Origin of the sequence: Marinobacter sp. BW6, assembly GCF_008107725.1 — a bacterium.
Taxonomy (GTDB): domain Bacteria; phylum Pseudomonadota; class Gammaproteobacteria; order Pseudomonadales; family Oleiphilaceae; genus Marinobacter.
This window is the reverse complement of sequence record NZ_VIRN01000064.1, coordinates 978016-1093358: the sequence shown is the minus strand read 5'-3', so window position 1 is coordinate 1093358 and position 115343 is coordinate 978016. Positions and strand designations below refer to the sequence as shown.

Sequence of the window (115343 nt, the reverse complement as noted above, 5' to 3'; positions counted from 1 at the left end):
AGGGCGTAATCAAATTGGCCGGCAAGGCGCGCAATCGCCTCTTCCTCGGCATCCTCACCCTCGGCGTTTACCATCTCCAGCCTGTTATACCGATAACCGACACCGGCTGACAGGTCGAGGAAGGATCGCTCACCAGAGTTCCAGACCCGGTTGCCATAACCCGTGGTTACCGACGATTCGAAATCGTAACCGGAGAAGCGATCGTCCTCATAGGAGCCCCGGAGAAACCAGTACTGGTTCTTTGAAAACTTATAGTCGGTTTCCAGGGAGGCCTGATATTTCTCGGCGGTGGTCTGGTCTTCGGTCTCGGAATAATTGGTCCGGAATTCACCGGTGTTGCGCCAGGTTTCGACTTCATGGATCAGACCCAGGCGGCCCTTGATGTTGGTCTCTTCGGTATTGCCCGAGGTGATCAACACACCCAGCTCGGTTTCGCCCTTCCAGTTATCTGCCTCCTGCGCACTGGCAAAGGGCGCGATAGCAACTGCGGTGATGGCTACGGCCTGTCGTAAATCCATGAAGTCTCCTGTTTGGGTTGGTCAGGCGCCCTCTGTTTTCCTGGCCTTTTCACCAGCCAGGCTTTTACGCGCCTGATATTCTCTCTCAGCCTTTTTCCGGGCTTTACGCTCTGCAATGATGCGCGCTGCTTCGCCGCCAACATGGGCCTCGCCGCGCTGTTCAGCCAAGCGCATCTGACGTTCACGCTCTGCGAATCGGGCTTTTTGCTCTTCGGTCAGCGAATCGATGCACCGATGACAGCTGACACCCTGCTCATACTCGGGACGCTGCTTGTCCTCTTCGGTGATCGGTCTGCGGCACGCGTGGCACTGATCGAAATCGCCGCGCTCCAACCGGTGATTGACTGTGACCCGGTCATCAAACACGAAGCACTCTCCGTGCCACAGGCTCTGTTCTTCCGGCACTTCTTCCAGGTATTTCAGGATGCCGCCCTTAAGGTGATAGACCTCCTCGAAACCCTGCTCCTTGAGATAGGCGGTGGATTTCTCGCAACGGATACCACCGGTACAAAACATGGCCACCTTCTTGTGCGTCGAAGGATCCAGGTTCTGCTTCACGTATTCCGGAAACTCGCGAAAGGTATCGGTGGCCGGATTGACGGCATTTTTAAAAGTGCCGATTTCCACTTCGTACTGGTTGCGGGTGTCCACCAGCACCACCTCTGGATCGGAGATCAGATCATTCCATTCCTTCGGGTCCACATACGTACCGACAATACGCTTCGGATCGATACCGTCCACGCCCATGGTGACGATCTCTTTCTTGAGCTTCACCTTGGTGCGCTTGAACGGCTGGATGTCCACGAAGGACTCTTTGTAATCAATGCCGTCGAACCGCTCGTCGCTGGCGATCCAGGCTTTCACGGCATCAATGCCTTCGCGGCTGCCGGCGATGGTGCCGTTGATGCCCTCGCGCGCCAGCAACAAAGTGCCGTGCACGTCTTTCTCAAGCATCAGGTCCAGCAGCGGCTGGCGGAGGGATTTGTAATCGTTCAGGACTGCGAACTTATACAGTGCGCAGACAACCACTTCGTTGCTCATCATCTTCTCCTGCGGGCCGGACCGTAAATCCGGAGCATGGTTTAGGGGTTGTTCAAAGGCCGAAGCCTGAGAGGGCGCAAATTTTAACCAACTCAGGCTCACGATCAAGTGCGGGTTATCCGGGGACCAGAGCGTCAGTCCGCCTCATTGGCCAGTTCACGCTCAACCACGGCAGAAAGCTGCCCCCAGCCAGGCCGTGTTAGCCGGATGTTGTCCACCAGTACGGTTGGCGTGCTGGTCACCCTCAATTGCATCGCCGCCTGACGGCTCTGCTCAACAGCCTCCCGGTGCAGCTCAGTCGTCATGCAGCTGCGAAAACGGCGTTCTTCCAGGCCGAGATCCCCAGCGTACCGGGTGAAGGTGGCAACCGGATCGTTCGAGCCGCTCCATTCGGCCTGGGAATCGTAAAGGCGATCGTGCATGGCCCAGTAGGCGTCCTGATCACCGGCACAGCGGGCTGCCTGGGCGGCAGGCATGGCGTTCTTGTGCTGCTGCAACGGCAGATCAAAGTAGACGAACCGGACCTTGCCCGCATCCACATACTCCTGCTTCAACTGTTTGCTGGCAGAAGAAAAGTTGCCGCAGGCCGGGCATTGGTAATCAGCAAACTCACGTACCACCACCGGGGCATCTTCGGGACCGACAGAAACGCCGTACTGGTCCAGCTGGGCAGGGAAGTCCTCAGCGTTGGACGCGGCCACAGGCAGCTCGTCAGAGGTCGGTTCCGGTGCGGCGGTCAGGAAAAAGACGCCAAGAACCACGGCGGCCAGAACCAGCACACCAATGCCGGCATAGAGCGGCTTGTTGGATTTTGCGTTTCTGGGAGGCGGTGCGCCGGTTCCCTTGCGACGTTTTGCTTCACCCATGGAGGGGACTCCTTATTGTGTTTCTGGTTTCCGAAATTAATTAGCTCGCGACCGTTTTCAGATCCGGCATGGCACGCTAAGATCCTTTATATCCTACAAAAGTTCCAACAAAAATTAAGGAATCCTAATGCCTTTGCCCACGTCCCTGAAGGAAACCCTCTCCCTGCCTCTGGTCGCCGCCCCCATGTTCCTGATCTCAGGACCGGAACTGGCGCTTGCCTGCTGCAAGCAGGGCATCGTTGGCAGTTTCCCGGCACTGAATCAGCGCACCAGCGAGGGTTTCGAAGACTGGCTGATCCAGATGAACAACGAGCTGGCAGCGTTCCGACGCACGAACCCGCACGTAAAAACGGCGCCCTACGCCGTGAACCTGATTGTGCATCGGACCAATCCTCGATGGCAGGCGGATCTGGAGCTGTGCGTCAAACACGAGGTGCCTATCATCATTACTTCCCTTGGCGCCGCCAGCCAGGTGGTGGAAGCGGTGCACAGCTATGGTGGCGTGGTGTTCCACGACGTGACCAACCAGAAGCATGCCCGTAAGGCAGCAGAGGCTGATGTCGACGGCATCATCGCCGTGGCGGCGGGCGCCGGTGGCCATGCGGGAACCATCAACCCGTTTGTTCTGGTGCATGAAATTCGGGAAGTCTTCGACGGCACAATTCTGCTGGCCGGCGGGCTGTCCCATGGTGAGGACCTGCTGGCGGCCCAGGCCCTGGGCGCCGACCTGGCCTACATGGGCACCCGGTTCATCAATACCGTTGAGTCCCAGGCCGACGAGGCCTATCGAAACATGATCATTGAGGCGGTGTCTGGCGATATCATCCACACTCCAGCGGTGTCCGGTGTGCCCGCCAGCTTCATGCGCCAGAGTCTGGAGGCGGCCGGTTTCCCCATGGACAAGCTGAACCAGGCCGGAGAGATCAACTACGGGGAAAAGCTGAAGCCCATTGATGACGAAGCCAAGGCGTGGAAAACCGTGTGGTCCGCCGGCCAGGGGGTGAGTCAGATCCACGACGTATTGACCGTGCCGGATCTGGTGAGCCGTCTGACCGACGAATACAGGAGCGCCCGGGCCCGTTTAGACCCGGAACTGTGAGGCTTTATCCTTCAACGAGGTCAGTGTAAGGCTAATCTGGCCACTGGCCTTATCAGAGCGCTCAATCGCATCGACCGTCTCCTGTGAAGAAGTGGCGATATCGCTGACGCTGACGCTGACCTCACTGGCGTGCCGGCCCTGCTCTTCTGCCACCGATGAAATGGCCAGGGCCCGGTCCTGAAGGCTGGCAAGCAGCTGATTGATCCGGTCAAAATGCTCGTCGGCCCGGCGGAACTCTGAAGAAGACTCGGCAACCTGGCCAGATACCTCGCCAATGGCACTGACCGCCTGTTGGCTGCCCTTCTGCAAACGCTCAATGATGGACTGGATCTCCGTGGTGGATTCCTGGGTACGACTTGCCAGAGTCCGGACTTCATCGGCCACCACAGCAAAGCCCCGGCCGGATTCCCCTGCCCGGGCAGCCTCGATGGCGGCATTTAGAGCCAGCAAATTAGTTTGCTCTGCAATAGCACCAATCACCGACAGCACCGAACCGATCTCCTTGCTCTGGTGGTCCAGCTGATTCACCGCATCGACCGCCTGCTCAACATTACGTACTACCTGATCCAGCCGGTTTCGCACTTCCCGGGATATACCCGCGGTGGCCTCGCTCTCGGAACTGACGTTACTCACCGAACCGGCGATGTCCTGAATGTTCTCAGCCACCTCAGAGATGCTGCGGGACATGGCATCCATGGTTCCCGAAACCTCGGCCACATCCTGCTCCTGCCGGGTGACCGCGGCGACCGCGCTGCGGCTGACGTCCCCCTGAGCCTGGGCCTGGCCAGCGGCCGATTCCGCAGACTCTTTAACGTCGGAGACCAGCTCCTGAATACGGCCAATAAACCGGTTCACGCCCTGGGCCATTTCGGTGAGCTCATCCCTGCCTCTCATGGATACCCGACGGGTGAGATCCGCCTCACCATCGGCGATACTCCAGATCGCCGAGCTTAAACGGAACACACGGGGCAGCAGCCCGCCACCCAGGACCAGTGCCACCAGCACAATCAGAACCACTACTGAGCCAATCGCCAGCATACTGAGATTGGCCGAGAGGCTTGAGGCTTCGGCATTCAGCGCTTCCACGGTGCTCTGGATTCTGGATCGGGTGTCGGCGTCCATACCGGCCAGCTGCTGCTGGAGGCGCTGATTCACCTGCTCGGTTTCCGCCTCCAGGGTGTCACGAAGTGCATCGATGCTGCCGGTGATCGTGGTACTGAATTCTTCTTCCAGAGCGGCGAGATCCCGATTAATGCCTTCCAGGGACAATCCCAGCTTCAGCTGACCAATGGCGGAACCCTGCGGCGCGATGTCGGCGGTAATAATCACCACGTTCGGGTCACGGCTTGCCGCATCCAGGACCCGATTTGCCGCACCACGACCTTCCCCCTGCTCCATTAAAGTGCGCACTCGATCATCGGTGCGATCCACATAACGGGTCAGACGGTCGCCGTACTGGTCGTAGTAAACCGCGAACAGAACAGATTCCCGAGCGTCGGCCAACTCCACCAGGTCGGTAAGGCGAGGTACATCCCGATCCCAGATCAGCGGAGCGGCGACGGCCGCAAGTACGTCTGCCAGTCCCTGGGCTTCCGCCATGACAGCAGTGCGAACATTGCCGGCAACGCGTTCCTGTTGCGCAGTCTGCTGACGGGTGAGTTCCGCGGAAAGTTCATCGGTGGTCTTCTGCCGCATGGTCTCCAGACGTGTTCGAACATCTTCCCGGGTATCTCCGAAGGAGGCGCTGACCTGCTCGCTGCTGGCCTCAAGGGCGGACCCTGCGGTGTCTACCAGGCGCTCTACCTGGCTGGAAATCAGCCACTGGCTGACCACGACCTGAACCAGACCGGCAACCACCAGAACAACAAAAACCGGTCGGAGAAGGCGGCTTGAGATCAGCCGCCGGATAAAACTGAGTGACATACGGACTCCGCTAGCATGTGTGCTTCATGCATCCTGCACAGTCAGTAACAGCGTCCCTGCATAGCATGTCCGTATGTATAGCAAAACCCGGGCCGACGTGGGCCGCATTTATGTACGGGTTTTGTAGTTAATCGTCATCGTTTTCTTCGAGTTCGATTTCATCGATTACATAGCGTGTTCCGACGAATTCGTACTCGACCTCTACTAGGGGCCGCTCGCCATCATCAAATTGCTGTTGCAGTTGACTACGAGATGTTCTGTCAAAGTCGGTATCCGTAACGATGTAGAGATCCACACCCAGTACCTGAATTCGATCGTTAACCATTTCAGCGATTCTTCCAACCAATTCGAATTTTCCCTCCGGCGCCTCATCCTCTAGCTCGATTTTCAGGGCCTCCAAGAACACCTGACCGCCATCACCGATTCGTTCGATCCCGCCAATCTCAAGCTCGTTATTAGACTCAAGGTCCACAAGAGACAGCCGGATATCATCCTCGTCAGTGATTATGGTCAGCGGCGTGATCTGCACCAACACCCCACCGAGTGAAAGTTGCTGCTTACTGTAATCAAACTGCTCGGCCGGACCGCCTTTAATCTCAGACTCAGCTTCCCTTAGCTCAATTTCCTCGGCAGTCACAGAACCGTCGGCTTCAAAGACTCCCTCAACCTGAACCAGGATGCCCGCAACCAGATCATTTGGGCCGGCAAGACCATCAAACTGAGTGCCACTGTTCACGAGCACTTTAATGCCGTTAGCTGTAAAGGACTGTATTGACTGATTAAAGGCAACCGATACCGGGCCAACGAACTCAATGTCGTCTTCTGTTCCCGGCAGGTATCGGCGAGAATCATCCGGCCTGATTTCTTGAGCCATAAAGGTGCCAGCAGAAAGTGAACCTTCAACTTCGACCGATACACCATCCGCAAGGTCGGCCTGAGTCAGCCCATCGAAGGTCGCTGCGGTGTAATTCACCAACTGAGGTCCAATCTGGAATTCAGTCCCGGTAAGATTCGAAATTACACCCTCAAGCTCAACCTCATTTAACTCGTCAAAGTCGTCGCTGTTGCTCTGTGTCCTGAGCCCAATATAACTCGCACGGAACTCCCCGTTGGGAAGACGCCAGCCAGACATTCTCACGAAATCGCCATTGGCGAAGTTTTCCACCAATTTGCCTTTAACCACAGTCTGGGAATCTATTCTTACTGTCTGGCCGAGAATCTGAACCGTTGCGGTTTTGGTGACAGGGTCCCAAGGAGTCAGCACCTGCATTGCGCCACGCAGGGTATCGTCGTACTCGACGGCATCTGCATCCCCAAGCCCGGTATCACGCCAATCCCCGTCGACCCGAAGGATCATGCCCACAACCAGTCGCGACTCTTGACTGATTCCGTCGTCACCAGCCACGGTTCGATCAGTTGAAAACTCCACGCCATTAACGAAAACACTCCCGAACCCGGAAACCGGCCCAACGCTGGAACCGGTGCCCCGTATACCACCATCGGCAACATCCAGGCCTCCACCACCCGCGCCGCCGCAGGCGGAGATCGCCCCGAAGACCACTGTGCCGGCTGCCAGTCCGATAACACGATTGAAGATGTGCCGTTTCATAACCTTTATCTCCATAACCGGCGTTCCTGGCCGGTATCTGTCATATCGCTTGGTTAAAGCGCCTGCGGAGAATTGTTTTATTCTCCACGCTGGCCACCTTTTTCAGCCGGCTCTTCAAAGAAGAAGATACTCACGCCGGTTCGTACGGGCTCCGCGGACTCGCTGTCAGCCTCTTGACCGGATATATCCCGGTCATGCGGACCAAGCCACTTGTCCAGTTCTTCCAGAAGAGACTGTGACTGGACGGCTGCGTGCCTGCGCCAGCGCTCCATCACTTCCGGCGGGATGTTGTTGTAGGTCAGGGTTCTCTGGAACAGCGGTGGCTGCCCGGACTCGTCACTGACCAGATTATGATCAATGGTCGCGATGAGATCGGATACGTCCTCACCGAAAATCTGCAGCATTTCCTCGCTGTCTCCGGCTGGAACATAGGCCCTTTGCTGCAATATCAGGCGACCGGATTCGCCATCGACCGAAACCACGTCCACGCGAAGCAGCTCATCCAGTACAGCACGGGGCGGCATGTCACCGCTGTAGCGCTTGACCAGTTCGCTGAAACTCCCCGGCCCGTCGAACGCCAGCATGGCTGGTTCTCCGTCCCTGGCCTGGAAGACCGCATCGTGGACCCAACCCGATACCACCCGGGACGCCCGGTTGGTATGAAGCACATCCCGGCTTCCCGTATTTTCCCCCGCCAGGATCTCCCGCTGGCGCTTTACTTCCTTGCGGGTCAGCCCGGTCATTACCGCAGCGCGTGAATCCGTGGGCTTCCGCCGGTCGTCGGTAAAGTCCTCCAGGGCGGCTTCCACGTAGGCACGTTTCACCAGCTCGGAGAATTCTCCGAAGGGAATGCCGTTCCGCAACAGCAACCTCGCGAGAGGGCGCAGAATACGAAACAGCGCTTGATGCAGGGGGGTTGGCTTTTTCATGTTTGGGATTGTATTCCCATAGCGACGTCGAAAGCCAGAATGCGAGCCGACAACAGTCCAGCCCGCACTGGCGGCTCAATGATCAATCATCATCGCTGCTATCGTCGTCATTACTATCGTCGTCGACTTCGACATTGTCGGTCAGCTCATACTGGCCACCGCTGGTCTGGCGATACCCGATTTCCACTTCATCACCAACCTGGGCGCCGGACAGGCTGAAGCCATTACGGAGCACCTCAAGATTCATGATGGTAATGGAATCGACCCCGATCGCATTCACCCGTGCTTCGAGCTCAAAATCGTCATCGTCGTCGTCATCTTCGCGCTCAATGCTGATGGCTTCGAGGAATCCGCCGTCACTGCTCCGCTGGCGACCCTCGATTTCGAGATAGTCACCCACCTGCAGGCTCTGGATATCCTGAACGCGACTGCGACGCTCATCTTCGTCATCGTCGTCGTCATCAATCAGAGTATTGCCGGTAAGCTGAACACTGACGCCGCTGACGATCATGGTTTCATTGGCCAGATCAAAGGACTCGATGCGGCCATCCAGCTCGGCATCGGACTCCCGGCCTTCGATCTCTTCAGCCACCAGGACGCCATTGACGAAATCCCCTTCCACTTTCACAAACAGGCCATCGGCCAGGCTGCTCTCGCGGAGATCGTCGAATTCGGTACCACCGTTAATCTGGACTCTCACCCCGTTCACCGAAAACTGACGGCTGGCAGCCTCATAGTCGTAAACGCTTCCGGAGATTTCGACGTCGTCATCATCGTCGAAGAGGTCATCCTCATCGTCGATTTCCTCGGCCATGATGGTGTTGCCGTTCAGATACCCTTCCACTTCCACCACGATTCCGTCTGCCAGATCATCCAGGGAGAAGTCGTCATCGCCGACAGCACTGGTGTAATCAACCAGGAAACCGTTGATGGTGAAGGTCTGGGCGCTTGTGTCCAGGTTGGCAACAACGCCTTCAATTTCTACCTCGTTGTCGTCATCGAATTCCAGACCGATGGCCCGGGCGCCAACAAAGCTGGCCCGGAAGCTGCCATCCTCAAGGCGCCAGGCGCTGACCCTTACCCGATATCCCTGGGGGTTGCCGGCAAGGGCTGTTGGGGTGGCGCCGCGGAAGACAGTTTTGCCGTCCAATGAGATTGTCTGGCCCAGCATCATGAGGCTTCCGGTGCGTGTTACATCGTCCCAGCTCATACCGGAGATCGGTCCGCGCAGGGTATCGTCATAGCTGACCCTGTCGGCCCGGCCTTCGCCACGGTCATCCCAGTCGCCCTCAACTTTGAGGATCATGCCCTTTTCGAGCTGGTCCTCGCGCTCCAGGCCATCGTCGCTGCTGACGCTACCATTGGTTTCAAAGCGAGTACCGTTAACGTAAACACTGCCGAAGCCAGAGACTGCGCCCACACTGGTACCCGATGAGGTGCCACTGGTGGAGGTGTCTCCGGAGCCACCGCCGCCACAGGCGGCAAGGGCACCGGCCAGGGCGCCGGTCATGGCCAACTTCACTGCAATTGCCAAAGGTTTGCGATTCATCGTTTTTCTCCAGGCTTGTTATTGCGTCGGCGGGCACCACGTTTTACCACCCAGCCATAAATTGGGATATTTTTCCCACTTCAGTATTTGGGAATTTAATCCCATTTTCTGGAGCTGTCCAGTTTCTGATCATGAAAATTTTGTGAACTTTATGGAGCGCAAAACGTAAATCTTTGAACATTCAGCCAAAACAGGTTCATTACTATGTTGGGTTTTTTGAAAGGCGATCCGAAGAAAAAGCTGCAGAAGGAATACGAGGCGAAGCTCGCCAAGGCACTGAATGCCCAACGCAATGGCGATCTGAGAACTCACGGAACCCTTATGGAGGAGGCTGAAAAGATCTACGCCGAAATTCAGGCGCTGGAAGAGAAGAAATAATCGGGGGAGCGACTAGTCCCCCATCAATTGCCGGATGCGGTGATTGAGGCGGGCCACTTCCCGGCGCATTTCCTCAACCTCATCGAGCAACTCGAGTGACATGGCCAAACCGGGCAGATTCATTTTCAGGTCCTTTTGTAACCTCTGAGCCTTGCGCAACCGGCTCAGGGCAGCAACATCGAATTCCCATTGCCGCGCCTCTGGAGAGTCTTCAAGCGGGGCAATAATTCCGTAGTCCACCAGCTTTATAACAAATTCGGCATGGCACTCGCCACGCTCGCAGACTTCACGCAAGGTGAAGGTGCTGCCGTCCGGGTCGAACACCTCTACCGTCAGAATATGATCGTGTTTGCTCATACCTTACTCCCGCTCAAACGTGAAGCTTGCTGCGTGGATTGAAGTTCTTCTCTGCCTCGGCCAGTTGCTCATAGAGCTTCTCGGCCTCTGGGCTGTGCTTCTCGGGCATGGCGATCTGCAGGGTAACGATCTGGTCCCCCGGATGTTTACCCGGGAAGCCCTTGCCCTTGAGACGAAGCTTTCGGCCACTGGTAGAGCCCTTCGGCACTTTCACATTCACTTTTGAGCCAACCGTCGGCACAGTCACTGTTGCACCCAGCGCCGCCTCCCAGGGTGCGATGGGCACGATGACCAATACATCCCGGCCTTCAACAGTAAACTGTGGGTGCGGCGCGAACTCCACCTCAATAAACAGATCCCCTGGCTCACCTCCGCCAATCCCGGGCGAACCCTGGCCTTTGAGACGAATATGCTGGCCTTCGCGCATGCCAGAGGGAATCTTCACTTTCAAAGTCTTCTGTCGCGGAATCACACGGCCATTCTCGTCCGCCTCATGGACCCCAAACGACACCTGCTTTTCACAACCGTGAAACGCTTCTTCGAGGAAAAGGGCAAGCCGGGCGTGCACGTCTTCACCGCGCATTGTTGCGCTCTGGCGGAAACCGCCACCGCCAAAGCCGCCCCGGCGGCCGCCACCAAAGATCTCCTCGAAAAAATCGCTAAATTGACGAGCATCGGCCTCGGTGTAACCACCGCCGCCAAATCCGGAACCACTCTGCCAGCCAGGAGGTGGTTCAAAGGAACCATCCGCCTTGGCGCCGTATTTGCGCAGTTGATCGTATTCCGCCCGCTTCTCGGGGTCTTTCAGCACTTCGTAGGCTTCACCAAGATCCTTGAACTTGGTGTCGGCGTCCTCTTCCTTGCTGACATCCGGGTGGTACTTCCGGGCAAGCTTACGGTACGCCTTCTTTATCTCCTCGGCGGAGGCAGACTCGCTCACACCGAGCACGGCGTAATAGTCTTTGAAGTCCATTGGGCTCCTCATCACTGGTTATTCTGCTGAGCTTTTTGCTCATTTACTAACCACTATATTTGATGAGGCTGGGAAAATTACAAGGGGAAGGTTGTTCGTACTTGAGGTGGGTCAGGTATTTGGGGCGGAGACCCGCCCCAAATGAACACCGGGAGTTACCTAACTTTCGGATCCAGCTCACCGGAGGCGTAACGCTCGAACATACGCTCCAGGTTAACCGGCTTGATCTTGCTGGCGTTGCCGGCGCAACCGAAGGCTTCGTAGCGTGCGACGCACACTTCGGTCATGGCCTTCATGGTTTCCTTGAGGAATTTGCGCGGGTCGAACTCGGCCGGGTTTTCAGCCAGGAAACGACGGACTGCGCCAGTGCTGGCCAGACGCAGGTCGGTGTCGATGTTGACCTTGCGCACGCCGTGCTTGATGCCCTCTACGATTTCTTCTACCGGTACGCCGTAGGTTTCCGGGATCTCACCGCCATACTCGTTGATGATCTTCAGCCACTCCTGGGGTACGGAGCTGGAGCCGTGCATAACCAGATGGGTGTCCGGGATGCGGGCGTGGATGGCTTTGATCTGGTCGATGGCCAGGATGTCGCCTGTGGGCGGGCGGGTAAACTTGTAGGCGCCGTGGCTGGTGCCGATGGCGATGGCCAGGGCATCAACGTGGGTTTTCTTGACGAAGTCCGCCGCTTCTTCCGGGTCGGTCAGCATCTGGCTGTGATCCAGGGTGCCTTCGGCGCCGATGCCGTCTTCTTCACCGGCCTGGCCGGTTTCGAGAGAACCCAGGCAGCCCAGCTCACCTTCTACGGAGACACCACAGGCATGGGCCATTTCAACGGTGCGACGGGTAACGTCGACGTTGTATTCGTAGTCGGTGGGGGTTTTGCCGTCTTCACCGAGGGAGCCATCCATCATCACGGAGCTGAAGCCCAGCTGGATGGAGCGTTGGCACACGGAGGGGCTGGTACCGTGGTCCTGGTGCATGACCACCGGGATGTGCGGGAATTCTTCGATGGCCGCCAGGATCAGATGGCGCAGGAAGGGAGCACCCGCGTATTTACGGGCACCGGCGGAGGCCTGGACAATCACCGGGGAGTCGGTTTTGTCGGCGGCTTCCATGATGGCGCGCATCTGTTCCAGGTTGTTGACGTTAAAGGCTGGCACACCGTAACCATGCTCGGCGGCGTGATCCAGCATTTGCCGCATCGAAATCAGGGCCATGGGTCGTCTCCTTCAGTTGAATTTGGGTAAAGTTGGATTCTTTCTGTAACTCGTTACGCGCCGCGCTCTTCCAGTACTGCTACGGCCGGAAGCGTTTTACCTTCGACAAATTCCAGGAAGGCACCGCCACCGGTAGAGATGTAGGAGATTTTGTCAGCAACGCCGTACTTGTCAACGGCGGCGACGGTATCACCACCGCCGGCGAGGGAAAAGGCGTCGCTTTCGGCGATGGCATTAGCAAGCGCTTTGGTGCCGTTACCGAACTGATCGAACTCGAAAACGCCTACAGGACCGTTCCAGAGGATGGTTTTGGCGTTCTTCAATACGTCGGCGAACTTGCCGGCAGTTTCCGGGCCCACGTCGAGGATCATATCGTCGTCGCCGACATCGGCAATGTTCTTGGTGGTTGCGGTCGCAGTTTCCGCGAATTCGCTGGCAACCACCACGTCGACCGGCAGCGGGATTTCGACGCGGCTGGCGATGTCTTTGGCTGTGTCGATCAGGTCGTGCTCGCACAGGGATTTGCCGACCGGGTGGCCAGCGGCCGCCAGGAAGGTGTTGGCGATGCCGCCACCTACGATTATGGAATCGCAGACCTTCTCCAGAGCGTTGAGCACGTCCAGTTTGGTGGAGACCTTGGAGCCGCCAACGATGGCTACCACGGGCTTGGCCGGGTTATCCAGGGCTTTGCCCAGGGCTTCCAGTTCGGCCGCCAGCACGGGGCCGGCGCAAGCTTCGGGAGCGAACTTGGCCACGCCGTGGGTGGAGGCCTGGGCACGGTGGGCCGTGCCGAAGGCGTCCATAACGTAGACATCGCACAGGGCCGCGTATTTCTTCGCGAGGTCTTCGTTGTCTTTCTTTTCGCCCTTGTTGAAGCGGACGTTCTCAAACAGGACCACTTCGCCATCGGCCACTTCAACGCCGTCCAGGTAGTCCTTGATCAGGCGGACTTCCTGGCCCAGCACTTTGGTGAGGTGGTCGGCGACGGGCTTCATGGAGGACGCTTCGTCGTACACGCCTTCTTCCGGGCGGCCCAGGTGGGACATCAGCATGACTTTGGCGCCGGCGTCTTTCGCGGCCTTGATGGTGGGCAGCGAGGCACGGATGCGGGCGTCGCTGGAGACTTTGCCGTCCTTGACCGGCACGTTCAGGTCTTCGCGGATCAGCACTCGCTTGCCGGCGAGGTTGAGGTCGGTCATTTTTTTGATGGCCATAACGTTCTTCCCTTGATCAGATCTTGAAAACTTGAAATCTGGTCTGGCTGTCGGATTTCACTTCGCTCAATCCGACCTACAGTAGGTCGGTTCGAGCGCAGCGATAACCGACAATCAGGCTCTGTGTTTCGTCAGCCAGCTTTTGCTGACATCGAGCATCCGGTTCGCGAACCCCCACTCATTATCGAACCAGCACAGCACTTTCACCATGGTGCCTCCGGTTACCCGGGTCTGGCCGCCGTCTACCACGCCGGAGTGGGCATCGTGATTGAAATCGGAGCTGGCCAGCAGTTCGTCGGTATAGCCGAGTATGCTCTTCAATGGGCCGTTGGCGGCCTCTTTTAACAGTTTGTTCACCGCTGCCACGTCGGTGGCTTTGGCCACATTCACGACCATGTCGATGGCGGAAACATTCATGGTCGGCACCCGCATGGCCACCGAGCTGAATCGACCTTCCATATGGGGCAACAGCCGTTCGATACCCCTGGCGAGGCCGGTTTCCACCGGAACGATATTGTGAAGGGCGCTGCGGGTGCGGCGCAGGTCCTGATGATGGTAGGCATCTATAACCGGCTGGTCATTCATGGCCGCGTGAATCGTGGTGGTACTTCCCTGCTGTACGCCAAAGGCTTCGTCCAGCACCTTGATCACGGGTACCAGGCAGTTGGTGGTACAGGACGCCGCAGCGACAATAACATCTTCTGCGGTGAGGTCGGCGTGGTTAACGCCATAAACCACGGTGCGATCGACGTCCGACTCGGCCGGTTGCGAGAACAACAGGCGCGTGGCGCCGGAATCAATGTGTTTCTGGGCCGTAGCACGATCAGAGAAGGCTCCGGAGCATTCCAGCACCAGGTCGACATCCAGCAGGCGCCAGGGCAGTTCTGCCGGATCGGCATGACTCAACACCCGGATAGCATCACCATTGACCATCATATCCTGGCCCGATACCGCGATATCACCCTGGAACCGGCCATGGGTGGAATCGTATCGGGTCAGGTGGGCAATGGTGTCGATATCCGACAACTCATTAATGGCGACCACCTGCAGGTGATCGCGAAAGCCATTTTCATAAAGCGCACGCAACACGCACTGGCCGATTCGGCCGTACCCGTTGATGGCGACACGAAAAGGCACTGAGTCTGTCATCAGGCGTCCAGCAACTCAGCAGCCACTTCCAGAACGTTGTCGACGGTAAAGCCGAATTCCTTGAACAGCTCGCCGGCCGGGGCGGACTCACCGAAGGTGGTCATGCCGATGATGCGACCGTCCAGGCCAACGTACTTGTACCAGTAGTCGGCAATGCCGGCTTCGATGGCGATGCGGTTGGTCACATCCAGCGGCAGAACCTGCTGTTTGTACTCGGCACTCTGGGCATCGAACACGTCGGTGGAGGGCATGGAGACCACACGTACCTTCTTGCCCTGCTCCCGCAGCGTGCCTGCAGCATCCTGTGCCAGGCCGACTTCGGAGCCGGTGGCGATCAGGATCAGGTCCGGCGTGCCTTCACTGTCAGACAGGATATAGGCACCCTTCGCCACATCCGCCAACTGCTGGGCATCGCGCGGCTGTGCCGGCAGGCCCTGACGGGAGAAGACCATGGCTGTCGGGCCATCGGTGCGCTCGAGGGCTGCTTTCCAGGCCACTGCAGATTCAACGGTATCAGCCGGGCGCCACATGCTCATGTTGGGCGTGGTACGCAGGCTCGCCATCTGCTCGATCGGCTGGTGTGTCGGGCCGTCTTCGCCCAGGCCGATGGAGTCGTGGGTGAACACGAAGATAGAACGCTGCTTCATCAGCGCGGCCATGCGCACGGCATTGCGGCAGTATTCCATGAAGATCAGGAAGGTCGCACCGTAGGGCACGAAACCGCCGTGCAGGGCGATGCCGTTCATGATCGCAGCCATACCGAATTCACGGACACCGTAATAGATGTAGTTACCGCTGGCGTCTTCCTTGGTCAGACCCTTGGTGTCTGACCAGATGGTCAGGTTGGAACCGGCCAGGTCGGCAGAGCCACCCATCAGTTCCGGCAGCAGCGGGCCGTAGGCGTTCAGAGTGTTCTGGGAAGCCTTACGGGAGGCAACAGTCTCGGCCTTGTCCTGGCATTCCTGAACATACGCCTGGGCTTTCTCGGCGAAGTCGGCAGGCAGATCACCGGCCATGCGGCGCTTGAACTCTGCCGCCAGCTCCGGCTCGGCCTTCTCGTAGGCCGCGAATTTTTGTTCCCACTCGGACTGGGCTGCAGCACCTTTCTCACGGGCGTTCCAGGCACTGGCGATGTCGGCCGGAATTTCGAAAGGCCCATGCTGCCAGCCCAGCTGCTCGCGGGTCAGGGTGATTTCGTCGTCACCCAGGGGCGCGCCGTGGCAGCTTTCCTTGCCCTGCTTGTTCGGGGAACCGAAGCCGATGATGGTCTTGCAGCAGATCAGTGTGGGCTGATCGGTGTTTGCACGGGCGGCTTCGATAGCGGCGCGGATGGCATCGGCATCGTGGCCGTCGACTGCGGGAATCACCTGCCAGCCGTAGGACTCGAAACGCTGCGGGGTGTTGTCGGTAAACCAACCGTCCACTTCACCATCGATGGAAATGCCATTGTCGTCATAGAACATAACCAGCTTACCCAAGCCCAGGGTGCCGGCCAGAGACGCCACTTCGTGGGAAATGCCTTCCATGAGGCAGCCGTCGCCCAGAAACGCGTAGGTGTAGTGATCAACAATCTGGTGGCCCGGACGGTTGAACTGCGCCGCCAGGGACTTTTCGGCAATGGCGAAACCAACCGCATTGGCAATGCCCTGACCCAGTGGGCCGGTGGTGGTTTCAATGCCCGGGGTGTAGCCGTACTCCGGATGGCCCGGAGTCTTGGAATGCAACTGACGGAAGTTCTTGATGTCTTCGATGGAAACGTCGTAACCGCTCAGGTGCAGCAGGGAATACTGCAGCATGGAGCCGTGACCGTTGGACAGCACGAAGCGGTCCCGGTTGGCCCACTGAGGGTTGGCCGGGTTGTGGCTCAGGTAATCGTTCCACAGAACCTCGGCGATATCCGCCATACCCATGGGCGCACCCGGGTGGCCGGATTTGGCTTTCTGAACCGCATCCATGCTCAGCGCGCGAATGGCGTTGGCGAGATCTTTACGAGACGGCATTGACGTTTCTCCAGTATTTTGCAGGAAAAGAATTCGTAGTGATTAAAGGGCGATCAAAATGAGGCGCGTATTTTCGCCGATTAGTGTGTGCCGGGGCAAATCGGCATACACCTGTTTCACGATTGTTTGCCTGTGGATTTCCGAAAGGCCTGATTTCAAAGAACCATATATCTATATCAAAATTTTTTGATATGCCTATTGATTGACCACCCGAAGCCCCCTACACTTCGTTCCCATGACATCCATGAACACGCACGCCGATAACCTGTCCTCCGTGGACGCACTGGCCCCGATTTTCAAAGCAGGCGGGGATCCGTTGCGCCTGGAGATTCTGCGTGTGCTGAGAAGGGATACGTTCGGAGTTCTGGAGCTCAGCCAGCTGTTTGATATGCGCCAGTCCGGCATGAGCCACCACCTGAAGGTGATGAACAAGGCCGGCCTGCTGGAGCCCCAGCGGGAAGGCAACGCGATTTTCTATCGTCGCCCGCTGCATCTGGACAGCGACAAGCCAACCGACCAGACCATTCGCCAAATCTTTGAAGCGGTGGACCGCGTGCCACTGCCGCCGCACCTGCAGGAACGGATTGAAGCCATCCGCACCCAGCGCGCGGACCAGTCCCAGGCGTTTTTCGCCCGGCATGCCGAGCAGTTCCGTGAGCAGCAGGAACTGATCGCCGCCTTTGATCTTTATGCAGAGCCGGTGGCGGAAATGATCCGCAAGCGGTCCCGTAAACACCAGTGGCAAGCCGCCCTGGAAATCGGTCCCGGTGAAGGCGCGTTCCTTCCGGTGCTGGCCGAACTGTGCGGTCACGTGGTTGCTCTCGATAACAGCCGGGACATGCTGGCCAAGGCAACCCGCACCTGCATCGATGAACGGCTGAACAATATCGACCTGATTGAGGGCGTTACCGACACCCTGCTGGCCAGGGGTGATGCCTTTGATTTGGTAGTTGCGAACATGGTTCTTCACCACGTACCCAGCCCCGCCGACATCTTCCTGGACGCCGCCGCTCTGATGAACAACGGTGGCTGCCTTGTCATTAGCGACCTGTGCAGTCACGACCAGGACTGGGCAAAAGCAAACTGCGGTGATCTCTGGCTGGGCTTTGAACCGGAAGAGCTCACCACCTGGGCCGCAGACGCCGGCCTGATTGCCGGAGAACAGCTGTTTATCGGCTTACGGAACGGCTTCCAGATCCAGGTACGGGAATTCTGGAAGCACAGCGGTCTGATTTGACGACCTGGATCGCAATATCAACAAATTTTGATATACGGATACGTAGTTTTACGTATCCTTACACAAACCACCAAACCGGATACCGGAAAGCGCTTTAAGAAAGTCGTTTACCGGCCTGAATTTGAATCGCTCACAGAGGAGCATGCGTTATGGCTGACTACAATATCTTCACTTCCGAATCGGTCTCTGAAGGCCATCCGGACAAACTGGCAGACCAGATCTCTGATGCCGTACTGGACGCCATTCTGACCGAAGATCCGCACGCCCGCGTTGCCTGCGAAACCATGGTGAAAACCGGTGTGGCCATCGTTGGCGGTGAGATCACCACCAGCGCCTGGGTGGATCTGGAAGACCTGGTCCGCGGCGTGATCAAGGACATCGGCTACACCTCCTCGAAAGTGGGCTACGACGGCGATACCTGCGGCATCATCAACATCATCGGCAAACAGTCCGTCGATATTGCCCAGGGCGTTGATCGTCAGAAACCGGAAGATCAGGGTGCCGGTGATCAGGGCCTGATGTTTGGCTACGCCAGCAACGAAACAGACGTACTCATGCCCGCGCCGATCACTTTCTCTCACCGTCTGGTTCAGCGCCAGGCTGAGGCCCGCAAGAGCGGCCTGTTGCCGTGGCTGCGCCCGGACGCCAAGAGCCAGGTCACCTGCCGCTACGAAAACGGCCGGGTTGCCGGTATCGACGCCGTGGTTCTGTCCACCCAGCACGACGAAGACGTAACACAGGAAGACCTGAAAGAAGCGGTGATGGAACTGATCGTCAAGCACGCGCTGCCAGCCGAACTGCTGCACAAGGACACCCAGTTCCACATCAACCCGACCGGCAAGTTCGTGATCGGTGGCCCCGTTGGTGACTGTGGTCTGACCGGTCGCAAGATCATCGTAGACACATACGGCGGCATGGCTCGCCACGGTGGTGGCGCGTTCTCGGGCAAGGATCCGTCCAAGGTTGACCGTTCCGCCGCCTATGCCGGCCGTTACGTAGCCAAGAACATCGTCGCCGCTGGCCTGGCCGACAAGTGCGAGATTCAGGTGTCCTACGCTATCGGCGTGGCGCAGCCCACCTCGATCTCTCTGAACACCTTCGGCACTGGCAAGATCAGCGATGACAAGATCATTGAACTGGTCCGTCAGAACTTCGATCTGCGCCCGTACGCGATCACCAACATGCTCGACCTGCTGCACCCGATGTACCGGGCTACGGCAGCCTATGGCCACTTTGGCCGCGATCCCTATGAAATGACCGTCGGCGGCAAGACCTTCACCGCGTTCCCATGGGAGAAGACAGATCGTGCGGCCGCTCTCAAGGATGCCGCTGGCATCTAAACCGATTTCGGGCGTATGTCATCAGGCATATACCCAAGCAAAACTGACTGACAGGAGAACACCATGAGCACTCCCGCAGAAAAACTGAACAGCTTTGACGACTACAAAGTCCGCGATATTTCCCTGGCCGGCTGGGGCCGGAAGGAAATCAACATCGCTGAAGGTGAAATGCCTGCCCTGATGAAGCTTCGTGAGAAGTACAAAGCAGAGCAGCCGCTGAAAGGCGCTAATGTGATGGGCTGTATTCACATGACCATCCAGACTGCCGTGCTGATCGAGACGCTGATTGAACTGGGCGCAAACGTTCGCTGGTCTTCGTGCAACATCTTCTCTACCCAGGATCAGGCCGCGGCCGCCATCGCGGCGCAGGGCATTCCCGTGTTTGCCTGGAAAGGCGAAACCGATGAAGAGTACGACTGGTGCCTGGAGCGCACTGTCGGCGCCGACGTCGACGGCTGGGAACCGAACATGATCCTGGATGACGGCGGCGACCTGACCGCTTTGCTCCATGAGAAGTACCCGGAAGTGCTGGCGAACTGCCACGGCGTGACCGAAGAGACCACTACTGGCGTGCACCGCCTGCAGGAAATGCTGCGCGAGGGCACCCTCAAGGTTCCGGCCATCAATGTGAACGATGCCGTGACCAAGGCCAAAAACGACAACAAATACGGTTGTCGCCACAGCCTGAACGACGCCATCAAGCGCGCTACCGACCACCTGATGGCTGGCAAAAAAGCCCTGGTAATTGGCTACGGTGATGTGGGCAAGGGCTCTGCTGCCTCGCTCCGTCAGGAAGGCATGATTGTGAAAGTAACCGAAGCCGATCCGATCTGCGCCATGCAGGCCTGTATGGATGGTTTTGAGGTGGTGTCTCCGTACATTGACGGTGTGAACACCGGCACCGAGTCCGCCGTGAATCGTGATCTGCTGCAGAACACCGATCTGCTGGTCACCACCACCGGTAACATGAACGTGTGCGACGCGCACATGCTGAAAGCCATCAAGTCTGGCGCAGTTGTATGCAACATCGGCCACTTCGACAACGAGATCGATACTGCCTACATGCGCAAGAACTGGGAATGGGACGAGGTGAAGCCGCAGGTTCACGTTGTTTACCGCGACAAGGCCACCAATGACCACCTGATTCTTTTGTCCGAAGGCCGTCTGGTGAACCTGGGCAATGCCACTGGTCACCCGTCACGGATCATGGATGGCTCTTTTGCCAACCAGGTTCTGGCTCAGATGTATCTGTTCGAGCGCAAGTTCGCCGACCTGCCGGAAGATGCGCGTGAGAAAGGTGTTTACGTTCAGGTTCTGCCCAAGCACCTGGACGAGGAAGTGGCCCGGGCCATGGTGGAAGGTTTTGGTGGCGTGATCACCAAGATGACCCCGGAACAGGCCAAATACATCGGTGTACCGGTCGAAGGCCCGTACAAGCCAGAAAGCTACAAGTACTGATCGGGTAAACAGATGCAATCCCAGAAACAGTTCAAGCGCCGTTTCAGCTTTGAGTTTTTCCCGCCCAAGACCGACCAGGGCAAGGAAAAGCTGCAGAACGTGCGCAACCAGCTGGCCGAGGTTAATCCGGACTTTTTCTCCGTCACCTTCGGCGCCGGTGGTTCCACCCGGGACCGTACCATCGAGACCGTGCTCAACCTGCACAGCCAGGGGGTTTCCACGGCACCGCATCTTTCCTGCGTCGGGGGCACCCGCCAGGAAATCGGCGAGCTGCTGGATCTGTATAAAGAGCACGGAATCAACCGGATTGTCGCCCTGCGGGGCGACATGCCCTCCGGTATGGGGGCCGCCGGTGAGCTGCGCTACGCCAACGAACTTGTGGAGTTTATCCGCGAGCACAGCGGCGACACCTTCAACCTGGAAGTGGCGGCGTATCCTGAGTTTCATCCTCAGGCTCGCAATGCCGAAGAAGATCTGAAGAACTTTGCCCGCAAGGTTCATGCTGGTGCCAACAGTGCCATTACCCAGTACTTCTTCAATGCCGACAGCTACTTCTACTTCATCGACCGGCTGGAGAAAATGGGCGTTACCATTCCGGTGGTACCGGGCATCATGCCCATCGTCAATTTCTCCAACCTGGTTCGTTTTTCGGACATGTGCGGCGCGGAAATTCCACGCTGGATTCGCAAACAGCTCGAAGCCTACGGCGACGACAGCGATTCCATCCGCAAGTTCGGCGAGGAAGTGGTCACCGAGATGTGCGAGAAGCTGTTGAAGGCCGGCGCGCCGGGCTTGCATTTCTATACCCTGAACCAGGTGGAGCCCAGTATCAGCATCTGGAAGAACCTGGGCATCAGTGAGCGGGAGAAGATTGCTTTCTGATGTAGTACTGGTGTCGGATTACGGCCCTTCGGGCCTAATCCGACCTACGGCTCTCCGGTTCACTTGGCAGTCTCTCGCCATCGTAGGTTGGATTAGGCCCGAAGGGCCGTAATCCAACAATGCAGCCGCCCCTTACTTCTCCGCCAAGCATTTGATTTCCTGTGTACATCTGCGTAATAGTCTAGAGTGTATGTGATGCAGTTCCATCAACGCTCCCCGGAGATCGCAGTCATCAGCAGTGATTGGTCCGGCTTGCCTTACCGGGCAAATGGAGCCTCATAAGAAAGAAAAGGAGAATGTATGAGCACGAAGTGGCTGAAGACCCTAAGCGCAAGCCTGGCACTCACTGTTGCCGCAGGAACCGTCAGCGCAGAAACCCTGCGCGTCGTCACTGACCCGAGTTTCGTTCCGTTTGAAATGATGGACCAGGAAACCGGTGAGATGATCGGTTTCGACATGGAGATCATCCGCGAGGTGGCCGACCGTGCCGGTTTCGAGATTGACCTCAACACCATGGACTTCAACGGCATCATCCCTGCCCTGCAAACCGGTAACGTGGACATTGCCATTGCCGGCATCACCATTACCGAAGAACGTGAAGAGATCGTCGACTTCTCAGACCCGTACTACGATTCCGGTCTGCGCATTCTTGTTCGTGAGAGCAATGGCGACGTCAGTGAGTTTGACGACCTGGAAGGCAAGAAAATCGGCACCAAGATTGGCAGCACCAGCTACGACTACCTGGTCAAGAATCTGGACGCCAATGACGGTGTGACTCCGTATCCTGGCAGCTCCGACATGTACATGGCGCTCATGTCCCGCGCCATTGATGCGGTCTTCTACGATGCGCCGAACGTAGGCTACTTTGCCCGCACCAAAGGTGAAGGCAAGGTGAAGACCATTGGTCCGCTGTATGAAGGCCAGCAGTACGGTATCGCCTTGAAGAATGGCAGTGAGTGGGTTGACGACGTTAACGACGCCCTCGCTGCAATGAAAGAAGATGGCACCTACAAAACCATCTATGAGAAGTGGTTTGGCCCCATGCCTGAGGGCATGTAAGGGCTCCCGGACCCAAGCGGTCTGATTCCCTGTGCCGGGGCATCCCTGCCCCGGCACTTCGTGACTCCAAAACTCTGCGGAGACTCTCACTGTGGAATTCCAGTTTCAGTTCGACTGGCAGGCAGCCATCGACTCTATCCCTTTTCTGATAAAAGGGATCCCCTACACCCTGCTGATTTCCTTCGGCGGTCTTCTGATCGGTTTTGCTCTGGGCATTTTCTTTGGCCTGCTGAGCATCAACAAGAAGTGGTTCCTGCGGTGGCCGGCAACCGCCTACATCGAAATCTTTCGTGGCACTCCGATCCTGGTTCAGGTCCTGTTTATCTTCTATGGCCTGCCCGACCTGATCGGGGGCCCCATTGATCCCCTGACGGCCGGTATTGCCGCCATTGCCCTTAATTCCGGCGCCTACATCTCTGAGGTGGTCCGCGGTGGCGTTCAGTCCATCGACAAAGGCCAGACCGAAGCCGGGCTCTCCCTGGGGCTGTCCCGTACCCAGACCTTCTGGTCGGTTGTCTGGCCACAGGCGTTCCGCCGGATGATTCCGCCGCTGGGTAACCAGGCCATTGTCAGCATCAAGGACACGTCCCTGTTCTCGGTGATTGGCGTCGGCGAGCTGGTCCGCCAGGGTCAGATCTATATTGCCAACACCTTTACCGCGTTTGAGGTGTACTTCGTGGTCGCAATCCTCTACCTCGCCATCACCCTGTCCCTGTCCATCATTCTCCGCTTCGTCGAGCGGCGCGGACTGGCTTCTGTCTGAAGGAACGTTACCCATGACTCAGATTGTAAAAATGAAGGGCATGAACAAGTACTTCGGCAAACTGCATGTCCTGAAAGATATTGATCTCACTGTCGAGCAAGGCGAAGTGGTGGTTATCATCGGCGCCAGTGGCTCCGGCAAATCCACCCTGATCCGGTGTGTCAACGGCCTTGAGGAATACGAGTCCGGCACCCTGGAGGTTGATGGCCAGCATCTCGCTCCGAAAAGCGGCAACCCGAAATCCCTGGCTGAAATCCGCAAGGAAGTCGGGATGGTGTTCCAGCAGTTCAATCTGTTCCCTCACCTCACGGTGAAGAAGAACATTATGCTGGCCCCCCAGAAGGTGAAGGATGCTCCGGAAACCGTTGCCAACGCCACTGCCGAGCGGTTGCTCAACCGTGTGGGCATCGGCAACCAGGCCGACAAGTATCCCAGCCAGCTTTCCGGCGGCCAGCAACAGCGGGTTGCGATTGCCCGGGCCCTGGCCATGGAACCGCGCCTGATGCTGTTCGATGAACCCACCTCAGCCCTCGACCCGGAAATGATCGGTGAAGTGCTGGATGTTATGCGGGAGCTGGCCAAGGAAGGCATGACCATGATGGTCGTGACGCACGAAATGGGCTTCGCCCGTGAAGTGGCCGATCGCGTGATCTACATCCACGAAGGTGCGATTGTGGAACAAGGCAAACCCCATGATGTGTTCGACAACCCTCAGAACGAGCGCACCCAGGCGTTTCTTTCGCGGGTTCTTGCGCACTGAAGTAACCGCGCAATCAGCCCCCGCTTCGGGGGCTTTTTCTTGAACGTGTCCCGTCTCGCAACGGTATGTCAGGCAATGCTATCCAGTTGGGCCTGTAATTGATGATCAACACGACGCACCTCCCTCACGAGATTCACGCCCATACTCACTCCAGCCACGTCCATCAAATCAGTCGGAATTGCTCTTCTCTGCGTTTCGGAGAACCAGGTCAGCACATCTACCAGATGCCAGAGCGCACTCGCGCCCTCATGGACCGGCAACGGGAAACTGGCCAGATGAGTTTGAATGAGTTTACGCATGTTTTGGCGGGAGAAGTTCAACAAGCTGGCCATATCGGAAATACCAACAAGGTCCGGGCCTGCCTCCACCAACCGGGCTTCTGGAACGGCTTTCTTCACTTGCTGAAGTGCGCTCAGCATGGCTTTTTCTGCTGAATCCGCCTCGCGAGTGAAATTCAAAGCCAGCCGGCCTTTTTGACCAAGACCGATGATGGCATCGTCGCATCCAGACTCAAACAGCGCGGATTCCAGAGCCTCTTGTTCAAGACCAGTCGGGACTGAAAATGTGAGCGTGAAGTCATATTCGAGTTTCATGGTCTTTACCTCCAGCACTTCGATTTCCGGTGCAGTTATCAACGATGCGACGAATCTGCTTTGCGTGGTTCTGCGTGTTTTTGGGTGTGCTCCAGATACTGGCAACACAGAACTCTCCACACCGGCAGTCCTTGGTATTCAACGGGCAATACATCCGCCCCCAGGCGTGGCCCTTTCTAATCTCGATCCGCCAGCCGTGTAATTCAGCGTAAGCCACGGCCTCTTCAATATCTTTGTTCGCGTGTCTCTTGCGGGGCATTCTTGCCATTCCTTGGGCAAATAATATACATCAAGGTTGTCATATGACAACTTTGATGTATATTATCTCATTGACTGGATCACCAAATTGGTGACCAGGGTGGTAATGACGGCCAAATACATGAGAAGCATTGGCGTTATAACCCAGGCTTGCCAACTTCGCGGCAAGGGCACGGCCGGATCTCCTAGTAAAGACGCGCGTTGCTGGAAAAACGGAGAGGGAATCGCTCGGAAGATCAGATAAGCAAATACATTACTGCTTCTCATCAATCGCCCAATGATCTTTCCTTGCCAAATGTTACTTGCGGTTGAAATACCCCCTCTCTCAGTCGCCACCCGAGCTTCAATCAAAACCGTATAGCGAAAACCGAGCGTGAAGATAAGGAGTAAGGGCATAAGTCCAATAAAAAGACTCAGATAACCAATATGCGCCAACGTATAAATCATTTCGGGGTTTTCTTATTCAAGCTGCATAAATATACCCGCCAGCAGAACAACCGCGAGCACTCCATACATCGACAACACAGGCACCAGACACCACGCTTGCCAGAGCCTCGGCAGCGGAACATCTGGGTCGCCCAACGTCGATGCTCGCTTGCGGCAGAAACGAGACGAACAATTACGGAAAACAAGAAACGCGAAGACATGGCTGCACCTGACGAGACGACCGACAAGCGCCTCTGACCAGATCTGGCTGGTACTGGAAAGACTGCCAGAATGCGTCGCGACTCGTTGCTCTATTTTTTGGGCATAACGAAAACCCGTGGTCACGATCACAAAGATGAACAACAAGCTCAGAATGATACCCCCGGCCACCACATACGCTGCGAAGATTCGCCATTCCTCACTCACGTTTGCGCGCCTCGTAGCTCAGCTGTGTAAGAGAAAAGAGGTTGTTTACAGCAGGCGACTCTTCACTCAGCAATAACCAAAAAAATGGCCGACATTGCAAATATCATTGCACATGCAAAAGTAAAGGTGACCGGAATAAGCGCCCACAGCTTTAAATGCCTGGGCGTCGCTCCATCCTCTTTACCCATTCTCGACGCAACTTTGCTACCGATCACCGGGAGATTCCTGTAGGTGAAAAAGGACCAGACGTTCATGGCACGAATCCACCTTCCCCAGGGGCCATCGCCCCACAGAATTTTTGTCATATCCAGGTAGGCGCCGGGCGCGGCAATCTTGGCCTCTACCACGCGTATCCTCGAAAACGCTACTGTCACTGTAAACAGAATTCCCAGTAAGCCGCCTATCATGGAGGCAATCCCCAAGAACGCTGAAATAACTGTGAGCTTCTCAATCATCAACAATGACCTCTCGGACCTTCGTACCCATAATCGCTCCACCTTTGCTGCCGAGGTAACCACCACCAAAACCGCCAACTCCTGAGGCAATAACGACGCATGCCACACCACCAATTCCAGTCGTTATACCCAATAACACGCAGGCGCCGCCTAATTTGGATCCAAGCTGAGCTCCAAAATAAGCGCCACCCAATTTACTCGGTTCTTCTATCAGGGCAGCCTCGCACGCCTGGTCGGACTCAAGGGTACACGCCTCTGCAATGTTCGCCGCTCCCAACCCCGCATCGACAAGTAACAAACCCCAGCCTGTTCCCTGAACAGCCTTACCCATGCCAGCTAATTTTGCATAATGCGTGGCGTAACCCGGAATGCCTCCCACACCCGAGGACTTCCACTCATGGACGATGCTCTTGGACGACAACCCTAAAGCTCGCTTTAATTTCGCGTCATCAGCTAACGACATGCCCTTCCGGGCCACACTGCCAAGGGCGAAGTCCAGCTTTGTGAATAATTTCTGTCTGCGCTCAAAAAATTCGGGATGGCTCAGTTTGCCGTACTTTCGGAACGTGCTTTGATGCAGCACCTCCAGCTCCTTCAGAATGCCGTTAATGCTCTTGATCTGCTGCCCAACCATGGCAGCACCGACGCCCATGCCAGTCGCAGCATTAGCCGTCATCAGCTCCAGAAGGTCATAGTGATCGACGATGAACTGAGCCTCCTGCTCGCTCAGTTGCCGCACTTGCTGATTGACCTGGGCAGCCACTGCCATCAGATCATTTTCTTTGACCGTGCATTCCAGACTTTCAGGATCTGCAATAACAATCATTTCACCGGGCAGAACTCGGTTGCCTAGCCCTGGATTCAGACGCTCAAAATTGTCAGGTTTCGCAAACGCATCACCATAAAGCTGAGACAACAGTTCGTTGCGGCTCATTGGTTCGCGAACGACATGGAATCCGGGCTCACTCAGATCCCGATTGTCGTTGGCGTCAGGATGAGTTGAATTTACTGTGCTGATCGCACTGGGCTCAGTCGCGGATGGTGAGTTGGTCGGAGAATTAGTAGGTTCAGCCCGGCCTGTGGAGCTCGCCCTCTCTGGCGTTGCCTGCACAGACTCCGCGGCTGTTGTTGAAGGTACTGCTGCTTTTGGCGTGACGGGGGATACGCCCGAAAATGGCGCAGGGGTATGAGTATCACCAACCACCACAGACCCCGACCCAATAGTCACGCCGCCGCATGAAATCGCGCCACCTGTCACCGCCGCCGGCTTGCCGTTGATCATGACGGTGGACGAACCACCGGTGATGGTGCGCGGGTGGGGCGGATGCTTGGGTTTGGAATGGGGTGCCAGCGGATCGCCTACCCGGGCAACGGGCCTGCCATCAATCAGCACATCGGGAGAACCGGCAATCACCGGCGTGGGCGGGAAACCTTCGTGATCGGAGCCAAGGTCTCCGAGCAGAACAATCGCTTTACTCATGTCGCGTCCTTTGCGTTTTTGCTGGGCCATCCTGGCCTTTTGGCTGTGAACCGGCAGTTTATACTGAAGCACTCTTCTGGCCAAATGGTTCGGTCTCAGAGTGTGATGGAATCAGGCAGGTGGAAAGCGTCAGGCAATAGCGGGCCAGATCGACCTGAAATCCGGGTGGCCGGCATCCGCTGTTAACTGTAATATCCGCACAGGTTAACAGCGACAACCCAGAACCTGACTGACTTACCGGAGACTCACCATGCGTAATGCCGATCTCGTCACCCGCGGCCTGAAATCCGTGTGGCACCCCTGCACCCAGATGAAAGACCACGAAGGCGCCGTTCCCCTGGTGCCCATCAAACGTGGCGAAGGTGTCTGGCTGGAAGATTTTGAAGGCAATCGCTTTATAGATGCCGTCAGCTCCTGGTGGGTCAATCTGTTCGGCCACGCCAATCCGAGAATCAACGCGGCTATCCAGAAGCAGATTGGCGAGCTGGAGCACGTTATCCTCGCCGGTTTTACCCACGAGCCGGTGGTCAATCTGTCTGAGCGCCTAATTGAAGTCACCCCGCCGGGCCTGAACAAAGTCTTTTACGCCGACAACGGCTCCTCCGCCATCGAAGCTGCCCTGAAAATGAGCTTCCACTACTGGAAGAACCACGGCAAACCGGGCAAGAAAAACTTTGTGAACCTGAGCAACAGCTACCACGGTGAAACCCTGGGCGCCCTCGCACTCGGCGATGTCTCGCTCTATAAGGACACCTATCAGCCGTTACTTATGGAAGTGCTGACAGCCCCTTCGCCTGACGCATTCAACAAGGAGCCGGGTGAGACCGACGAAGCCTATGCCTTGCGCCAGTTTGAGGCTATGGAAAAGCTGCTGGCCGAGAAGCACGACGAAATCTGCGCCGTGGTGGTGGAACCGCTGATCCAGTGCGCCGGCGGCATGCGCATGCACCATCCCATCTACCACACCAAACTGCGGGAAGCCTGCGACCGCTATGGCGTCCACCTGATTGCCGACGAGATCGCCGTTGGTTTTGGTCGCACCGGCACCCTGTTTGCCTGTGAACAGTCGGGCATCACTCCGGATTTCATGTGTCTGTCCAAGGGGCTCACCGCCGGCTACCTGCCGCTGTCCGTAGTGCTGACCACCGATGATGTCTACAACGCCTTCTACGACGACTACGAAACCCTGAAGGCCTTCCTCCACAGCCACAGTTACACCGGTAACCCCATTGGTTGCGCCGTGGCACTGGCGACCCTGGATATCTTCCGGGATGACAATGTGATTGAGAGCAACCGGGGGCTTTCCACGTGCATGGCCGAATCTGTCGCCCATCTTGCGGACCACCCGAATGTCGGGGACATCCGCCAGCACGGCATGACTCTGGCGGTGGAAATGGTGAAAGATAAAGCCTCGAAAACGCCCTTTCCCTGGCAGGAACGCCGTGGTATTCGCGTTTACCAGCATGCATTAACGCGTCAGGCCTTGCTTCGCCCCCTGGGTAATGTGGTTTACTTCATGCCGCCTTACGTGATCACCGAAGAACAGATCCGCCACCTGGCCCAGGTTGCGACGGAAGGCATAGAGATCGCGGTTCGCGACTGACGACCGCCCAGAACCTGAGAGACCAGCCATGCGCATACCCCGCATCTACACTGACGCCGCCCTCAGCGAGGGCGGCATCGCAGAACTTGATGACAACGCCGCGCAACATGTCGGCCGGGTATTGCGCATGCAGCCGGGGCAGGAACTGCTGCTTTTCAACGGCGACGGCAACAACTATCCCGCCACCATCACCAGCGCCAGCAAGAAGAACGTGGAAGTCCAGGTAGGCACTCCGCAGGCCAACGCCACCGAATCCCCCCTGGAAATCGTACTCGGCCAGACCCTCTCCAAAGGTGACCGCATGGACTACGCGGTGCAGAAAGCGGTGGAAATGGGTGTTACCCGCATCGTGCCGCTAACCACCGAACGGTGCGACGTAAAACTCAAGGGCGACCGGGAAGACAAGCGCCTGCGCCACTGGCAATCCGTCGCCATCAGCGCCGCCGAGCAATGCGGGCGCGCACGGGTGCCCGAAATCCTGCCGGTGATGACCGTTTCCGAGTGGCTGGAACACAGTCGAGACTGCGAGGTGCGCCTGGTCCTCCACCACCGCACCGAGCAATCCCTGAAGTCCATCACTCCTCCCGAACGTGTGGCCCTCATGATCGGCCCCGAGGGCGGCCTGTCCCCGGACGAAATTGCCCAGGCCGAAAAGGAAGGCTTCCTGCCGGTCGCCCTTGGCCCCCGGGTACTGAGAACCGAAACCGCACCGGTTGCGGCCATGGCGCTTTGCCAATGGCTATGGGGCGACATAGGCAGCTGACCAGTCCCGACCGTGCCGCCGTCTCATGTCGGCACGCAAGTCATTGACATAGGTGGGTCCCACCAACATTATCCCTGTCGACTCCGAAAGCAAAAAACCGATCACACGCGAGTAACGGGATGACAAGCCTGCTAAGCACCCTAGAATTCTGGCAATACCTCAGTATCCCGGTCATTGCCGCCCTGATTGGCTGGACCACCAACTGGCTTGCCATCAAGATGACCTTCTATCCACTGGAATTCATTGGCAAACCACCGCTGCTTGGCTGGCAAGGCATTATTCCCTCGAAGGCCCGTAAAATGGCGGCCATCAGTGTCGATGCCACCATTTCCAAGATCGGCACCGTTCGGGAGATCTTCCAGCAGATCGATCCGAAAGTCCTCGCCACCCATATCGTTCACTCCGTCGAACCTCGCATCGAGGAATACGTGGACGAAATGATGCTCAAGGAATACCCCACCTTCTGGGAAAATCTGCCGGCCTCGGCCAGGAAGATGGTCTACGATCGCGTCCGCAAATCCACGCCCCAGCTCGTGGACAACCTGGTGGAAGACGTGTCCGACAACATCGAGGACCTGCTGGATATCAAGGGCATGGTCATTGAACGACTGGCCAGTGACAAGGAGCTGCTGAACCGGATATTTATCGAATGCGGCGAGGTGGAATTCCGGTTCATCATCAACTCGGGGCTCTACTTTGGCTTCCTGTTCGGCCTGATCCAGATGGCGGTCTGGTATGTCTACCCCAGCTGGTGGGTACTGCCATTCTTTGGCCTTCTTGTGGGCTGGGCCACCAACTGGATTGCCCTGAACGTCATCTTCCGGCCACTGCACGCGAAAAAAGTCGGCCCCTTCCGCATTCAGGGCCTGTTCCTGAAACGCCAGCCGGCCGTAGCGGAGTCCTTCTGCCACATTGTTACCCACGAGATTCTCACTGTTGGCAACATTATCAACGCCATTCTCGACGGCCCCAAGGGCGACCGCGCCCGCAACATGGTCAAAAAGCACATCAAGCCGCTGGTGGATGAAACCGCCGGCATGGGCAAGGCGCTGACGCAGATGGCCTTCGGACCCACCGGCTTCGCCACCCTCAAGAACAAGGTCGGCGAGAAAGCTATCGAAATATCACAGACCTCTTTTAATAATCCGGTATTCGAAAAAGACAGGGCCCAGGCCGTGGAATCCATCATGGTTGAGCGGATGATTGCCCTGTCTTCCGAAGAATTTCAGGATCTTCTCCGCCCCTGCTTTCAGGAGGATGAAATCAAACTAATCCTGGTGGGCGCTTTCCTCGGGTTTGGCGCTGGTATCTGCCAACTGGTGTTCGTGTTCGGAGAGTCGTTCCTGTAAATTCCTACCTTAATTCACCGGCTTAAAACCTGTGCAAGGATGCGTCGTACATCTATACTCTCGGAAACGGAGGTTCATTACTTCGAACAGGTTCGACCCGGAGGCAACGGATGCCAGGTTTTCTCTCCTGGATTTCAGGATTATTCGCAACCAAACAGTCTGTACCACCCGCTCCGGAAGCGAGGTTGTTCAATCCATCTCCGGAAAAACCGGCCACCGACACGCCTGACGCAAGCCCGGTGCTTGCCCAACAGCTGGAGGAACATCTGTTCTGCTGGCTGCTCGATGCGGAGCCCGCAGCCCTGAGGGCTGATCTTTCTTCCTACGAGGAAGTGCTGGAAGAGCTTTATCAGCGACTCACCAGCAACAAGATGGAGGAACTGCCCCGCCAACCCATGAGCCTGCCAATGCTCATGCGGGCCCTGTCCGATGAGTCCACCGACCGCCAACGGCTGACGGAGATCATTCTTGGCGACCCATCGCTGACGGATCAGCTTCTCCAGATTGCCAACAGCCCCTACTTCCGAACCAGCGACCATGCCATTGAGTCGGTGGACCAGGCGGTATTTGTACTCGGGGTGGATGGCATCCGGAACGTCATATCCGCAGCCGTCATGCGCCCCATGATGGCCGCCAGGAACAGCCGGGAAGCGCTATTCGGCCAGCGCGGCTGGCGCTGGGGCCTGACCTGCGCAAGAGCCGCAGAACTCATTGCCAGAACCCAGGGCGAAGACACCAGTGCACACTTCATGGTGGGCTTGCTGCCCTCACTGGCGTACATCACGATCCGCCGTGAGCTGCAGCGTATTTGCCGGTCGCGCACAGCAACCGGTGAACCGGAGCCGGCGCTTGTTCGCCATGCCCTGGCAAGGTACCAGTGGGCTACTTGCCAGCTCCTGGCCAACGAATGGAACCTTCCCCCCAAGTACCATGCCTATCTTTTGGCCGCAGAACGGCCAGCCCCAAGACAGAAGCACACGCCGCTGACCGACGGCATGGTCATTGGCACCCGGGAAGTGCTCAGGCATGCTCATCAGCGGAATCTTGCCGAAGAGGAGCTGCCGAAAGTGGTGCGCCTGACCCCGGATCAGATCAGCAACGTGCGCAACGCTCTCCAGAAGATGCTCCGGGAAGGTGGCCGCTCAACTGTCAGAAGTTGAGACAGGCTCTCTTTCCGCCACAGCTCTTGGCTTTTCCTTTGCCTCATCGCCGCGCAACAACTCCGCAAAGGTCCGAGTTTCCTCCACCTTGCGGGCTCCCACCAATTCGGCAGGAATCACTTTCGGGAGCCGATCAACAATTCGGTCCTCGTCGTGGCGAACAACCTTGAGCACGTCGCCAATCGTGATCAGATCCAGCGCCCGTCCGGGCACCAGTCGGTCGCCCTGACTACCGGCCAGACTCAGTAAACCGGCACGGATCAATTTGTCACTGAGAGCCCGGGTTACCTCACCCGGCACTCTCAGCTCATATTCCAGTAATTCCTGCTGAGGTGCGGGCTTGCCCTCGCTGAAGGGTTTGGCCACCAGCCACATGGTCGCCAGCGCCACATTTTCTTGCAGCTCCGGCGCCAGTTGCACCTCACGCCGCTTGGCCACGGAGCCGGGATTCTGCATGTAGAATCCCAGGCTGGCGCCCAGCAGGAGGATCATCCAGTTCAGATAGATCCAGATCAGCAGAATGATGCCGATGGCGAAACTGGAATAGATTGCCGCGTACTTGGCAGACCCGGCAACGAACGAGGCAAACAGCATACCCCCCGCCTGCCAGGATACCCCGGCTACCAGACCGCCGATGGCCGCATAACGGAGCTTGACCCGGGTATTCGGCATGAATACATAGACGAATGTGAAAGCGCCAACCACCAGGAAAAACGGGGTGAACCGGCTGGCCACAAGAATCACCGAACCGAAAGGCTCGATTTCGATGAGCTTCTGGACGATGGTTGAGGAGAAAATGGTCGCGCTGACGCCAATGGCCGAAACCATCAGAAGCGGACCCACCATGATCACGCTCAGGTAATTGCTGAATCGCTGCGCCATCGAGCGCATGTCTGGCACCCGCCAGATCATGTTAAAGGAACGTTCGATTTTCTGAAGCAGGGAAACTACCGTGTAGACCAGCAACGCCAGGCCCACAGAACCAAGCACCCCGACTTTCATGTTATCCACGAACCCAAGTATCTGCTCGGCGAGCTCTATTCCCTGGGGCCCCAGCGGTTCAAAGAACTGGAACAGGAACGGCTCCATCCGCTGATGCACTCCCAGCGCCTTGAGCACCGAGAAGCTCAGGGCGAGCAGAGGCACAATGCTCAGCAACGTTGTGTACACCAGGCTCATGGCGTGGAGAGTCAACTGTCCGCTGAGGACATCCCGAGCCATCGCGTAAGCAGTACGCCCGACCCTGTAGAGCCATGTCCAGGGCCAGTTCTGGGGCGGGTTCGGATTCGCCAGAATCCAGCGCTCAGCTGCCTGGAGCCGGTCTTTCAATTGGAATGAAGCCACTTTAGGTCCTGTCGTTCCCTGTTTTAGTCAGATTATCAGTCAGATATCCGGTCTAACCAGAGTATGGCCGATTAACTGGGGTTTGCGAGGGCGCCATGCTTAATATAACCATATCAATATTCGTTACTTCCTCTTATAACATAAATTCTGTAAAACACCCGCTACTCGCGATTTTACGTTCCTGATTGGGTATTTTCTCATGCGAATCAAGTTTGTTCTCGGAGTCGCCGCACTCACGACTCTCTCTCCTGTGACCGCTATGGCCACCAATGGCTACTTCAGCCACGGCTACGGCACCATCAGTAAGGGCATGGCAGGCGCTGGCACTGCGCTGTCCCAGGACAGCATTGCCGCCGCTACCAACCCGGCAGGAATGGCGTTTGTAGGTAATCGTGTTGATGGCGGTTTCGAAGTGTTTTCGCCGCGGCGGGAGTACACCGTTGAGGGCCCGCTCTCTCCGCCGCCCGCGTTCTCCTTGCAGCCCGGCACGTATAAAAGCAGCCGCAACGGCTTTGTCATACCCCACCTGGGTTTTAATCGGGAACTGTCAGACACCACAAGTTTTGGCGTTTCCGTATTTGCCAACGGTGGCATGAACACCGACTACTCCGGTGAAAGCGGGGGGCCTTTTTACGCGGGCCGAACCGGCGTAAATCTGGAGCAACTATTTATTGCCCCTACCTGGTCCTGGGAGTTCTCCGATAACCAGGCCATCGGCATTTCGCCGGTTATCGCCTATCAGCGCTTTGAGGCTGAAGGCCTGCAGAGCTTCGCGCCGTTTTCTTCTGACGCAAGCGCACTATCCAACAACGGCACCGACGATGCCTGGGGCTATGGTTACCAGATCGGTTGGCAGGGCGAAATTACTGACACCCTGCGCGGTGGCGTGAGCTGGCGCAACATTCTCAAGATGAACGAGTTCGACAAGTACCGCGGCCTGTTCGCCGAACAGGGCGACTTCGACATCCCACAGATGTTCAACGCGGGCATTGCCTGGTCTGGGCTTGAAGACCACTGGTTCCTGCTGGATGTCCAGCATATCCGGTACAGCGAGATTAACAGCGTGGGCAACCCGCTGCTGCCCAATCTGCAGACCGCACAGCTCGGCGATGATAACGGCGCTGGCTTTGGCTGGGACGACATGACCATCGTCAAGCTGGGCTGGCAGTGGCAGCAAACAACGTCCCACGCGTGGCGGGCCGGTGTGAGCTACGGAGAGAACCCGATCTCAGACGAAGATGTGCTTTTCAACATCCTGGCACCGGGCGTTCAGGAATGGCACTTCACCGGCGGATTCACTCATAGCTTCAGCGAAAATCTCGATGTGTCGGGCATGGCGTTTTACTCACCCGCCAAGACAGTGACCGGCCCCAACCCGCTCGCACCGAACCAGACTATTGACCTGGAAATGTACCAGTTGGGCGCCTCTGTCAGCGTCGGCTGGAAATACTGAACCTCGACCAAGCCAGTGTCTGAAGCCCCGGTCTTTCCGGGGCTTTTCTTTTAAAGCACCGATCTCAGGTTGGCTGCGGTAATACCAACGATCCGCTGACGCGCCTCCCGACTGGCCCAGGCGGAGTGCGGCGTAATAATCAGATTTGGAATATCGTCCGCCAGCAGGGGATTGCCGTTGCGGGGCGGTTCCTCGGTCAACACATCGAAACCCGCGCCGCCTATCTCGCCGGCGCGCAGCGCATCCGCCAGTGCCCGCTCGTTCACCAGGCCACCACGGCTGGTGTTGATGAGCAACGCCTCGGGCTTCATCATTTTTAATTCGCGGGCACCGATCAGGTCCCGGGTTTCATCGGTGAGCAGGCAGTGCAGCGACAGTACATCCACCTGAGGCAGCAGCTCGTCCAGGGGAATCCGGGAATACCCGTCCACCTCTCCAGCCTTCTGACCGGGCCGAGCCCCGAGCAGAACCCGCATACCAAAAGCGGCCGCCCGCTCGGCCACACCCTCGCCCAGATCTCCGTAGCCGACAACACCGAGGGTTCGCCCCTCCAGCTCCATGATCGGGTGATCCATCAGGCAGAACATGTCGCTTTTACCCCAGCGCCCCGCCTGGACATCGCGGCTGTAATCCAGCAGCCGGGTGGCCAGCGCTAACATCAGGGCCATGGTGTGCTGGGCTACCGTGGAGCGGCCATAGTTGGTCACGTTCATCACTTTGATGCCGTGATCCTTCGCCGCCGTCTGGTCAATGTTGTTTAGCCCGGTTGCCACCACGGCGATGGTTTTAAGCTCCGGACAAGCCTCGAAATGCTCTCGCTTGAGCACCACCTTGTTGACCAGAACGGTATCAAAGCCACGGATGCGCTCCAGTATCTCATCCGGCGCTGTCCGCTGATATTTTTCCAGCCCGCCCGTCACCGACTCAATGGGTGACAGGTCCACATCATCGCCAAGGGTTTTGGCATCAAGGAACACCGCTTTCATACTTTTCTCCTGAATCCAGATGGCCACAGATTAGGGTAGACTGAGATAAACGTCCAAAACTCAAGATGTCCAAGCAAGAACAGGGTGTGAACCATGGAACATGAATTCTGGCACGAACGCTGGGCTAAAAAAGAAATCGGTTTCCACGAGGGCACAGTTAACCAGTACCTCTACGACCACTGGCCGGAATTGGCCGGCAAAGGCACCGACGCCGTCTTTGTCCCCCTCTGCGGAAAAGCGCACGACATGTGGTGGCTCCACGACCGCGGCCACCCCATCATCGGCGTGGAACTGAGCGAACTGGCCTGCAAGGATTTCTTCGAAGAAGCCGGGGAGAAAGCCAAAGTCCACCCCAGCGAACCCTTCATCACCTTTAAACACGACAACCTGCAGCTCTGGTGCGGCGACTTCTTCCAACTGGTCCCCGACGATCTCAAACACGTCCGACTGGTCTACGACCGGGCCGCCCTGATTGCCCTGCCGCCCCACATGCGCAAAGACTACGTTAACCACCTAACCGCCATCATCCCCGACGGCACCAGAATCCTGCTGATCACCCTGGACTACGACACCGAAATCAAGGGCCCGCCGTTCAACGTCAGCGACGAAGAAGTCCGTGAACTCTACCAGGACGACTACAAGATCGAGCACATCCTGACCAACACCCTGGCCAAGGATCATCCGTTTACCAAGCGAAAGGGTCTGGAAAACGCCTCAGAAAGCGTGTTTCGTCTAACCAAACTCTAGGCTGATTTAAAGCGATTATCCCGATGGCTTGATCGGAGTGTATCGGGAGTTTTTCTGTGTACGAATTTGATGTCTGAGCGCAGCGAGTTGCCAATTCGTACACAGAAAGACTCCCGGTGCGCTCCAGCCCCCTCCCCTAATAAGGCTACAAAACCAACACACCCGCCTAACATAATTTAATGAACCTTAACCACTCACCCACTGTCCAACTCCCCAACCGTGAACTAAGCTCAAAGTAAGCAAGCCGACCACGACCAGATCGTGCACAGACTTGTAAGTATCCATTCCTTCCACCCATAACTAAATAAACCGCCCGGATGGGCGGAGCTGACTGCAAACGGGGAAATTGCGTGAACTGAAAGCTGAAGAAACAGCGAGCGAGGGCGATCTATGAGCATACTGCAGCATTTCAAAGACCGGTATGAGAGTACCCAGGAAGAAGAATACAGCCTGGAGGAATACCTGGAGATCTGCAAAAAGGACCCAACGGCCTACGCCACGGCCGCTGAGAGGATGTTAATTGCCATTGGCGAACCAGAGCTCGTCGATACCTCGAAAGATCCGAGGCTGTCACGCATATTTTCCAATAAAGTCATCAAGCGATACCCCGAGTTTTCCGAATTCTATGGCATGGAAGACGCCGTAGAAAATATCGTCTCCTTCTTCCGACACGCCGCCCAGGGCCTGGAAGAAAAGAAACAGATTCTTTACCTCCTTGGTCCCGTCGGCGGCGGTAAATCCTCCCTGGCAGAAAAACTCAAATCACTGATGCAGAAAGTGCCCTTCTACGCCATAAAGGGCTCACCAGTGAACGAATCGCCGCTGGGACTGTTCGACCCGGCTGAAGATGCCCAGATCCTGGAAGAGGAATACGGCATCCCCGCCCGCTACCTCAAAAACATCATGTCGCCCTGGGCCGTCAAACGCCTGCATGAATACGGCGGCGACATCAGCCAGTTCCGGGTTGTGAAAATGTACCCCTCGGTACTCGATCAGGTTGCTGTCTCCAAGACCGAACCCGGCGACGACAATAACCAGGATATTTCTGCCCTCGTCGGCAAGGTAAACATTCGCATGCTGGAGGACTTCTCCCAGGATGATCCCGATGCTTACAGCTTCAGCGGGGGTTTGTGCAAAGCCAACCAGGGCCTGATGGAATTCGTAGAGATGTTCAAGGCACCGATCAAGGTGCTGCATCCTTTGCTGACGGCCACCCAGGAGGGCAACTACAACACCACCGAAGGCATGGGTTCTGTCCCGTTCGACGGTGTGATCCTGGCCCACTCCAACGAATCCGAGTGGCAGACCTTCCGCAACAACAAGCACAACGAAGCGTTCCTTGACCGGGTGTATATCGTCAAGGTGCCCTACTGTGTGCGGGTAACTGAAGAAATCGAGATCTACAAAAAACTGCTGAGCAACAGCTCCCTGGAAGGCGCGCCTTGCGCGCCCGATACCCTAGATATGCTCGCGCAGTTCTCGGTGCTGTCACGCATCAAGGATCCGGAAAACTCCAGCATCTTCTCCAAGATGCGGGTTTATGACGGCCAGAACATCAAGGACACCGACCCGAAGGCCAAATCCATTCAGGAGTACCGTGACGCCGCTGGCGTAATGGAGGGCATGGATGGGCTTTCCACCCGTTTTGCCTTCAAGATCCTGTCCAAAGTCTTCAATTTCGACACCACCGAAGTGGCTGCCAACCCGGTTCACCTGCTCTACGTTCTTGAAAAACAGATCGAGCAGGAACAGTTCCCTGCCGAAACCCATGAGAAATATCTCAGGTTCATCAAGGAATTCCTGGCACCGCACTATGTGCAGTTCATCGGTAAGGAAATCCAGACTGCGTATCTGGAAAGCTACAGCGAGTACGGCCAGAACCTGTTCGACAGGTACGTCACCTATGCCGATTTCTGGATTCAGGATCAGGAATACCGGGATCCGGACACCGGCGAAATTCTCGACCGCTCCTCGATCAACGAAGAGCTGGAAAAGATCGAGAAGCCAGCGGGTATCTCCAATCCGAAGGACTTCCGCAACGAAGTGGTGAACTTCGTATTGCGGGCCCGGGCAAACAACGGTGGCAAGAACCCGTCCTGGCTCAGCTATGAAAAACTGCGTGCCGTGATCGAGAAGAAGATGTTCTCGAACACCGAGGATCTGCTGCCGGTCATTTCTTTCAACCCGAAAGCGAGTCAGGAAGACCAGAACAAGCACAAGCAGTTCGTCGAGCGTATGGTCGATCGAGGCTACACGGAGAAGCAGGTTCGGCTATTGGCCGAATGGTACCTGCGGGTTCGCAAGTCTCACTAAGTCAGTGACCATTCACTGAGCTGGAGTAACGCCATGGGAATGACCCACATAGTCGACCGGCGACTGAACGGTAAGAACAAGAGCGCGGTGAACCGGGAACGGTTCCTGCGCCGTTACCGACACCACATCAAACGTGCAGTGTCAGATGCGGTTCAGAAGCGCTCGATTACAGACATAGAACGGGGCGAAAAAGTCAGTATTCCGTCCCGGGACATTGACGAACCCATCTTCCACCACGGCCAGGGCGGCAAACGGGAGATGGTGCACCCCGGCAACCAGGAGTTTGTGGCCGGCGACACCATTCCCAAGCCCGAGGGTGGCGGAGGTCAGGGATCCGGACAGGGACAGGCCAGCCCGGACGGCGAGGGTATGGACGAGTTCGCCTTCCAGATTACCCAGGAAGAATTCCTGGAATTTCTGTTCGACGATCTCGAACTGCCGAACCTGGCTCGCAAGAAACTGAAGGATACTGAAGCCTTCAAATATGTCCGCTCCGGTTTCAGCACCGATGGGGTGCCCGCAAAACTGGATGTTGTGCGCTCGTTACGTGGCGCCCATGCTCGACGGCTGGGCCTGGGCGGCGCACGCAAGAAGAAGATCCGGGATCTGGAGAAACAACTGGAAGCGCTGAAGGCCGCTCCGGAAGATCTGGATCCTGCGTTCAGCCACGAAGACCAGATCCAGGTTCTGGAGGAGGAAATCGCGCGGCTGAAAGCGAACGTTCGCCGTATTCCGTTTATTGATGAAATCGACCTGCGCTACCGCCAGCACCTGAAAAAACCGCAACCGGCCACCAGTGCTGTGATGTTCTGCCTGATGGACGTGTCCGGGTCCATGACCCAGATGCACAAGGACATCGCCAAGCGCTTTTTCATCCTGCTGTACCTGTTCCTGAAGAAGAACTACAAGAAGATCGAAGTAGTCTTCATCAGGCATCACACCAGTGCCAAGGAAGTGGACGAGGAAGAGTTCTTCTATTCCAGGGAAACCGGCGGCACCATCGTTTCCAGCGCCCTGAAACTGATGCACAAGATCATTGAATCCCGCTACTCCCCGGCGGAGTGGAACATCTATGCAGCCCAGGCATCAGACGGTGACAACTGGAACGATGACTCCCCGGTGTGCGGCAAGATCCTGGCCGACAACATCCTGCCGCTGGTGCAGTATTTCGCCTATGTGGAAATCACACCGCAGGACCACCAGATGCTCTGGTACGAATACGAGAAAATTCAAGAGCAGTTCCCCCAGAGCTTCGCCTTGCAGCAGATAGCGGACCCCGGCGAAATCTATCCGGTATTCCGCCAGTTGTTCGAGAGGAAAGCCGCATGACGAACCTCATGGACCGCCCCAATATGCCGGGAAGTGACCAGCCCAGGGCCTCTGAGCCTATTTCGACCGGGTCTGAATGGACGTTCGAGTTGATCCAGAAATACGATGACGAGATTGCCAAATGCGCCGCTGAGTTCGGTCTGGAAACCTACCCCAACCAGGTCGAGGTAATCAGCGCCGAACAGATGATGGATGCCTACAGCTCGGTGGGCATGCCGGTTGGTTACCATCACTGGTCCTTCGGCAAGCAGTTTCTCAGCACGTCCAAAGGCTATCAGCGCGGGCAGATGGGCCTGGCCTACGAAATCGTGATCAACTCCAACCCCTGCATCGCCTACCTGATGGAAGAAAACACCCTGCCGATGCAGGCCCTGGTTATTGCCCACGCCTCCTACGGTCACAACTCGTTCTTCAAGGGTAACTACCTGTTCCGCACCTGGACCGACGCCAGCGCGATCATTGATTACCTGGTGTTTGCCCGCAATTACGTTGCTGAGTGCGAGGAGCGCTACGGCGTGGATGCGGTGGAGGAAATCCTGGATTCCTGCCATGCCCTGATGAACTATGGTGTCGACCGGTACAAGCGACCGGCACCGATATCGGCGTCAGAGGAACTGCGCCGCCAGAAGGAGCGCGAAGAATACCAGCAACGGCGCATCAACGACCTCTGGCGCACCATTCCAAAACCGGACGACGACGATGATCCGGTAAGACGCGGCAAGCGTTATCCGGAAGAACCCCAGGAGAACATCCTTTATTTCATTGAAAAAAATGCGCCATTGCTGGAAACCTGGCAGCGCGAAATCATCCGCATCGTGCGGAAGCTGGGCCAGTATTTCTACCCCCAGCGCCAGACTCAGGTCATGAACGAAGGCTGGGCCACCTTCTGGCACTATACCCTGCTGCATCGCATGTACGACAAGGGTTTGGTGACCGACGGTTTCATGCTCGAGTTTCTCCAGAGCCACTCGGCGGTGGTGTATCAACCACCGTTCAATAGCCCATGGTATTCGGGCATCAACCCCTACACCCTCGGCTTCTCGATCTTTACCGACCTGCGCAGGATCTGCGAGAACCCGACAGACGAGGACCGCGAGTGGTTCCCAGACATCGCCGGCAGCGACTGGCTGGAGACTCTTCATTTTGCAATGAAGAACTTTAAGGACGAGAGCTTTATCCAGCAGTTTCTCTCCCCAAAGGTGATGCGAGATCTGAAACTCTTCGCGATCCAGAACGATGATCAGGAAGACGTCTACCGGGTAACCGCCATACACGACGACCCCGGCTACCGCGACTTGCGCGAGAAACTGGCGCGCCAGTACAACCTGAGTTACCGGGAACCCAATATCCAGGTCTGGAATGTGGATGTGCGCGGCGACCGTTCCCTGACACTGCGCCACATACCCGTGGACCGCGTGCCACTTGGCAAGGAAACCGACGAAGTCCTGCGCCACGTTCACCGCCTGTGGGGCTTCGATGTGCATCTGGAGAGTGTGGACGATGGCACTGTTGTGGAGGACCATCACTGTCCGCCAAGGGAACTTGAGGAGGACTGAATCTGGAGCCTGATGACAAATTCGGACCGGTTCTGGCCGGCCCGGTTCTACGTCATTCCGCGCCGGACTCGATTGTTTTATGGCTGGCAACCCTTGAGCCAGTCACACTCGCCGTGCGGGTCTTCCATGGCGAAAGTGCACTCCTGGACCGCCCGGTAGCAGATTCTGAGGTTGTACAGCTCAGGATTGGAACCCGCGCCTGGCTTAACCTTCTGACCATCACGCCGGAGTCAGCCCTGCCCCGGGACACCCGCCTGGACTATGACCTGGGCCTGGCCAGCGACGGATCAGACACACTCCAGTGGATTCGGGACTGGGCTCCCCACCTGTGTCCCGAGGGTCGGGAGCGCCCGGGCTTTACCCTGAAATCCAGACTGGACCGAATACTCCACGGCTCCTGCCGAAGACCCCACCATCCTTCAGCCGACGGACTGGTTCGTGTGGACCAGGAGCTACAGCAGGCAGAGCAGCTCGAGGACGTTCCTTCCCTGCTGCTGATGACCGGCGATCAGGTCTACGCCGATGATGTGGCCGGCCCCATGTTGCATGCCATCCAGTGCGTTATTCACCAGCTGGGCCTGTACCAGGAAACACTGGAAGGTGCCTCGCTGAATCACAGCAAAGAACTTGCCTCGGTGGCGAATGCCTATTACCACCGGGATGAACTGCTACCGGAATCCGAGTTCAATGAGGACCTGACCGAGCGCTTTTTTGGCGGCGTACGAAAGCCCGTTTTCACCACCGCCAATGCCGGCAATCACCTGATTTCCTTTGCCGAAGTCATGGCCATGTACCTGCTGGTGTGGTCGCCGGAACCCTGGGCATTCGTGACGGACGCCGAGCCGGTCGATACCCCGGACGAGCTGACGCGCTACCGGAAAGAACAGGCCGCCATCGACGAGTTCCGCAGGAGCCTTCCGGGGGCAGCGCGTGCCATGGCCAACGTGCCCGTCTACATGATCTTTGATGATCATGATGTTACGGACGACTGGAACCTCTCGGCCCTGTGGGAAGCCACCGCCTACGAACACCCTTTTTCCCGGCGCATCATTGGCAATGCCCTGCTGGGCTATCTCTTATGCCAGGGCTGGGGCAACCAGCCGGGCAATTTCCGGGAGCTGATCGAGCATTGCCAGAAACTGTTCGAATCCAGCAACGGGCAGCACGAGCTGGACAAGGCCATTCAGGATGACCTGATCGACCAGCTGTTTCACTTTCGACACTGGCATTACAGCCTGCCCACCTCCCCCAGACTAGTGGTGCTGGACACCCGCACCCATCGCTGGCGCAGTGAAATCCGCCGCAGCCACCCTTCCGGACTGATGGACTGGGAATCACTGACCGATTTCCAGCACGAGATCATGGGAGAGGACGCTGTGGTGGTGGTATCGCCCGCCCCCATGTTCGGGGTGAAGCTGATCGAAATGATCCAGCGGGTGTTTACCTTCTTCGGCAAGCCGCTGCTGGTGGATGCCGAAAACTGGATGGCACACCGGGGCGCCGCCAGCGTGCTACTCAATATCTTCGGCCACCCCCGAACGCCCAGACATTTCGTAATTCTTTCCGGGGATGTCCACTATTCGTTTGCCTACGACGTGCGGCTACGCCACAAACAGAATGGCCCTCATGTCTGGCAGATTACCAGCAGCGGCATCAAGAACGAATTTCCCAACGCTCTGCTGGAATGGCTCGACCGGCTTAACCGCTGGCTGTTCGCACCCTGGTCTCCCCTGAACTGGTTCACCAAGAGGCGGCGGATGTGGATTTCCCCCAGGCTACCCGAAGGCCGGGAGGCCGGTGAGCGACTGTGGAATGGCGCAGGCATCGGAGACGTGCGGCTGAATGATGAAGGTGCACCCACCGCCATCCGGCAACTGGACGCCGGGGGCGGGGGCACGGTTTTTCAGCAGCGGGCTAAAGACGACTGATCAGGCGTTGACCGAGGGCAGCCCGGACAGGGCCATGGCCAGCTCCTGTTCGTCGTATTCGTGGTCGCTCAGCTCACCGGCGAAATAGGAGGTGTAGGCGGCCATATCGAAATGGCCATGACCGCAGAGGTTGAACAGGATCACCTCTTCCTTGCCTTCCCGCTTGCAGCGCAGGGCTTCGTCGATCGCACCCTTGACCGCATGGTTGGCCTCAGGAGCGGGAACGATACCCTCGTTCTTGGCGAACAAGACACCGGCCTCGAAGCACTCCCGCTGGGTGTAGGACACCGCCTCAAACAGCCCCAGCTCTTTGGCGTGGGACACCAGGGGGGCCATACCGTGGTACCGAAGACCGCCGGCGTGGAAGCCGGGCGGTGTGAATCCGGAGCCCAGGGTATGCATCTTGGTGAGCGGCGTCATGTGGGCGGTATCGCCGTAATCGTAGGCGTACTTGCCGCGGGTGAGTGTCGGACAGGCCGAGGGTTCGACCGCAACAATCCGGGATTTTTCACCACCCCTCAGGGCGTGGCCCATAAACGGGAAAGCAATTCCGGCAAAGTTGGAACCACCGCCGGTACACCCCACGATGACGTCCGGCCAGCAGTCCGCCATTTCCATCTGCTGCATGGCTTCAAGCCCAATAATGCTCTGGTGGAGCAACACATGGTTGAGAACCGAGCCCAGGGCATATTTCGTGTTCGGGTCCTTGACCGCCAGCTCCACAGCTTCGGAGATGGCGATGCCCAGACTACCGTTATGGTCCGGCGTCTCAGCCAGCACTTTGCGACCGAACTCAGTCAATTCTGAGGGCGAGGCGACACACTTGGCGCCGTAGGTTTCCATGACCGCCCGGCGATAGGGCTTCTGGTTGTAGGAAACCCGCACCTGAAACACGGTAACGTCCATATCAAACAGGGAGCCGGCAAAGGACAGCGATGTGCCCCACTGTCCCGCACCGGTTTCGGTGGTGAGGGTGCGAATGCCCGCCTCACGGTTATAAAAGGCCTGCGGAATCGCAGTGTTGGGCTTGTGACTGCCCGCCGGGCTGACGCCTTCGTATTTGTAGAAGATTTTTGCCGGTGTGCCGAGCGCTTTTTCGAGACGATGGGCCCGGTACAGGGGCGCCGGACGCCAGAGCTTGTAGACGTCACGCACCGGCTCCGGAATCTCGATTTCCCGCTCGGTGGTTACTTCCTGTTCGATCAGCGCCATCGGAAACAGCGGCTCAAGATCCGATGGTTCCACCGGTTTCTGGGTGCCCGGGTGCAGCACAGCCGGCAACGGTTCAGGCAGATCCGCCTGCAGGTTGTACCAGTATTTCGGCATCTGGCTTTCTTCGAGAAGGAACTTGGTTTGCATGAATTTAAAATCCCTACTGTTTGTGTTGTTATCGCCCGTCAGAATACCCATTCCAGGCCCGCATAAAAAGTTCTTCCTGGACCGGGTTCGAAATAGCCGCGCTCTTCTACGGGACGGTCCGCATTGGCATTGATACGGATATTGCTGAAGTAGTTTGCGTTCAGCAGGTTTCGGAAGCCACCGTAGAAATTCAAGCTCTGACGTCCGATACGCACGGTATCGCCGGCCCGAATTCCCAGCAACCAATAGTCACTGACGTTTGTCTGATTACTGCTCTCAGCGTACAGATCGCCAACGTACTGCCATTGCAGCGCTGCGAAACTCTGGCCGTCACCATGCCATTCCACTTCCGTAACCCAGTGTTCACGAGGCAGACCGGGTAGTCGGTTGCCATCGGCTTCGTTACCCTGTTCGTCGGTGGAATTTCTGAGCTTGTAGTCTGCAAGCGTCAGGGCGCTGGTTATTCGCCAGGCGTATGAAATATCCCAGCCCAGGCCGAGTTCGATTCCGTTGCGTTCGGTGCGCCCGGCATTTTCATAAAATGTGCGGTTGTCTATTTCATAAGGCAGGATTTCATCATCCACCCGAATTGAAAAAAGCGCCAGGTCATAACTCACGCCCTGGCCAAAACTGCCTCGCACCCCGACTTCCCGGTTGAGGGCCTGCTGAGGTTCGATATCAGGATTGAACCCACCGCTGCCATCGGGGTTGGCAAATTCGGTAAAGGTGGGAGACTCAAACGCCGTGCCTATCGTTGCGTACAACTGCTGGCGAGGGGCAAGACGGTAACTGACACCAGCAAAGCCACTAAATTCATCGTAGGTGCGACTGCCTGAGTCGTCCCCGTCATCCAGTTTTTCGTCATCCACAGACAGCCTCAGACGGTCAAACCGAGTGCCGATAGAGACGTTGAAACGGTCGGTCAGGGCAAGATCACCCTGTGCGAATACCGCCGCTGTTGTGGCATTCTGGGTTTCCTCCTGGGTCTGGGCGGTCACATCGCCATTGAAAGACACCGAGTAGCGGCGACGCTCGTCCGACTGGCGATGCAGGTCGGCACCCACTACCCAAATCAGCGGCCGCCCGGCAAACTCACTGCCCTGCTGATAGTCCGTGCTGATGCCGAAAAACTGCCGATCGTAGGCAATAAGGCTGGGGCCGGGAAATGGTAATTGCTGCCTGAAATCGCGATGGGTAAAGAAGGTGCTTACGGTCAGCCCCCCGGCACCACCGGCAGGAGTTTCATACAAGAGCCCCAGCGTCTGCTGATCAACATCCTGACGCGAGTCCAGCCTCTTGGCATTGTCGGTAGCCTGGCGCCGGTCCTCCGCGACCTGCTCAGCGGTCAGGCCTGCGGGATCTTCCGCCCTTGGCGTGTGCAGGGCATTGAAAGTGGCGGTCACCCTCTGCCCTTCGCCCCATTCATGGGACAGGCGGCCATTGAACAGCCCCTTCTCAACCTCACTCTGTTCGCGGTAACCGTTGTAGTTAAGCCATGACAGGGTGGCGATACCACTTGTATTGCCCTGGGTGCCGTTGGCCTGCGCTGTGGTCTTGTAATAATCGTCACTGCCCACATCCTGGCGCAGCCGCGCACCCGACGGCTGGTCGTCTCCCCGGGCTGTGGTGATATCTATGACGCCACCCGAGGCATTGCCATACTGAACGGACGAGGGCCCGCGAATCACTTCGATGCGCTGAGCCGAATCCAGGTCAACCGCATCAATCTGGGATTGCCCATCCGGCAGGGTGTAGGGAATTCCGTCTACCTGGATACGAATACCCCGTATACCGAAAGGCGACCGGGCCCCAAAGCCACGGGTGGACAGGCGAAGGTTCTGAGCAAAGTTATAGCGGTTCTGGAAAAACAGGCCGGGGACCGTATCCAGCGATTCATCCAACTGCAGGCGTTGCTGACCCTCGCGGATGTCTGGAGCGTTTACCACAGAGACCGCCGCAGGCGTTTCATAAAGATCCCGAACCAGCCTCGAAGAGGTCACCTCAAGTACCAGTTCCTCGTCCGAGCCCCCTGATGACTGAGCCAGCACTGCGGAAGGCGTGGAAAACAAGATAGGCGCCATCGCCATCGCTGCAAGGTACCGATTGCTGTTCAAAGGGTCTCCTCAGGGTTAGCAGGCTCAGGCGGGGATCCAGGCTTCGAGCAGATCGACCAGCCAGGGAACCAGCAGGGCCGTAGCAAAGGCGGAAAGCGCCATCGCCAGACCAGAAAAAGCGCCCATCTGCGAGCTTACCTGAAACGCCCGGGCAGTCCCGATACCATGGGCGGCAACCCCCATGGCGATGCCCTTGGCGGTGTCGTCCCGAACCCGGATCAACTCAAACAGTTTGGTACCCAGAACCGCGCCCGTGATGCCCGTAATGACCACCAACACCGCCGTCAGCGAGGGCAGGCCTCCGATTTTCTCGGAAATGCCCATGGCTACCGGCGCCGTTGCAGATTTCGGCGCCAGAGACATCTGGATTTCGAGCGATCCACCCAGAAGGCGGGCCAGACCGATGGAGCTGCCGGCCGCGATGACAACACCACAGAAGAGCGAAATCGTCACTGGCAACCAGAGCTGCCGAAGTCTGGAAAACTGCTGATACAGGGGGACAGCCAAAGCCACTGTCGCCGGCCCAAGGAGAAAGTGAACAAACTGCCCACCTTCAAAATAATCACTGTAGGAGGTGCCTGTCGCCAGCAACAGGATGATGAGCATGGCGACCGACGTGACCACGGGATTGGCCAGTGGATTGGAATTGGTTTTCAGATACAGCCGGTAGGCCAGACCATAGGCCACCAGGGTAATCGTCAGGCCCAGGAGCGGAGACGTCGAAAGGTAGACCCAGATGTCTTTCAGACCCGGCTCATTCATCGCCGCCCTCCTTTTCCGAAACAGGCTTAGCAAACCAGCGGGTGGTCACCTGCATGATCAGGGCCGTGGCGACCATAGTAATAATGGTACTTAACAGCAGCGCCAGGGTTATCGGAACCCACTCGTCGGCGATGCGACCAAAATGCGCCATCATGCCTACACCCGCCGGAACGAACAAAAGCGAGAGATGACTGAGCAACGCAGTGGACGCCTGATCGACAGATTCCGGCGCCTTGCCCCGGATCATCAGGGTTACGAACAGCATTACCATACCAAGCACGGGCCCTGGGATGGGCACTCCGAGCAATCGAACCGTAATCTCTCCCACCAGCTGATACACCAGCAGCAGGGTAATGCCGTTCAGGAACTGCATGACGCAGGACTCCAGTCAGTTTTTGCTCTGTACGGTCGAAATCGGAATAATGCTTCGGCCATACATGGCTAGAACAAAGCCTATCGGGAACATCAGCACCCCGTATACCGCGGCCGGGATGGACATGGCGCTGGACTCCAGCAGCGTCAGGGTGACCATCAGGGCTATGGTACCGTTCTTTACCCCCAGCTCGACCGCTACTGCGAGCGATTCCCGCTGAGTCAGCCCCGCCATACGGCCGACCGCAAGACCCAGGGTGATGCCAGCCACATTTAACAGGATGGTTGCCGGCCCCGCCTGTTTCAGAAGCTCCCAGATCTGGTCACGAACTCCGTACACCAGTGCCACAATCAGTACCGCCAGCACGATACCACCGAAGATGCTGACGATGCTTTCAGCCTTACGGGCAACTTCTGGGTTGCGGGTACGAACTACCATGCCGATGGCAACCGGGAACAGTACAATGCCAATCAGCATGCCCACGGTTTTCCATACCGGCAACACAATGTTTTCCTCGGTTCCCATGTAGTGCTGAAGCGCAATGTTGGTGAACAATGGCAGGGTCAGGATGGTGATCAGGCTGGCACTGACGGTAAGAACAATGGAAAGCGCGATGTTGCCCCGCGATAGCAGCACAAACAGATTCGATGTGGTGCCCCCCGGGCACGCAGCAATGATCACCAGTCCGACGGCTATGGCCGGCGGAACCGCCAGCAACGTGGCCAGCATGAAAGCGATGAGAGGCATGACAAGAATCTGGGCAACGGTGCCGACAATCATCCCCTTGGGATACACAGCAACCTGGCGGAAGTCACGTATCGTCAGGGTCATGCCGATACCGATCATGATAATGAACAGAGCAATCGGCAGTCCTGCCGAGATAAGCGGGCTGGATTCCACAGTGCCTCCGGATGTTTTTGTTTTTACTGCAACCAACCGATGAAAAGTAGCACAGACTGGTGCCTTTCGGGAGCCTGAAACGGCAAACGTTTGCGATGGTAAAACACAACAAAACCGGGGAACTTTATGACCTGAAGCATCGTGTACGGGATCGGTTGCAAGTATACTTGCATCAGACAATTAAAATACCTGGACACTCGTGGAGACACACAAGGAATGAAACGCCTGGGAACCCTGGATGCCTCTTGGCTGGCCGTAGAATCTGAAGACACCCCCATGCACGTGGGAAACCTGCAGATCTTTTCTCTACCGGAGGGCGCCCCTGAAACCTTTCTTCGGGACATGGTGACCCGCATGAAGGAAACCGGTGACGTAGCGCCCCCCTGGGGTTTAAAGCTTGCCTGGTCCGGACTGTTGGGCCGGGTAATTGCGCCGGGCTGGAAAGTCGACAAGAAAATCGACCTGGACTACCACGTGCGCCACTCCGCGCTGCCTCGCCCCGGCGGTGAACGGGAGCTGGGTATTCTGGTATCACGCCTGCACTCCAACCCCCTCGATTTTTCCCGCCCGCTGTGGGAATGCCATGTTATCGAAGGGCTTGAGAACAATCGGTTCGCGCTTTATACCAAGATGCATCATTCCATGATCGATGGCATCAGCGGTGTTCGGCTGATGCAGCGGGTGCTGACGACAGATCCCGATAAAAGGGATATGCCGCCACCCTGGTCGGTTCGACCGGAGCGTCGTCGCGGCAGCAAATCCGACTCCGAGGCCAGCGTGCCGGGCGCCGTTTCACAGGCCATGGATGCCCTGAAACTGCAGGCAGATATGGCGCCACGGCTGTGGCAGGCGGGCAATCGGCTGGTACATTCAGTCCGTCACCCAGAGGACGGCCTGACGGCGCCGTTCACCGGCCCCGTCTCCAAGATCAATCACCGGGTCACCGGCCAGCGCCGGTTTGCCACCCAGCATTATCAACTGGAGCGGATCAAACAGCTTGCTCACGTTTCCGGCGGCTCCTTGAATGATATCGTCCTGTATCTATGCGGTACCGCCCTCCGGCGCTTTCTGCTGGAACAGGATGAGCTGCCGGACGTTCCCCTCACCGCCGGCATCCCGGTCAACATCCGGCCGTCCGATGACGAAGGGACAGGCACCCAGATCAGTTTCATGATCGCTTCGCTTGCAACCGACGAAGCGGATCCACTGACCCGCCTGCAAAACATCAAGTCATCCACCCGCAGGGCGAAAGAGCATCTCCAGAAGTTGCCTAAAAGCGCTCTGACCCAATACACCATGCTTTTGATGTCGCCCTACATACTGCAGCTGATGTCCGGCCTGGGCGGAAGGATGCGCCCGGTGTTCAATGTCACGATTTCCAATGTGCCGGGGCCCCAGAGAACGCTTTACTACGAGGGCGCGAAACTGGAGGCCATGTACCCTGTCTCGCTGATTACTCACGGGGGCGCACTGAACATCACCTGTCTGAGCTATGACGGGTCACTGAACTTCGGCTACACAGGCTGCAGGGACACCCTGCCAAGCATGCAAAGGCTGGCGGTATACACCGGTGAGGCGTTGGACGAACTGGAAAGCCTGGTCTTGCCGCCAAAGGCCAAGCCTAAAACTCCGGCCAAACCCAAGGCGCCACGGAAGCGGTCCACAGGAAAAAGTAAAGCCGACTGATCTCGCGGACTCTCAGCCCGCGCTTTGCCAGTGGGCTGCGCCCACAAAAATCAGTTGAAGGAAGCGGGTGGTCCGCTTCCGGATCTGGTCAATCTGGTAGTCGTCGTCGGCTGATACCCCGAGCAGATCGGTCAGGCTGAAGGCGACGCTTCGCACCACCAGGTCGCAGGTCATGTCGAGATCCTGGTCGGTCAGGTGATCCACCAGTCTCAGTCTACGCAGATCGTTGGCAAGCTCGCTGGCAAAGAAGCGCATTTCACTGCGGATGCCTTCCTGCACCGCCCGGCTCTCACCCGCTAACCCCTGGGCCATAAACAGGAAAAAACTCCGGTTGGCCTGGGCGTGGCTGATAAAGATTGCCACCGATTCTTCAATCAATTTGTCCGCCTGCAATACGTTTGCCCGGGCCTCCCTCATCATCCTTCGCAGCACCAGCCCAAGCTCATCCACAAGCTGCAGTCCCAGATCGTCCATATTGCGGAAATGCCGGTAAAACGAGGTCGGTACAACACCCGCCTGACGTGTCACTTCCCGGATCCCAAGACTGGCGAAATGCCGCCCTTTGCCAACCAGCGTTAACGCCGCGCTCATCAGTTTCTCGCGGGTTTCACCGGGCTTTCTTCTTTGTTTTTCCGCCATCTTGTGTCCGTACCGCCTGCCGTTAGCCAATGGCTCACAAGTGTACACATCCGCAAAAATAAAAGTACAGAATGCTTGTCATTTTGAGCCATTGCGAGCTGAGCCGTTGTCACTGTCAATCGCCTTGTGTACATTCGTACACATTAGTGAACACTTGTACACACGGACAACCGAAAGCCTCAGGGAGGCACTCAGCATGCTAGCGAAAAACACCCAACACAAAGCTCTTCACTGGCTTGGCAGGCAGCTGTTCAACCGGAACGATCCAGAGGCATTTTTCGACCCGCTGCTCGAACGCATCAACCCCATGTGGGTACAAGAGTACACACCGGCCAGGGTGGAGCAGGTCCTTTCTGAAACCCGGGACACCAAAACCCTGGTATTGAAACCGGCCCGGCGTTGGTCCGGTTTCGGTGCGGGCCAACATGTGAACATCTGTATTGAAGTTGATGGGATCCGCCGAAACCGCACCTTCAGTCTCTCGAGCTCGCCCCTGTTGTGGCAAGAAGAGGGGCTGGTCACGCTGACCATCAAACGCCTTCCGGGCGGGCTGGTGACCAACTGGATTCACGATCACCTGCAAACCGGTGCGGTAATCGGCTTGGGTGAGGCCTTTGGCGACTTTCAGATACCAGAACCGGCTCAGCCGGTCCTGTTTATTGCCGGTGGCAGCGGGATCACGCCCGTGCTGAGCCAGCTTGAAACCATGGCGGCCCAGGATTACCGGGCACCGGTAACCTTACTGTATTTCGTTCGAACTCGTGATGATGTTATTGCCCGGGAAAAACTGCTGGCCCTGGAAGCACGCTACAGCGCCCTGACGCTTAATATCATTGCCACCAACGAGTCGAAAGAACCTCGCTACCTTCGTGACCGGGACCTGGATGCGGTACCGGGCATCAAGGCTCGCCAGGTGTATCTCTGCGGCCCAAAGGGACTCATGGACCTGGCTCAGAACCTCCTCTACCAGCGAGGCTTTGCCGAAGAAGATGTCCACAGCACGTTCTTCTCAGTGGGCAAGGCAGACCTGGGAAACGAAACGCTCGGTGGCGAGGTTCAGTTCGAAGGCAGCCAGCTGGAAGTCGGATCCCAGGGCGATGCAAGCTTGCTGGAAATCGCCGAGGCCGCCGGCCTGACTCCGCGCTACGGCTGCCGAATGGGCATTTGCCACCAATGCAGTTGCCGGAAAACTACAGGGACCGTTATCAATCGCCTGACCGGCCAGGCTTCCGGCCCTGGCGAGGAGACCGTTCAACTCTGTATCTCTGTACCTCGAGGCCCGGTCTCACTCGATCTCTAAGAATCAACACCCGATTTCATCGCGGAGCCTCAGTGCACCGCAGGGAGTATCACCATGAAAAAGATGACCGAAACACAACTGGCGGAACTGGAAACAGATCTCAACACAATCCGGGATGAGGTGCTTGCGGATCTCGGCGAACGGGATGCTCGATACATCCGGCGCATGGTTCGCCTACACCGAAGCCTGGAAGCCGGGGGCCGGATCATGATGCCCTTCGGTTTCATACCGCCGGTATTCGTTGCCGCCACCGCAACCCTGGGCATTGCCAAGATCCTGGAAAACATGGAGATCGGCCATAATGTCATGCACGGCCAGTACGACTGGATGAATGACCCGAGCCTGCATTCCCAGACTTACGAGTGGGATACGGTATGCACAGGAGATTCCTGGCGTCGCACTCACAACTATGAGCATCACACCTACACCAACATCATCGGAAAGGACCGCGACTATGGCTACGCCGTATTGCGACTAACCGATGACGAGCCATGGAAGCCCTGGCACGCGCTGCAATTCATCAATTACATCCTGCTGAGTGTGTTTTTCCAGTGGGGCGTGGGGCTGCACGAACTTGAAACCGAGAAACTGCGGAGCCGGGAAATCAGTTGGCGTGAAAAGCTTCCGTTTCTTAAAGAGTTCGCCCGCAAGGGTGGCCGGCAAGCGTTCAAGGACTATGTCTTCTTTCCGCTGGTCACCTTTCCGGTGGCGCCCATTGTTCTGGCCGGAAATGTTGGCGCCAATCTGATCCGCAACCTCTGGTCATCCACCGTGATTTTCTGTGGCCACTTTACCCAGGATGCGGAAACCTTCACGGAGGAGGAATGCGAGGGTGAGAGCAAGGGCCACTGGTATTTGCGACAGCTCACCGGGTCCTCTAACTTCACCGGGGGCCGCTGGCTGCATATTCTGAGCGGCCATCTGAGCTATCAGGTGGAGCATCACGTGTTTCCGGACCTGCCCGCCCACCGGTATCCGGAGATTTCCGGGAAGGTGCAGGCGGTCTGTCGAAAGCACGGTATTCACTACAACACCGGGAGTTTTGCGAAGCAGTACGGCACGGTGGTTAAGCGGGTCCTGCGGTATTCGCTGCCGGAGAAGTTGATGGGAATGGCCAGAGCGGCATGACAGGGCAGGACCGGCCAGGCGCCGAAAAGGCGCCTGGCCGCGTCAGGCTATCTGAAGCAATCTCAAGAGCTGTGGCCGGTGCTGGTCCTGGATAACATCGGCCAGAGTGTACTTGTCGAGCACCTCCAGGAACGCTTTCAACGCCTCACCAAACATCGATTTCAGGCCACACACCGGCGTTATCTTGCAGGCATTCTTGGAAGAAAAACACTCGACGATACTCAGATCCTGTTCGGTTTCCCGCACCAGAATGCCAACGTTTATATCCGAGGGTGCGCGATGCAGACGCATCCCCCCTTTCTTGCCCCGGATGGTTTCGATATAGCCTTTTTTGTTCAGCTGATGCACCACCTTCATAAGGTGGTTTTTGGAGATATCATAGCTGTCGGCGATTTCCTGAATGGTCGCCAGACGATCACCCTGCACTGCCAGATATATCAGTACGCGAAGTGAATAATCCGTGTAACGGGTGATGTGCATTCAAAACTCCAGTCGTTATGACAATCGTTCAATAAGAAGGTCGTGTAACCAGGTAACAGGCGGTGCCGCACAAAAATACGCCAGAAATGCCCAAAACCATCCCCGACGCTCCCAGCGCAACCAGCATCCCCCAACTCAGCGCCATCATGCTGCACGCCAGAACCTTCGCCCGTGCCGGCACTGCCCTCCGTGTACGCCATTGATCAATGGCAGGGCCGAATCTGGGATGGTCTTCAAGCCACTGAGCAAAAGCCGGAGACCCCTTGCTGGCAAAAAATGCGGCCAGCAGAACAAAGGGCGTTGTGGGCAACAACGGCAAAACCACTCCTGCAGCAGCCAGCGTAATTGAGATATACGCAAGAATACGAAATCCGGTTTTCCCAAAAAGATCGCCCATCACGGGGTTCTCACCAAGGTTCATAACTGCATCTATTCTACCGGGATTCAATGAACAGGTCTGCCCAAACGGCTGAGAAATACCAGACGCGCCACGTAGGCCACCTTGATACCCACGGCGAATAGCAAGGTTCCCACATGAGCCAGAATCTGAAAGGCCATCGAAAAGTGTTGCGCCAGAGGATAAGCAACCAGGATTGTTGCGACCAGCCCCAGCAGTGACCAGACCATCGCACTGTTTGCCCTGAAAAGCAGATTTTCCATTTGAAACCTCCAAAATACATCTTTAATATGTATTTTATAGACTTCTTTTGGAGGACTTTCAACCCGAATATCTTGTCAAGATAGAAGAAGACGCCGACCAATAATCGAACACATCCTCACCAGGTACCACGATACCCACCGTGATCAGCTCCCCGAGCTGATCCGGATGGCACAGAGGGTGGAACGGGTTCATGGCAGTCATCCCGCATGGCCCTTGGCCCCATATCAGTTATGCGGGCAGAGCATGAGGGGCATGATTCCGCCCTCGCCCGCCTTGACGCTCTCACTAACAAACTGAGCTTACCAGACGGCGCCTGCAACACCTGGTGCAAGCTCTATGACCAGGTTGGCGTTTTTCGCGAAGACCTGAAGGAGCACATCGCTCTGGAAAACTCCGTGCTGTTTGCGCGGATAGACGGCCTGACGGCCCAAGGGTAGTGGGCTTACCTCCCGAGGGGTATCGGAATTGGTGATCCAATCTGCAATACTTGGTCTATACTCAGGTTAAAAAACAATCGGCAACAGGACCAACCCGATGCCCCAGAACAAGCTGACAGACCGTTTTGGTCGCACCGTCAATTACGTGCGTCTGTCCGTCACTGACCGGTGCGACTTCCGCTGCGTTTACTGTATGGCCGAGGACATGACTTTCCTGCCCCGCCAGCAGGTTCTGACTCTCGAGGAAATCGCCCGGGTTGCCCGCAACTTTGTTGATCTGGGTACCGAAAAAATTCGCCTGACCGGGGGCGAACCACTGGTACGCAAGGACATTCTGGAACTGGTAAAGGAGATCGGCACCTACGGGCTGCGCGACTTTGCCATGACCACCAATGGCAGCCAGCTGACGACGATGGCCGAACCCCTGCGCAAGGCGGGTATGCATCGCCTGAATATCAGCCTGGATTCCCTGGACGCCGAGAAATTCCGCAACATAACCCGCACCGGCAAACTCTCACAGGTACTGGACGGCATTGATGCCGCCCGCGAGGCCGGCTTCCGGGGCATCAAGATCAATACGGTCGTAATGAAGGGCCGCAACGATGAGGAGATTCCCGAGCTGATCGAGTTCGCCCGGAAGAAGCAGGTGGATATCAGCTTTATTGAAGAGATGCCCCTGGGTGAGATTTCCGAACACGATCGGGGACTGGCGCTGTGTACCAGCGAAGAGGTGCGGGACATCATCCGCAAGCACCACGAACTGGTTCCCGCAACCGAGGATTCCGGCGGTCCCGCCCGATACTACCGGATGGAGGATAGCGAGACCCGGGTTGGTTTCATCTCCCCCCATTCCCACAACTTCTGCTCTACCTGCAATCGGGTGCGGGTGACCGTTGAGGGTCGGCTGCTTCTTTGCCTGGGCAACGAGCACTCGGTGGATCTGCGCCGGGTTCTGCGTGGTAATCCGGTGACCGATGACAAGCTGCGGGAAACCATTATCAATGCCATGGATCTGAAGCCGGAGCGGCATCACTTCTCCACAAACGGAGATGTTCAGATTCTTCGGTTTATGAATATGACCGGCGGCTAAGCGGCTGGCACAACGAAGGGGTCAGATGAAGGCTTTCATCTGACCCCTTTTTTCATTTCTAGTGGTCCATTCCATCCATACTATGCATCGCCATGCCGGTATTCAGGTGATCCATGGTGATTTCGCTGTAAGCCAACACCTCACCGCCATGTTCAGCGGCAAAACCACCGGCGTCAGCCTGATTCCCGAATGACGCCAGGGTTGGGCCCATGGCGCCCTTTCGGCTGGAACCGACAACGTAGAAGGCTTCACGGGCATCGATTAAAGAGGTGTCGTCCGGGCTTGCCCACTCAGTCTCGGCCATGTCGTGGACGTACAGGGTGTGATTGCGGTTGACGTTCTCTGGCTGGAGCGCCCACGCGAACATGTCTCGGGTGGAGCAAAACTTGCGAACGTGCTGGTTCTTTTCGGTGATGGCTTCCCCCTTCGGACCCGGGAAATTGTCGATCATCATACCGCAGACGTGGCATTCATCGCCGCTTTTGAAGTGCACCGGTTCGGGTTGGGCCATGGTCTGTTCCTCGTTGCCCGAACAGGCGGTGAGGGTTATGGCTGCCAGGGCGGCCAGGAGCCAGTTCAGCTTGGTTGGGTTCATCAATGACAACTCCGTTCAGATACGACGGTTTCGGAAAAGTAGCAGGGCACCCGCCAGCGGGATGGCAAACCATAGCACCAGACCAATCCACAGGCCGGCGGCGCCGATGGGTAGGTCGGCTCCCAGACTGAGGACGCCACTGAGCTGGGCGGTATCGCCGAAGGCAACGATATTGAGCAGGCGGTAGATATCCGTGGGATTGAGCATTAACAGCCAGGGCAACAGTTCAGCGCTGAACTGGCCTTCACTCGCCACGAGGGTACCCAGCAGCATCAGGTCGAAGATCAGCACGAAGAAGAACCAGATCGCCAGGGCCAGGCCGGCGGCGATGGGCTTTTCGCTGACCCGCACACTGATCACGTAGGCAAGGGCAATAAAGCCCCATCCCAACAAAACAGTGGAGCCAATAAACCGCAGCATGGCTGCCGCGAGACTGGCGATAGCAACGTTTTCCACCAGCACGGCAATGGCCACGCCGGCGACTCCGAAGCCAATCACGGTGGCGAGAGCGAGGGTCAGGCCATGGCCCAGGAACTTTCCGAGGAGCAACTGGCTGCGGCTGAGAGGGTAAGTCAGCAGTAACAACAGGGTTCCTCCCTCTTCTTCCCCAACGATGGCATCGTAGGCCAGCAGCAGAGCAATCAACGGGATCAGGAAGATTCCAAGGCTCGCCAGACTGGCAATGGTGGCCGGCGTCGAGGCATATCCCACCTGCCCGGAAGCGGCGGCGCCAAACCAGGCGATGCCCAGGGCCAGAGTCGCAAACACGAGGGAAATGGCCATCAGCCAGCGGTTGCGCAGGCTGTCACTGAGTTCTTTGCGGGCAATGGTCCAGATACTGTTCATTGACTGCCTCCCCGATGGGCCAGGCCACCCGAACCGATAAAGTGCACGTAGATGTCTTCCAGACTGGGCTGATGAATGCTGACATCTGCCACTTCGCCCGACGCCATCAGTGCATGCAGCAAGGCCATTTTATCCCTCGGCTGCACATCCACCCGCAGGCGCCCGCTATCGGACTTGATGATCAGGCCACTGCTACTCGATGCCCTGTCGATTACATCTTCCAGCGCCGAGATACTATTGGCGGGATCCAGAGACAGGGTTACCGGCATATTGGCCTGCCGCCTTAACGCGGCCAGATCGCCGGCGGCCTTTAGTGCGCCATCGGTGAGGATGGCTGCACGATCAATGTAGGGTTCAACACCGGGCAGGACATGGGAACACAGCACAATGCCTGTGCCGCCCTCACGCAATTTCCGGAGCAGCCGGTACAGATCTGCCGTGGCTACCGGATCCAGACCCACGGTAGGCTCGTCCAGCATCAACAGCTTCGGTTTGCCCAACAGCGCCTGGGCCAGACCAAGACGCTGGCGCATACCTTTGGAGTAAGTCTTGGTACGGGCATCCATCTCATCGCCAAGGCCAACCTGTTCGAGCAGCTTGGGCACCTGTTGCAGGGAGGCGCCTTTCAGCCGTGCGAAATGGTTCAGAATCTCCCGACCGGTCAGCTGCGGATAAAACATCACATTCTCCGGGAGGTAACCGATGTGCTGGGTTACCTGCGGATCGCCGGCGTGACCGCCGAGCACGGAAACCGATCCCTGATTGGGGGTCATAAGCCCCAGGATCAGCTTGATACAGGTCGTCTTACCGGCCCCATTATGGCCGAACAACCCCAGAATTTCCCCCGGCTCTAGAGTCAGATCGATCCCCCTAAGGACCGGGTTCTTGTCGTACCGGTAACTCACATTATCAAGGTCAAAACAGCTCATCGGTTCTCCGGTTCAAGCTCTGCGGGCATCCGCATCAGGGGATGGGAATCGGTGACACCGGCGGCCTTGACCACCGGAAAGGCATCCTGGACCCAACGCAGGGTATCCACCGCCGGACTGAACATCAGCACCTTGGCTTCCGGGTACTTCCAGAGCAGTCGGTCAACATTGTCATTGGGCTCGTATGGCACATCCCCGATACCATCCTGATTCCGGTCCCATCCAAGGTAGTCACTCCAGTAATTGCCGTTACCATCACTGGACCACTCCTGCGTGCGGGTTGCCACATACTTCACCTGTCGCTGGTTATTCACGAAGGCGTTCCCGAATACCTCGTTATCTTCAGAACCGGCCGTCAAGTGAATACCAATATTGCTATCCGCAAACAGATTGCCTTCAAAAATGTTGTACAGGGAGTTATAGATAAACACCGCCTTCCCTTCGGCTCCCTCAATCGTCACCCCGCCGGTGCGGCCCTGGGACACCCCGGTCACCACATTACCCCGCAGCTCCGACTGGGTAATGAAATTCATCAGAATCCCGTAGTTCTCATCATTCACCGACCGGTTGTTAATCACCTTCAGGCGCTTGCTCTGCATCAGCGCATAACCGGTCCGAGTATTACGGGTGACATTGTTCTCCAGCAGATTATCCATCGAGTACATGTAATGGATGCCATAACGCAGATCCGCCATCTCATTACCCCGGATCGTATTGTTATTTGCCGTCTCGATATAGATCGCATCCCGGGTCTGACGAATGTCATTGCCCTCAATCAGCGCGCCGGTGGTATTGAACAGGTGAATGCCATTGCCCCGGTCATTCGGACGCAGACTGTCATCACCGCGAATTGTATTATTTCGGACCGTCACATCCGGCGTTGCATCCAACCACACCCCGAACGCAGGCCCCTGCAAACGGTTGTTCTCAACAACCGCGCCCCTGGCCTCCCTAGCCACAAAAATCCCCGCATCCAGCTCGTTCAGGTCTCGGCCCCAGTTGCGAATGCCACAGCCGGAAAACGTCACCCCCTCGGCAACGATATCCACTGCATTACCCTGCCCGCCCGGGTCAATCACCGTCTCTTCATGGCAAGACACAGACACCCCGGGCACCCGGATAGCCAGAGACGAAATCTGCTCAGGGGGAAGCTCAAAGCTCGCGCCCGGTTCCAGGGCATCAAGCTGTTCTTGCAGGTCCGCGTTCGCGGTCAGCGATAACAGAGCGACGGTCAGGGCCACTCCATAACGCAAAAGTGAATACATCAATGTCTCTCTAGAAAGCGATAAAGTTGCAGGGGCCTGCACTCAAGCCTGGCGAACCAAGAGGGAAGGCCTTTCCAAAACTGTGCGGAGCCATGGATGGCGGAGCCCAAGCGTCACATGGACGTGCCGCAAGGAGCGTGTTTTGGAAAGGCCTTCCCTCTTGGTTTGCTTCTCCGAAATCGGTAAAAGGAACACCGGGACCCACACACGGGTCCCGGTGAAAGAACGACCTATCAGGCCTTCTCTACAATCATGCGACCCCGCATCTCCATATGCAGCGCATGACAGAACCAGTTGCAGTAGTACCAATGCACCCCGGGACGATCCGCCTTGAAGGTCACAGAAGACGTCTGCTGTGGACTTACCTCCATGCTCACACCATGGTTGACCATACAGAAACCATGGGTCACATCCTCAATGGTGTCGAGGTTGGTCACGTAAACCGTCACCTCATCGCCCTGCTTCACCTTGAACTCGGTCATCCCGTACTGTGGCGCAATCGACGTCATATAGACGCGGACCTTGTTGCCGTCCCGGATCACCTTGTTGTCAGCTTCAAGCGTGACACCATCCTTTTCCGCCTGCTCACGGGCAGATGCGAAGAACGGATCGTTGCGATCGTAGATTTTCTTGGTCTTGATCTGATCACGGCGGACCAGAATACAGTCGTGAGGCTCGGCAAAGGTCGGGCCATCGTGAACAAGCTTCATCTCCTCGCCGGAGATATCGATCAGCTGGTCGTTCTCTGCGTGCAACGGCCCAACCGGCAGGAACCGGTCCTTGGAGAACTTGGACAGCACCACCAGCCATTTGCCATCAGCATCCCGCGATTCGGTCAGGGACGCGTGGTTGTGTCCAGGCTGATAATGCACGTCCAGCTTCTGACGGATGTAGTTCACATCCTCGCCGTTGTAGTGCTTGATGGCATCCGCGATGTTCCACTTCGCCACCTGGCTGTCGATAAACAGAGTGGTATAGGCATTGCCACGGCCATCGAAGGTTGTGTGCAGGGGCCCAAGGCCCAGTTCCGGTTCGCCTACCACCGTATCGCGCGGCTCAATCTTGCCATCGAACAGATCATCCAGCTTGTCGATTGCAATAATGGTGGCCGTTGGTGACAGCTTGCCGTTGGCAATAAAGTACTTGCCGTCCGGGGAGGTATTCAGACCATGCGGGTTCTTCGGAACCGGGATGTAACGGGTCAGTTCCGAGCCGGCACGACCATCTACCACAGGCACCTTGGAGTCACCCAGGGTCTTGTAGTTGCCATTCTTGACCGCCTGCTCAATGCGCTCGATGTTGAATACCACCGCCCAGTCGCGATCGTTGCGCATGGTGCCGGCCAGATCCAGCGCCTTCTCCGAGTTGTAGCAGGTGGAGCAGGCGTACTTGCCGGTGTAGTCCGCATCGGTGTTGTCCAGGTTACCGTCAACAATCACCTGAAAGGCCACCTCCATGGTTTCCGCGTCTACCGCGTTGAACATGGTGAAGCTGCTTTCAAGGCTGGTGTCGCTGCCATCGTTCGGATGGGGAATGACATACTCGGCGTTGCAGAACACGTACTTGGTCTTGGGAACCTTCTGAAGACGCAGGCCGTGAATGGCCTGAACATTCGGAATGGTGGTGATCTTGTCACACTTCATGATGTCCAGGCGGATCCGTGCCACCCGGGTATTGGCCTTGTCGTTAATGAACAGGTACTTGCCATCGTAACGACCATCCGTCATAGAAATATGAGGATGGTGAGAGTCGCCGTTCAGATGGGTATTATCATGACCCAGTACGTCTTTGCTCTCGTTGCTGATGCCCCACCCGGTTGCAGAGTCCACGTTGAACACAGGGATACGCATAAGCTCCCGCATGGAAGGCACACCCAGAACCCGTACTTCACCGGAGTGACCACCGCTCCAGAAACCGTAGTACTCGTCGAGCTCTCCCGGATGGATCACGTATTTGTTGCGGGCCTCCTCGGCGGCAGCCGCGAATGCCTCACGCGACATCACTGCAGTGCCAAGCCCGGTTGCACCGGCGACACCTGCCAGCGCTGCAGCCCCCATAAACCGACGGCGGCTCTGGCCGCTTTCCGGAAGCTCTTGCAGGTCTTTGGTCAGATCATCTCTTTTTTTCATAACATCCAACTCCGTTATTGGTAATGGCGGTTTTACTTCTCATGCTTTCTTTTTATGGGACTACTCAAGACACCTGAACCACGGGTATTTCCTCCGGGTGGCCGGGTGCATTATGGCCACGGCGCTTGCCGCGTCGTTTCACAATCAGCGGCGGACACTTGTGGTCATCGAAATAGGTCATCTGGCAATCCAGACAGTAATGACACTCCATATAGTTGATGTGGCCGTCCGGGTGGATCGCCTGAACTTCACACTCGTGATCACACAACCGACAGGGATTGCCACATTCTTTGCGCCGCTTGAGCCAGTCGAACACTCGTAATTTGGTCGGCAACGCCAGTGCCGCGCCCAGCGGGCACATGTAGCGACAGAAAACCTTGCGGGTGAACAGGTTGACCACTAGCAACAGGACGGCGTAGGTCACGAAAGGCCAGCTGCGATCAAACTTGAGCGTAATCGCGGTCTTGAACGGCTCCACCTCTGCAAGCCGTTCAGCGGTTGCCATGGAATCCAGCGACACCCCGAACAGCACCAGCAGAACGATGTATTTGATGGCCCAGAGCCGCTCATGCACAGCAAAGGGAACGGTGTATTGGGGCACCTTCAGCTTGCGGGCAATTTCATTCAGCAGCTCCTGCAGGGCGCCGAATGGGCACAGCCATCCACAGTAGACCGCCCTTCCCCACAGAAGAACGATGCCGGCCACCACGGCCCAGAGAATGAAAATCACCGGGTCAATCAGGAAGGTGTTCCAGCTGAAGCCACTGATAAGACTGTTGGCAAACGTCAGCACGTTGACAATCGACAACTGACCCATGGCATACCAGCCAATGAAAACCAGGGTGTAGGTGAGAAACGCGTGGCGGATCCAGCGCATCATTTTCGGCTTTTTGACCAGCCAGTCCTGGAAAAACAGAATGAACAGCAGCACACCAATGCCAATGCCCAATACCGTGATCTGGAATTCACGCTGGTACCAGACCTGTACCCACATGGGCTGGCTCTCCAGCCATTCTTCCTCGGAAACGACGAGCTCCGGACGGGTGTAATACTGCTCCGGCAACTGATACTCCAGCGGAAACACCTGGAATTCGCTGTCCAGAGGGCCGGTCTGGCGCTTGACCGTGAGCTCAAGTGTCCAGGGAGTGCCGGGATCGAAGTTGTACTGCTGGCGAATGATGAAAATCGCCATCTCAGTGAATTCCGGCATGCCTTCGGCATAGACGTCGCTCAGCCGGTAGAAATCCAGGTCCCGGAAATTGAAGGTGTCTCCGAACTGACGGATCTGGATACGATCGAAAATGCCACCGCGAACATAACCCGAGCCCTTGAAGGAGTATTCACCGTTGGCCATCACAGCAATGGCATGCTCACCCTCCTGCAGCTCGGACGTCAGCCACTGGTACTGACTCTCTCCCAGCAGATTCCGGCCAATGGTGGGCGCATCCAGGTAGGCGGCATACAGTTCAATCAGCGGCTCATTTCGCTCTTCCGGGCCTGCGGCATCAACACCCTCGGCTTCGGTGCCTTTGAATGAATCATCTACCTGGCCCTTGGTGAGCAGTAACCGTCGCACGGAGCCGTCACCGGTCAGTTCCTGCCAGGTTTTCTGTTCATAAGCCTGTTTGTTCACCGTGGCCAGCGGCGGACGGGTTCCGTCCTCGCCCTCGACCATCCCCAGTTCCACGGCCACCCGATGGGCGGTGCGCATAATCACTTCGTTGATCACCATCACGGTAACCGTGGCTCCGGACAAACCATCAACGGCAACCTTGCGTTCGGAGGAAGTTCCGCCAACGGTTACCCGCTGATCTGCTTTCAGGCCCGTGTACTGATCGGTAAACGCGTGCATCTTGCTTTCGGGAATACCCACCAGAAGAATGGGCTCATCGTGATGGATCACCTTGGCGGCCTTGATAGTGCCTTCGGTATCCAGCACAACCATGGCGTTGACGGGTTTGCCCGAATAAGCGGGCGTCTGGACAAAATCCAGGGACTGATAGGCGTAGCCCACCAGTTCCTTACGGGCATAGAGCTCCTGGATGGCTCGATTGCCTTTCCGATGCTTTACCCTGGTGACATCCGGAAACGTCTGCTTGATGACCTGACGACCGGCAACAGGCTCATACTTGGCCAGAGGCGCTGCATTCAGGGCCAGGGCCATGATCGATGCGAAAAAGAAAAAAGTTAAGCGGGAAAAAACGGACACAGAAGACTCCCTGAGAAAAGCGCCTTATTGCTCTAGCCTAGGCAAATTAGAGGAAAATCAAATACCTCTTATTGAATACACCTGGCGGAGGAACTGATCGGATTCTCGCTGTCAGCCCAGGCTGACAGCGTTTCCTTGTGAATCGAGCGGGAGGTAATTACTGATATGGCCGAGGCGGATGGACTCCACCATCATGGTCAGCGGCTGCTGCGCCTCATCGGTGGATGGGGGCGTGCCGCCGCGGCCGGACATGGCGGCAACGAAAACAACGTCCCAGGGTTGGCCCGTGGCCCGGGATTCTTCAGCAAGCGCCTCAAAATCCGGCGCTTCATCGGGCGTCTTGTCCACACAGATCACTGGTGTCAACGCGCCGCCCTCACCCCGTTCAAAGGCCGCTCTTTCTTCGGCTGAAGCATCATCGGGCAATTCCGCCCGGCAAAATACGAATAACAGCCGCTGGGCTTCCTGCTGACTGCGGGAGGCCTGAATCAGGTCACTGTAACTGCTGATCATTTTGATAAATCCTTACTGATACGGGGCCGCTGCGATTTACGCCTGGCGGGCAATGAGCTGGTCGGACGAGGTGAGCCTGCGAACTTCGTCGCAAACGTCTTCCACGGCGTCTTCGCCGTAGCTCTGTCCATAGTGTTTCTTGAAGCCGAAGTCGTAAAGCCGGACATGCTCATCGGGCTCGACACCGATATTCTTCAGGCAGGCCCGAGCACAATGCAGGGGGCAGCCATCAATCACGGTGATCGGGCGACCGGATCTGGCGGTTTTCACCAGTGACGGCACCTTGCCGCCAACACCGGAGATGCAGGACATTTCGAATTCACCGGCGTGATCCAGCCGCACGGCTACATTGTTGGCCAGCTGCGCCACATCGGAACAGCCGGAACATGAATAGATCAGCGGTCGTTGCTTTCTTGCTGTCACGCTTCCTCCTTGTCCGGGAGCCTGGAGGCCTGAGTGTGGGCTATTACTGGCTGATTTCGATCAACCGACGGGGATCCGAAATGAACAGCCGGCTGCGGTTGACCCGCACCAGGCCGTTGGCCTTCAGATCCGCCAGAATTCGGGAGAAGGTTTCCGGCTGCATGGCCAGCCTGGAGGCCACCAGACACTTGGGTAGCGGCAACTCTACTTCTCCACCCTCCTCTGCACCGTTGGGCAGCAGGTCGATCAGGTAGCGGATCAGGCGGTCACGGGCGCTCTGGACGGTCATGATTTCCAGGTCATGGAATCTGGAAACCGCGCGCTTGGCGTAATGCCGCAGGGCTGCCTGGGCGTATCCGGGATTGCTTTCCAGCATGTCCTGGTAGGCTTTGACCGGGATCATCAGCACCTCGCTGGACTTCAGGGCTTCTGCATAGCAGGCATACCGGGGCGGATCGGCGTAGATCATGACTTCGGCGAAACAGTCACCAGGGGCGATGCTGTCGAGGGTCCGGTCAATGCCGGAGGAGTCCAGGCGGTAAAGACGCAGGCGGCCGGAGATCACGAAGAAGAAATGGTGCGCTGGCATGTCCTGGCGATAGAGCAGCTGGTGATGGCCAAGTCGGATTCTTCGGGATTGCTGGATCAGGTGCTGCAGGTCTTTGCCATTGAGTTCCGAGAACAGTGGATGGCTGCGCAGGGCCTGGAGACCGTCTTCGTCGTCAAAGGGTTTATTTACAGCGACGAGAACGGGCTTGGTGTAGCGGGTTTCGGCCGTTTGGGTCAGTGCCATTGGAGTATCCTCTCTGCATATTCATGCATTCGAAATCATGTTTTAAATAGTAGAAGGATACCGGTTAAAAATCGCTCCCCCCATGGGGGTAGTTGGGGGGTTATTCGGGAGTAATTGATCTAACTCAAAGTGTTTTGTTACTAACTATTTGCGGACCAGAAGTTTTAACTTTGGAGCACAGGATGGTGGGCCGGTTAGCTTTCCAAAACACGCTCCTTGCGGCACATCCGTGTGGCGCTTGGGCTCCGCCATCCATGGCTCCGCACAGTTTTGGAAAGCTAACCGGCCCACCACCCTCCAAACCAAGGAGTTAACCTTTAGATCATCCTGCTCACTGCATTAGTGGCGAGTCCGGCAGCTCCAGATCGACTCCTTCCACCCCGGTTTCCGCTGCCAGAACCTGCAGGTACTGACGGAATGCCCGGCGGGTTACGCTCTCGCTCAGGTACTGTCGGATCTGGGGTTTGACGTGTTCATACGGGAGCTGCTGGCCGTCGATTCGCTGGTCAACGCGGACGATGTGCCAGCCGTAGCGGGTTTCGATCAGTTCCGGGTTCAGGCCTTCTTCCAGGGACAGAACGGGGCGCTCGAATTCTTCCACTGTCTGGCCCTTACTGATCTGGCCGAGGCTGCCGCCCTGGTGGCGGGATTCGCAGGCGGAGTATTGTTTGGCCAGTTGCGCGAACTGGGAGCGTCCGTCGATCAGAGATGACAGCAGCTGGTGGCCGGCTTCTTCCTGGCGGATGCGTTCCTGGACGTCGTCCGGGGCGGCGGCGAGGAGGATGTGGCTGACGGCCATCAGCGTTGGGCTGCGGAAGCGGGCCGGGTTGGCGTTATAAAAGCGTTCGCAGTCTTCCTCTGTGGGATCCGGGACGTTGAGCTCGAGTTCCAGTACCCGCGCGATGCGGTCTTCTTCATCAGCGATGTCATCGAGTTTCAGGCGACTGGCCTGTTGCAGAAGCAACTCGCGGATAACGAGGCTTGTGGCGGCTTCGTGCCAGGCTTCGGCGACTTCTTCGGCCGGGTGGTGCTGCATTTCCCGGGCGATGTCGTCTTCGCCGATGAGTGTTTCACCCACGGTGACTGGCGGGAACTGGTTTCTGGGTTTTTCGGCGTCGCCAACGGGGATCAGTTGCATGATGGTTACCTTTTGATCTGGTTGTCGGATTACGGCTTCGCTAATCCGACCTACGTTTCGTCTTTCGGGCTCGGGAATTTGTCGGATTACGACTTCGTCTAATCCGACCTACGGTAGGTCGGATTAGCGTGGCCCCGCCACGCGTAATCCGACACCTTCACCGTCACCTCAATTCACACCATTACGCCCGCTTGCGAACCACCTGGTACTTCCGACCGAAATACTCCACCGGCACGCTGAGCATGTGCACCAGGCGGGTGAACGGGAAGAGTACGAAGATGGTCAGGCCCAGGAAGATGTGGGTCTTGTAGATCCAGTGCACGTCGGCAATGTAGCCGGCCACGCCGCCCTGGAGGGTAACAATACCCTGGGCCCAGGCGGAGAACTTGAGCATGGTGCTGCCATCCAGGTGGCCCATGGTGGGCAGGATAGTCAGCAGGCCGAGTGCCAGCTGGATGACCAGGATGACGATGATCATGTTGTCCGCAAAGGTGCTGCTGGCCTGAACGCGCGGGTCGGTCAGCCGGCGCCATGCGAGCATACCGCCACCGACAATCGCCATCACGCCGGCGATTCCGCCAACCACGATTGCCATCACCTGCTTGGTGCCAGGGGTCATGAATGGCTCGTAGAGCGCGTGGGGAGTCAGCAGGCCCACCAGGTGGCCGAAAAAGATCACCAGTACGCCGACATGAAACAGCACACTGGCCATCACCATGTTTTTCTTGCGCAGCATCTGGCTGGAATGGGCTTTCCAGGTGAACTGGCCCTGGTCGTAACGGGCCCAGGTGCCAATCACCATGATCGCGATAGCTATGTAGGGATAAACCCCGAAAATCAGTGTATTCAGATAGGACATCATTTCCGTTTCCTCCTGCGCCCTCAGGCGCGCCCTGCCTGACGGGGTGTTGCGTCCGTCATCAGCTGATCACTCAGGTGAATGGTCTGGGTCTGTTCCAGTTCGCGGCGGCGCTGGCCTACAACGCTTCCGGTACTGCAGGAGCTGCCCTGATCATCAACGAACTTCACCATTTCCTCTTCCCAGACCTTATCCAGTGCCTCCGGGGTGTCGTCCCGCTCTTCCGAGGCGACGATCTGGGCCAGCTCCTGGCGGTTTGCTGCGCGCCCGGAGAGGGTCAGCAGCGAATCCATCACCACGTGATAGAAGCTTTCCCGCTGGTACAAGCGTTCACCCAGCAAGCCCAGGATATGGTGGATATCCTCCAGCCAGTTCTGGATCTCGTCCCAAGGGCGGGTGGAGAGGTACTCCAGGAACAGCGGCAGGTAATCCGGCAGTTCCCTGGCGTCGATTTCCAGACCGTTGGTGCGATATTCCTCCATCAGGTCCACCATGGCCTGGCCACGATCCCGGGACTCGCCGTGCACGTGCTCGAACAGCAGCAGGGACGTGGCCCGGCCTTTGTCGAACATGCCGACGTAGTTTTCCTGCATGTCCAGGAGGTCGCCATCGCACAACATCTCCACACAGCGCAGCAGTTGCTCCTTGTTCTGCCTCGGCAGCCGACTGTCCTCAAGGACAGCGGCAATCAGGGCGTCTTTGGAGTCCTGGAGTTCTTCGGTCGGGTACTCAAGCACCCGTGCCAGTACTTTTAAAAGTTGCATCTCCGCCTCCTTATTCCTGCAGCTGTTTGGGGTCAACCTGCTTCACGGTCGACAGCTTCTGGACCATGCTGGTGGTCTGTTTGCGGCCACCGAACATGTTGAATTTGCTGTCGCCGTTGCAGCCTTCACCAAAGCTGAAGCCGCAGCCGTTGCGCTCGCCATGGGCGGTGGCATCAGGGAAGGCTTCTTTCGCCAGCTCGCGGTGGCTGGTGGGGATCACGAAGCGATCCTCGTAGTTGGCGATAGCCAGGTAGCGATACATTTCGTCCGCCTGGGCCTTGGTCAAACCGGCTTCCTCAAGGGCGCGCAGGTCTTCCTTGCCTTCAACGGTCTCGGCACGCTTGTAAAGGCGCATGGCCATAATCCGCTTAAGGGCCCGGACAATAGGCTTCTCGTCACCTGCGGTGAGCAGGTTGGCCAGGTACTTCACCGGGATCCGCAGGCTTTCGATCTTCGGCAGTATGCCGTCGAATTCGACCTTACCGGCTTCCGCCGCGGACTGGATCGGGCTCAGGGGCGGCACGTACCAGACCATGGGCAGGGTGCGGTATTCCGGATGCAGAGGCAGGGCCAGTTTCCAGTCCACCGCCATCTTGTACACCGGGCTCTGCTGGGCGGCTTCAATCACATTCATCGGAATGCCATCTTTCTTCGCCTGCTCGATCACTTTCGGATCGAACGGGTCCAGGAAGATTTCCAGCTGCTTCTCGTACAGCTCGTGCTCGCCCGGGGCGCTGGCCACTTCCTCGATGCGGTCTGCGTCATACAGCAGCACACCCAGATAGCGAATCCGGCCGACACAGGTCTCGGAGCACACGGTCGGCATGCCCGCTTCGATACGCGGGTAGCAGAAAATGCACTTCTCGGACTTGCCGGTTTTCCAGTTGAAGTAGATCTTCTTGTACGGGCAGCCGGAGACACACATCCGCCAGCCACGGCACTTGTCCTGGTCGATCAGGACGATGCCGTCTTCCTCACGCTTGTAGATGGCACCACTCGGGCAGCTGGCAACACACGCCGGGTTCAGGCAGTGCTCGCACAGGCGCGGCAGGTACATCATGAAGGTGTTTTCGAACTGGCCGTAGATATCCGCCTGCACCTGGTCAAAGTTCTTGTCCTTGCGACGCTTGGCGAACTCGGTACCGAGAATCTCTTCCCAGTTCGGGCCCCATTCGATTTTCTGCATGCGCTGGCCGGAGATCAGCGAGCGCGGCCGTGCAACCGGCTGGTGCTTGGTATCGCCGGCGGTGTGCAGGTGCTGGTAATCGAAATCAAACGGCTCATAGTAGTCGTCGATCTGGGGCAGATCGGGGTTGGCGAAGATGTTCGCCAGTACCCGGAAACGGCCACCGATCTTCGGACGGATCTTGCCGGAGCTGTCACGCATCCAGCCGCCCTTCCACTTGTCCTGGTTCTCCCACTCTTTCGGGTAGCCGATACCAGGCTTGGTCTCGACGTTGTTAAACCAGGCGTATTCCATGCCTTCACGGCTGGTCCATACGTTTTTGCAGGTTACTGAACAGGTGTGGCAACCGATGCACTTGTCCAGGTTCAGCACCATGCCGACTTGGGAACGGATTTTCATTTTACAGCCTCCTGAACAGTGTCATTGCCTTCACCGTCGAGCCAGTCGACGTTGTGCATCTTGCGAACCACCACGAATTCGTCGCGGTTGGAACCTACGGTGCCGTAGTAGTTGAAGCCGTAGGAATACTGGGCGTAACCGCCGATCATGTGGGTCGGCTTCGGGCACACCCGGGTGACCGAGTTGTGGATTCCGCCTCGAGTCCCGGTGATTTCCGAACCGGGAATGTTCACGATCCGCTCCTGGGCGTGGTACATCATCACCATGCCGGGCATCACGCGCTGACTCACAACCGCCCGGGCCGCAATGGCGCCATTGGCGTTGAACAGCTCAATCCAGTCGTTGTCCTCGATGGCCAGTTCTTTGGCGTCGTCTTCACTCAGCCACACGATTGGCCCACCGCGGGACAGGGTCAGCATCAGCAGGTTGTCGCTGTAGGTGCTGTGAATACCCCACTTCTGGTGCGGCGTAATCCAGTTCAACGCTTTCTCGGCGTTACCGTTGCTGCGCTGGTTCAGCATGCTGCTGACCGTCTTGGTGTTGATGGGCGGACGGTAGACCAGCAGGCTTTCACCGAAGGCGCGCATCCACTCGTGATCCTGGTAGAACTGCTGCCGCCCGGTGAGGGTGCGCCAGGGGATCAGCTCGTGAACGTTGGTGTAGCCGGCGTTGTAGGACACGTGTTCGTCTTCCAGGCCAGACCAGGTCGGGCTGGAGATGATCTTGCGCGGCTGCGCCACAACGTCCCGGAAGCGGATTTTTTCCTCTTCCTTGTTCTTTGCCAGATGGGTGTGATCCAGGCCGGTAAACTCGGACAATGCCGCCCAGGCTTTTACCGCCACCTGGCCATTGGTTTCCGGCGCCAGGGTCAGAATCACTTCCGCGGCATCAATAGCACTCTCAATCTTCGGACGGCCTGCATTGGCTCCGTCAATGTGCTTGTAGTTCAGCTCACCCAGGAACTTCACTTCTTTCTCGGTATTCCAGTTGATGCCCTTGCCACCATTACCCAGCTTGTCGAGCAGCGGCCCGAGCGAGGTGAAACGTGCGTAGGTGTTCGGATAGTCCCGCTCAACGGTGATGAAGTTGGGCGCGGTCTTGCCCGGGATCAGGTCGCACTCACCGCGCTTCCAGTCCTTCACATCGAACGGCTGGCCCAGCTCGGCCGGCGCGTCGTGCAGCAGCGGCAGAGTCACCACATCTTTTTCGACGCCCAGGTGACCCTCGGTAGCCTTGGAGAACGCCTTGGCAATGCCCTTGTAGATTTCCCAGTCACTGCGCGCTTCCCAGGCCGGATCGGTGGCTGCGGTCAGTGGGTGGATGAACGGGTGCATGTCCGATGTGTTCAGGTCGTTCTTCTCGTACCAGGTGGCCGTCGGCAGAACGATGTCGGAATACAGACAGGTGGTGGACATGCGGAAGTCCAGGGTCACCAGCAGGTCGAGCTTGCCTTCCGGCGCTTCGTCATGCCATTTGACCTCTTTCGGTTTTGCACCACCCTCGTGGCCGAGATCCTTGCCCTGCAGGCCACTCTTGGTGCCCAGCAGGTACTTGAGCATGTACTCGTGGCCCTTGCCGGAGGAACCCAGAAGGTTGGAGCGCCAGATAAACATATTGCGCGGATGGTTCTGGGGCGCTTCAGGATCCTCGGCGGCGAAGGCCAGGGAGCCGTCTTTCATGGACTGCGCCACGTAGTCCGACACTTCCATGCCCGCTTTTTCAGCTTCTGCGGCAATACCCAGAGGGTTGCGGTTCAGCTGGGGGGCAGACGGCAACCAGCCCATGCGCTCTGCACGAACGTTGTAATCGATCAGGCTGCCACTGAATTTGGACTTGTCCGCCAATGGCGACAGGATCTCGTCAACACCCAACTTCTCATAGCGCCACTGGCCGGAGTGGGCATAAAAGAAGGAGGTGGAGTTCATGTGCCGGGGCGGACGCTGCCAGTCCAGACCAAAGGCCAGGGGCTGCCAGCCGGTCTGCGGACGCAGCTTTTCCTGGCCAACATAGTGGGCCCAGCCGCCACCGCTCTGGCCGATACAGCCACACATGATCAGCATGTTGATCAGACCGCGGTAGTTCATGTCCATGTGGTACCAGTGGTTCATACCGGCACCGACGATGACCATGGAACGGCCTTTGGTCTTGTCAGCGTTGTCCGCGAACTCGCGGGCAATGCGGATTACTTTGTCTGCAGGAACACCAGTGATCTTTTCCTGCCACGCCGGTGTGTACGGCTTCACTTCATCGTATGACGTAGCGCCGTCATCCTCGCCCAGACCTCGGCTGATGCCGTAGTTGGCAACCATCAGGTCATAGACGGTAACCACGCGACCTTCAGAGCCATCCGCCAGTTGCACCTTGCGGGTACCCAGTTTGTGCTTGAGGATGTCCTTGATTTCCACGTGCTGGAAGTGGTCGTGCTCGATGCCACCGAAGTACGGGAAGGCGACATCGACAACATCATCGTGCTTTTCGACCATGGACAGCTGCAGGTTTACATCGGAGCCCTTGGCGGCCTGCTTCAGGTTCCACTTGCCCTTCTCACCCCAACGATAGCCAATAGAGCCGTTAGGCGCAGTCAGCTCACCGGAGGCTTCATCAATGGCGATGGTTTTCCACTCGGGGTTGTTTTCTTCACCCAGTCCATCCACCAGGTCACTGGCGCGCAGGAAGCGGCCCGGCACGAAGCTGCCGTCATCCTTCTCTTCCAGCATGACCAGATAAGGCATGTCGGTGTAGCGACGTACGTAGTCGGTGAAGTACTCGCTCGGCTTGTCGACATGGAACTCTTTCAGGATCACGTGACCCATGGCCATGCCCAGAGCGGCATCGGTACCCTGTTTGGGGTTCATCCACTCGTCGGACAGCTTGGAGACTTCGGCGTAATCCGGAGTAATGGCGACGGTTTTGGTGCCCTTGTAGCGAACTTCCGTGAAGAAGTGAGCGTCCGGGGTACGGGTCTGGGGTACGTTGGAGCCCCAGGCAATGATGTAGCCGGAGTTGTACCAGTCGGCGGATTCCGGCACGTCGGTCTGCTCACCCCAGGTTTGCGGGGAGGCCGGCGGCAGGTCGCAGTACCAGTCATAGAAGCTCATGCAGACGCCGCCGATCATGGACAGGTAACGGCTGCCGGCCGCGTAGGACACCATGGACATGGCGGGAATCGGCGAGAAGCCAATGATGCGGTCCGGGCCATGCTTTTTGGCGGTGTAGACGTTGGAGGCGCCAATCAGCTCGTTGACTTCGTCCCAGCTGGAGCGCACGAATCCGCCCATACCACGGCGAGGCTTGTACTCAGCGGTTTTCTTGGGGTCTTCCACGATAGAAGCCCAGGCTTCCACCGGGTCATTGAACTGCATCCGCGCGGCACGCCAAAGCTTCATCAGGTGCTTGCGCATCAGCGGATACTTCAGGCGGTTTGCGCTGTACATGTACCAGGAGTAGCTGGCACCACGGGGGCAACCACGGGGCTCATGGTTGGGCAGATCCGGACGGGTACGGGGGTAATCGGTTTGCTGGGTTTCCCAGGTAACCAGGCCGTTCTTGACGTAAATTTTCCAGCTGCAGGAGCCGGTGCAGTTTACGCCGTGGGTGGAACGCACGATCTTGTCGTGCTGCCAGCGCTGGCGGTAGCTGTCTTCCCACTCGCGACTGACTTCGTGGGTTTCGCCATGGCCGTTGGCGAACGGCTCGCGCTTCTTCCTGAAGTAGTTCAGTTTATCGATCAAATGACTCATGGTCTCTCTCTCCGTCTGCCGGATCGTTGCTCCGATTTGAGACCATTGTGTGTGAGAAAAGCCGCGAAATCTGCGTGGTTACTACCTCATAACCCGCTCCTACCTCCCCGGGGGTAGGCGGCTTATATCCCCGGATGGAGAAGGTGTTCACGCTCATGCCGGCGACTTTCCCGGGCAAACAGGAAAAGACAGACAAGCAGCAGTAGAAAGAGGATCATGAAGACCGCGCTGCGGATGCCCAGCCAGTGGTTAACGCTGCTGAAGATCACTGGCAGCACAAAAGCGACGGAACACGCGCTCACCAGAAGCAGTCCGGCGACAAAGGCCGCCACCGAACGGTTTTCAACAATAACCAGCCGCTGGAGGCCACCCATAGTGCAGCCCATGGCCAGCCCGAGGGTGACGACAAATAAACCCTCTACTTGCATGGGCAGAGCAAATTCAACGCGGATCGTGGCGTCAACGCCCTGGATAAACAGCGTCATGGGCGGGTAGGACAAAACAAACAACGCGATCAGACAGACCACCAGCGCCCGGCTGACTACCCTTGCACTGCCGAATCGATCGGAGAACCCACCTCCCACGATCTGGGCCAAGGCTCCGGGAATAACAAACCATTGAGCCAGACGGGCGCCGGAATCCACTGACAGATCGAACTGTGAAGACAGATAATCCGGCAGCCACAAGGCCAATGCAAAGAAGCTGCCGGCGACAACGCCAAAATAGCCACAAAGCTGACCGGCCCGCTTCGTCTGCATGCGGTGTAGCAGCACCCGGACTGACGTTTCGGCGGTCGGGTCCGCCTCGGCGTCTTCCGGATCGGTGAGCATGACCAGCAATGCAAGTACCAGAACCAGTACGATCAGATAGGCCAGTGGCACCCCGTGCCATGAAAAGGCCTCATGGAACAGTGGCACCAGATAGTAATTGAATCCTGCGCCAGTCACGCCGGCGCCAAACACCCCCAGCACAAGACCCAGGCGTGGGGATTCACAGTGCCCCGTCACGAACTGCAGCCCGGCACTGTAAAATCCGCCAGCGAGCCCGAGGCCGCCCGCGGCAATGAGGTAGCCGGGGAAGGTATCGGTGGTCAGAAGTATCACCATGCAGGCCGCGAGCCCGGCAAGACAGATCAGCATGATCCGGCGGGCGCCGAATTTCTGTGCCGCAAGACCAGCTGGAACCGCCAGCGCCGCTCCGACCGCCATCGGCATTGCCAGCAGGAATCCAAACTGAAAGTTGCTGAGATCCAGTTCCGCGCGGAGATGGACCCCGGCCACCGCAAACAGAGTCCAGCAGCCGGCAGCGACTACAAAGCCAGCAACTGCTAACGGCAGTACCACTGCCAATGACGCCAGCCGGTCATCTGCACGATCCGTTTCGGACTTCATTACTGTCGCTCTTCTGGAAACCTGCTTTTTAGTTTCATCTTTTGATCATAAAAGGGTCAAAGATTATGATGGGTTACCAACCATTGGGGTAATTGACTATCCTCAAGGAGGTATCACGGAATCCTGGTGCGAGGCATAATTGTGCCCGCTCCGTCACACGCATTGATGCGCAAGAGATTGAATGAAATCCAGAAGCCAGCTTGTAAACCGAATCGCCCTCGTTGTTGGCGCTGTGGTGGTGACAGCTCTTGTCAGCATGGCGACCACGCTTGCGGTGTCGAAAAGTATCGAAGGCAACGCCACCGCGATTAATCTGGCGGGTGCGCTGCGTATGGGAGCCTTCCAGTTGCTCGCCCGGAGCGCGGGTCCTGTCACGTCAGAGTCCAGGGATGAGTCTATCGGTCAGATGCTGGACCAATACGAGACAAAGTTGTCTGACTCCAGTATCACCAAAGCCATCCCGGAGAGTCCCGAACACCCGCTCGCCACCCAGTACCAGGCCATTCTGGAGTCCTGGACAACCATGCTGCGGCCTGCCCTGCTGGAACACGACCCGAGCACGCCGGTAACCAAGGCCATGCTCAGCTCAACCCAGAGCTATGTTAATAACGTCGACCAGCTGGTGAATATGCTGGAACAGCGAACCGAAGCCCGCATTGACCTGCTGCACCTGATCCAGATTATCAGCCTGGCGTTTTCCATCCTGATCATCGCGGCGCTGTTCATCGATCTGAAGAACCGTATTTTGCGGCCATTGCGCAAACTCGTAGGTATTGCCAACGCCGTTGGCGAACAGGATTTCTCCCAAAAAGCCAACCTGGCCGGGTCCGATGAGCTGGCCCAGCTGGGCCAGGCTTTTGACCAGATGACCAGCGAGCTGGCGCTGACCTACTACGAGCTGGAAGAAAGGGCCCGCCTGAAAACGGAAGAACTGGAAAAGAGCCACACGGCCCTTCAGCTCCTGCATTCCGCAAGCCGGGACCTGTTTGCCAAACACGATCTGTGCCATGGCGCAATTCCTATGCTCCAGGAACTTGAACAGCTACTGGGCATCGGCCCAATCCGACTCTATCTTCATGACAAAACGTCCGCAGAGCCGGTGGAAGCTATCACCACGGCCTCCCGGGAGCGGCCCTTTTACTGTCGTGATCACCACTGTAATGCCTGCCTGGTTACGCCGGAGGCCTATGACGAGCTTCCCGTGGAATCCAACGATGGTCGTCGGCTCCTGCTTCCGATCCGAACACCCGGGCAACTGCTGGGCACCCTGGAAGTCTGGTACCCGGCCGAAGAAGGTCTCTCCAAAACGTCACGCCGGCTTCTGGAAACCCTCAGCGACCAATTGGCTACCGCCATTTTCCTCGAGCGGCAAATCACCGAGGAACAGCAGCAGACGCTCGCCGAAGAGCGCACGGTGATTGCACGGGAACTTCACGATTCCCTGGCCCAGTCGCTGTCCTATCTGAAAATGCAGGTTGCCCGACTGCGCCGCCTCAACATTGACGGCGACCAGCAGCAGATTCACGAGGCGATTCTCGACGAGCTCAGCACCGGTCTCAACAGCGCCTATCGTCAGCTCAGGGAGTTGCTCGCCACCTTCCGCCTGAAGCTGGACACGCCGGATCTGTCCTCCGCCCTGCAAAAGACCATTGAAGAGTTTTCCGAGCGGTTGGGTAAGCCGGTTGAGCTGCAGTACAATCTGCCGCCCCACACACTGTCGCCGAATGAAGAGATCCATACCCTGCAGATTGTGCGGGAAGGGCTGGCCAACGCGGTCAAGCACGCGGATGCTACGGACATCACCGTGGATGTCCTGTTCGAGTCACCGCAAGTGCGGGTCAGAATCATGGACAATGGCAAGGGGCTGCCCGGCAGTGACCAGCCCGTTAACCACTACGGACTGATCATCATGCAGGACCGCGCCCGAACCCTGGGCGGCAAGGTCGAGGTGAGGAACCGGGATGAAGGGGGTGTGGAAGTGACGCTGTCGTTTGTTCCGAAAAGCCGCAATCTCATTCCCACAGAAACATCCAATGCCTGAAAACAAGAGAGATATCGATGTCTGAGTCACCCGCTAGTATTCTGCTGATCGACGATCACCCGCTTCTCCGTCAGGGCATCAAACAGCTCATCGACATGGAAGACGATATGGTCGTGGCCGGAGAAGCCAGCAACGCTGCCGACGGCATTCGGCTGGCCACCGAGTTGGAGCCCGACCTGATCCTCATGGACTTGAACATGCCCGAGATGGATGGCATTGAGGCCCTGAAGAAACTGCGGGAACAGAACATCAGCTCCCGCATTGTGATGTTTACCGTGTCGGATCAGGAAGACGATGTTGTAGCGGCACTCCGGGCCGGTGCAGACGGCTACCTGCTGAAGGACATGGAGCCTGAAGACATGATCGCCCAGCTCCATCAGGCAGCGGTCGGCAAAATGGTGATCAGCGACCGCCTGACCACGCTGCTGGCCCAGGCATTGCGCTCCAACAAACCCCAGCAGGCGTCACGCCCGGATTTCGACAGCCTGACCCCAAGGGAAAAGGACATCCTGCGCCTGATCGCCGAAGGCCTGTCCAACAAGATGATTGGCCGCAAGCTAGACATCAGTGACGGCACCGTCAAGGTCCATGTGAAGCATCTGCTGAAGAAGCTGAACCTGCGCTCCCGGGTGGAAGTGGCCGTTTGGGCGGTGGAAGAGGGCCTGCACAAGGGCTGAGTTATATCAAATCGTTCCAGAGCACTTTGCTTTACTCTGTGCCGGTCACTGACCGCCCGGAGTAAAGCATGGCTTTTTCACTACCTTCCATTGCCTCCCTGAACTCTCCCCTGATTGGGCAAACGCTTTTCGTCCTTCGAGAGTACCTGCCCTCCCCCGTGCCCATGCTGGGCGCTATTGATCGCAGAATCCCGGTGCCGCTCAAGCAGCTGGCTGCAGAAGCACCGCTCAACCGCATTTTTGCCCAGGCCATTGACGACGGAGAATTCGATGACTTTGAAGGCCGACGTATTCGCCTGGAGGTGAATGGAGGACAACCCGGCATCACCATTGGCTTCTGGGCCGGCCGACTACGGGTGATCGACGGCCCCGGGGAGGCAACCATCCGGGGCTCGCTGACCGCCTTCAGAACCCTGGCGGAACGTCGACAGGACCCCGACCAGTTGTTTTTCCAGCGTCGGCTGGTTATTGAAGGCGACACCGAGCTGGGACTGCACCTGAAAAACCTGCTCGATAGCGTGGAGTGGAAGGTGAAGATTGACTATCTTTACGCAAGATTCAAGAGCCGCCCGTGGCGGCAAAGCAAACCCCAAATTTGAGAAAATCCAATGGATAAACACGACAGCAAACTCCCTAAAACCTTCGTTGCCTTCAGCGAAAGATTTCCAGAGCTTCAAGAGGCACACCAGCAGCTCGGTGAAGCCCTTGCCGATGCCGGACCTCTGGATGAAAAAATGCGCGCTTTGGTAAAGCTCGGCGTTTGCGTTGGTGCGGGTCGCGAATCCGCGTTGAAGTCCCACATTCGTCGCAGTCTGGAACTGGGCATCACACGCAAGGAAATTGAGCACGCGCTGGTGCTGGGGATGAATTCAGTAGGCTTTCCAGCGACGGTTGCCGCCTGGCAGTGGGCTCAGGAAGCCCTCAGTCAGGATTGAGGGTTACTCGCGGCCCGTGCGAGCGGGCGAATCAAAGACGATATCCAACCTGGCATGTCTCGGCATGCTGGGTGCCGGCCTCTTCCCCACTAACACGCGCCGCCATTCCCGGAACTTCCTGCCTGGCAAGCAAAGAGGCCAGGCGGTCGCGAGCTTCTATTGGCACTTCAGCATTAACGTTTACCGGCTCCCCTTTTTCTGGATTTCTCACGCTGTCGCTTTGCCTGGTTGGATTTGCACTCATCACTGACAAGATCCAGCCACCTCAAGTGCTGGAGCCAGATATCGTCTTTCATGTTTTCAGGTTTGTTTGCAGCCATCACTTCCTCTCTATCCCGACATAAAATGCCAGACGCTATCGATGAAATACTGCGTATGAACGCGCCGCTGATGTCTAACCGCCGAGTTACCACTGGGGATTTGGAAATTGGCGGAAGGACAATTCCAGCGGGCGAGAAGATCACTATCGTCAACCTGGAAGCGGCGCCCGAAGATCAGCCCGAACGGTCGGTTTTCCCGACTGTCGGCTTCAGCTACCTGCCGGTAACCATTAGCAAACGATAAGTACAGCTCCGGTCAAAAAGCGGCGGCCCTGCTGGCCGCCATAGTCAATATCATTTCCAGTAGTCGTTGGCTGCGGCCACGGTCTGGAAATGGACAGCTATCACTTCGAATGCATGAATAAGTGCCTCACCATCCTGCGAGTACTTTGCACGCTCACGGAACAAAAACCCGATCTGGCAGGATCAGAACACAGCAGACTGCGTTTCCCATGAGACCACTCAGTTAACCGATTTTTCCTCTTTCAACCCCATCTTTTTCAGGAGCATCATTGCCGGACACCATTTGGTGAATGCAGACTGGATAAGGTTGAGGGCAATAAAGCCGGTAAACAGCAGCCAGTAGGGGCTTACGTAGTGGGCGAGCAGAATGGAGATCAGGGTGAACACGCCTGCCATCAGGCGAAGACCTTCATTAATTGTCATAACGCACGTCCTTGGGGGAATAACGATATACCATCCACCCATTGCGCTTTTTTGGGCAATGACACAAATCATTTTTCAAGCAGATGAACCATGACACTGGCCAAGCTGACATCCGGTTTCCGATGGCATGGTGTCAGCAGCACACTCTGGCAATCAGCCGTGTTAACGGACAGTTTCAAAGCTGTTCGTTTAGCACAAAATTCCGAAGCGCCATGGCATTGTTGTACTCAGTATCCTTCGCAGCAAATACCAGCGTTATTCGCTTGTGTTCATCAAGCAGTCGCCGGAGCGTATTCAGGTCCTCAGCGGCCAGGTCAGATTTGAGTTCTTTCAGATAGCGCTCACAAAACTCCGGCCATTTGTCCGGATCATGACCAAACCATTTGCGCAGTTCGGTAGACGGGGCAAGTCCTTTGAGCCAGTGGGCAATGTCGACATCTTCCTTGGCGACACCCCGGGGCCAGATGCGATCCACCAGTATGCGGGGGCCGTCTGAGCTGTCGGCGCTGTCATAGGCTCTTTTTAGGAGGATATCCATAGTTCCCTCGCTATCCTGACGTAGTAGCTCCGACCCTACTCCCTGAGTTTTGTGCTTGCAAAAGCGGGTCAAGGGTCAGCCTGCCACTTTGAGGGATCACTCGCGGCCCTTCGCACTTCACCGATTGACAAACTAATACGCTCAGGTTGCAAACCCGCATTCTTGCCATCAGAATAAAGTAATTAATTACTTTCTTTTGTGAGGCACTGATGAGAACCACCCCGGAACCCGGGAAACGGGCCTACCAGAGCACCGAACAACGCCAGTCCGAGACCATTGAGGCCGTGGTGCATCTGTGCGCGGAGCAGGACCCATCCAGCCTGACCACGGCCCGCATTGCTCAAAAGGTCGGAGTGTCTCAAGGAGCTCTTTTCAAGCACTTTCCCAACAAGAGCAGCCTGTGGGAGTCAGTAGCTGGTTGGGTCGCGGGCCAGCTGACAACGCAGGTATTCAGTGTTGCAGACCAGTACGAACAGGCAGACAAAGCCCTGGAAGCCATGTTTCTGGCACATATCGGTTTTATTGCTCGCCATCCAGGCATCCCGAGACTGATGCTCGGTGAGCTTCAGAAACCGGGCAACCAACCCGCCAAGCGCATCATTCGCCAGACTCTGGCCCTCTACCGCCAGAAAATCGTTTCACTACTACATCGCGGCATTGAACAACAACACATCACCCCCTCTATCGACACCGAAGCCGCCGCAGTGCTTTATATTGGCGCCATCCAGGGGCTGGTGGTACAGGCCATGGTGGGTGGAGACATTGCCTCTATCGAGCAGTCGGCGCCTCGCATTTTCAAGCTGTTCAGCGCCAGCTTCAGGGAGACCAGCCATGACCCGAAAGAATAAACTTACACTCGCCCTGGCGCTGATCGCCGGCATTGTCTTTGTGGTGATTATGGTGAAGCTAAGGCAGCCACCGGAGCGAACAACTGAACAGGCAACAACAACACCGGCAAGAATTCTTGAAATCACACCCCTGACCGTCCACACCGAAGTCCGTGGTTATGGCCAGGTGCTACCAGCCCGGAGCTGGAAGGCTGTGGCCAACGTGGGCGGTCGCATTACCTGGAAGCATCCGGATCTGGAGAGCGGCAACCTGATCCCCGCAGATACACGCCTGCTGCAGATCGACCCTACCCGTTACCGGCTGGCTGAGGCGTCGGCCAAAGCGGATATCGCCGGCATTGAAGCGGAACTACGGCAACTGGTCCAGGAACAGCGGAACATCCGGAAGCTGCTGGAGCTCGAAAACCGTCGGCTGGACCTTGCCCAGAGGGAACTGGAACGGGCAAAAACGCTGGTGGAGCGTGGTGCCCTTTCGGAAACCCGGCTTGATGAACAACAGCGGGCCACCCTGCAGCAACAACAGGCGGTGCAGTCCCTGCAAAACCAGCTCAACCTGATTCCCGTGCGCAAGGATACCCTGGACGCCCGTCTGGCCCGCAGTGAATCCGCCCTCGCCAATGCGCGAGAAGACCTTGAAGACACCCGTTTCGAAGCCCCCTGGGATATGCGGGTTCACCAGTCCGACATCGAAACCGGCCAACAGGTAAATCCTGGCCAGACCCTGTTCGTGGCAGACGATATCACCGCAGCCGAAGCCACCGTACAGCTGGAGATAGCAGAGCTTCGTAACGTGCTGTTCCAGCTACCAGGCGTTCCTGAGCTGCCAGATCACAACCGGGCTGCTACGGGCTTTACCGACTTCCACCAGCAATTGCCACTGGAGTCACTGACTGTCTCGGTACAGCCGACCGGTGTACCCGACAGTCACTGGCCTGGCAAGCTGACCCGCGTTACCGGCAGCCTTGACCCGGCCACCCGCACCGTTCAGGCCGTAGTCACGGTGGAAGAGCCATACCGTGATGCCAACCCCCCGGCACGGCCACCGCTGGTAAGAAACATGTTTGTTCAGGCGACGATCACTGTGCCGACGCCCGAGCCCGTGCTGGTAGTGCCAGCCAGCGCTATTCATCAGGGCGTGGTCTATCTGGCCGACGACGATAACCGCCTGCAACGACAACCGGTCACTCTGGCCTGGCAACAAGGTGAGCTTGCTGTGATCAGCGGCGGGCTGGAACCTGGAGACCGGCTGATACTGGACGATCTGATTCCTGCCATTGAGGGCACACTACTGAGCCCAGGGATTGATGAACAGGCCCGTCAGTGGCTGGAGAAACAGGCCGCAGGAGGCCAGCCATGATCCGCTGGTTTGCCGGCCACCCTACCGCGGGCAACCTGCTGCTGATTCTGATTCTGGCGATGGGTCTGTTTGCCGCGCCCAACCTGCCCCGGGAAACATTCCCCGACTACCTGCCACCGGAAGTCAGTATTACCATGGAATACCGGGGTGCCACCGCAGCAGATGTGGAAGAAGCCATCTGCCAGCGCCTTGGCGAAGCATTGCAGCGTGTGGACTACATGGAGGAAATCTCCTGCACTGCACGGGACAACCAGGCCCAGACTATTGCCAGCATGGCGCCCCAGGGCGATATGGGCCGATTCCTGGATGATATTCGCACTGAAATCGAGGCCCTAACCGATCTGCCGGAGGAAGCCGAAGACCCGATTATCCGCGAGCTTTACCGCACCAGCCTGGTAGCTGCTATCGCGGTTTACGGGCCCATGAGCTTTCCCCACCTGGAGGCTTACACCAACGAGCTGGAAGACCGGCTTTTCGCCATGAATGGCGTCGCCGATGTCATCCCCGTTGGCCTGTCCCAGCGCCAATGGCACATCGAGGTCTCCCGGGATCTGCTGCGTCAGTACGGCCTGGGCGTGTCCGACATCGCCCGTGCCATCAACAGGCAGAATCTGGACATGCCGCTGGGCAACATTGAAACCAACAGCCAGGACATCCAGTTGCGGTTTGTGGACGAGCGGCGCTCACTGCAAGCCCTGGCCGAGATCCCCATTATCGGCGGCGAAGCCGGTGCAGTGCTCACCCTGGGCGATCTCGCCACCATTACCGAAGCCCATGAACGGGAAGAGGAACGGGTGGAATTCAACGGCCAGCGGGCCATTATTCTGGAGATCCACAAGAACCGGCACGACGATGCCCTGCGGGTAATGGATTCGCTGCAAGCCTTTGTTGATGAGGAAAAGGCCCGCCGTGGTGGCACCGTGGAGCTGGAGATTACCCAGAACATGACATCCATCGTCCGGGACCGCTTGCAGATGCTGGTGGGTAACGGCATCACCGGTCTGCTACTGGTGGGCCTGGTGATGGCGCTGTTCTTCCGCCCCCGCCTCGCCTTCTGGGCCCTGTTCGGCCTGCCCTCCGCTTTTGCCGGGGCGTTCATAATGATGGCCCTCACCGGTCTGTCGCTGAACATGATCACTCTGGTGGCCCTGCTAATGGCTATCGGCATCGTCATGGACGACTCCGTGGTGATCACCGACAACATCGTCCAGAACTCAACCCAGGGCTTCAGCCCGCTGGAAGCAGCGGTCAAAGGCACGCATCAAATTCTGCCCGGGGTGCTGTCGTCGTTTCTGACCACGGTTTCCGTGTTCATCCCGCTGGCGTTTCTTTCCGGGGAACTGGGGGCTGTGCTGGAGGTTCTTCCGGTGGTTCTGATTGCCGCCCTGGCGGCCTCGTTGATCGAAGCATTCTGGATACTCCCCCACCACCTCAAAAGTGGTCTGGGGAAAAAACGCGAGCACGCGCCTTCACGCTTCCGCACTGCGTTCGACGACGGCTTTGAAACGGTCCGGGAAAAAGTCGGGCAACTGGCGGACGGGGCTATCCGTTTCCGATACCTGGTATTGGCGGCCATGCTGCTGATAATACTTGGTTCAGTGGGGCTAATGGCCGGCGGCCAGGTGCGCATGGAAGCCATGCCGGAGATTGAGGGCGATGTACTGGAGGCGCGGGTACTGATGCCCCAGGGCACCCCCCTTCACCAGACGCGAGCCATTACTGACCGCATCAGTTCGGCCATGCGCAGCCTCAATGAGCAATACACTCCGGAACAGCCCGACCAGCAGGCTCTGGTACAGAACATTCAGACCCGCTTCAACGAGCACGCCGGGGCCGGCGAGAAAGGTGCCCATGTGGCAACTGTCATGGCCGATTTGCTGACCGCCGAAATTCGCACCGTGGATCTGGCCACTCTGACCGACCGCTGGTATCAGGAAATCGGCGAAATTCCCGGCCTGATCGCCCTGAACATCCAGGAACCCGGTTTCGGACCGGCGGGCGTTCCCATCGAAGTCCGCCTGCAGGGCACCGATCTGGACGAACTTAAAGCCGCGGCCCGTTTTCTGGGGGAGAACATCGCCCGCTATAACGGCACGTTCAACGTGCTGGATAATCTCCGCCCCGGCAAACCCCAACGGATCCTGACACTAAAAGACAGCTCCCTGTCCCTTGGCCTGAATGCCGCAGAAGTCGCCAGCCAGATTCGCACCGGACTGCTGGGAGATATCGTGGATACGGTACAGATCGGTGACCAGCACATTGAAATTCTGGTGCGCCAGACCGGTGCCGAACGCAACACACGCCAGTTCCTCGAAGATACCGTAATTACCACCGGCGAGGGCCAGATGGTTCCGTTGAGGGAGGTGGCCTCCATCACCGAGGAAAGGCAATGGTCACAGGTCACCCGTATTGACGGCCAGCGCACCGTCACTGTATCGGCCGATGTTAACGGACGGAAAACCAACGCCGGTGCCATCGTGGCTGACCTACAGAACCAGGTGTTCCCGAAACTGCGCGAGCAGTGGCCGGAAATCAGCCTGCAGGTGGAGGGCCAGACCGCCCGCTCGCAGGAAACCGGCCAGTCCATTGCCCGAGGGTTGTTGATTGGTCTGCTGGGGATTTTCCTAATTCTATCGTTCCAGTTCCGAAGTTACCTGGAGCCGATCATTGTCATGCTGGCCATCCCGGTAGCCTTTATGGGCGCCGTCTGGGGCCACCTCATCATGGGCTACAACCTGTCCATGCCCTCACTGATAGGCGCGGCCTCACTGGCAGGGATTGTGGTGAACAACGCCATTCTTTTGGTGCAGTTCATCAAAAGCTACCGGGAACAGGGTATGAGCGCAGGAGAAGCTGCCGGTGCCGCCAGCCGCGCCCGTTTCCGGGCCATCCTGATTACAACCAGCACCACCGTTGCGGGCCTGTTACCCCTGCTGGCAGAAACCAGCACACAGGCCATGGCGGTAATTCCGCTGGTGATATCAGTGGTGTTCGGTCTGCTGATTTCCACTGTTCTGATTCTGGTGGCGTTACCTGCGCTTTACGCCATTCTTGAGGATTTGGGCTGGGCAAAAACACCTAACCCTGACAGCCCTTAGCTTCGCTGCTATGTTGTACAAAACCTGCAAACAAAAGGAATCAATACTATGACAACCAGAGCAGGAAAATTTATAGCTGCTTTTTTACTGGGCCTCGCTGTATCAGGCAGCCCACTCGCAGAAGAACCGGTTACCCCGAAGCTTACAGACAAATTGAGCAGGCTCCTGCAGGAAGAGATGCGCTCGGTTCAGTCAGCCATGGCCACCATTCACACCGCCATGGTCACCGGCGAACATGACACCGTTGCCACCAGCGCCCAGCAGATCCATGACAGCTTTATCCTGCAACAGAAGCTGACCGACCAGGATCGAAAAGACCTGATGTCCGCAGTGCCGAAGGGCTTTATCAGACTGGACAAGGAGTTTCACAAGCTGGCCGCCTCGCTGGCGGAAGCGGGCAGGAAACAGAATACTAAAAAACAGCGCCAGCTCTACGACGAGATGACGCGTAACTGTATTGCCTGCCATGGGAAGTATGCTTCTGATCGTTTTCCCGGGGTGAATACCGCCAAAAACTGATCAACCATTACCAACCAGATCCATCCCCGGCCTGCCATACCAGTACCCGTTGCACGGTGGTGCCTCCACCAGCTGCAGCGGGTCGGTGGCCGGCAGTTCGCCTCTGCGCACCTTGTCAAAGCGTCTAACCACCTCCTCCATGCCAAGATGCTCCGGACTCAGGCGTACAGTCCTTACTCCCATACGCTCCATCTCCGGTAACTCCCGCATCAGGTCGTAACGAGAACCAGACAACGTGGAAATACCGTTGATACGGAACAGCTCCTGGCTTTCCCGAGACCGCAAATCCATGCCATCCGGATGCTCCAGGCAGCGGAACTCGCAGTTGTCTTTAGGCAAGTTGTAATGACGGGCGGTAAAGCAGCGGGAGGACCAGGCCAGAGGCAGGAAACCCCAGGAAAACACTTCGGCAGGAAGGTCCAGTTCTTCCTGCTGCAGCTCCTTGATTAGCTGCTCCAGGGTTTCCTTGCCCAGTTCCACCGGCAGGTTCCACCCTTTCAGGCCCTGCTTAGCCAGGATTTTCAAGGTGGCCGTGTTGTAGATGTTCATGGAAGGACCGGTGATAAACGGAATCCTGTTCCGGATGGCGACCTGCAGGGCGCTCTGATCGTTGGCCTCTACCTGGAATTCATCCTGCTCACAGAATCGACGCAGGCGACGCAAATCGGCCTCCGACTCAATCAGCGTGAGCGTGGAGAGCACCACATTCTTCCCGCAGGCTTTCAGATCACGAGCGAGATCAAGCCAGTCATCCGGTTTCAGTTCCCGCCGGCGGGAACACACAACCTCGCCCAGATAGATGGTATCGACCGGCCATTCAGCCGCTTTGGCGTAGAAATCGAACACGGACTGCTTGGTCCAGAACCATAAAATCGGGCCAAGAGAGAGTTTCATCATAAACGGCAGAACCTTATTTCCACTTGCGATGGTAGGCCCCGATGGTGGTCAGGCCACCTTCGGAAAGACCCGCGAGCGTGCTGTTCCAGGCACTGTCCACGGTAAAGCTGTCCGGGTGTGCTTCGGCGCGGTCCAGCGCCTGGCGCCAGGTACGGGCAACCTCGGCGATATAGGCGGGGCTGCGCTGGCGGCCTTCAATCTTCACGGCGCTGATGCCAAGCTCTTTCAAATCCGGCAAGAGATCCAGTGTATTGAGGCTTACTGGCTCCTCAATGGCATGGTAGACGCTGCCCTCAACCTCGAAACGCCCCTTGCACAAGGTTGGATAGCCGGCCGATTCGCCCGGGCCATAGCGATCAATCAATACCTCATTCAGGCGGGATTCAAGCCCCTGCCGGGTTTCCTGCCAACGCACAGCTTTGGCCGGGGAACAGGCTCCCCAGGTATTAGGAGATTCATCTGTCAGGTATGAAGACAGATAGCAGCGGCCTTCAGCCATAATGCACAGGCTGCCGAAAGCGAAGACCTCCAGCTCCACCGGGCTATGCTTCGCCACACCACGCACCTGGTCCAGCGACAGAACCCGGGGCAGCACCGCCCGGCGGATATCGAAATTATCCTTGTAGAAGGAGAGCGCTTCATGGCTGGTAGCAGACCCCTGAACCGACAGATGCCGGGGGATGTGCGGATATCGGTTGGCGGCATAATCCAGCAGGCCCATGTCGGCCAGAATAATGGCGTCCACGCCGAGACCTGCGGCGCGGTCCACGGCGCCTTTCCATTGCTCCCAGCCATCCGGTTGCGGGTAAGTATTGATGGCACAGAACACTCTCGCTCCGCGGAGGTGGGCGTATTCAATCCCTTCAGCGGCGCGCTTTTCGTTGAAGTTCAGGCCAGCAAACTGGCGGGCGTTGGTGCTGTCCCGGAAACCGAAATATACGGCGTTGGCGCCGTTATCGACTGCGGTTTTCAGAGCCGGAAGACTACCGGCTGGGCACACAAGTTCCATGGTTTTCTCCGCCAGAAATTAGTGGAGCAAACATATCCAAGGCATAGGCGGGTTACCTTGACCTTTGTCAGCAGCTCCTTGGCGAAACCCCGACTATCTCTTTGGTGGTACTCCAGGCACAAACACCTACCCTCTTAATTCTTTTTTTATATCATTGAGTTAACAATCAGATACACGCAATTACCTGCCAGAAACTACCTCTACGACTACTCCTTCACGTGAATAGATGCCGACCTTCGAGCCTCGGGATAATAAGGCACCTCCCAACCAGGCTAGCCAAGGCGAAGCTATGAACTTGATCAATAACTTATCAATGCGGGGCAAGCTGATCACTCTCGTGGTTCCTGCCCTGCTCGTGATTGTCTTTTTTGCAGCCGAAAGCATTGCTGTGAATTACGGTGAACTGAGCGACATGCGCCAACTGCGCTCTAAAGTGCGGTTGGCGGAAATCAGTGCCCCTCTCACCGAGGCTATGCAGAAGGAGCGAGGCCGGTCCGCCGTGTTCCTGGCCAGCAAAACCGGCAGCGACGCGGAGAATCAAGCCGAGCAAAATCTGTCGGCCCAGAAACGGCAAACAGACGCCCGTATCGAAACTTACGAACAGGAAATCAGCGCACTCATGGCCGATGCCTCGTTCGATAGCACCGTTGAAGCCAGCCTCAAGTCGGTGAGAGATGACCTGGCCAATATTGCCTCTCTGCGACGCTCCGTGAATACCCGTGGTATCGATGCAAGCGATTCCGCTGCACGGTATACGGCAACGATCATGCATCTGATCGAGAGAATCCGACTGATCATTCTGCGTTCGAATAATTCAGAGCTGACCCGCGACATAAGCGCTTATTATGCGCTGGCAGAAATGGCCGAACGGGCGGGTCGTGAGCGCGCCGCCGGCGCCTCACTGATTCGCAGCGGAGACTTTGATCTGCCTACCCTGCGCCGGATTGCCGGGCTTGAAGGTCAGCAAGCTGCCTACCTCGGCAAGGCATTGGCAATGCTTGCAGCCGATGACGATCTCCGCGCGACGCTGGAGGGCCAGCCCCGCTCCCCTGAGAACCAGGCGCTGAATGAAAGGCGTCAGACCCTGTTCAGCAGTCCGTCGGGAATGTACGCCTTGGATGCCGCTGACTGGTTCGCAATTGCCACAGAACGCATCAGCGCGCTCAATGAGATGCAAAAAGGCATGCTTAATGAGGCGCTCGCCCTTGCCAACGCTGAAGTTGCTGATGCACGCAATGATCTGATCGTGGCATCGGCAATTGGGGCAGGTGCAGTTCTGGCGGTCTTCCTTTTGATGATCGTCATCGTCCGGGCCATCAATCTGCAGGTCAGGGGACTGCTTGACGGTGTGCAGTTCGCCATGGACAACAAGGACCTGACCCGCGAGATCGAAATCTCGAGCCGTGATGAAGTGGGCACCATTGGCAAGGCCATCAACGAGCTCTTCGGACGCTTTGGCAATGCGCTCCTGCACATCGACAAGTCCAGCGTCCAGCTGGCCACCGCCACAGAGGAGACCAGCTCTACGGCCGGTCAGAACGCCAGTCAGGTGAAAAACCAGCAGCAACAGATTGAGCAGGTGGCGGCGGCGACCGAAGAAATGTCGGCCACTTCCGAGGAGATTTCCCGCAATACCCAACAGGTAGCAGATGCCGCCCGTAGCGCCATGGAAAAAAGCCGAAGCGGTGAGCAGGTGTTGCATGGCAGCGTGAAAAGCATCCGTTCCCTGGCCAAATCGGTTCAGAAGGTCAATGAAGTTATTGAGGAACTGGAGAGCCGCAGCTCAACCATCAGCGACGTTGTGGACGTGATTCGTAAAGTTGCCGACCAGACGAATCTGTTGGCCTTGAACGCGGCCATCGAGGCCGCCCGCGCCGGCGAGCATGGTCGCGGATTTGCAGTAGTTGCTGATGAGGTGCGCACCCTGGCCCAGCAGACCCACGAGTCCACTACCCAGATCGAGGACATTATCAACGGGTTTCAGAGCATTACCGACAGTGCCAGTCGCTCGATCGTGGAAAGCCACAAACTGGCGAATGCCACCAGCGAACAGGCCTCAGAGCTGGAGCAGACCTTCGCGGACATCCTGACCGATGTGAACAGCATCTCCGATATGGCCGGCCAGATTGCCACCGCCTCTGAAGAACAGGTGGCGGTCACCCGGGAACTGGCGGGCAGCATGGAATCGGTCAGTGAAGCCGCTATCCTGACCCTGACCGGCTCCCAGGAAATCACCCAGGTGACCGGCGAGCAGGCGCGGTTGGCAAGGGTCCTGCAGGATCTCGCCAACGAGTTCAAGGTTCCTGCCTACGGCTGATGCCAGCAGACGTAAAAGGGGCTGTCCGGTAACGGGCAGCCCCTTTTTTGGCTCTGGAAATGGGGTCGTAAGAAGGCTTTCTTCTGACCCCGACTTCGCAACTACTGTCAGATAATCCGGGAGAACCGCTGGCTGGCGCCTTCTTTGCGATACAGGTCAAAGATCTGGCAGATGGCCCGGATAAGCAGCCGTCCTGCGGGCTGAACCTGAAGGGTATTGCCATCGTCAGCAATCAACTCATCCTGAATCATGGACTTCAGACGGCTGAACTCATCGGCAAAATAACGGTCCAGATCTTCGTTCCAGACTGCTGCGAACTGCTGACGATCCAGCCGGAACTGGCAGATTAGTTGGCCAATCACCCAGCGACGAATGCGGTCGTCGCGAGTGAGGTTCACGCCTTTGGTGATGGCCAGTTGGCCCGCGTCAATAGCCGCTTCCCAGGACGGCAGATCATGATTGTTCTGGAAATAGGCATCGTCGGTCTGGCCAATCGCAGATACCCCGAGGGAAACAAGATCGCACTCAGAGTGGGTAGTGTAGCCCTGGAAATTCCGGTGCAGACGACCTTCCCGTTGCGCCACCGCCAGGCTGTCGTCCGGCTTGGCGAAGTGGTCCATACCAATGTATTCGTAACCGGCGTCAAGCAGGCGGTTGATGGTGTTGTGCAGGATGGTCAGCTTTTGCTGCGGGCTGGGCAGGGTGTCGCCCTGAATCCGGGTCTGCGGATAGAAACGGTCCGGCAGGTGGGCATAGCTGAACACAGAGAGCCGGTCCGGCGACATATCGATCACCGCTTCCAGTGTTTCAGCAAAGCTTTCCGGGGTCTGGTACGGCAGGCCGTAGATCAGGTCCAGGTTGATGGACCGGAAGCCGATGCGCCGCGCCTCGTTGAGCACGGCTTCGGTCATGGCCCGGGGCTGGATGCGGTTGACTGCTTTCTGCACCTCCGGGTTTACATCCTGCACCCCCAGACTGATCCGGTTAAACCCGAGGTTCCAAAGGGTTGGCAGGGTATCCTGATCCACTTCCCGCGGGTCAATCTCCACACTGTAATCCCGCTCCTCACCGGTTTGCAGGTTGAACAGCTCCCCGTAACCCGCCATCAGGTGTTCCATCACATCTTTTGGTAAAAACGTGGGGGTACCGCCACCCCAATGCAGCTGGGTCACCGGTCGGTCGGCCCCGAACAGTTTTGACTGGATGGCCGCCTCTTTCAGCACCCGCTCTACGTAAGGCATGGCCTTGTCACGCTTTTTGGTGATCACCTTGTTGCAGGCGCAGTAGTAGCAAAGGTGCGCGCAGAACGGCAGGTGGGTGTACAGCGACAGCGGCCGGCCACTGGCCTTGCTGCGGGCCGCCGCTTTGACCATGTCTTCAATCGGGTAGTTCTGGTTGAACTCGACAGCCGTGGGATAGGACGTGTACCGCGGGCCGCTAAGGTCGTAGCGGCGGATCAGGGCGTCATCCCAGATGAACTCTGGCAGTGTTGAGTCTTGGGCTTTGAGTGCGGGGTTGGAAGTCATAATAAGCGCTCTGGGATAAAACGGGGCATCCAGGATTTGCCGGCATTTTAGGGCAATCCCTTGGCTGGCTTTTTGATTCGGGTCAGGTGACTGATGGTTTCAGTTTACCAGTCCGGTTACTGAACCACCCTTGGGCTCTTGGCGTACTTGGTTTACCCCTTTGTGGGCATTGGCTGATGTCATTGCTCCTGCAACCTGATCGACTGGAGAAATCTTCACCATGGCTAACCTGATTCTGATCCTCGGCGATCAACTAACGAGAGACATCAGCGCCCTCGAAGACGCCGACCGCAACCGGGATCTGGTGGTGATGGCCGAAGTCCATGAGGAAGCCAGCTACACCAATCACCACAAGAAGAAGATCGTGCTGCTGTTCAGCGCCATGCGTCACTTTGCCCGGCAACTGGAGAGCGATGGTTGGCAGGTTCATTACCAGGCCTATCACCCGGACAACGAGCATCAGAGCCTCGAGGCAGTGGTTGGAGAGCAGGTTAAGCGGATCAATGCCGAGAGAGTGATCACCACAGAGTGCGGCGAATGGCGGCTGCATGAGCAGATCTGTGGCTGGCATGAACGCCTTGGGGTGCCGGTGGAAATCCGGCCGGATTCACGGTTCATTGCCACCAAACAGGAATTTGCAGACTGGGCTAAGGGCCGCAAACAGTTGCGGATGGAGTTTTTCTACCGTGAGATGCGGCGCAAGACCGGTTTGCTGATGACCGTCGAGGGCGAACCGGAGGGCGGGCAGTGGAACTTTGACGCAGACAACCGGAAGAAGTGGACCGGCAAGCCGCCGGCACCTGCGCCATTCCGGATAGAGCCGGATGGTATTACCCGGGATGTGATCGCCCTGGTGGATGAGCATTTCAGCGATCACTTCGGCACCACCGACGACTTTCATTTTGCCGTTACCGCCGAGGACGCGCAGGGAGCGCTCGAGCACTTCATCGATTATGCCCTGCCCTGCTTCGGCGATTATCAGGACGCGATTTCCGACACCGAGGACTGGCTGTTTCATTCCATCCTGTCGCCCTATATCAATTCCGGGCTTCTGGATCCGGTGGCGGTTTGCGAGGCGGCGGCCCAAGCGTGGTATTCGGGCCGGGCACCAATCAACGCAGTAGAGGGATTCATCCGGCAGATTCTGGGCTGGCGCGAATTCGTGCGGGGCATTTACTGGATGAACATGCCGGGATATGCCAAAGAAAACCGTCTGGGCAACACCCGCGCCCTGCCCTGGTTCTACTGGACCGGCGACACCAAAATGCGCTGCATGCACAAGGCCATTGATGCCACCCACCGCAATGCCTACGCCCACCACATCCAGCGTTTGATGGTTACTGGCAACTTCGCGCTGCTGGCCGGCATCAAGCCTGAGGAAATCTGCGACTGGTACCTGGCGGTGTACGCAGATGCCTATGACTGGGTGGAACTGCCCAACGTTCTGGGCATGGTGATGCACGCCGATGGCGGCTACCTGGGCTCAAAGCCCTACGCCGCCAGCGGCAAGTACATCCAGCGCATGTCGGACCACTGCGCCAACTGCCATTACAAGGTGAACAAGGCCACCGAAGAGGACGCCTGCCCGTTCAACGCCCTGTACTGGCATTTCATCGATCGCCATCGGGACGACTTTGCCAAAAACCCGCGTATGGGCATGATGTACCGGAACTGGGACAAGCAGAAGCCGGAGCGGCGGGAAGCGCTGCTCCGGCGCGCCGAGCATCTGCTGGCGAACCTGGAGCAGCTCTAGACGAATCTCCACAGAAGGGCTCTGGAAAGAGTAATCAAAGGCATGGGCACTAACGTTGTGCAGCAAAAGACCCACATTGGTGCTAGCCTGACCTAAGGATTGTTAACACCACGGACCCGGCCCTTGCCATGAACCTTCGACTCGCTCTGAGTCTGACACTGATACTGGCTTCAACCGTGTGTCAGGCCCAGCCTCCGACACTGAACCTATACACCTTCGAAAGCCCACCCTATCAGGTGGCAAGCCAGGGTAAGGGTGGAGTCAATCAAATTTCCGGCGAAACCGCAGACACGGTAGTTTGTGCCGCGAACCGCGCTGGCTGGGCAACACGCATCCGGATTACGCCCCAGAATCGCGCCATGCACTCGCTGAAACGCAACATGATCGATGGCTATTTTGCCATTGATCCCTCTGCAGAGCTGGACAACATAGCAAAACGCAGTGACCCGGTGGCACTGGAGAAGTGGTACTTTTTTACCAGAGGCGACCAACTCGTCACCGATAACCTGAGGATCGGGGTTGTTGATGGCAGCAATGAAGAAGCCTGGCTGGAAGCCAATAACTATTCGATTTTTCTCAGCGTTACCTCGGCCTCGCAACTTCTCGCCCTTCTGAAGCGTGAGCGTATTGATGCGGCTCTAATGGATGAACGTGTCATGAACGGCCTGCGCCAGGATAACGGAAAGCCTGGCATGGTTATGGAGCGACATTTCGTTCGCTACGCGCCGCTTTACCTTTATCTGAGCGAATCCTTTGCTTCCAGCTATCCGGAGTTTCTTGACACCTTCAATCGCAGGCTGAACAGTTGCATGGCCGGTCACCTCGCCCTGTCGGACGAGGAAGAACGTCGTATCCGGACTCTCTCGGAAAGCCTGATCAGCGAGGTCAGCAGCGCTCTGGACATCCCACAGATTATCGCTTCGGGTCCCAGACAGGAAAGCTTCACAGACGTGATGACTCAGGACAGCATGTGGCAGGCTATGGCACCGCTTGCCTCCACGCAACTGGCCGACCGGATTCTTGATCTGCCGGGTTCGCGAACCTTGCATGGCTGGAAAGTGGCGCAAGGCGGTCTCGTTACGGAGGCCATGATCATGAATAGCATGGGTACCCTGGCGGCGATGAGCCAACTTACAACCGATTACTGGCAAGGAGATGAAGCCAAGTTTCAGAAAGTTCTGGACGCCACCCGCCAAGGTCTCGAGGGAATGGAGGCGCTGTATATTTCACCAATCCGCTACGACGCCTCCACATCCCGATTTCAGGTCACCGTAAGCGCTCCGGTCAGCCCGATTTCCGATGGCGCTCCTCTCGGCGTCCTCACGTTGGGGCTGGATGCCGAAGACGCATTACGCGCCCTCGAACACCCCTGACCTTATGGCGGCCCGACTTCACAGGCCAACACAAGGGCCCAGAATTCCGAGAAATCATTAACCACCACATCCGGCTTGTCCGGGTGCTTGTGGGTGCCGGGGAAAATCTTGTTCAGCCAGGGCAGGTCCCACTGGGCCCCGTTGAAAAATACCGAGGTCAGGCCCGCTCGTTTGGCCGCAATCACGTCTGTCGTGCTGTCGCCCACGTACCAGACACTCGGGTCCGGCGGATAATCCAGCTTCTGAACCGCCAGCAGCAACTGATCCGGATGAGGTTTGCGAAGGGGCGTGTCGTCGCCGCAAACGTCGACATCGAAAAGATGGGTCCAGCCGGTGTCTTCGACCGCCGCCAATTCATGCTCGAAAAACTCACGGTCCCTGTTGGTAATCACACCCACCTGAATGCCCAGGCGCCTTACCCCTTCCAAAACCTCCCGGACCTTCGGCTCAAAGGCCTTCACGGTACCGTAGTGTTTTCGATAATGGTGATTGAACGCCTGGTGGGCGATCTGTTTGGCCTCCTGGTCTTCGCCGAACAGCACCTCGAAAATGTCGGTTCGGGAGATCTTCCGGTCTGCCTTCACCTTTGGATGCAGCTTTGCAAATTCCCGGACATAGGCAACCAGCTTCACATCTTCCGGTGTCTTGCTGTCTTCCGGTGCCACCATGCGATCCATCAAATTCAGCTTGTGGAAATCCGGTAGCATGTCATCCACCGCGTGGTACATGGCGTCGAGGGTATCTACCAGGGTGGCGTGCCAGTCGAACAGGATGACTGCCGGGCGGATGAGCTTGACCACCGCCGGGTGCCAGTCCGGCTCAATGCGTGGTTCAGGGCGCTGGGGCGGCGGGAAGGGCCGCGGACGCACTTCCGCAGGCGCCTGCTCAAAGGCTTCCGGCTGGTTCCGCTCAAGCAGGGCCAGCAGATCCAACAGGTCTTCAAAGCTGTCCAGAATGGCCGCAGGCGCGTCCCGATGAGAGAACCAGCTGTCTATTCGGCCGGATTCCCAACAGGCCCCGTTGTAGAACACGCCAGACACGCCGGCCTTGTTGGCGGTGAGCATGTCTACGTAGCTGTCACCTACGTACCAGGCTCTTTCATCCGCTGGCAGATCAAGCTTCTCAAGCGCCTTGAGGATCACCTCCGGGTCCGGTTTGTACTCGGTTACGTCATCGGCACACACCGTGGCATCAAACAGGTTCCGCCATCGGCCCTCATCCACCGTTTGTAGTTCCCGGTCCAGAAACTCCCGGTTCCGGTTGGTGGATACCGCCAGCCGGATCCCCATGGCTTTAAGCGCTGAGAGGTATTCGTAGGCGCCGGGCTGGAACGGCTTTACCTTCCCGAAGTATCGTCGATAGGCCTCGTTATAGGCCTTGTGGGCGATCAGTTTGGCCTCTTTGTCATCGCCGAAGATGGCATTGAAAATGTCGGTCCTCGACACCCGGCGCTCCGCAAGAATCCGCGGATGCAGGCGCCGAAAAATGCGAATGTAGCGCACCAGGCGTGCGTCGTCCGCCGTGCGGCATTTATCCTCCGGCAGCAGCCGGTCCACCAGCCCCAGGTCCTCCAACTGCGGTAGCATGTCCTCCATGGCACTGAACATGGCATCGTGGGTGTCTACCAGGGTGCCGTGCCAGTCAAAGATCAGCACTGACGGCGCTGAAATGGAATCACAGAATCGGGCCATGCCCCGTCTCCATCAGAAGTTTCTGAAGCCGGCCTTGAAATCCATCGCCGGGCCGGCAAAACTCGGCGGTACTGATAAGAAAGATAAACCCGGTTTCCAATGCGTGCACGCATCGAGTCTGATCCATGCCAGTTTCAAGCTACCTGCTGCCCTATGATTTTTCACCGCTGACCATCCTCAGTTTTGTGCTGGTGCTCGGGTTTTACGGTGTCGCGCTACTGAAGATGCCGGAGCAGGACCGGCCGGGGTCGGGCCGGATCGTCACGTTCACGCTCGGCGTCATGCTCTGCTATGCGGTGATGCAGACCCGATTCGACTATTACTCCCAGTACATGTTCTTCGTCCATCGGGGACAACACCTGATTCTTCACCACCTGGGGCCGATTCTGATCGCGCTGTCTAATCCTCTGCCCGTGATGCGGTTCTGGCACCAGAAGATCTCACCGTCGGTACGCTACTGGCTGCAGCCGCTGGGCTGGATTTACCGGCTGCTGCAGCAGCCGGTTATCGCTTCGGTTCTGTTCGTGGGGCTGATCTATTTCTGGCTCTGGCCGCCCATCCATTTCGACGCCATGCTCAGCCGGCAGCTTTACTGGATCATGAACTGGAGCATGTTGCTGGATGGTCTCCTGTTCTGGTGGTTGATCTTCGACCCCCGTTCTCCGGCACTTACCAATGCCCTGGGTTATGGCAAGCGCATACTCCTGCTGGCGCTGGTAGCGATTCCCCAGATGATTCTCGGTGCCTGGATCGTGTTTTCCCGGGGCATGGTGTATGACGTCTACGAAGTGTGTGGCCGGGCCTGGCCCATGCCTCCGGAAACCGATCAGTTGCTGGGCGGACTACTGACCTGGATCCCGCCTGCCATGATGAGCATTATCGGCATATTGATCGTGCTCCGCCGGGCCATGCATGAAGATGGCAAATTTTCTAAACGTCGCTCTCTGGCGGGAGGAAGCGCATGACCAGATTGCTGCCACTGTGCTCTGTTTTCGTTGCCCTGATGCTCGCCGGCTGTGCCGGGAATGATGAAAGCTGGCACGGCAAGGACATCTCAGGCCTGATGCCCGAGCTTGAGTTCCAGCTCAAGGGCACCAATGGGAATACCGTTACACCCGCTGACTCAGAAGGCACCATTCGCTTGCTGTATTTCGGCTTCACCTCCTGCCCGGATGTTTGTCCAACCACGCTGACTGATCTTAGCCGGTCGATTCACCAACTGCCCGAAGAGTACCAGGACGATGTGACAACCCTCTTTGTCAGCGTTGACCCGCGCAGGGATACCCCGGAACGCCTGGCCAGTTACGTGAATTTCTTTGGCGAGCGCATCGTTGGCCTGACCGCAGAAGAACCCACGCTTCGACAACTCACCAAACGCTATCGCACCACCTTCGGTTACGACGAGCCCGATGCCAGCGGCAACTATAACGTCTCCCACAGCAGCGCCGTTTATGTGTTCGATCGCGATGGCAACGCCCGACTGCTTCTGCGCCCAGGCCTGTCGCCCGAGCAGATCAGTGAAGATCTGGCTCAATTGGCGCAGGAATCCAGCCCATGACGCCCTTTCCTGACGCCAACCCCAGGGTTGATCCTGCCCTGCAACGCTGACGTAGAATGCCCTAAAGTTCGACTGGAAGACCCTGGTGCCCCATAAAAAACTCAATCTCCCGGAGAAAACCTGCCCGATCTGCCAGCGGCCGTTCGCCTGGCGCAAAAAATGGGCGAAAGACTGGGAAAATGTCCGCTACTGCAGCGAACGTTGCCGGCGCGAGAGGACCGCACCGGTATGACAACCGTGGTCTGGTTCAAGCGCGATCTGCGCATCCGGGATCACGCTCCCCTGGTGGCGGCAGCCAATCTGGGAGAGCCCGTCATACCGTTGTATGTCATCGAAGACGAGTACTGGCAGCTGCCAGACACCAGCGGTCGACAATGGGCGTTTATCCGGGATTCTATGGAAGATCTGGACCAACAGTTACGGAAAGCCGGTAGCCAGCTTCTGGTAATGCGAGGGTCGGTGATTGATGCGCTTAAGCAGCTTCTATCCCACCAGGGTATCAGCCGAATATTCTGCCATCAGGAAACCGGCGGACACTGGACCTTCGAGCGTGACAAGGCGGTGATTGGCTGGTGCTCGGAGAACCAGGTGGAATTCCGGGAATGGAACCAGTTCGGTGTGGTTCGTCGCCTGAGCGACCGGGATGTCTGGGACAGGGCCTGGACAGAGTTGATGCGGCAACCAGTGCTGGAGGCTCCGACTGCAATCCCGAAATCGGACACGCTTCGGGCCGTTTCCACTGGCGACAAAGGTCAGGGTTTCGGAGCATCTGACGAGTGCCCGGACCGCCAGATCGGCGGCAGCGCGAGAGGCGAAAAGCTGCTCACGTCTTTCCTGGATCGCCGCTGCGTCGGCTACCAGTACAACATTTCCAGCCCGAACACCGCGGTCAGGGCCTGCTCGCGCCTGAGTCCGCATATTGCCTACGGCACCGTCAGCCTCCGGGAGATCTACCAGCAAGCGAAAACGACCGGCAATCACCGCAACACCCTGCCCCGGAAAAAGAAAAGCCTGACCAGTTTCCGTTCCCGGTTGCACTGGCACTGCCACTTCATTCAGAAACTGGAGGACGAGCCGGAGCTGGAGTTCCGGGCCATGCACCGGGAAATGGAGGCGCTGAAAACCGGCCCAAATGATTCCGAGAGGCTACAACGCTGGCAGGAAGGTCAGACCGGCTGGCCCCTGGTGGACGCCAGCATGCGTGCGCTTAATCATTCGGGCTGGATCAACTTCCGGATGCGGGCCATGCTGATGGCAATTGCCAGCTATCAACTATGGCTACACTGGCGCGATCCCGCCCTTCATCTTGCCCGGATGTTTACCGATTTCGAACCGGGCATTCACTACTCCCAGACCCAGATGCAATCCGGCCTGACCGGGATCAACGCCCTGCGAATCTACAACCCGGTGTTGCAGAGCCAGAAACTGGACCCGGATGGCGAGTTCATTCGGCGCTGGATTCCCGAGCTGGCCGGCGTGCCCAGCGAAATGATACACACGCCCTGGTTAATGACGCCGGCGCAGAAGGAACGATACGGTGGCAACACCTATATCGCACCTGTCTGTGACCACGAGCAGGCAGCCCGCGTGGCTCGCAAGGCGGTAGGCGACTTCAGAAAACAGAGCGTCAGCCGGGCAGAGACAGATCGGGTGCTGCAGCGTCATGGGAGCCGCAAAGGCCCCGTGCAGAAACGACCCGACCTGCCCTCGAAGAGCCAATCAGATCAACTATCCCTGTTTGACTAGCCGGTATCAGAACATCAGTTTTGGTACATCTGCCGCTGGTGCTCAAGCATCTGTTCCATCATCAGCTGCATCTGGTTCATGCGGTTTTCCATCATCTCCAGACGCTGCTCGTTGTCCATCCCCGGACCACCAGAACGGTTGCCCTGGGCATTGCCAGACTGCTTTTTACCCTGGCCTTGATTGTTCATCATGCCCTGGTTGTTCATCATGCCCTGGCCACTACCCATCATTCCCTGACCATTGCCCATCATGCCCTGGCCCATCATCCCGGGCCCCATCATGCCGCCACGCATCATCTGCATGTGCTCCTGCATGTACTCCATGTGTTGCTCGCGCAGTCTCTGGCGTTCAGCGTTGGAGTTGGCGTTCCGCATTTCCTGCATCATGGCCTGCATGCGAGCCATATTTTCATTCATCTGCTGCACTTGTTCCTGATTCATCATGCCGCCGCGAGGCATTTGCCCCGAGTTGCCCTGAGCAAGAGTAAAAGCAGGCAATGCAACGAACACGGAACAGGCAACGAAACGACTTAATCTGTTCATGAGATCCTCCTTATTAGCTGCAACAATGTGCATCACCATGAGTAAAGACCATGAAACTGAATTGAAACTGAAAAGTGTCCATCAAGAGCGGTTAAGAGCATACAGATTGATCTGGGTCATCCACTTGAACTGCAAACGTTTGGGAGCGATCACATTTCATTGTTTTAATTCCTGAAAAACTGGCAGGGAATGGTATTGTCTCGTCACCAACCATTGCATCGCCCCGTTGAGGATTAACGCACGCACGGAGCTTGAGTTCAGAAGCTGGTTCTTATGATTACGGCCATTAACCTAAAAAAAAGAATGCCGATTATTGTCATGCTGATTGCTCTCATCGGCCTGACATTCTCCGTCATGGGAGAAACGTTATCCCATGGAGTACCGGAGCTGACTAAAGCCAACATCCTGCACGAAGGCGATCACGCCCACAGTCATGATCACCACAACCATAGCGTGCAAGATCATCAAGACCGCCACTCTCATCATGACTCTGGCAACCACTCCCACGAGTCTGCAGACCGGTTGAAAATGCCGATATTCTCCAACTTGACACCTTCACTCCGGCGCCCTGTTCCCTTTGCTGGAGAGAATCCCCGCAGTTTTCGTTACCGGCTCGACCGCCCGCCGAAGCTCTAAACGATTGTCTGAGCAATGCTGCCTTAGCAGCTGAACGAAAACCCATTCTACGGAGTTACTATGCTGTCAACTTTGCCTGGCAAACCTCGCCAATGGTTGTGTGTTACTGCTGGAAGGACCCGCTTTTTCTGGATATTCCTGACACTGGGCCTGCTCGGTCTCAGCGCTGATGCGTTAGCCCATGCCGTCGCCCAGGGCGACAAGGGATACATTCAGGAGATTACCGGCATAAACCTGATTGCTTTTACCTACCTCGGTGCCAAACACATGGTCACCGGTTACGACCACCTGCTGTTTCTGCTGGGGGTCATTTTCTTCCTGTACCGCATGCAGCACATCGCTATCTACGTGAGCCTGTTTGCCCTGGGGCATTCCAGCACGATGCTGCTGGGCGTGTACTTCAACGTCGGCATCAATAGCTACATCATCGATGCGATTATCGGCCTGTCGATCGTGTACAAGGCACTGGACAACATCGGAGCCTATCAGCGCTGGTTTGGCTTTCAGCCCAACACAAAAGCCGCCACGCTCATCTTCGGTTTTTTCCATGGCTTTGGGTTGTCCACCAAGATCCTTGAGTACGACATCTCTCCCGATGGGCTGATTCCGAACCTTCTCGCTTTCAATGTCGGCGTGGAAATCGGACAGCTCATTGCCCTGGCCATGATCCTGATTGCCATCAATTTCTGGCGCAAAACCGACGGCTTTTTCCGCCACGCCTACACCGCGAATGTGGCCATGATGAGTGCAGGCTTCCTGCTATTCGGCTACCAGCTTACCGGTTATTTCGTCGCCTGATTCTGGAGAACCTTTATGTACAACACAGACATACCTAATCGAGAAGAACTGCCAAGTACCGCGAAACTGATTCGATCAACCATTGTTGCGGCCATAGTTGCGCTGGTGCTGCTGGTTACCGTTGTGATGCCCGCGGAGTACGCGCTCGATCCGACCGGAGCCGGTCGACTGCTGGGTTTGACCGAAATGGGTGAAATCAAGGAACAGCTGGCCGAGGAAGCCGCCGACGACGCGGAGGCCGAGATGGTTGCCGTTCAATCGTCGACCGCACAAGAGCCTCAGGAAGTCGCGGAGCCTGTCATGGCCGAGCCTTCAGAGGAATCGGTCTCTGAGCCCGAAGCGGAGGTCACAGCCGCGGAACCAGAGCCCGCGGCTGAACCAGAAGCTGTCGAACCGCAATGGCAGGATGAAATACGCATGGTTCTGACGCCGGGCGAGGGAACCGAATTCAAACTCACCATGGAAGAAGGTGCTGTGGCCCGATACTCCTGGGCGTCTGAAGGCGGCCCTATCAACTACGACACCCACGGCAACGGAAGCGGCCAATCCATTTCCTACGAGAAAGGGCGGGGAGTACCGCAGGATGAAGGTGAGCTTGAAGCCGCCTTCACCGGCGACCACGGCTGGTTCTTCCGTAATCGCAATGACAACGACATTACTCTGGTGCTTCGTACCGGCGGTGAATATGGGCAATTAAAGAAAATACTGTGATCTACCAGGCATGGGGCTGAACCATTCGTCAGCTTCATGCCTGCACGACCACTCCATACTCAGGTGATTTTTTCACTCTTCCAAACTACGAATCTAGCAGAGACAGAGAAGCCGGTGGCGCTCGGTCAGAGCGCCTCGACCACCTCAGACAGCATATCTCTGACTTTCCCGGCAACCTGCTTGAGTTCGTCATTATCAATGGCTGTCATGGATGCCACAGGGTCAATGGCGCTGACCTCCACACCGTCAGGAACCTCCCTGAGAATCACGTTGCACGGCAGCATGGCTCCGACGCGAGGTTCCAGTCCAATCGCTTCCCAAGCCATTCCAGGATTGCAGGCCCCAAGAATCCGATAGGCAGTCATGTCCTTGTCGAGTTTTTTCTTCATGGTGGTTTTGACGTCGATCTCGGTCAACACGCCGAAGCCATGGTCACCCAAGGCCTGCCGCGCTCTCCGGTCTACCTCCTCAAAATCAACATTTTGAATGAGACGGTTCATCGTGTACGACATAGTTACCTCCTGAGAAGCAAACATTCATTGGTCCGGATCCGTGACAGTCTGCTGGCCGGGTCCCTTTCGGACATGATCACCATGATAAGAAGTATGTTGGTACTCAGTTATTCCGTTCCCCCCGTCTTTCTGCCGGCCACTCGGAAAACGCGATGAAAGCGGGCCGGGGAATCCCCGACCCGCAGAAGAGCGGGATCAGAAGGCGATTCGCGCACCAACCACCGCAAACCAGTCTTCCGTGCTTCCACCCTCGGCTTCCGCCAGATCTGCGGTATCGCCGTATTTCCGTTCATGCACCACACCCACGTAGGGCGAGAAAGCCCGGTCAATCAGATCGTAACTCAATCTGAGGCCCGTTTCGGTAGAGCTCAGCCCTTTGCCCAGGCCAATCTCCCGGTCCTCACTGAATGCCACGGTCGCATCCAGCGCCGCCGAGAGAATCAGATGGTTGGTCAGCAGCAGCTCATACTCAGCATCGAACTCGGCAGAGGTATCGCCCTCGTCACTGACGTACAGGCTAGCATCCACTTCAAACCACTGCGGTGCCAGGCCGGTAAGCCCAAGAACCGCATAGGTGCGGTCCGGGCCTTCAGGCGTGTCGAACCGAACGCCTGCCTTGGCATCAAAGAACTTGGAGATGGGAGTCTGTGCAACGAGCTGGTTTTCCAGACTCTCGTATGCCTGTTCTTCGATTTCATACTCACCCTTGGTCAGCCAGCGAAATCTCAGTTCGTCGGTGCCGTAGAAAATATCGGCGTTCCAGACTCCAAGCTCCTCATCGTCGTCACTGTAACGATACTCGAACTCTTCGAACTGGACGCCCCAGGTTGTCAGGGCCTGCTTCCGGGCGGTGGTGTCCTCCATCATTTCCTGAGCGGTTACCGTGGTCGGCAACAGCAGTGAACTCAAGAGCCCCAGAGTCATAAATCGAACGCGGCTCATGCCTCACCTCCGTTGCCAGCGACAGCATCGGTCTTGGCCTGCGTCGAGTCGGGACCACCCTCAACTATAACCTTCCGGAACATACCAGCGGCCGCGTGATAGGACAGGTGACAGTGGAAGGCCCACTGCCCGGGCTCGTCCACCTCGGTTTCCATATAGACCGTGGTGCCAGGCTGAACACTGATGGTGTGCTTGATGGGGTTCCACTGATCGGCACCCACATCCAGAATGGACCACATACCGTGCAGGTGCATGGGGTGGGTCATCATGGTTTCGTTCACAAACTTGAAGCGGACTCGCTCTCCATACTGAAGACGGATTGGATCGGCGTCCTCGTATTTCACGCCATTGATGCTCCAGGTATAGCGCTCCATGTTGCCGGTGAGCTTCAGCTCGATCTCACGGGTCGGCTCACGGTCCTCGTACAGCGGATTCTGCGCTCTGAGATCCGCGTAGGAGAGGAATTTACCTCCATTTGCGGCCATCGGAACGATACCACTGCCTTCAGCATAGAAAGGATCGCTGGCTCCGTTCCCGGACATCAGCATGCCACTGTGATCCATGCCCGCCATGCTTGAATGATCCATTCCGGCCATATCTGACTGTTCCTTACTTTCCATGGCTGAGTGATCCATGCCGTGCATGCCGGCCATATCGGCCATGGTCAACCGTGCGGGCTCCCGCAATTCGGGGACCACGCCCTCCATACCCTCTTCTGGAGCCAGTGTCGCCCTGGCGAACCCGGAACGGCCCATGGACTCGGCAAAGATGGTGTACGCCTGCTCATCCCGGGGACGGACGATGACATCATAGGTTTCCGCAACGCCGATGCGGAATTCGTCCACATTAACGGGCTGAACATTGTTGCCGTCGGCCTGCACTACGGTCATGTTCAAACCGGGGATACGGATATCAAAGTAGGTCATTGCCGACGAGTTGATAAAGCGCAGCCGGATTCTCTCTCCGGGCTCAAAGATGCCCGTCCAGTTCTGATCCGGGCCTTTCCCGTTGATCAGAGCAGTAAACCCCTGCAAGTCCTCCACATCCGCCTTCATCATACGCATGTCGCCCCAGGCCATACGGTCCTTCAGCGTATTCATGAAACCGTGCTCAGAAGCATCAGAGAAAAACTCTCCCACGGTCTGCTGTTGGCGGTTGTAGTAGTCAGGCATCATTTTCAGGTTACGCATAATACGGTCGCCGGAATGAGGATGCTTGTCGGTTAGCTGAACCACGTACTCGCGATCATAGCGGAACGGCTCACGCCCCTCCGGTTCGATAGCAATGGCACCGTAAGCACCGTCCGGTTCCTGGAAACCTGAATGACTGTGAAACCAGTAGGTGCCGGCCTGCTGGATAGGGAAACGGTAGGTGAAGGTTTCCCCCGCCTGGATACCCGGAAAACTGATACCGGGCACGCCGTCCTGCTGATACGGCAGAATGAGTCCATGCCAATGGATGGAGGTCATTTCATCAAGATTGTTGGTGACATTGATCGTCACCTCTTCGCCCTGCTTGAAGCGCAGAACCGGCCCCGGGGATTCCCCGTTATAACCAATACCCTCTTTGACAAAATCGCCGGTATCAATCTGGACCCGATCCACTGTCAGGTTGTATTCACCGGCCAGGCCGAACGCCGGCATCAGCAGGGCCGCAAGGCCTGCCAGAAAGGATTTCTTCATGGTTGACTACTCTCGACTACGTCGTTGTCTGGAAGGATCAGTTGAAGTTCACGTCCCCGTACATACCGGCCTGGTAATGCCCCGGAACATTGCAGGCAAATTCGATGTTGCCTTGCTCGGAGAACTTCCAGACGATCTCTTTGCTCTTGCCCGGCTCGAGAAGAACGCTGTTGGGATCGTCGTGTTTCATGGAGTGGCCGTCGCCCATATCCATTTCCATCATGTCGTGATTGAGCGTGCCTCCCTGAATAACGCCATGTTCAACCATCATCATCATTTCTTCCTGATGGGCCTCATGCATGTCGGGAGTGCCGATATTGAATTCGTGAACCAGGTTGCCCTTGTTTACGACGACAAAACGAACTGTTTCACCCGGATTGACCTCGATAGATTCAGGCTCGTAATAGTTATCGTGCATTTCGACGTTGATGGTTCGGCTGACTTCGGAGGCCTTGCCCGGCTCCCCGCTGCCGCCCCCGTGTCCACCACTGTGGGCACCGGCTCCAAAAGCCGCTGCTGACATGGACATGGATGTGGCAACGACCAAAAATTTGGCTGCGTTCATCTTGTATACTCCTGTGGAAGAATGTGACTCAACGTACAGAGGGCTTGCTTCAAAAATTGAGCAATATCCAGAAACGATGGATACCATCACCCATCAACCTGAATCCTTTCTGAAAATGACGAATTATTTAGTGTTCAGGCTGGGTTCAGTTAAAACACCGATACTGAGACGCTCTGCAATACCTGTAGGAAGGGGACACACATGCGTTTACTGCTCGTCGAAGATGACCGACTGCTTGCGGACGGGCTAACCAACCAACTGGAAAAGGCCGGGTTCAGCGTGGATACCACCTTCACCGCCAAAGAGGCGTCGGCGCTGGCCGATCAGGAAGAATATCGCGCCGTGGTTCTGGATCTCGGACTGCCGGACGCAAATGGCCTGGACGTGCTTCGAAAATGGCGAACGCGTGGCATCAGCTTTCCGGTGCTGATTCTGACCGCCCGCGGTGACTGGCAGGATAAAGTGAACGGTCTGAAGGCCGGGGCCGATGATTACCTGGCCAAACCATTCCAGACCGAAGAACTGATTGCGAGGCTGAACGCCATCATTCGCCGGAGCGAGGGACGCGTGCGCTCTCTTGTGAAAGCCGGCAATTTCGAACTGGACGAGAATCGCCAAAGCCTGAAACTGGCCGATGGCACGGAACACAGCCTCACCGGAACCGAATTCCGGTTGTTGCGTTGCCTGATGAGCCGGCCTGGGCATGTGTTCTCGAAAGAACAGCTTATGGAGCAGCTTTACAGCCTGAACGACAACCCCAGCGAAAACGTCATTGAGGCCTACATTCGCAGACTCCGGAAGCTTGTAGGCACAGACACCATCTCGACACGACGTGGCCAGGGGTACCTGTTTAATGATCTGGTTTAAAAAACCGGTATCGGTCAAGGGAACCCTACTGGCACTGCTACTGCCGGCTGGCATTCTCCTGATGGCCCTCGCATGGCTGGTGCACGGGCTGCTTCTTGACCGGATGTCCCGCCAATTCGTAGAGACCCGGCTCAAAGACGAAGTCGCTTTTCTCGAACACCAGATTCGCGATTCCAGTGGCCGGCTGGACACCCTACAGACCGGTGATTATTTCCAGGAAGTTTTTCACCACGCGTTCGCTATCCATTCCGACACCCGAACCATCATCTCCCCCGATAGTTGGGCACCGCTGTTGATGCCACTGGTGGAGTCCGGGGAGGAAGATACGCTGCGCGTCAGTGGCGCCGATATTGCGGAGGCGCCCTCGGATATCCTTGCCTACCGAAAGTCTTTTCATGTGGACGGCAAACCCATCGTAGTGATCGTTTCCGAGGACCTTGGTGCCTTGAGCCGCAGCCAGGCTGAGCTTCACGCCTGGACAGCCGTTGTTTCCCTGCTGCTGATCCTGCTTCTGGTTGGCGTACTCTGGCTGGGCATCAACCTGTCCATGCGCCCCGTGGTAAGCCTCAAGGCTGCATTAAAGCGGCTGCAGGATGGCGAGATATCGCGAATTGATGTCAAGGCCCCCGAGGAGTTCCAACCTCTTGTACTGCAACTCAACCAGTTGCTCGACTCCCTGGACCAGCGGCTGGAGCGCTCCCGGGATGCGCTGGCAAATCTCTCCCACAGCGTTAAAACACCCATCGCTGCCGTTCGCCAGATTCTGGAAGATACTGACCGCCCCCTCCCCAACGACCTCAGGCAGCAAATGGCCGGCAGGCTCGACGATATCGACAGACAGCTTGAAGCAGAAATGCGACGCAGCCGGTTCGCCGGTCCGCAGGTTGGCAAAAGCGCCTACCCTTTGAAGCAGGCCCGGGATCTTCTCTGGATGCTAGGCCGGCTGTATCCGGCAAAGTCGTTTGAAATGTCGACCGTACTGACCGAAGAACGGCGCTGGCCCATCGAAGAGCACGACCTGAACGAGGTGTTGGGCAACCTTCTGGACAACGCCGGCAAGTGGTCCGCCAGATTCGTTGAACTTGGCCTGCAAGAGGATAGGCAAGGATTGACCATCACCATTGAGGATGATGGCCCCGGAATTCCCCCTGATGCGCTCGCCACTCTCGGCACCCGCGGCCTGCGCCTCGACGAACAGACTCCCGGGCACGGCTTGGGGCTGGCCATCGTGCGGGAGATTATAGAACGCTATGGTGGTACCCTGAATTTTAGCTCCGGCTCGACCGGAGGATTCAAGGCAACGGTCCATTTTCCAGGTACGACCAGGGGTATCCGGCAGTGAAGATCGGTGAACTTGCAAAGACAACGGCCATTCCCGTTGAAACCATCCGCTACTACGAAAAGATCGGTTTGCTACCGGAACCGGACAGGGACAGCAGTGGCTACCGGTCTTACCGTAATGCCCATCTGCACCGCCTTCTTTTCATCAAACGCTGCCGCAATCTCGACATGGCTCAGGACGAGATCCGAGAACTGATCCGCCTGGCCGAGCAACCGGAAGCGGATTGCAGCGAAGTAGACGCGCTGCTAGCGCGCCATCTGAATCACGTACGCGAACGGCTCAAGGAGTTGGCAAGTCTTGAAGAAACTCTGGAGCAGCTCCAGGAAGCCTGCTCTGATGGCCGCACTGTGCGGGAGTGTGGCATTCTGGGCGGGTTGAGCTCGGAGCTTCAGACACCGGAGCCCGATGACCGCCACAACCACGTTCCCGGCACTCATGGCCCGGGCAACCACTGAAACCTTCCTCATCCTCGTCTGACGAATAAACCCTACCTCATTTCAACCGGCACGATTCGAAAAGACTCTGGCAGTCATTCAAAAGCCTCTTCGCCATTGAAATGATATTTCTATGTCTTACAGATGCACGGTTAGGTTCGCCCGCCCCTGGAACAGCCGGGTTGGCATTAACTAGCTCGGCTGAACTGATTCTCATGCACAAAGCAAACATTGTCAGGAGTCATTATGTACAAAAATAAACTCGCACTCTCGGTCGCCCTGGCCTCGTCGTTGTTCGTTGCCAGTCCAGCGGCTCTGGCTCACGGCGGTTCGGCAGATTATATGCCGATCGCAAAAGCACTGAATTCCTCTGGTGCCAGCTATCAACTCAGTGAAGACCAAAGCGAACTGCTGGTGGTGTCCGGAGACACGAAAATCCGGGTGCCTCTGGGGGAGACAAGGGCGTATTTCAATGGTGATGAGATTGAGCTGTCAGCCCCTGCAAAACTGCACGATGGCGAAGTCCTCGTAGAGCGGAGCTTTGCCCACGACCTGTTCTCAGGTCAGGTTTCCCAAAACATCAGCATTGGTAATAAAACCCATCCACTGGACCCATTATCGTCGGAAGAAATCGCCAAAGCTGCGAATGCAGTGAAGTCCTCTAAACACTGGAAGGACACTATCCGGTTCACGCAAATACGACTCGCCGACCCCAGCAAAGAAAAAGTCTGGGAATGGTCCTTTGGTGAAGGCCACGACTTTTCACGTCAGGCCATTTTTACGGTCGTTGATGGCCGGAAGGTCTATGAAGGCACAGTCGATCTCGACTCTGAGTCCGTTGTTGGCTGGGAGCACATCGAAGACGCCCATGGCATGGTGACCTTCGATGACTTCCTGGCAGTTCAGGAGATCGTCTCAAACAGTGATGCCTATAAAGAAGCCCTGAAAAAGCGCGGTATCGACAATGTGGAGAATGTGGTCGCAACACCACTGACCGTCGGGTATTTCGGGGGCGACGACGGCCTAGAGCACGATTTGAAACTCTTGAAAGTGGTGTCTTACCTGGACATCGGTGACGGTAACTACTGGGCCCACCCTATCGAAAACCTCGTGGCGGTCGTGGACCTGGAAAAAAAGAGTATTCTCAAGATTGAGGACGACGGCGTCATCCCGGTACCGATGGCTCCCCGCCCATACGATGGACGTGATCAGGAAAACATTGCGGATGTGAAACCGCTGATGGTGGTGCAGCCGGAAGGCTCCAACATCTCGATGTCTGGCCATACCATTCAGTGGCAGAACTGGAATTTCCATCTCAAGCTGAATTCTCGCGTTGGCCCTGTCATTTCCACACTGACCTACGACGACCAGGGTGAAAAACGGAAAGTCATGTACGAGGGGTCGCTGGGTGGGATGATCGTACCCTACGGCGATCCTGACGTAGGCTGGTACTTCAAGTCCTACCTCGACTCCGGCGATTACGGCATGGGGAACCTGACTTCGCCCCTGGAAGGCGGCGTTGATACCCCCAACAACGCGACATTATTGCCGGCGACATTGGTCGATAACGGCGGCGCGCCCTTTACCATTCCAAACGCCATCGGCGTCTTTGAGCGCTACGCCGGGCCTGAGTTCAAGCACACTGAAATGCTTGGCAGCAGTCCCGGGAATGAAAGTCGCGAACGAAGGGAACTAGTTGTGCGTTGGGTGAGCACGATTGGTAACTACGACTACATGTTCGACTGGGTTTTCATGGCCAATGGCAATATCAGGCTGACCGTCGGAGCTTCGGGCATTGAAGCCGTCAAAGCTGTGAAGTCCCGAACCATTCATGACGAAACGGCAGAAGAAGATACCCGCTACGGCACCCTGATTGATCACAACATCGTGGGGACCACCCACCAGCACATCTACAACTTCCGGCTGGACCTGGATGTTGACGGCGAGCAAAACAGCCTCAAGGAAATTGATCCCGTGGTCGCGGAAAACACAGCGGGTGGCCCGCGCAAGAGTGTCATGATCACCAACGAGCGGGTCGTGCCAACGGAACAGGAGTCTGTTCAGAAGTTCGACCCCTCAACCGTGCGCCTGATGACCAACCCCAACAAAGAAAACCGTATGGGTTACCCGGTTGGCTACCAGATCATCCCGTTTGCCGGAGGCACCCACCCCATCGCCAAAGGCGCGTTGTTCAGCGAAGACGAATGGCTGTTCAAGCGTGTCAGCTTCATGGACAAGCAGATCTGGGTCACTCAGTACAAACCTGAGGAGCGCTTCCCGGAAGGCAAATACCCGAATCGGGCCAAAACCGATACGGGCCTGAAAACCTTTGTCGCGGATAACGAGTCCATCGAAAACGTCGATACCGTGCTCTGGATGACCACCGGCGCCACTCACGTAGCCCGAGCGGAGGAGTGGCCCATAATGCCGACGGAGTACGTCCACTCGATGCTTAAACCATGGAACTTCTTTGATCAGACCCCCACCCTGAATCTACCCGAGCAACAGAAGCCGGAGAACTGATTCGCTGAAAACGGGAACCATCCAGGCAGGGAAGCCTGATCACAAAAAAACAGAGATACGGGAATCAGAAGAGATGAAAAACCAGCATTTCATGAAAAGCATTATCTGTCTGGCCGTGGCCGGATTATCGGGACCGGCTTCGGCCTATAACTTTTACGACCAGAGCGGCACTACACTGAACGTTGATATCGAGGCGGCTCTGGGGGTCTTCTCCAGTCAGGAGACATACAACCTTGGCGCCAAAACGCAAGCCGGTGATTCGCAGTGGCAAGAGGGTTACATCAAGTATGGGCTCTCTGGCAGCCAGAGTGTTGGCTCCGGCAGCCAGGTTTACGGTGCGGTTAATCTGGTCTCCTCCGGCACCTGGGGCGATGGCGATGCCGGAGGCATTACGTCCGGTAACGAACGGGAAACCGATCTGGAAGATGCCTACCTCGGTTGGCGCTCCGGCACTCTGATTCCTGCGCTCGGAGAGGACGGCCTGGATCTTTCCGTTGGGCGTCAGCAGTTCACTATTGGCGACGGTTTCCTGATCAATAGTGATGCTCTGAACTTTGGCGACGCTTTGAATGGCGGTGGACTGGACTTTGACCGGGGCGGCGCCTACTGGCTTGCAGCCCGCAAGGCATTTGACCAGACCGCCATTGCCCGAATCGGAGGCTCGGACGGCCTGCGCGCAGACCTGTTCTGGCTGGCCTCTGATAACAAAGCCCAGGCGGAAATGGAGCTGGCAGGCTTAAATACCGAGTATGTGACCCCTCAAGGTACTTTTGGTCTGGCTTATATCGAAGGGCTGGACGTTGATGACACCTTCGCTCCTATTCTGGGGTATGGCTCAAGAGACGGGCAACAAACCACGAGTCTCCGCTACCAAGGCAATGCGGGTGTCGAAAACCTGTTCTTGTCCGCCGAATTTGTCAATCAGGAAGCCGGAGAAGGCTCTGATGAGAATGCCAAGGCGTGGTACGCCGAAGCCGGTTGGACCTTCAGCGAGACTCGCTGGTCACCCAGCGTTAACTACCGATATTCGAGCTTCGATGAGGGTTTCGACCCACTGTTCTTCGGCTTCAACCGGGGTTACGGCACCTGGTTTCAGGGTGAAGTCGCCGCCAACTACGCTGGCCCCTTCAACTCCGACGCTTCGGTTCACCACGTGAGCCTGAAGGCAGCCCCTTCGGAAACACTCAGTATCGGCGCACTCTTCTTTGACTTCACTGACACCGCAGCCGGTACAGGGAACCTGAACGCTCAGGAAGTGGACATCTACGCCGAGTGGGTGGCAGCGCCACATCTGATCATCAGCCCTCTGGTCGGCTTCTATATGCCAGACAGCAGCGCCGCCGAGGGTGGCAGCCAAATAGGCAGTGACGACACCAACGCTTACGCTCAAATCATTGCCATTGTTCCGTTCTGATCAGTCCCAACAGCCCCAAAAGGCGAAGCTGCCCACTTACAAAATCGTGGGCAGCTACAACGGATTTCCAACTTAACTTTGACGAACACCTGCAGGAGAGCATTGCCGTGCAAACCTATAACAATTTGGCGAATGGCAAACCGGTTGACGCAACCGATCACCAGGAAATTTTCAATCCCGCAACCGGGGATTCCCTGGGGCTTGCGGCCATCAGCAGCGAGCAGGACGTAAGCGACGCCGTCATTGCCGCCCGCAGCGCACAGAAGGACTGGGCCAGAGTCAGTGATCAAGAGCGACAGGAAACAGTCGCCCGCGTAGCTCAGGTACTGCAGGATAACTCGGAATACCTGGCCGAACTGATCACCCGGGAACAGGGCAAACCTCTGTCTGGCCCGGGCTCCCGTTTCGAGATGCAGGCGTGCGTGGGCTGGACACAGGTGCCAGCAGCACTGGCACTGCCTCCGGAAACCGTCCACGAGGACGAAGAACGCAAGGATGTCCTGCACCGGGTGCCACTGGGCGTGGTAGCAGCTATTGCCCCCTGGAACTGGCCCCTGATGATTGCCATCTGGCAAATCATTCCTGCCATCCGCATGGGCAACACGGTGGTTCTCAAACCGTCCGAATACACCCCGATTGCAACCCTGGAAATGGTTCGGCTTATCAATCAGGTACTGCCCCCGGGTGTTCTGAACACCATTTCCGGAGACGGTCGTATCGGCGCCGCGCTGACCAGCCATCCTGACATCGACAAGATCATGTTCACGGGCAGCGAGGCGACAGGCCGGCGAATCATCGAAGCCTCGTCAAGAAACCTCGCCCCTATAACTCTGGAGCTGGGCGGCAATGACCCCGCCATCGTGGTTCCCGGTACTGACGCCACCGCCATTGCAGAAGGTCTTTTC

At 57.2% G+C, this 115343-nt stretch carries 106 protein-coding genes (2 of these 106 only partly in view); 49 read left to right on the top strand and 57 right to left on the bottom strand.

What is annotated here, in order from left to right; genetic code table 11:
* The 3 genes from FMN52_RS13585 to FMN52_RS13575 form a co-directional block, all read right to left on the bottom strand.
* A protein-coding gene (locus FMN52_RS13585; protein ID WP_148609120.1) for a DUF481 domain-containing protein crosses the window boundary here: on the bottom strand, positions 1–518 show its 5' portion. The gene continues 214 nt to the left of window position 1, outside the view; the window shows 518 of its 732 coding nt (coding positions 1–518); it begins with the start codon at positions 516–518; the stop codon falls past the left edge of the window.
* A gap of 21 nt (positions 519–539) precedes the next feature.
* Complete coding sequence (locus tag FMN52_RS13580) at positions 540–1559, bottom strand: rhodanese-related sulfurtransferase (RefSeq protein ID WP_148609119.1); 1020 nt, start codon at positions 1557–1559, stop codon at positions 540–542.
* A gap of 134 nt (positions 1560–1693) precedes the next feature.
* Positions 1694–2425: a thioredoxin domain-containing protein gene (locus tag FMN52_RS13575; RefSeq protein WP_148609118.1), complete on the bottom strand. Its 732-nt coding sequence runs from the start codon at positions 2423–2425 to the stop codon at positions 1694–1696.
* Positions 2426–2552: 127 nt separating this feature from the next.
* Between FMN52_RS13575 and FMN52_RS13570 the strand changes: the two genes are divergently transcribed.
* Positions 2553–3524 (top strand): nitronate monooxygenase family protein, encoded by a 972-nt coding sequence (locus tag FMN52_RS13570; protein WP_148609117.1) that lies wholly within the window; start codon positions 2553–2555, stop codon positions 3522–3524.
* On the opposite strand, the gene FMN52_RS13565 is transcribed toward FMN52_RS13570, so the two are convergent.
* The 4 genes from FMN52_RS13565 to FMN52_RS13550 form a co-directional block, all read right to left on the bottom strand.
* A complete protein-coding gene (locus FMN52_RS13565) occupies positions 3507–5447 on the bottom strand; it encodes a methyl-accepting chemotaxis protein (protein WP_148609116.1) in 1941 nt (646 codons plus the stop codon). The genes FMN52_RS13570 and FMN52_RS13565 overlap by 18 nt on opposite strands.
* A gap of 127 nt (positions 5448–5574) precedes the next feature.
* Positions 5575–7056 (bottom strand): DUF5666 domain-containing protein, encoded by a 1482-nt coding sequence (locus FMN52_RS13560; RefSeq protein ID WP_240339482.1) that lies wholly within the window; start codon positions 7054–7056, stop codon positions 5575–5577.
* A 77-nt stretch (positions 7057–7133) separates the two neighbouring features.
* On the bottom strand, positions 7134–7985 hold the full coding sequence (locus FMN52_RS13555; protein WP_148609114.1) for a DUF6502 family protein: 852 nt from the start codon (positions 7983–7985) through the stop codon (positions 7134–7136).
* A gap of 82 nt (positions 7986–8067) precedes the next feature.
* Complete coding sequence (locus FMN52_RS13550) at positions 8068–9534, bottom strand: DUF5666 domain-containing protein (protein WP_148609113.1); 1467 nt, start codon at positions 9532–9534, stop codon at positions 8068–8070.
* Positions 9535–9738: 204 nt separating this feature from the next.
* Here FMN52_RS13550 and FMN52_RS13545 point away from each other — a divergent pair, with 204 nt between their 5' ends.
* A complete protein-coding gene (locus FMN52_RS13545; protein WP_148609112.1) occupies positions 9739–9912 on the top strand; it encodes a DUF6435 family protein in 174 nt (57 codons plus the stop codon).
* 12 nt (positions 9913–9924) lie between these two features.
* Here FMN52_RS13545 and FMN52_RS13540 read toward each other — a convergent pair whose 3' ends face one another.
* The 6 genes from FMN52_RS13540 to tkt all read right to left on the bottom strand — a co-directional run bounded on the left by FMN52_RS13540 (position 9925) and on the right by tkt (position 16825).
* Positions 9925–10269, bottom strand: coding sequence for a chaperone modulator CbpM (locus tag FMN52_RS13540; protein WP_148609111.1), 345 nt, complete (start codon positions 10267–10269; stop codon positions 9925–9927).
* 13 nt (positions 10270–10282) lie between these two features.
* The gene (locus tag FMN52_RS13535; protein ID WP_148609110.1) at positions 10283–11242 is read right to left on the bottom strand and encodes a DnaJ C-terminal domain-containing protein; all 960 of its coding nucleotides are present in this window, start codon (positions 11240–11242) and stop codon (positions 10283–10285) included.
* Positions 11243–11397: 155 nt separating this feature from the next.
* Positions 11398–12462 carry a class II fructose-bisphosphate aldolase gene (fba, locus tag FMN52_RS13530; protein WP_148609109.1) on the bottom strand — a complete coding sequence of 355 codons (1065 nt, stop codon included), beginning with the start codon at positions 12460–12462 and terminating at the stop codon, positions 11398–11400.
* 53 nt (positions 12463–12515) lie between these two features.
* Positions 12516–13676, bottom strand: coding sequence for a phosphoglycerate kinase (locus FMN52_RS13525; RefSeq protein WP_148609108.1), 1161 nt, complete (start codon positions 13674–13676; stop codon positions 12516–12518).
* Positions 13677–13790: 114 nt separating this feature from the next.
* Positions 13791–14825 (bottom strand): type I glyceraldehyde-3-phosphate dehydrogenase, encoded by a 1035-nt coding sequence (gene gap, locus FMN52_RS13520; RefSeq protein WP_148609107.1) that lies wholly within the window; start codon positions 14823–14825, stop codon positions 13791–13793.
* Positions 14825–16825, bottom strand: a complete 2001-nt coding sequence (tkt, locus tag FMN52_RS13515) for a transketolase (RefSeq protein WP_148609106.1) — start codon at positions 16823–16825, stop codon at positions 14825–14827. Before tkt ends, gap begins: the two co-directional genes overlap by 1 nt.
* Before the next feature lie 244 nt (positions 16826–17069).
* Here tkt and FMN52_RS13510 point away from each other — a divergent pair, with 244 nt between their 5' ends.
* From FMN52_RS13510 to FMN52_RS13480, 7 genes are all read left to right on the top strand, one after another.
* A complete protein-coding gene (locus FMN52_RS13510) occupies positions 17070–18062 on the top strand; it encodes a metalloregulator ArsR/SmtB family transcription factor (RefSeq protein ID WP_240339481.1) in 993 nt (330 codons plus the stop codon).
* Positions 18063–18211: 149 nt separating this feature from the next.
* Positions 18212–19402: a methionine adenosyltransferase gene (gene metK, locus FMN52_RS13505; RefSeq protein WP_148609104.1), complete on the top strand. Its 1191-nt coding sequence runs from the start codon at positions 18212–18214 to the stop codon at positions 19400–19402.
* Positions 19403–19465: 63 nt separating this feature from the next.
* Positions 19466–20860, top strand: coding sequence for an adenosylhomocysteinase (gene ahcY, locus FMN52_RS13500; protein ID WP_148609103.1), 1395 nt, complete (start codon positions 19466–19468; stop codon positions 20858–20860).
* A 12-nt stretch (positions 20861–20872) separates the two neighbouring features.
* Positions 20873–21742: a methylenetetrahydrofolate reductase [NAD(P)H] gene (metF, locus tag FMN52_RS13495; RefSeq protein ID WP_148609102.1), complete on the top strand. Its 870-nt coding sequence runs from the start codon at positions 20873–20875 to the stop codon at positions 21740–21742.
* Between the two features lie 300 nt (positions 21743–22042).
* Complete coding sequence (locus FMN52_RS13490) at positions 22043–22801, top strand: transporter substrate-binding domain-containing protein (protein WP_148609101.1); 759 nt, start codon at positions 22043–22045, stop codon at positions 22799–22801.
* Positions 22802–22892: 91 nt separating this feature from the next.
* Positions 22893–23564, top strand: coding sequence for an amino acid ABC transporter permease (locus tag FMN52_RS13485; protein ID WP_014578168.1), 672 nt, complete (start codon positions 22893–22895; stop codon positions 23562–23564).
* A 13-nt stretch (positions 23565–23577) separates the two neighbouring features.
* The gene (locus FMN52_RS13480; RefSeq protein WP_148609100.1) at positions 23578–24324 is read left to right on the top strand and encodes an amino acid ABC transporter ATP-binding protein; all 747 of its coding nucleotides are present in this window, start codon (positions 23578–23580) and stop codon (positions 24322–24324) included.
* Between the two features lie 68 nt (positions 24325–24392).
* On the opposite strand, the gene FMN52_RS13475 is transcribed toward FMN52_RS13480, so the two are convergent.
* From FMN52_RS13475 to FMN52_RS13450, 6 genes are all read right to left on the bottom strand, one after another.
* Positions 24393–24917, bottom strand: a complete 525-nt coding sequence (locus tag FMN52_RS13475; protein ID WP_148609099.1) for a DNA-binding protein — start codon at positions 24915–24917, stop codon at positions 24393–24395.
* Positions 24901–25185, bottom strand: a complete 285-nt coding sequence (locus tag FMN52_RS20000; RefSeq protein ID WP_240339480.1) for a hypothetical protein — start codon at positions 25183–25185, stop codon at positions 24901–24903. Before FMN52_RS20000 ends, FMN52_RS13475 begins: the two co-directional genes overlap by 17 nt.
* Positions 25186–25238: 53 nt before the next feature.
* Positions 25239–25622, bottom strand: a complete 384-nt coding sequence (locus FMN52_RS13465) for a hypothetical protein (RefSeq protein WP_148609097.1) — start codon at positions 25620–25622, stop codon at positions 25239–25241.
* Between the two features lie 12 nt (positions 25623–25634).
* Positions 25635–26027, bottom strand: a complete 393-nt coding sequence (locus tag FMN52_RS13460; protein WP_148609096.1) for a hypothetical protein — start codon at positions 26025–26027, stop codon at positions 25635–25637.
* Positions 26028–26089: 62 nt separating this feature from the next.
* Positions 26090–26482: a hypothetical protein gene (locus FMN52_RS13455; RefSeq protein ID WP_148609095.1), complete on the bottom strand. Its 393-nt coding sequence runs from the start codon at positions 26480–26482 to the stop codon at positions 26090–26092.
* Entirely contained in the window at positions 26475–27962 is a 1488-nt protein-coding gene (locus FMN52_RS13450) for a type VI secretion system PAAR protein (protein WP_148609759.1), read from the bottom strand. The genes FMN52_RS13455 and FMN52_RS13450 overlap by 8 nt, the downstream gene beginning before the upstream one ends.
* Positions 27963–28212: 250 nt before the next feature.
* On the opposite strand from FMN52_RS13450, the gene FMN52_RS13445 reads away from it, so the two are divergent.
* The 4 genes from FMN52_RS13445 (at position 28213) to FMN52_RS13430 (ending at position 32837) form a co-directional block, all read left to right on the top strand.
* Positions 28213–29565, top strand: a complete 1353-nt coding sequence (locus FMN52_RS13445) for an adenosylmethionine--8-amino-7-oxononanoate transaminase (protein ID WP_064227656.1) — start codon at positions 28213–28215, stop codon at positions 29563–29565.
* A gap of 28 nt (positions 29566–29593) precedes the next feature.
* A complete protein-coding gene (locus tag FMN52_RS13440; protein WP_148609094.1) occupies positions 29594–30328 on the top strand; it encodes a 16S rRNA (uracil(1498)-N(3))-methyltransferase in 735 nt (244 codons plus the stop codon).
* Between the two features lie 119 nt (positions 30329–30447).
* The gene (locus tag FMN52_RS13435; protein WP_148609093.1) at positions 30448–31677 is read left to right on the top strand and encodes a hypothetical protein; all 1230 of its coding nucleotides are present in this window, start codon (positions 30448–30450) and stop codon (positions 31675–31677) included.
* A gap of 110 nt (positions 31678–31787) precedes the next feature.
* Positions 31788–32837 (top strand): HDOD domain-containing protein, encoded by a 1050-nt coding sequence (locus tag FMN52_RS13430; protein ID WP_148609092.1) that lies wholly within the window; start codon positions 31788–31790, stop codon positions 32835–32837.
* On the opposite strand, the gene FMN52_RS13425 is transcribed toward FMN52_RS13430, so the two are convergent.
* Complete coding sequence (locus FMN52_RS13425) at positions 32820–34181, bottom strand: YihY/virulence factor BrkB family protein (protein ID WP_148609091.1); 1362 nt, start codon at positions 34179–34181, stop codon at positions 32820–32822. The two genes, FMN52_RS13430 and FMN52_RS13425, sit on opposite strands and share 18 nt — an antisense overlap.
* A gap of 199 nt (positions 34182–34380) precedes the next feature.
* Between FMN52_RS13425 and FMN52_RS13420 the strand changes: the two genes are divergently transcribed.
* Positions 34381–35634, top strand: coding sequence for an outer membrane protein transport protein (locus tag FMN52_RS13420; RefSeq protein WP_148609090.1), 1254 nt, complete (start codon positions 34381–34383; stop codon positions 35632–35634).
* 50 nt (positions 35635–35684) lie between these two features.
* Here the strand turns inward: FMN52_RS13420 and FMN52_RS13415 are convergent, their stop codons facing one another.
* Positions 35685–36620, bottom strand: a complete 936-nt coding sequence (locus FMN52_RS13415) for a D-2-hydroxyacid dehydrogenase (RefSeq protein WP_148609089.1) — start codon at positions 36618–36620, stop codon at positions 35685–35687.
* 93 nt (positions 36621–36713) lie between these two features.
* On the opposite strand from FMN52_RS13415, the gene tmpT reads away from it, so the two are divergent.
* The 5 genes from tmpT to FMN52_RS13390 all read left to right on the top strand — a co-directional run bounded on the left by tmpT (position 36714) and on the right by FMN52_RS13390 (position 44493).
* Complete coding sequence (gene tmpT / locus FMN52_RS13410; RefSeq protein ID WP_148609088.1) at positions 36714–37367, top strand: thiopurine S-methyltransferase; 654 nt, start codon at positions 36714–36716, stop codon at positions 37365–37367.
* Between the two features lie 390 nt (positions 37368–37757).
* A complete protein-coding gene (locus FMN52_RS13405; protein ID WP_148609087.1) occupies positions 37758–39680 on the top strand; it encodes a PrkA family serine protein kinase in 1923 nt (640 codons plus the stop codon).
* Positions 39681–39713: 33 nt separating this feature from the next.
* Positions 39714–41009 (top strand): YeaH/YhbH family protein, encoded by a 1296-nt coding sequence (locus FMN52_RS13400; RefSeq protein WP_148609086.1) that lies wholly within the window; start codon positions 39714–39716, stop codon positions 41007–41009.
* The gene (locus tag FMN52_RS13395) at positions 41006–42565 is read left to right on the top strand and encodes a SpoVR family protein (protein WP_148609085.1); all 1560 of its coding nucleotides are present in this window, start codon (positions 41006–41008) and stop codon (positions 42563–42565) included. Before FMN52_RS13400 ends, FMN52_RS13395 begins: the two co-directional genes overlap by 4 nt.
* Positions 42562–44493, top strand: a complete 1932-nt coding sequence (locus FMN52_RS13390; RefSeq protein ID WP_162851885.1) for an alkaline phosphatase D family protein — start codon at positions 42562–42564, stop codon at positions 44491–44493. Before FMN52_RS13395 ends, FMN52_RS13390 begins: the two co-directional genes overlap by 4 nt.
* Here FMN52_RS13390 and FMN52_RS13385 read toward each other — a convergent pair whose 3' ends face one another.
* Genes FMN52_RS13385 through FMN52_RS13365 form a run of 5 tightly spaced genes read right to left on the bottom strand, consistent with a single transcriptional unit; the run spans position 44494 to position 50001 of the window.
* Positions 44494–45852, bottom strand: a complete 1359-nt coding sequence (locus FMN52_RS13385) for a TrpB-like pyridoxal phosphate-dependent enzyme (RefSeq protein ID WP_148609083.1) — start codon at positions 45850–45852, stop codon at positions 44494–44496.
* 38 nt (positions 45853–45890) lie between these two features.
* Positions 45891–47966, bottom strand: coding sequence for a TonB-dependent receptor (locus tag FMN52_RS13380; protein WP_148609082.1), 2076 nt, complete (start codon positions 47964–47966; stop codon positions 45891–45893).
* A 24-nt stretch (positions 47967–47990) separates the two neighbouring features.
* Positions 47991–48728: an LrgB family protein gene (locus tag FMN52_RS13375; protein ID WP_148609081.1), complete on the bottom strand. Its 738-nt coding sequence runs from the start codon at positions 48726–48728 to the stop codon at positions 47991–47993.
* Positions 48721–49101 (bottom strand): CidA/LrgA family protein, encoded by a 381-nt coding sequence (locus FMN52_RS13370; protein ID WP_148609080.1) that lies wholly within the window; start codon positions 49099–49101, stop codon positions 48721–48723. Before FMN52_RS13370 ends, FMN52_RS13375 begins: the two co-directional genes overlap by 8 nt.
* 15 nt (positions 49102–49116) lie before the next feature.
* A complete protein-coding gene (locus FMN52_RS13365) occupies positions 49117–50001 on the bottom strand; it encodes a bile acid:sodium symporter family protein (protein WP_148609079.1) in 885 nt (294 codons plus the stop codon).
* Between the two features lie 216 nt (positions 50002–50217).
* On the opposite strand from FMN52_RS13365, the gene FMN52_RS13360 reads away from it, so the two are divergent.
* Positions 50218–51687 carry a wax ester/triacylglycerol synthase family O-acyltransferase gene (locus tag FMN52_RS13360; RefSeq protein ID WP_148609078.1) on the top strand — a complete coding sequence of 490 codons (1470 nt, stop codon included), beginning with the start codon at positions 50218–50220 and terminating at the stop codon, positions 51685–51687.
* 12 nt (positions 51688–51699) lie between these two features.
* Here the strand turns inward: FMN52_RS13360 and FMN52_RS13355 are convergent, their stop codons facing one another.
* On the bottom strand, positions 51700–52326 hold the full coding sequence (locus FMN52_RS13355; protein ID WP_148609077.1) for a TetR family transcriptional regulator: 627 nt from the start codon (positions 52324–52326) through the stop codon (positions 51700–51702).
* A gap of 196 nt (positions 52327–52522) precedes the next feature.
* Here FMN52_RS13355 and FMN52_RS13350 point away from each other — a divergent pair, with 196 nt between their 5' ends.
* Positions 52523–53626, top strand: a complete 1104-nt coding sequence (locus FMN52_RS13350; RefSeq protein ID WP_148609076.1) for a ferredoxin reductase — start codon at positions 52523–52525, stop codon at positions 53624–53626.
* Between the two features lie 54 nt (positions 53627–53680).
* The gene (locus FMN52_RS13345) at positions 53681–54754 is read left to right on the top strand and encodes an acyl-CoA desaturase (protein WP_148609075.1); all 1074 of its coding nucleotides are present in this window, start codon (positions 53681–53683) and stop codon (positions 54752–54754) included.
* A gap of 42 nt (positions 54755–54796) precedes the next feature.
* On the opposite strand, the gene FMN52_RS13340 is transcribed toward FMN52_RS13345, so the two are convergent.
* Genes FMN52_RS13340 through FMN52_RS13330 form a run of 3 tightly spaced genes read right to left on the bottom strand, consistent with a single transcriptional unit; the run spans position 54797 to position 55894 of the window.
* A complete protein-coding gene (locus FMN52_RS13340) occupies positions 54797–55234 on the bottom strand; it encodes an Rrf2 family transcriptional regulator (protein ID WP_008175365.1) in 438 nt (145 codons plus the stop codon).
* 28 nt (positions 55235–55262) lie between these two features.
* Positions 55263–55655, bottom strand: coding sequence for a YbaN family protein (locus tag FMN52_RS13335; RefSeq protein ID WP_148609074.1), 393 nt, complete (start codon positions 55653–55655; stop codon positions 55263–55265).
* A gap of 23 nt (positions 55656–55678) precedes the next feature.
* The gene (locus tag FMN52_RS13330; RefSeq protein WP_148609073.1) at positions 55679–55894 is read right to left on the bottom strand and encodes a hypothetical protein; all 216 of its coding nucleotides are present in this window, start codon (positions 55892–55894) and stop codon (positions 55679–55681) included.
* Between the two features lie 207 nt (positions 55895–56101).
* On the opposite strand from FMN52_RS13330, the gene FMN52_RS13325 reads away from it, so the two are divergent.
* Together FMN52_RS13325 and moaA are read left to right on the top strand one after the other, a co-directional pair.
* Positions 56102–56332: a hemerythrin domain-containing protein gene (locus tag FMN52_RS13325; RefSeq protein WP_240339479.1), complete on the top strand. Its 231-nt coding sequence runs from the start codon at positions 56102–56104 to the stop codon at positions 56330–56332.
* A gap of 97 nt (positions 56333–56429) precedes the next feature.
* Positions 56430–57422 (top strand): GTP 3',8-cyclase MoaA, encoded by a 993-nt coding sequence (gene moaA / locus FMN52_RS13320; RefSeq protein ID WP_148609072.1) that lies wholly within the window; start codon positions 56430–56432, stop codon positions 57420–57422.
* A 58-nt stretch (positions 57423–57480) separates the two neighbouring features.
* Here the strand turns inward: moaA and FMN52_RS13315 are convergent, their stop codons facing one another.
* From FMN52_RS13315 to FMN52_RS13245, 15 genes are all read right to left on the bottom strand, one after another.
* Positions 57481–58017, bottom strand: a complete 537-nt coding sequence (locus tag FMN52_RS13315; RefSeq protein ID WP_148609071.1) for a nitrous oxide reductase accessory protein NosL — start codon at positions 58015–58017, stop codon at positions 57481–57483.
* A gap of 15 nt (positions 58018–58032) precedes the next feature.
* The gene (locus tag FMN52_RS13310) at positions 58033–58863 is read right to left on the bottom strand and encodes an ABC transporter permease subunit (protein WP_148609070.1); all 831 of its coding nucleotides are present in this window, start codon (positions 58861–58863) and stop codon (positions 58033–58035) included.
* Positions 58860–59792 (bottom strand): ABC transporter ATP-binding protein, encoded by a 933-nt coding sequence (locus FMN52_RS13305; RefSeq protein WP_148609069.1) that lies wholly within the window; start codon positions 59790–59792, stop codon positions 58860–58862. Before FMN52_RS13305 ends, FMN52_RS13310 begins: the two co-directional genes overlap by 4 nt.
* Positions 59789–61057 (bottom strand): nitrous oxide reductase family maturation protein NosD, encoded by a 1269-nt coding sequence (locus FMN52_RS13300; RefSeq protein WP_148609068.1) that lies wholly within the window; start codon positions 61055–61057, stop codon positions 59789–59791. The genes FMN52_RS13305 and FMN52_RS13300 overlap by 4 nt, the downstream gene beginning before the upstream one ends.
* A 233-nt stretch (positions 61058–61290) precedes the next feature.
* Complete coding sequence (gene nosZ, locus FMN52_RS13295) at positions 61291–63186, bottom strand: TAT-dependent nitrous-oxide reductase (RefSeq protein ID WP_148609067.1); 1896 nt, start codon at positions 63184–63186, stop codon at positions 61291–61293.
* A gap of 64 nt (positions 63187–63250) precedes the next feature.
* Positions 63251–65350 (bottom strand): NosR/NirI family protein, encoded by a 2100-nt coding sequence (locus FMN52_RS13290; RefSeq protein ID WP_162851883.1) that lies wholly within the window; start codon positions 65348–65350, stop codon positions 63251–63253.
* A 156-nt stretch (positions 65351–65506) separates the two neighbouring features.
* Complete coding sequence (locus tag FMN52_RS13285) at positions 65507–65908, bottom strand: ribonucleotide reductase subunit alpha (RefSeq protein WP_148609065.1); 402 nt, start codon at positions 65906–65908, stop codon at positions 65507–65509.
* A 36-nt stretch (positions 65909–65944) separates the two neighbouring features.
* Positions 65945–66331 carry a putative zinc-binding protein gene (locus tag FMN52_RS13280; RefSeq protein WP_148609064.1) on the bottom strand — a complete coding sequence of 129 codons (387 nt, stop codon included), beginning with the start codon at positions 66329–66331 and terminating at the stop codon, positions 65945–65947.
* A gap of 43 nt (positions 66332–66374) precedes the next feature.
* Positions 66375–67124: a Crp/Fnr family transcriptional regulator gene (locus FMN52_RS13275; RefSeq protein ID WP_148609063.1), complete on the bottom strand. Its 750-nt coding sequence runs from the start codon at positions 67122–67124 to the stop codon at positions 66375–66377.
* A 331-nt stretch (positions 67125–67455) separates the two neighbouring features.
* Complete coding sequence (locus tag FMN52_RS13270; protein WP_148609062.1) at positions 67456–68262, bottom strand: peptidylprolyl isomerase; 807 nt, start codon at positions 68260–68262, stop codon at positions 67456–67458.
* A gap of 181 nt (positions 68263–68443) precedes the next feature.
* Positions 68444–69121: a respiratory nitrate reductase subunit gamma gene (gene narI, locus FMN52_RS13265; RefSeq protein WP_148609758.1), complete on the bottom strand. Its 678-nt coding sequence runs from the start codon at positions 69119–69121 to the stop codon at positions 68444–68446.
* 23 nt (positions 69122–69144) lie between these two features.
* On the bottom strand, positions 69145–69885 hold the full coding sequence (gene narJ / locus FMN52_RS13260) for a nitrate reductase molybdenum cofactor assembly chaperone (RefSeq protein ID WP_148609061.1): 741 nt from the start codon (positions 69883–69885) through the stop codon (positions 69145–69147).
* A gap of 10 nt (positions 69886–69895) precedes the next feature.
* Positions 69896–71470, bottom strand: a complete 1575-nt coding sequence (gene narH / locus FMN52_RS13255; protein ID WP_148609060.1) for a nitrate reductase subunit beta — start codon at positions 71468–71470, stop codon at positions 69896–69898.
* Positions 71467–75210, bottom strand: a complete 3744-nt coding sequence (locus FMN52_RS13250; RefSeq protein ID WP_148609059.1) for a nitrate reductase subunit alpha — start codon at positions 75208–75210, stop codon at positions 71467–71469. Before FMN52_RS13250 ends, narH begins: the two co-directional genes overlap by 4 nt.
* A gap of 122 nt (positions 75211–75332) precedes the next feature.
* Positions 75333–76601 carry an MFS transporter gene (locus FMN52_RS13245; RefSeq protein ID WP_148609058.1) on the bottom strand — a complete coding sequence of 423 codons (1269 nt, stop codon included), beginning with the start codon at positions 76599–76601 and terminating at the stop codon, positions 75333–75335.
* Positions 76602–76782: 181 nt separating this feature from the next.
* Here FMN52_RS13245 and FMN52_RS13240 point away from each other — a divergent pair, with 181 nt between their 5' ends.
* From FMN52_RS13240 to FMN52_RS13225, 4 genes are all read left to right on the top strand, one after another.
* Entirely contained in the window at positions 76783–78642 is a 1860-nt protein-coding gene (locus FMN52_RS13240; RefSeq protein WP_148609057.1) for a histidine kinase, read from the top strand.
* Between the two features lie 17 nt (positions 78643–78659).
* The gene (gene narL / locus FMN52_RS13235) at positions 78660–79319 is read left to right on the top strand and encodes a two-component system response regulator NarL (protein ID WP_148609056.1); all 660 of its coding nucleotides are present in this window, start codon (positions 78660–78662) and stop codon (positions 79317–79319) included.
* A gap of 68 nt (positions 79320–79387) precedes the next feature.
* On the top strand, positions 79388–79918 hold the full coding sequence (locus FMN52_RS13230) for an SCP2 sterol-binding domain-containing protein (protein ID WP_240339478.1): 531 nt from the start codon (positions 79388–79390) through the stop codon (positions 79916–79918).
* 9 nt (positions 79919–79927) lie between these two features.
* On the top strand, positions 79928–80254 hold the full coding sequence (locus tag FMN52_RS13225) for a carboxymuconolactone decarboxylase family protein (RefSeq protein WP_148609055.1): 327 nt from the start codon (positions 79928–79930) through the stop codon (positions 80252–80254).
* 31 nt (positions 80255–80285) lie between these two features.
* On the opposite strand, the gene FMN52_RS19800 is transcribed toward FMN52_RS13225, so the two are convergent.
* Entirely contained in the window at positions 80286–80498 is a 213-nt protein-coding gene (locus FMN52_RS19800; protein ID WP_162525033.1) for a hypothetical protein, read from the bottom strand.
* A gap of 101 nt (positions 80499–80599) precedes the next feature.
* Between FMN52_RS19800 and FMN52_RS13220 the strand changes: the two genes are divergently transcribed.
* The gene (locus tag FMN52_RS13220; protein ID WP_205424928.1) at positions 80600–80818 is read left to right on the top strand and encodes a cytochrome P450; all 219 of its coding nucleotides are present in this window, start codon (positions 80600–80602) and stop codon (positions 80816–80818) included.
* A 218-nt stretch (positions 80819–81036) separates the two neighbouring features.
* Here the strand turns inward: FMN52_RS13220 and FMN52_RS13210 are convergent, their stop codons facing one another.
* Both FMN52_RS13210 and FMN52_RS13205 read right to left on the bottom strand, forming a co-directional pair.
* Positions 81037–81240 carry a DUF2892 domain-containing protein gene (locus FMN52_RS13210; protein ID WP_148609054.1) on the bottom strand — a complete coding sequence of 68 codons (204 nt, stop codon included), beginning with the start codon at positions 81238–81240 and terminating at the stop codon, positions 81037–81039.
* 175 nt (positions 81241–81415) lie between these two features.
* Positions 81416–81778, bottom strand: a complete 363-nt coding sequence (locus tag FMN52_RS13205) for a DUF488 family protein (RefSeq protein ID WP_148609053.1) — start codon at positions 81776–81778, stop codon at positions 81416–81418.
* A gap of 209 nt (positions 81779–81987) precedes the next feature.
* Between FMN52_RS13205 and FMN52_RS13200 the strand changes: the two genes are divergently transcribed.
* From FMN52_RS13200 to FMN52_RS13185, 4 genes are read left to right on the top strand one after another with little or no spacing between them, the layout of a single operon-like run.
* Positions 81988–82626: a TetR/AcrR family transcriptional regulator gene (locus FMN52_RS13200; protein WP_148609052.1), complete on the top strand. Its 639-nt coding sequence runs from the start codon at positions 81988–81990 to the stop codon at positions 82624–82626.
* Positions 82610–83983, top strand: a complete 1374-nt coding sequence (locus tag FMN52_RS13195) for an HlyD family efflux transporter periplasmic adaptor subunit (protein WP_148609051.1) — start codon at positions 82610–82612, stop codon at positions 83981–83983. Before FMN52_RS13200 ends, FMN52_RS13195 begins: the two co-directional genes overlap by 17 nt.
* Positions 83980–87081: an efflux RND transporter permease subunit gene (locus FMN52_RS13190; RefSeq protein WP_148609050.1), complete on the top strand. Its 3102-nt coding sequence runs from the start codon at positions 83980–83982 to the stop codon at positions 87079–87081. Before FMN52_RS13195 ends, FMN52_RS13190 begins: the two co-directional genes overlap by 4 nt.
* Before the next feature lie 48 nt (positions 87082–87129).
* Positions 87130–87600, top strand: a complete 471-nt coding sequence (locus FMN52_RS13185) for a cytochrome c (RefSeq protein ID WP_148609049.1) — start codon at positions 87130–87132, stop codon at positions 87598–87600.
* On the opposite strand, the gene FMN52_RS13180 is transcribed toward FMN52_RS13185, so the two are convergent.
* Entirely contained in the window at positions 87601–88497 is an 897-nt protein-coding gene (locus FMN52_RS13180) for a U32 family peptidase (protein WP_148609048.1), read from the bottom strand. It abuts the gene before it with no gap.
* Positions 88498–88510: 13 nt separating this feature from the next.
* On the bottom strand, positions 88511–89506 hold the full coding sequence (locus tag FMN52_RS13175) for a peptidase U32 family protein (RefSeq protein WP_148609047.1): 996 nt from the start codon (positions 89504–89506) through the stop codon (positions 88511–88513).
* A 289-nt stretch (positions 89507–89795) separates the two neighbouring features.
* Here FMN52_RS13175 and FMN52_RS13170 point away from each other — a divergent pair, with 289 nt between their 5' ends.
* Positions 89796–91823, top strand: a complete 2028-nt coding sequence (locus FMN52_RS13170) for a methyl-accepting chemotaxis protein (RefSeq protein WP_148609046.1) — start codon at positions 89796–89798, stop codon at positions 91821–91823.
* Positions 91824–91930: 107 nt separating this feature from the next.
* Here the strand turns inward: FMN52_RS13170 and hemN are convergent, their stop codons facing one another.
* Positions 91931–93349 carry an oxygen-independent coproporphyrinogen III oxidase gene (gene hemN / locus FMN52_RS13165; protein WP_148609045.1) on the bottom strand — a complete coding sequence of 473 codons (1419 nt, stop codon included), beginning with the start codon at positions 93347–93349 and terminating at the stop codon, positions 91931–91933.
* A gap of 220 nt (positions 93350–93569) precedes the next feature.
* Here hemN and FMN52_RS13160 point away from each other — a divergent pair, with 220 nt between their 5' ends.
* Together FMN52_RS13160 and FMN52_RS13155 are read left to right on the top strand one after the other, a co-directional pair.
* On the top strand, positions 93570–95102 hold the full coding sequence (locus FMN52_RS13160) for a cryptochrome/photolyase family protein (RefSeq protein ID WP_148609044.1): 1533 nt from the start codon (positions 93570–93572) through the stop codon (positions 95100–95102).
* Positions 95103–95230: 128 nt separating this feature from the next.
* The gene (locus FMN52_RS13155; protein ID WP_148609043.1) at positions 95231–96475 is read left to right on the top strand and encodes a transporter substrate-binding domain-containing protein; all 1245 of its coding nucleotides are present in this window, start codon (positions 95231–95233) and stop codon (positions 96473–96475) included.
* A 2-nt stretch (positions 96476–96477) separates the two neighbouring features.
* Here the strand turns inward: FMN52_RS13155 and FMN52_RS13150 are convergent, their stop codons facing one another.
* Positions 96478–98166, bottom strand: coding sequence for an HAD-IA family hydrolase (locus FMN52_RS13150; RefSeq protein WP_148609042.1), 1689 nt, complete (start codon positions 98164–98166; stop codon positions 96478–96480).
* Positions 98167–98291: 125 nt separating this feature from the next.
* Here FMN52_RS13150 and FMN52_RS13145 point away from each other — a divergent pair, with 125 nt between their 5' ends.
* The 4 genes from FMN52_RS13145 (at position 98292) to FMN52_RS13130 (ending at position 101470) form a co-directional block, all read left to right on the top strand.
* On the top strand, positions 98292–99131 hold the full coding sequence (locus FMN52_RS13145; RefSeq protein ID WP_148609041.1) for a cytochrome c oxidase assembly protein: 840 nt from the start codon (positions 98292–98294) through the stop codon (positions 99129–99131).
* Positions 99128–99724, top strand: coding sequence for an SCO family protein (locus FMN52_RS13140; protein ID WP_148609040.1), 597 nt, complete (start codon positions 99128–99130; stop codon positions 99722–99724). The genes FMN52_RS13145 and FMN52_RS13140 overlap by 4 nt, the downstream gene beginning before the upstream one ends.
* An 85-nt stretch (positions 99725–99809) precedes the next feature.
* Positions 99810–99956: a DUF2256 domain-containing protein gene (locus FMN52_RS13135; protein ID WP_148609039.1), complete on the top strand. Its 147-nt coding sequence runs from the start codon at positions 99810–99812 to the stop codon at positions 99954–99956.
* Positions 99953–101470, top strand: a complete 1518-nt coding sequence (locus FMN52_RS13130) for an FAD-binding domain-containing protein (RefSeq protein WP_148609038.1) — start codon at positions 99953–99955, stop codon at positions 101468–101470. The genes FMN52_RS13135 and FMN52_RS13130 overlap by 4 nt, the downstream gene beginning before the upstream one ends.
* Positions 101471–101484: 14 nt before the next feature.
* On the opposite strand, the gene FMN52_RS13125 is transcribed toward FMN52_RS13130, so the two are convergent.
* Positions 101485–102012 carry a hypothetical protein gene (locus FMN52_RS13125; protein ID WP_240339477.1) on the bottom strand — a complete coding sequence of 176 codons (528 nt, stop codon included), beginning with the start codon at positions 102010–102012 and terminating at the stop codon, positions 101485–101487.
* Positions 102013–102285: 273 nt separating this feature from the next.
* On the opposite strand from FMN52_RS13125, the gene FMN52_RS13120 reads away from it, so the two are divergent.
* The 3 genes from FMN52_RS13120 to FMN52_RS13110 are packed head-to-tail and all read left to right on the top strand — an operon-like array spanning position 102286 to position 104157.
* Entirely contained in the window at positions 102286–102648 is a 363-nt protein-coding gene (locus FMN52_RS13120; protein WP_148609036.1) for a hypothetical protein, read from the top strand.
* Positions 102649–102708: 60 nt separating this feature from the next.
* Positions 102709–103446: a HupE/UreJ family protein gene (locus FMN52_RS13115; RefSeq protein WP_240339476.1), complete on the top strand. Its 738-nt coding sequence runs from the start codon at positions 102709–102711 to the stop codon at positions 103444–103446.
* A gap of 15 nt (positions 103447–103461) precedes the next feature.
* Complete coding sequence (locus tag FMN52_RS13110) at positions 103462–104157, top strand: hypothetical protein (protein ID WP_148609035.1); 696 nt, start codon at positions 103462–103464, stop codon at positions 104155–104157.
* 125 nt (positions 104158–104282) lie between these two features.
* On the opposite strand, the gene FMN52_RS13105 is transcribed toward FMN52_RS13110, so the two are convergent.
* The 4 genes from FMN52_RS13105 to FMN52_RS13090 all read right to left on the bottom strand — a co-directional run bounded on the left by FMN52_RS13105 (position 104283) and on the right by FMN52_RS13090 (position 107858).
* Positions 104283–104669: a DUF302 domain-containing protein gene (locus FMN52_RS13105; RefSeq protein WP_148609034.1), complete on the bottom strand. Its 387-nt coding sequence runs from the start codon at positions 104667–104669 to the stop codon at positions 104283–104285.
* A 195-nt stretch (positions 104670–104864) separates the two neighbouring features.
* Entirely contained in the window at positions 104865–105611 is a 747-nt protein-coding gene (locus tag FMN52_RS13100; RefSeq protein WP_148609033.1) for a copper resistance protein B, read from the bottom strand.
* Positions 105608–107293: a copper resistance system multicopper oxidase gene (locus FMN52_RS13095; RefSeq protein WP_148609032.1), complete on the bottom strand. Its 1686-nt coding sequence runs from the start codon at positions 107291–107293 to the stop codon at positions 105608–105610. Before FMN52_RS13095 ends, FMN52_RS13100 begins: the two co-directional genes overlap by 4 nt.
* A gap of 37 nt (positions 107294–107330) precedes the next feature.
* Positions 107331–107858 (bottom strand): cupredoxin domain-containing protein, encoded by a 528-nt coding sequence (locus tag FMN52_RS13090; RefSeq protein WP_148609031.1) that lies wholly within the window; start codon positions 107856–107858, stop codon positions 107331–107333.
* A gap of 201 nt (positions 107859–108059) precedes the next feature.
* On the opposite strand from FMN52_RS13090, the gene FMN52_RS13085 reads away from it, so the two are divergent.
* From FMN52_RS13085 to FMN52_RS13060, 6 genes are all read left to right on the top strand, one after another.
* Positions 108060–108725, top strand: coding sequence for a response regulator transcription factor (locus FMN52_RS13085; protein WP_148609030.1), 666 nt, complete (start codon positions 108060–108062; stop codon positions 108723–108725).
* Complete coding sequence (locus FMN52_RS13080) at positions 108712–110067, top strand: sensor histidine kinase (protein WP_148609029.1); 1356 nt, start codon at positions 108712–108714, stop codon at positions 110065–110067. The genes FMN52_RS13085 and FMN52_RS13080 overlap by 14 nt, the downstream gene beginning before the upstream one ends.
* Complete coding sequence (gene cadR, locus FMN52_RS13075) at positions 110064–110522, top strand: Cd(II)/Pb(II)-responsive transcriptional regulator (RefSeq protein WP_148609028.1); 459 nt, start codon at positions 110064–110066, stop codon at positions 110520–110522. The genes FMN52_RS13080 and cadR overlap by 4 nt, the downstream gene beginning before the upstream one ends.
* 225 nt (positions 110523–110747) lie before the next feature.
* On the top strand, positions 110748–113024 hold the full coding sequence (locus FMN52_RS13070; protein ID WP_148609027.1) for a stalk domain-containing protein: 2277 nt from the start codon (positions 110748–110750) through the stop codon (positions 113022–113024).
* Positions 113025–113097: 73 nt separating this feature from the next.
* Positions 113098–114438, top strand: a complete 1341-nt coding sequence (locus tag FMN52_RS13065; protein WP_148609026.1) for a hypothetical protein — start codon at positions 113098–113100, stop codon at positions 114436–114438.
* Positions 114439–114545: 107 nt separating this feature from the next.
* Positions 114546–115343, top strand: partial view of an aldehyde dehydrogenase family protein gene (locus tag FMN52_RS13060; RefSeq protein ID WP_148609025.1) — the 5' portion only. 612 nt of this gene lie beyond the right edge of the window; the window shows 798 of its 1410 coding nt (coding positions 1–798); it begins with the start codon at positions 114546–114548; its stop codon lies beyond the right edge, outside the window.

What these genes read in the sequence shown, in the direction of transcription:
- FMN52_RS13580 (WP_148609119.1), bottom strand. Translation starts at nt 1,559, where the DNA reads ATGAGCAACGAAGTGGTTGTCTGCGCACTGTATAAGTTCGCAGTCCTG.
- FMN52_RS13575 (WP_148609118.1), bottom strand. Translation starts at nt 2,425, where the DNA reads ATGGGTGAAGCAAAACGTCGCAAGGGAACCGGCGCACCGCCTCCCAGA.
- FMN52_RS13570 (WP_148609117.1), top strand. Translation starts at nt 2,553, where the DNA reads ATGCCTTTGCCCACGTCCCTGAAGGAAACCCTCTCCCTGCCTCTGGTC.
- FMN52_RS13565 (WP_148609116.1), bottom strand. Translation starts at nt 5,447, where the DNA reads ATGTCACTCAGTTTTATCCGGCGGCTGATCTCAAGCCGCCTTCTCCGA.
- FMN52_RS13560 (WP_240339482.1), bottom strand. Translation starts at nt 7,056, where the DNA reads ATGAAACGGCACATCTTCAATCGTGTTATCGGACTGGCAGCCGGCACA.
- FMN52_RS13555 (WP_148609114.1), bottom strand. Translation starts at nt 7,985, where the DNA reads ATGAAAAAGCCAACCCCCCTGCATCAAGCGCTGTTTCGTATTCTGCGC.
- FMN52_RS13550 (WP_148609113.1), bottom strand. Translation starts at nt 9,534, where the DNA reads ATGAATCGCAAACCTTTGGCAATTGCAGTGAAGTTGGCCATGACCGGC.
- FMN52_RS13545 (WP_148609112.1), top strand. Translation starts at nt 9,739, where the DNA reads ATGTTGGGTTTTTTGAAAGGCGATCCGAAGAAAAAGCTGCAGAAGGAA.
- FMN52_RS13540 (WP_148609111.1), bottom strand. Translation starts at nt 10,269, where the DNA reads ATGAGCAAACACGATCATATTCTGACGGTAGAGGTGTTCGACCCGGAC.
- FMN52_RS13535 (WP_148609110.1), bottom strand. Translation starts at nt 11,242, where the DNA reads ATGGACTTCAAAGACTATTACGCCGTGCTCGGTGTGAGCGAGTCTGCC.
- fba (WP_148609109.1), bottom strand. Translation starts at nt 12,462, where the DNA reads ATGGCCCTGATTTCGATGCGGCAAATGCTGGATCACGCCGCCGAGCAT.
- FMN52_RS13525 (WP_148609108.1), bottom strand. Translation starts at nt 13,676, where the DNA reads ATGGCCATCAAAAAAATGACCGACCTCAACCTCGCCGGCAAGCGAGTG.
- gap (WP_148609107.1), bottom strand. Translation starts at nt 14,825, where the DNA reads ATGACAGACTCAGTGCCTTTTCGTGTCGCCATCAACGGGTACGGCCGA.
- tkt (WP_148609106.1), bottom strand. Translation starts at nt 16,825, where the DNA reads ATGCCGTCTCGTAAAGATCTCGCCAACGCCATTCGCGCGCTGAGCATG.
- FMN52_RS13510 (WP_240339481.1), top strand. Translation starts at nt 17,070, where the DNA reads ATGAACACGCACGCCGATAACCTGTCCTCCGTGGACGCACTGGCCCCG.
- metK (WP_148609104.1), top strand. Translation starts at nt 18,212, where the DNA reads ATGGCTGACTACAATATCTTCACTTCCGAATCGGTCTCTGAAGGCCAT.
- ahcY (WP_148609103.1), top strand. Translation starts at nt 19,466, where the DNA reads ATGAGCACTCCCGCAGAAAAACTGAACAGCTTTGACGACTACAAAGTC.
- metF (WP_148609102.1), top strand. Translation starts at nt 20,873, where the DNA reads ATGCAATCCCAGAAACAGTTCAAGCGCCGTTTCAGCTTTGAGTTTTTC.
- FMN52_RS13490 (WP_148609101.1), top strand. Translation starts at nt 22,043, where the DNA reads ATGAGCACGAAGTGGCTGAAGACCCTAAGCGCAAGCCTGGCACTCACT.
- FMN52_RS13480 (WP_148609100.1), top strand. Translation starts at nt 23,578, where the DNA reads ATGACTCAGATTGTAAAAATGAAGGGCATGAACAAGTACTTCGGCAAA.
- FMN52_RS13475 (WP_148609099.1), bottom strand. Translation starts at nt 24,917, where the DNA reads ATGAAACTCGAATATGACTTCACGCTCACATTTTCAGTCCCGACTGGT.
- FMN52_RS20000 (WP_240339480.1), bottom strand. Translation starts at nt 25,185, where the DNA reads ATGGCAAGAATGCCCCGCAAGAGACACGCGAACAAAGATATTGAAGAG.
- FMN52_RS13465 (WP_148609097.1), bottom strand. Translation starts at nt 25,622, where the DNA reads ATGATTTATACGTTGGCGCATATTGGTTATCTGAGTCTTTTTATTGGA.
- FMN52_RS13455 (WP_148609095.1), bottom strand. Translation starts at nt 26,482, where the DNA reads ATGATTGAGAAGCTCACAGTTATTTCAGCGTTCTTGGGGATTGCCTCC.
- FMN52_RS13450 (WP_148609759.1), bottom strand. Translation starts at nt 27,962, where the DNA reads ATGAGTAAAGCGATTGTTCTGCTCGGAGACCTTGGCTCCGATCACGAA.
- FMN52_RS13445 (WP_064227656.1), top strand. Translation starts at nt 28,213, where the DNA reads ATGCGTAATGCCGATCTCGTCACCCGCGGCCTGAAATCCGTGTGGCAC.
- FMN52_RS13440 (WP_148609094.1), top strand. Translation starts at nt 29,594, where the DNA reads ATGCGCATACCCCGCATCTACACTGACGCCGCCCTCAGCGAGGGCGGC.
- FMN52_RS13435 (WP_148609093.1), top strand. Translation starts at nt 30,448, where the DNA reads ATGACAAGCCTGCTAAGCACCCTAGAATTCTGGCAATACCTCAGTATC.
- FMN52_RS13430 (WP_148609092.1), top strand. Translation starts at nt 31,788, where the DNA reads ATGCCAGGTTTTCTCTCCTGGATTTCAGGATTATTCGCAACCAAACAG.
- FMN52_RS13420 (WP_148609090.1), top strand. Translation starts at nt 34,381, where the DNA reads ATGCGAATCAAGTTTGTTCTCGGAGTCGCCGCACTCACGACTCTCTCT.
- FMN52_RS13415 (WP_148609089.1), bottom strand. Translation starts at nt 36,620, where the DNA reads ATGAAAGCGGTGTTCCTTGATGCCAAAACCCTTGGCGATGATGTGGAC.
- tmpT (WP_148609088.1), top strand. Translation starts at nt 36,714, where the DNA reads ATGGAACATGAATTCTGGCACGAACGCTGGGCTAAAAAAGAAATCGGT.
- FMN52_RS13405 (WP_148609087.1), top strand. Translation starts at nt 37,758, where the DNA reads ATGAGCATACTGCAGCATTTCAAAGACCGGTATGAGAGTACCCAGGAA.
- FMN52_RS13400 (WP_148609086.1), top strand. Translation starts at nt 39,714, where the DNA reads ATGGGAATGACCCACATAGTCGACCGGCGACTGAACGGTAAGAACAAG.
- FMN52_RS13395 (WP_148609085.1), top strand. Translation starts at nt 41,006, where the DNA reads ATGACGAACCTCATGGACCGCCCCAATATGCCGGGAAGTGACCAGCCC.
- FMN52_RS13385 (WP_148609083.1), bottom strand. Translation starts at nt 45,852, where the DNA reads ATGCAAACCAAGTTCCTTCTCGAAGAAAGCCAGATGCCGAAATACTGG.
- FMN52_RS13375 (WP_148609081.1), bottom strand. Translation starts at nt 48,728, where the DNA reads ATGAATGAGCCGGGTCTGAAAGACATCTGGGTCTACCTTTCGACGTCT.
- FMN52_RS13370 (WP_148609080.1), bottom strand. Translation starts at nt 49,101, where the DNA reads ATGCAGTTCCTGAACGGCATTACCCTGCTGCTGGTGTATCAGCTGGTG.
- FMN52_RS13360 (WP_148609078.1), top strand. Translation starts at nt 50,218, where the DNA reads ATGAAACGCCTGGGAACCCTGGATGCCTCTTGGCTGGCCGTAGAATCT.
- FMN52_RS13355 (WP_148609077.1), bottom strand. Translation starts at nt 52,326, where the DNA reads ATGGCGGAAAAACAAAGAAGAAAGCCCGGTGAAACCCGCGAGAAACTG.
- FMN52_RS13350 (WP_148609076.1), top strand. Translation starts at nt 52,523, where the DNA reads ATGCTAGCGAAAAACACCCAACACAAAGCTCTTCACTGGCTTGGCAGG.
- FMN52_RS13345 (WP_148609075.1), top strand. Translation starts at nt 53,681, where the DNA reads ATGAAAAAGATGACCGAAACACAACTGGCGGAACTGGAAACAGATCTC.
- FMN52_RS13340 (WP_008175365.1), bottom strand. Translation starts at nt 55,234, where the DNA reads ATGCACATCACCCGTTACACGGATTATTCACTTCGCGTACTGATATAT.
- FMN52_RS13335 (WP_148609074.1), bottom strand. Translation starts at nt 55,655, where the DNA reads ATGAACCTTGGTGAGAACCCCGTGATGGGCGATCTTTTTGGGAAAACC.
- FMN52_RS13330 (WP_148609073.1), bottom strand. Translation starts at nt 55,894, where the DNA reads ATGGAAAATCTGCTTTTCAGGGCAAACAGTGCGATGGTCTGGTCACTG.
- FMN52_RS13325 (WP_240339479.1), top strand. Translation starts at nt 56,102, where the DNA reads ATGGCCCTTGGCCCCATATCAGTTATGCGGGCAGAGCATGAGGGGCAT.
- moaA (WP_148609072.1), top strand. Translation starts at nt 56,430, where the DNA reads ATGCCCCAGAACAAGCTGACAGACCGTTTTGGTCGCACCGTCAATTAC.
- FMN52_RS13315 (WP_148609071.1), bottom strand. Translation starts at nt 58,017, where the DNA reads ATGAACCCAACCAAGCTGAACTGGCTCCTGGCCGCCCTGGCAGCCATA.
- FMN52_RS13310 (WP_148609070.1), bottom strand. Translation starts at nt 58,863, where the DNA reads ATGAACAGTATCTGGACCATTGCCCGCAAAGAACTCAGTGACAGCCTG.
- FMN52_RS13305 (WP_148609069.1), bottom strand. Translation starts at nt 59,792, where the DNA reads ATGAGCTGTTTTGACCTTGATAATGTGAGTTACCGGTACGACAAGAAC.
- FMN52_RS13300 (WP_148609068.1), bottom strand. Translation starts at nt 61,057, where the DNA reads ATGTATTCACTTTTGCGTTATGGAGTGGCCCTGACCGTCGCTCTGTTA.
- nosZ (WP_148609067.1), bottom strand. Translation starts at nt 63,186, where the DNA reads ATGAAAAAAAGAGATGATCTGACCAAAGACCTGCAAGAGCTTCCGGAA.
- FMN52_RS13290 (WP_162851883.1), bottom strand. Translation starts at nt 65,350, where the DNA reads ATGGCCCTGGCCCTGAATGCAGCGCCTCTGGCCAAGTATGAGCCTGTT.
- FMN52_RS13285 (WP_148609065.1), bottom strand. Translation starts at nt 65,908, where the DNA reads ATGATCAGCAGTTACAGTGACCTGATTCAGGCCTCCCGCAGTCAGCAG.
- FMN52_RS13275 (WP_148609063.1), bottom strand. Translation starts at nt 67,124, where the DNA reads ATGGCACTGACCCAAACGGCCGAAACCCGCTACACCAAGCCCGTTCTC.
- FMN52_RS13270 (WP_148609062.1), bottom strand. Translation starts at nt 68,262, where the DNA reads ATGCAACTGATCCCCGTTGGCGACGCCGAAAAACCCAGAAACCAGTTC.
- narI (WP_148609758.1), bottom strand. Translation starts at nt 69,121, where the DNA reads ATGTCCTATCTGAATACACTGATTTTCGGGGTTTATCCCTACATAGCT.
- narJ (WP_148609061.1), bottom strand. Translation starts at nt 69,885, where the DNA reads ATGCAACTTTTAAAAGTACTGGCACGGGTGCTTGAGTACCCGACCGAA.
- narH (WP_148609060.1), bottom strand. Translation starts at nt 71,470, where the DNA reads ATGAAAATCCGTTCCCAAGTCGGCATGGTGCTGAACCTGGACAAGTGC.
- FMN52_RS13250 (WP_148609059.1), bottom strand. Translation starts at nt 75,210, where the DNA reads ATGAGTCATTTGATCGATAAACTGAACTACTTCAGGAAGAAGCGCGAG.
- FMN52_RS13245 (WP_148609058.1), bottom strand. Translation starts at nt 76,601, where the DNA reads ATGAAGTCCGAAACGGATCGTGCAGATGACCGGCTGGCGTCATTGGCA.
- FMN52_RS13240 (WP_148609057.1), top strand. Translation starts at nt 76,783, where the DNA reads ATGAAATCCAGAAGCCAGCTTGTAAACCGAATCGCCCTCGTTGTTGGC.
- narL (WP_148609056.1), top strand. Translation starts at nt 78,660, where the DNA reads ATGTCTGAGTCACCCGCTAGTATTCTGCTGATCGACGATCACCCGCTT.
- FMN52_RS13230 (WP_240339478.1), top strand. Translation starts at nt 79,388, where the DNA reads ATGGCTTTTTCACTACCTTCCATTGCCTCCCTGAACTCTCCCCTGATT.
- FMN52_RS13225 (WP_148609055.1), top strand. Translation starts at nt 79,928, where the DNA reads ATGGATAAACACGACAGCAAACTCCCTAAAACCTTCGTTGCCTTCAGC.
- FMN52_RS19800 (WP_162525033.1), bottom strand. Translation starts at nt 80,498, where the DNA reads ATGAGTGCAAATCCAACCAGGCAAAGCGACAGCGTGAGAAATCCAGAA.
- FMN52_RS13220 (WP_205424928.1), top strand. Translation starts at nt 80,600, where the DNA reads ATGCCAGACGCTATCGATGAAATACTGCGTATGAACGCGCCGCTGATG.
- FMN52_RS13210 (WP_148609054.1), bottom strand. Translation starts at nt 81,240, where the DNA reads ATGACAATTAATGAAGGTCTTCGCCTGATGGCAGGCGTGTTCACCCTG.
- FMN52_RS13205 (WP_148609053.1), bottom strand. Translation starts at nt 81,778, where the DNA reads ATGGATATCCTCCTAAAAAGAGCCTATGACAGCGCCGACAGCTCAGAC.
- FMN52_RS13200 (WP_148609052.1), top strand. Translation starts at nt 81,988, where the DNA reads ATGAGAACCACCCCGGAACCCGGGAAACGGGCCTACCAGAGCACCGAA.
- FMN52_RS13195 (WP_148609051.1), top strand. Translation starts at nt 82,610, where the DNA reads ATGACCCGAAAGAATAAACTTACACTCGCCCTGGCGCTGATCGCCGGC.
- FMN52_RS13190 (WP_148609050.1), top strand. Translation starts at nt 83,980, where the DNA reads ATGATCCGCTGGTTTGCCGGCCACCCTACCGCGGGCAACCTGCTGCTG.
- FMN52_RS13185 (WP_148609049.1), top strand. Translation starts at nt 87,130, where the DNA reads ATGACAACCAGAGCAGGAAAATTTATAGCTGCTTTTTTACTGGGCCTC.
- FMN52_RS13180 (WP_148609048.1), bottom strand. Translation starts at nt 88,497, where the DNA reads ATGATGAAACTCTCTCTTGGCCCGATTTTATGGTTCTGGACCAAGCAG.
- FMN52_RS13175 (WP_148609047.1), bottom strand. Translation starts at nt 89,506, where the DNA reads ATGGAACTTGTGTGCCCAGCCGGTAGTCTTCCGGCTCTGAAAACCGCA.
- FMN52_RS13170 (WP_148609046.1), top strand. Translation starts at nt 89,796, where the DNA reads ATGAACTTGATCAATAACTTATCAATGCGGGGCAAGCTGATCACTCTC.
- hemN (WP_148609045.1), bottom strand. Translation starts at nt 93,349, where the DNA reads ATGACTTCCAACCCCGCACTCAAAGCCCAAGACTCAACACTGCCAGAG.
- FMN52_RS13160 (WP_148609044.1), top strand. Translation starts at nt 93,570, where the DNA reads ATGGCTAACCTGATTCTGATCCTCGGCGATCAACTAACGAGAGACATC.
- FMN52_RS13155 (WP_148609043.1), top strand. Translation starts at nt 95,231, where the DNA reads ATGAACCTTCGACTCGCTCTGAGTCTGACACTGATACTGGCTTCAACC.
- FMN52_RS13150 (WP_148609042.1), bottom strand. Translation starts at nt 98,166, where the DNA reads ATGGCCCGATTCTGTGATTCCATTTCAGCGCCGTCAGTGCTGATCTTT.
- FMN52_RS13145 (WP_148609041.1), top strand. Translation starts at nt 98,292, where the DNA reads ATGCCAGTTTCAAGCTACCTGCTGCCCTATGATTTTTCACCGCTGACC.
- FMN52_RS13140 (WP_148609040.1), top strand. Translation starts at nt 99,128, where the DNA reads ATGACCAGATTGCTGCCACTGTGCTCTGTTTTCGTTGCCCTGATGCTC.
- FMN52_RS13130 (WP_148609038.1), top strand. Translation starts at nt 99,953, where the DNA reads ATGACAACCGTGGTCTGGTTCAAGCGCGATCTGCGCATCCGGGATCAC.
- FMN52_RS13125 (WP_240339477.1), bottom strand. Translation starts at nt 102,012, where the DNA reads ATGAACAGATTAAGTCGTTTCGTTGCCTGTTCCGTGTTCGTTGCATTG.
- FMN52_RS13120 (WP_148609036.1), top strand. Translation starts at nt 102,286, where the DNA reads ATGATTACGGCCATTAACCTAAAAAAAAGAATGCCGATTATTGTCATG.
- FMN52_RS13115 (WP_240339476.1), top strand. Translation starts at nt 102,709, where the DNA reads ATGCTGTCAACTTTGCCTGGCAAACCTCGCCAATGGTTGTGTGTTACT.
- FMN52_RS13110 (WP_148609035.1), top strand. Translation starts at nt 103,462, where the DNA reads ATGTACAACACAGACATACCTAATCGAGAAGAACTGCCAAGTACCGCG.
- FMN52_RS13105 (WP_148609034.1), bottom strand. Translation starts at nt 104,669, where the DNA reads ATGTCGTACACGATGAACCGTCTCATTCAAAATGTTGATTTTGAGGAG.
- FMN52_RS13100 (WP_148609033.1), bottom strand. Translation starts at nt 105,611, where the DNA reads ATGAGCCGCGTTCGATTTATGACTCTGGGGCTCTTGAGTTCACTGCTG.
- FMN52_RS13095 (WP_148609032.1), bottom strand. Translation starts at nt 107,293, where the DNA reads ATGAAGAAATCCTTTCTGGCAGGCCTTGCGGCCCTGCTGATGCCGGCG.
- FMN52_RS13090 (WP_148609031.1), bottom strand. Translation starts at nt 107,858, where the DNA reads ATGAACGCAGCCAAATTTTTGGTCGTTGCCACATCCATGTCCATGTCA.
- FMN52_RS13085 (WP_148609030.1), top strand. Translation starts at nt 108,060, where the DNA reads ATGCGTTTACTGCTCGTCGAAGATGACCGACTGCTTGCGGACGGGCTA.
- FMN52_RS13080 (WP_148609029.1), top strand. Translation starts at nt 108,712, where the DNA reads ATGATCTGGTTTAAAAAACCGGTATCGGTCAAGGGAACCCTACTGGCA.
- FMN52_RS13070 (WP_148609027.1), top strand. Translation starts at nt 110,748, where the DNA reads ATGTACAAAAATAAACTCGCACTCTCGGTCGCCCTGGCCTCGTCGTTG.
- FMN52_RS13065 (WP_148609026.1), top strand. Translation starts at nt 113,098, where the DNA reads ATGAAAAACCAGCATTTCATGAAAAGCATTATCTGTCTGGCCGTGGCC.